Genomic DNA, 97,180 nt, shown 5'->3' on the forward strand with positions numbered 1-97,180 from the left:
GCCAAACTTATCATAAAGTGCAATATTCAATACATCCCAGGGATGGACCCCTAAGTACTTAACCTTGATTGCCACAGCTATACCGTAACTAAAAACTATAAGTCCGACAATAAAAAAAGGAATTTGTATTTTAAGATTCATATTATCACTTCATTTCTTTTTACTTGGAATGAACTTAGTTTAAATCAACACGGAAAGCATTTAAAGCAGAAGTTTCCATGAATTAGAAAAAGAAATTAAGTACAAGTGACAGCATAGCACCAGACAGCGAGGGACATCGAGACGGCTCTTGTGTCCTGAAAATCCCTGCTTACGGTAAAAAAAAATCCCTCCTGCCATTAAATTTAAAGGGCCTGCTTTATTTAGCTTCCCTTAAGTTATCTAAGCATCATCATCCAGCTTTATTCCGACTCCCAAATAGGACAAGAATTCCATCCCACTGTTTTCCATAAGTCTAAGGAAGCCTCTTTTCGGAGATAATTTTACTAAAAGTTTAATGAGGTTTTTGGTCATGTATCTATTATTGGTCATTGTTGTTTATATCGTGTTTGCAGTAAAATTCGTTAAATGGAAAAATTGGAAAGAATACTACCCTACGATCCAGTTCTACATAATATGTAATTTATTGTATAACTTCCTGTTTTACCAACACACTTTATGGAAGTACAAAGCCGTTACAGTAGCTTGGTTAAATCACACACTGATCGAAATTACCTTCACATTTTTCATTGTCCCTGTCGTATTGATGCTTTATCTTCAGTATTTTCCAAAAGGTAAGGTACGAGGATTTTTTTATTTTATGATCTGGGTAGCATATTTCTCTGTCATAGAATACCTCTTTGAGGCAAAGGGTCTATTTATTTATGAAAACGGCTGGAACGCCTGGTGGTCTATCTTATTCAACCTCATTACTTTTACAATCATTAAAATCCACTACAAGAATGCATTAGCAGCATTCCTGGTGTCGGTACCCATTATTGCCGTCCTCCTACTGTTTTTTCACCCTGCGTTACACGACTTGAAATAGAAGGTGATGCGATGGATTCACTATCCACTCCATTATTCATATTTTTACTCTTAAGCATATACGTAGGTATGGCCATGTACTTACAAAAACTGAGGAAAAAGAAATAAAAAGGGCTACAGGGAAATTGCAGCAGTCCCACTTATTGCAATTTGCACTTTTTGGGAAGCATTCTCTGCTTATTTAGATAGAACACAGAACATAGTTGAATTCCAAGTGGACTGATTATGAGATGATATGGAATATCTCAACAAGCCAGCAAATCTTAAAGCTCTTCAAAATAACGCTCCTGGAACTTCACCTTCAGGATTTCAGTGAAATAGGCTGCTGGTTCCTCTTGCACGCTCTGAACAAAGCAAAAGGGAAACATTATTTGCTTCCCTTTTCAATCAATAGTTATCAACCTATTCTGGCTCACGGATGAGACACGAGAACCGTCGCTATGTCTCTCCCACACTAAAAATCATTATAAAAAGGAAGCACTAGATACGTCCCCATGCTTCTACTCCACTCTCCTAGCCGCCTGCTGAATAGGATCCCACACCCCATTATACGGGGGAGCATACGCCAGATCTAAATCAAGCAGCTCTTCGGTGGTCATGGAATGGAATATGGCCGTCGCTAGTACATCGATCCGTTTATCGACGCCATTTTCTCCAATAATTTGCCCGCCAAGGACCTTATGTGTCTCATTATGATAGACCAGCTTCACTTTCATTGTTTTATCATCGGGATAATAACCAGCGATATCAGTTGCTGTAATGGTTACAGAGCCACAGGGGATATTCAGCATGTTTGCCTCTTTTTCTGATAGCCCTGTTCTCCCCAGGGTTAAATCGAAAAACTTAATAATGGAAGTGCCTACAATTCCTTTAAAGGTTTTATGTACATCAACCATATTCAATCCGGCGATTTGTCCTTGCTTATTGGCATGTGTTCCCAATGGGACATGGTCATCCTTTTCTTTTACCCGGTGATATTGTGTGGCACAATCTCCTGCAGCGTAGATATCCTCGATACTGGTTTGCATATAGGCATTTACCTGGATCGCACTATTTCCAATTGTTTTGATTCCTGTTCCTTCTAAAAAGGAAGTATTCGGCTTCACACCTACAGCGACCAGCACCAAATCTGTTTCATATTCTCCTTTATCGGTTTTCACAGATTCCACATGGTCACTTCCGCAGAATGCTTCCACGGATTCACCCATTTTTAACGCAATGTTTTGCTTTCCTGCCTCCTCATGAATCAGTTCGGCCATGTCTTTATCAAATATTTTGGCTAATTGCTCATTTCTTTCAATGATCGTTACCTTCTTGCCGAGCTCCGCAAAACTTTCGGCCATTTCAAGCCCAATGTATCCGCCACCAATCACGGTCACATTCTTTATATCTCTTTCCAGATAATCAATTATCGCTTTTGCATCAGGGATGGTTTTTAGTGAGAAAATACCCGGAAGTGTCACACCTTTCCACTCTGGAACGACCGAGCTTACACCAGTTGCAATCAGAAGGCGGTCATATGGAAGGCTAAACGTTTCACTATTACTATGGTTTATTCCACTTACCATTTTATTTTCCACGTCTAACTTTTGGACTTCATGAAATACACGTGCATCAATGCCATACTTTTCTTTATAAGTATACTGAGTGCGCGCGATTAACAGATCTGTGGACTCAATCTTCCCACCGATCACATAAGGCAGACCACATTGTCCGTATGAATACACGCCTCCCTTTTCCAAAACAGTGATTTCATGCCCAGAGCTGTTCCGGACCATTTGCATCGCAGCACTCATACCTGCCGCATCTCCACCAATAATCAGTATTTTCATCTTCATCCCTCCATTCCTTGTGTATCCATTTATTGTTGAGTTTTAAACATTAGGTTTTATATCCATTTATAGGATGTTTTATCTCCTCTTCTGCTTGAACTAATAAACTTTCCGTTTCCATTAAATATTTACAAAAAGAGCATAGGGACCTCCCTATGCTGCTCACCTAACTATCTTTCTATCAACTTAGTTCTCAAATATTGACCCGTTAAAGATTTATCTACCTTTGCTACTTCTTCCGGTGTTCCCTCCGCAACGATATTTCCCCCTGCGTCCCCACCTTCGGGACCTATATCAATTATGTAATCGGAACATTTGATTACATCCAGGTTATGCTCTATTACGATTAATGTATTCCCCCTATTTACTAATTTATCAAAGATGGATATTAACCTTTGTATATCATGGACATGTAGACCTGTTGTTGGTTCATCAAAAATAAATACATCATTTCCAGAATCTTGTAGATAGAGATAACTTGCCAGCTTAATTCTTTGAGCTTCACCACCTGACAAGGTAGTTGAGGGCTGTCCTAGCTTAATATAGCTAAGGCCAACATCAACAAGTGCTTGAAGTTTCCTTACTATTTTCTCTTCTTCCTTAAAAAACTCCAATGCTTCTTCCACAGACATCTCTAGAACATCTGCAATTGATTTGCTTTTATAGGTGATTTGAAGTATTTCCTTTTTATATCTGCTACCCTTACACTCAGGACAAGTAATATAGAGATCAGATACAAAACCCAAGTCAAATTTTAAATATCCTTCACCTTTACATTCATCACATCGTCCACCCTCGACATTAAAACTAAAATCACTCTTTTTATAAGATTTTTTATTAGCTTTAGATAATTGTTCAAATAAATCACGTATATTATCAAATACACCAGTATATGTTGCTGGAGTGGAACGAGGTGTTCGGCCAATAGGTGATTGAGTTACTCGAATAACTTTTCCAACTTCATCAACACCTTCGATTCTGCTAAACCCACTCGGTTCGACTAAATAACCTTTTCCGGTACCAACTGATAATGCTTTGAATAGTAGCTCATTGACCAATGTACTTTTTCCAGATCCTGAAACACCCGTTACCGCTGTTAGAACCCCTAGAGGAAACTTTGCATCAATATCTTTTAAATTATTTTCTTTACAATTATAAATGGTTACAAATCCATTTGCTTTTCTTCTACTTTTCGGTATTTCTATATTTCTTTGATGTGATAAATACTGACCTGTTAAAGAGTTAACATTATTACTAACTTCATCCGCAGTACCTATTGCTAGAATTCTCCCTCCACCATTACCAGCTTCCGGTCCTATATCAATAAGGTAATCCGCAGACATCATTATTTCTTCATCATGCTCTACTACTATTACAGTATTGCCACCTTCCACCAATCTTTTTAACATTCCAATTAGTCGTTCATTATCCCTTTGATGAAGACCTATAGATGGCTCATCTAAAACATATAAGACACCTGACATATCAGAACTAATTTGATTTGCTAATCTCAGCCTTTGAATTTCTCCACCCGACAAGGTTGAAATTGATCTATTTAAGGATAAATAGGAAAGTCCAATTTGTTTCATGAAATATAATCTTTTTTTAATCTCATCTATAATTAAATCTGCAACTTGTTTTTCGACGTCGTCTAGATACTTGAATATTTGTTTATCAAAGAAATCGAATACTTTTCCAACTGATAGGCTAGAAACTTCTCCTATGTTGAGCCCTCCTATAAGGACCTTTAAACTGTCCTTATTAAGCTTAAAACCTTGACAACCTGGGCAATCTTTTTCAATCATAAAACTTTTTAATTTTTCTTTCTTGCTATCTGAAGGAGTTTCTTTATATTTTTTCTTAACATCTTTTATGACACCTTCAAATAAAACAGTACGTGTTCTATATTTCCCCTGATAATTTTTATAACTAATTTTATATTTTTTATCCGGAATTCCATAAAGAAGCTTCTGAATAATATCTTTTTTAAGGTTGCCCACAGGTTTATTCATGTCTATTTCTAAATCTTGTGAAACTTTTTCTAAAAGTTTTATATAATACTGACCTTTTTCTTCACTCCAAGGTAAAATCGAACCTTCATTTAAAGTAAGAGTAGTATTAACTAAGAGACTAGGTTCAACTTCTAAAGTAGTTCCTCTTCCGTTACACTCTTTACATGCACCATAAGGACTATTAAAGGAAAAGTATTTCGGCTCTAAATTTGTCTTTTGACCACTATCATCCTTACCAATCCTACTGAATAATAGTCGAGTATAATTGTGAATATCTGTAATTGTTGCAACCGTAGACTTTGGATTCCTATTAGTATTATTTTGACTTAGGGAAATAGCCGGAGATAAACCTTGGATAGAATCTACATCTGGTTTTGGCATTTGATCAAAAATCCGCCTATTATTGAACGATAATGCCTCGATAAATCTCCTTTGCCCTTCTGCAAAAATAGTATCAAAAGCCAAGGATGATTTACCAGATCCTGATAAACCAGTAATTACTGTTAGTTGATTTTTAGGTATATTAACACTGATGTTTTTTAAGTTATTTGTTCTCGCCCCTTTTATTTGAATAAAATCATTATTATTCACTGCGATTAACCTCTTTTCTCTAGGTATCTTCCATTCTTCCCACACCATTCACAATTAACATCATGTGAAATACCCATATATTGAACATCCATAGAATAAATATCAAATTCGCCACGCCTATTAATATTTGCTGGTTTTATAACTTTGCTTAGTACCTTAATTGCTTCCATTGAAGCTATACTTGCAGAAATAGCACACATAGGTCCAAAACTTCCTATTTTACGATTCTCTATATATAACTTCCTTAAATTAGAAGTTTCAATTTGATTTATTTCTGATAGCTTAGTTTCAAAGCACTTTACACAGGCTGACTTAAAGGGAATAATCGTTTGACCTATTAAAGATAAATGTAAATTATATCCTCCTGCAATAATATGTGGTATTTGATATTTCATACAACTTTCACCAATCCACAATGCCGTTTGATCAACTGTAGGTTTATCTGCACAATTAATAACCAAACTTGCATCTTTAACATATTCATCTATACCAGTTTCATCAATATATTTATAGACCTTATTCACTGAAATTTGTGAATCTATTTCTAGTAAATTTTGTTCCACAACATCTACTTTATTTTTACCCACATCATTTAGGCCAAAGCTTAGTTGCCTATGCAAATTAGTCTTTTCCACTTTATCAGCATCTATTAATGTAAAGCTTTTGACCCCAGACTGTGCAAGTTGAAAAGTCACCCATGTTCCTACGGCACCAAGGCCCACAATTACCACATGGGACCTCCTAATGTTGTTCCATACTTTTATCTTTTCTTCATATACTGAAACATAGTCCTCAATAAAATGTAAAACTCTTCTGAAGCGTTTGTACTCTTCTTTGTTCCATTGTTTATCATTATCGATGATCACATTTTTTCTTTCTAAAAAATTTAACATCTTAATCATGGTTTCTTTAGCTAATGAGTCCATATTATATTCTTGGCAAATTTCATCAATATCTCTTATCCCATCTAATGATAAAATAAGTTTGATAATATTTTCATTTGGAACTTTCATCATAACTTGCCTTCTTGTATTCGTTAGAAAAAACTCTATCACATTATTATCATGAACCACTGAAGAAACAGATGATCTAATTTTAGGCTTCTTCATATACAATCTCCCCACAAGTTTTACATTTTTTATCCCTCTCTACAGATAAATAATTTATATCAAGAGTATCATATAGAAACTCCCCTCTTGATTTACTGTAAGCTTTAAAATCAGTTAGTCCCGCTATGTACTTAATGATTTCGATCACGCCAAAGCTTGCAGAAAACAATGACATACTAGATAACCCACCAATTTCTTCGTAACGTTCTTTTACTGGATGAGGTTTGGGTTTCCAACCTTTTAACGCCTCAGTAAAGTAATCTGCATAACAATCTACACATGGAGTTAAGCCGGGGATGATTAGCTCCCCTGTACTTGCTAAATGTGCATCAAACCCTCCAGCTATATAATGTGCTTTCTTTTGTTTAATACATTCACGAGAAATTTTTAATGATGTATGACCAATATAAGGCTCATCAGCAGTATTAACAATAAAGTCCGACTTACTAATTAATTCTATTATGTCTGTATCAGGTTTCAAAAATTCACGATACTTCTCAACTTTAATCTCAGGATTAATATTAAATAAGTACTTCTCTAAAGCATCGACCTTTGAAATTCCTATATATTTTTCTTTAAAGAATATATGGCGTGATATATCACATTCCTCCACAATGTCTCCGTCAAAAAGTATGAAGTTTTCAACACCACACATTGCTAATTCAGCAGCCATCCATCCTCCCACTGAACCACATCCGAAAATTAAAACACATGATTCCTGAACTTTTTGTTGAGCTTCATATTTTCTAGAAGCTCCTGGTAAAAAATCACCAAAAAAATTAATTTGACGGTCATATCTTTCTTTTACTTCATCCGAAATAAATGGGGCATGAAGACTTGGTTTATTTTCTACAATAATTCCCTTTTGAAATAAAAGCGAAAATACCTTTTTGATAGCTTCTAAATCTATTTCAATATTTGTCTTACCCTCAAGTCTTTCCCTAATATCTAAAATAGACTTTTTCCCATCTATACATTCGATTAATAGTAATGTAAATTTATTCGCTTTAAATTGAAGTTGCTTTCTCGTATTCATAAAGTATATTTGAAGTATATCTTCACCAATTAAATATATGTCTACGGCATCTCGAATTTTAAATATATCCTTTTCCTTTAGCATACCTTAATGTCCTCCCTAAAAGCCCAAACTAATTCATTCTAACTAAATATATAAGAAAGCCTTTTGTATAAATACAAAAGGCTTTCTTAATCAATATTTATTAATATTGAACTACTCCTGAGTTAACCTCTAAAAATGCGCCCCACTCAGCTTCTGTTGCAACTTGACCATTACGAGTACAAACACGTGTACAACAATCAGAACGACTTCCAGAACATCCGTCACTATACTCTGCTAACATCATTGTTTCTTCAACTTCCTCAAATAAGAAATCTTCTGCTTTTAGCATCCCTTGTACCTCCAGATGTATAAAATAATAACTTTATAGGTAAATAGTTACAATTACATATTATGACAGTTTACAACAATAATCAATACTTTCTAACAAGTTCGCAGGATTATTTTCCCTTTAGCATGCCCTTTTTGTCTATATTACTTTTTTAGGTTAACGGTTCTCTTCAACAAAATGCAGTTTTAAAGGATAATCTGATGGATAGAAAAAAAGCGCTACAGCGGGACGGTTATGACGACGCAAAAGCAACATATCTTTACTTATTTCGAGACAACGGAACCGTGCCCTTGTCGCTTTAAAAGAAGCAGAGCGTATTGTCCTAATGCACCTGCATTCCCTTCAATACCTCATCCTCAATCCTGACCTTCTTACTCGGCACTATAACACTAGAGGCCAGTTCCTGCTTTTCTACCAAGATTCGATGAACTATTTGTTCTACGGTACCCTCACGTAATATACCCTGCTGATCTGTAACGATTGGATAATAGACGGTCACCGGCTTATCTTGTCCAATCCGATACACACGATCTGTTGCCTGATTTTCAACTGCAGGGTTCCACCATCTTGTATAATGAATAACATGGTTGGCAGCAGTGATAGTCAGTCCCGTTCCTGCCGCTTTTGGCGAAAGGATCATGGCATCAAAACCTGGTTTGGAGTTAAACATATCTACCACTTCCTGTCTTCTGCCTGTCATACCATTAATAATCAATGGATTTATTTCGAACTTTTCACGAATATATCTACGCAGAAGTTGCTGCATGTTTAGATATTCTGTAAAGATAAGTACCTTTTCCCCTTTTGCCTGGACTTCCTCTATTATTCTCATTGTCTCTTCTAATTTTGGTACTTCTTTAACTGACAGGTTCAAATAACTATCGTTTATTAATGCGGGATGAGAGGATAATGCTTTTAGTTTTTGGATTGCCTCTAAACCGCTCAACATTTTTTGTTTAACAAGCGTGATTACTTCTTTATATAGCTCCATTTGGACAGGTCCCATTGGCACTTCTCTTACCACAATGCTCTTTGGAGGTAACTGATCGCCTAACTCTTTAGATTTAGTCCTTCGTTTGTACACTCTTGAAAGCCTCTCCATTAAGAGTTCTTCAACCTTACCCTCTTGGTCTCCCTCTTCCAACTTGTTAACAAACTCTTTTTTAAATTCACTCAGACTTCCCAGCAATCCCGGCTGGACATAATCCATAATCGACCACAGTTCACTTAAACTGTTTTCAACTGGTGTTCCTGTCATTGCCAAACGGAACCTGGACTTCATTGCCTTAATCACTTTGGAGGCTGCAGTCGAAGGGTTTTTAATTGCCTGCGCTTCATCACAAATGACAGCCTGCCAATCAACCTGGCCAAAAAGCAATTGATCTTTAACAAGCGTTTGGTATGTGGTTAAAGTAATTCCAATACCCTTTAAGAATGAAGGATTTTTTGAACGGTTGCTTCCTGTATGAATGTAAAAGGAATGGAGCAACTCCGGAGAAAACTTTGATAGCTCTTTTTCCCAGTTTCCTATCAGTGTTTTTGGGACAACTATCAGGACAGGTGTTAGCTGACCAATTTTATGCAAATAGGACAGCAATGAGACTACTTGTATGGTCTTTCCCAGCCCCATATCATCTGCTAAAAGCCCTCCGATCCTTCTAAAGTGAAGAGATTTCATCCAAACAAATCCATCCTGCTGAAAAGGCTTTAAGGTTGCCTGAAAAGGATAAGGTGGTAATGGATTTAGAACATCTAGATCCTTAAGCTGCTGCTGCGCTTCCAAAATAGGCTGATTAAATTCAAGGTGATTTATGTTCTCAAATATCTCTAGCACATATGGAAGTTTAGTAATATCCACTACATTATTTAGGTCGCCCACTTCATTTTGGAGTTTTTTAGATGAACTCAAAAATTCCTCAGAATCTTGTGGAACTTTTAGCCATTGTCCGTTCCACTCAATGTATTGATCACCTTGTTCCTTGGCTTTTTCAATCAGACTTTCAATCTCTCCAAAACCAAACGTACCATGATTTTCGCCCTCTTCGTCTAAAACGTTAAAGCCAAGGTCCAATTCAAACCATCCACGCTCTTTCTCACTTGCGTGCACGAAAGGCTGAGCCTTGTACACTTGAATACCAAGATTTTTAACTCGTTCGCTAAAAGCAGTTAGATCAAGATCTTCAATATCAGGCAAAAAAGACTCCGGATTTTCAATGAACCTGGGGATATCCGTTCCTCTAACCGGCTCTAAATCCTTTAATTGTTTTACCTTTTGCTGAACTTCCTGCTGGACAAAGACTTTCTTATTATCATTTCCAGCGGCATAGATACTGGCATTTTTGCTCATTTCTTCCAGAAGGCCTTCTGGAATTTCATCAGCTGATTGATATTTTGGTTCAAAGCTTATTTCTTGATCTTCATGGGATATATCTAAATCAAATTCATTTACAAATAAATATTCCTGCTTTTGAAGATAGTCATCCAAAGGAATATTCATTCGAAGCGCTTTATTCCTAATTTCGGCTACATAAGAAAAGATTTTATTTTTATCTTTCGGATCAGGCATTTCCTCAATTAAAAGCTCTAAATTATAAGGCTCTTCTGCTATTAAAAGTTCTGTGCCATCGTGGAGATTAATCCATGGGCCAATACGGGGCGCACTTTTCTCTATATGCTTCCATTGGCCAAAGCTTTTTTCTAAAACAAATTTGAAATTCTGTAACCCGACAGCTCCTTCGTGGCCAAGCTTCAATTCCAAAGTAGCAGGTTCAGGTATGCCAAGAACTCCCTTCACCTCTGAAGGAAGTTCTTTAAAAACTGAATAAGGCAGCAAGTATCCTTGATTGCTTTCTACCAAAGCTTCATCCAGCCATAACTCTTCTAGTATTTCGAGCAAATCAATGCTTTGTTGCATTTTTAATTCTAAAATGGATAGCTTAAGTGGCAATGTTAATTTGACATTCTCCCGTTTTAGCAAATACTCTATTCCAGCGATTACCTTTTTGGTCTCAATAGTAACTTGCGGGATAATATCATTTTTATTTTCTTTTCGTAAAAAATTGAAAAGTCTTGGCATAATTTATCCCTCATCAATCTACGCTATATAGGTATACCTGCATGTATTCCTCAAACTTTGGTTCCCAATTTCCTCGATGGTCTAATTTGTTAATATAAAGCCTGGTCCCTTGCACTTCCGGTCTTCTATCTTTTAGCATACTTTCTCTTGTTGATATGCTTCTTGTGTTTCTGAATTTATAGCCTTTTTTGAGAGGGAGAATATACTCCTTAAAACCTTTTCGGTGATAAAAATAAGCAGCACCGATATTCCCAAATTCAACGACAACGAATTGTTTAAAATATATAAATGCCACTTTCGGTTCTTTAAGTAATTCCACATCGTCCATATATCTAATAAATCTTTTCCAATAGTTAAAGCGTTTGTTATCCGCGTCCTCTGCAAAGATTTCTTCTAGGTTCTGTCTCAATACCCATCTCTTCACCTGAGAAAATGCTTCTTTTGAGAGAAAACTCCATTCCTCTTCTCTTGTACGTGGATCACCTATCCGGAATTTTATTGCATCATTTATAATGCTTGGGTGGAATTCATCAAAATCCCTTGGTTCTATATATACTTTAAGCATTTCTTTGTAATCATTTGTAGGAAAATGCTCCAACTTACTAGAAACGAAGCCTTCTCCATCTCTGTTTATTATAAAGTTCTCCTGCAGTCCTCTCAGGAACATTTTCTTCGTTATTTCTTCTTCAAGTAGTGACCCTTCCTTTACTTTAAATCCTTTTAACAATTCAACTGCTCTAAACTTTGAGTTAAGAAAAATAGGGGCCAGTCCATCAATAATACTATTAGTGCTTTCAGAAACTGTTTTGAAGACCTTAAGAAATCCATCACTCATTCCTACAAATGTCTCGGTTTCTTTTTGATATGCATTTCGAATTAAGTCTTGTAAAAACTCATCCGAAGTATCATGTTGGAAAAGCTCCCAGGCTGTCCTGCCTACTAAACTAGTATAACGAGCTGTTAATATTTCATTAATTTTATGGCGGGTAGCTTTGCTCTCGTTGGCAAAAGGGTATTCATAGATAAGTATACGTATATCAATTTTTGTCAGTTCTTCTACCAAAGAAGGAAGTTCTTCAATAGAAGTTAATCTTATTCTTTCGAGCAGGTCAGGTAGACGCTTCTCCCCTATACCGGTTGCAATATCTTTTTCAATATTTTTAAACTTTTTCTCAACTTTCGTCCGCTCTGTCTTCAGTTTAGTCGGTGTAAATGTGAAATGGAAAAAGAAATTACTATTTTGCATCTTCTTTTACCATATCTTGAATTTTGTCTAAAAGCTCATCATCTTTAAGTCGGAATTTAAATTCTACCCTTCTAGATTTATCGGCATTTATTTTGCCATCCTTATTTTTTATCGGCATGCTATAAGACCGGCCATTAGCTGTGATGATTTTTGAAAGATCTTCTTTATGAGTGAAATCAGGAAATTCCGGATCATAAATTTTTTGAACAACAGAAAGGGCTCGATCTTGAGATAGATTGAGATTAAAAAGATAACCTCCATCAGTATCGGTATGCCCTTCCACTATGATTTGAGCAATTTCTCCTTTAAATTGGTCAGATAAAAGAACCCCAATATACTTAGGAATAAATTGTTGTAAATATAACTCCCCTGTATTTGAGACTTCACTGCTATTTGATTCAAAAAAAACGCCACCAGAAAAACGAATCGCTCCTGTTTGCCTATCTACTTCCATATTTAAATTTGAGTCTTTGAAAGCTTTAACGAGCTCACTAATAATTTCTGCTTTTACCCCAACTATTTCTTCAATCATCTCATTCTGTTTCTTCAAGGCTTCTTCTTTTTCTGCAATTTTAGCTTTTGATTCTTCATAGCTTGATTGCATATTAAACATTGCAACCATAAGGACCAGTGCAAAAATTATGACTAAAGCTGACATCAAATCTGTATATGATACCCAGAAACTTTCTTTTTCTTCTTCATAGGAGTGAGAAAGATGTCTATTTGCATTCCGATATCCTCTTGCCATAGTTCATCATTCTCCCGTCTTAACCAGTTCTCTAGCATGTTTATTTATTTCTTTAATTGAGTTTTTCAGGGTCCCAACAGCATCAGGTAAATCTTCCACGCCTTCCCGAATGGCCGAAACGCCATTGGACAGATAAGAAACAGATTTAGATAATTCTTCGTCAAACAAAGTAAAAGTTTTCTGCAACCCTAAATGCATGTCACTTGTAAACTGGTTCATTGATTGACTTAGCTGCTTATTTAATCCTTCCATAATTCCTTTTTGAGAATCCCAAGTGTCATTAAGGATTTGAATTCTTTCATCGAACTGTTGAAGTTGGTCTGTTAGCCCGGCATAAAGATCATCCATCATACCGTCCACTTTCTGTCTTTCCTTAGTTGCATAGTCCAAAGTATCTTTGAGATCAGCCTGTAGCTGTGTAAATAGTGAACTATGATTATTAACCTGTTGTAAAATACCATCAACAGCAGTATTAGACTCAACGGCTAAAGCTGACTGATTAGATAGTAATTCTGTCAAATTCTGTTGTTCTTGAGTCAAAGTATTAATCTTTTCTAAATTAGCTTCAAATTTATTATGTAATTCTGTATGAATACCTGTCTGTGAGATAACCAGATCAACATTCGAATTTAAAGCTGTGATATGTTCACTGAATACCTTATCAAAAGCAACTCGCTCTTCAGTCATCCGCTCAAGTAAATCAGATATGGCTGTATGAAGCTGGTTGTTCTTTTCAGTGGTTTCGTTCAATTGAGAAATTGTGTTTTCAAACACTGATTGGTAATCAGTTAATCTCTCTGTAAATCCATGGACTTGTTCAGTCAGAGCGGTAGTCTTTTCTACCATCAGTGATTGTCCCTTGGCAGATTCTTGCATGGATTCTACAAGATCACTCATTTCATCATGAACACGTTTTTGCCATTCGATCGTAGTCTGAAGTGCCTCACCAAGACCCTTCATATGGTCTCCGGTAATTTCGCTTAAGGAAGAAACAAAGTGGTCAACCATTGAATTTATGCCTTCAACTTGATTAGCAGTAGTGTTTTTCATCATATCGCTCATCATAGCCTGTGTCTGTTCCAAGTGCGGTGTTAACGATTGATTAATCGTTTGGGAAATGCCAGAAACCATATTAGGAATCATCACATCACTTAAGAACAATTGAAAATCAGTTATTTGTTTCTCCTGATTTTTATACATTTGGAACAAAACCGTGCTTTCTTCCTGGGTAGGGAACGTTTCATCCATCACTTGACGTATTTCTGAAAAGCTTTTTGTAAGCTTTGGATAGTACATTGTTTTATCAAGTAATTGCCAGACAGCAGACAGCGAAATACCAAAAATGGAGGAGGCAAACTTGATTCTCATCCCACCAAGCAGTACTCCAATCCCCTCTTGCATATCTTCAGATGTCCCTGTTGTGTCTAAACCAGAAACACCAATAGCTATACCAAGAAAAGTCCCAACAATTCCTAAGGCTAAGAATATTCCTGGAATAACCTCAACAAGCTTCCTATTTCCATACTTATTAACAAAAGAGTCTTCTACAAAAAAATCATAAACATCAGGAGTAAAAACAACACCGTTTTGTTTTAAGTTAAGAAACTTTTTATAATAACCATTCCAAGCCGGAATAAATACCTTTTCCAGATAACTGTTTTTCGGCTGGCTTTCGAGCCATGTTTCAAATTCTATAAATCTAGTTGATATATCCCCTATTTGATGAAGTTCGGTAAGCTTATGGATAATCTCCTTTTGGGTTTTTTTTATAGATCGATTAGGAATAATAATATATTTATAACCTACACCAATAAAAATACATACCATCAGGCCAATAATTCCATAGGATAAAAATTCATTCGCAAACTGCATTTATTAAAGCTCCCTCAAAGTAATTTTTTTACATTCCAAGGATAATTATACTGTCGAAAATAATAGTCGTATACAGAAAAATGCAAGTCCGGGATTGGGAGATATAACCAAGTGTTTCTATGAGTTTGGCGCCAGTTACTAGTTGCAAATATAATGATCCACTCACTAAAAAGCGTGGAGTGACAGTTTTCCTATTTAGGCATCTAGCCCAATTCACTAAAATCAATCGGCGGCTACTGTTAAGGCGGTAATTTGCTTATCACCATTCCCTATAATGCCACCCCACTTTTGAAAATAAGGCTGCTCACAAACGAAAGCAGCCCTTCACACAATTAACTATTCACTCGAAATTAGACTTATTCTCTATTAGCAAGTTCATTCGCATTTTATCTCGGCAAATGAATGCAGACGTAGAGCCATCTACATGTTTCTTCAATTGAATCTCTATCATCTATTAAAACCTGCACTATTTATACATTTATAGTCATCTATTTCTCTTGGCGAAATTGTCTGTAACTACTATTACTTTTTGATGTACGAACACTTATAATTGTAGTTAATGTTATCTATTTTGACAGATTAGTAAGTGATATGAGCGATAAAATGAGTTATGCATCATAGAAATTGCTCAAATTATTTCAATCTAGCTGCATAAGAGGTAGATTACAAAAAATTATTAAATGAGGTATATGACATGATTAACTTCCAAGATAAAGTAAACTTCATTTGGTCAATCGCTGAGATTTTACGTGGACCATATAAACCAGAAGACTACGGTAAAATCGTTTTACCATTAGCAGTATTACGTCGTTTTGACTGTGTATTAGAGAGCACAAAAGAGGAAGTATTAGCAAAGGCAGAGCAGTTTGCTTCAATGAATGAAGATGCTCGTGCACCAATTTTAAATCGTGTGTCAAAGCAAAATTTCCATAACACAAGTAAATATGATTTCAACAAGCTATTAACAGATTCAGATAACATCGCTGATAATTTACGTGACTATATAAATGGTTTCTCAAAAGTGGCTCGTGATATTATGGATCACTTTGACTTTGATCGCCAAATTGATAAGCTCGATCAAAATAATTTGTTGTACTTAACGATTAAACGCTTTAGTGAAATCAATTTACATCCAGAAACAGTGTCAAATATCGAGATGGGCTATGTATTTGAGGAATTAATCCGTCGTTTCAATGAAAATGCCGAAGCAGGGGATCACTATACACCACGGGAAGTAATTCGGCTGATGACGCATTTATTATTCTTACATGACGATGCAAGCATTCTAACTAAGCCAGGTTTAACACAAACATTGTATGACTGTGCAGCTGGTACAGGTGGAATGGGTTCTGTAGCACAAGAGTATTTACTTAGTCAAAACCCTACAGCACATTTAGAGTTTTTCGGCCAAGAAATTAATCCTGAATCATATGCAATCTGTAAGGCAGACTTACTCATTAAAGGTGAAGATGCACGTAACATTCGTTTAGGGAACACGTTATCAAATGACCAGTTCCCACGTGATAAATTCGATTACTTAATTTCCAATCCACCGTACGGAGTGGATTGGAAATCATATGAGAAGCGAATTAAAGAAGAACATGAGAAACAAGGTTTTGACGGTCGCTTTGGTCCAGGAACACCAAGAACGAGTGATGGACAGCTACTATTCCTAATGCACTTACTCTCAAAAATGAAGCCAGTCACAGCAGAAAATCCACAAGGCTCTCGTTTAGCAATCATTATGAATGGTTCGCCGTTATTTACAGGTGATGCTGGATCTGGGGAAAGCGAAATTCGTAAGTATGTGCTTGAAAGCGACTTAGTAGAAGGCATCGTGGCACTGCCAAACGACCTTTTTTACAACACAGGTATCGCAACGTACATTTGGATTCTGACAAATAATAAAGCACCCCTTCATAAAGGGAAAGTACGTTTAGTTAACGCCATAGATTTCTCGAAAAAAATGAAAAAGTCTATGGGTAGCAAGCGTAACGAAATTACAGAAGAGCAAATTAACGAGATTGTTCGTTTATACGGAGACGCACAGCCAAACGAGTACGTGAAGATTTTCGATAATGAAGACTTCGGCTATGCAAAAATTACGGTTGAACGACCATTACGCTTAAACTTCCAAGTAAATGAAGAACGCCTTGCACGTGTCGTAGAGGAAAAAGGTTTTGCGAACTTAGCAACATCGAAGAAAAAAGGTGATGCAGGTCATTTTGAAATTGAAGAAGGTAAAAAGCTGCAATCGCAAATTTTATATGTGTTACGAACGCTAGCAAGGGATAAAGCATATAAAAATCGTGACGAATTTACGAAAGTACTAAAGGATGCCTTGAAAGAAGCGGGCATTCCAATTGGTGCACCTGTAATAAAAGCGATTTTAGCTGGTTTATCCGAAAAAGATGAAACAGCGGATGTATGTATGAATAGCAAGGGAGAAATAGAGCCAGATTCTTTCTTAAGAATGTTTGAAACAGTTCCCTTGAAAACGAGTCTGGCGGAGTATTTCGATGAAGAAATTAAGCCTTTCTATAAAGATGCTTGGTTAGATTTAAACTCAAAAAAAATAGAATATAAAATAAATCTTATTAATAAATTTTATAAATTTAAAGAAGATAAATTTGATGAAGAGGCCCTGCTAAAATTTAAAGATGAGTTTACAAAAATCTTATCTGAATTGGTAACTTTGGATAGCAATTTTAAAAGTGTAAACAGAGACAATCAAAATTATTGGGTTAATTTGAAGAATGAAGATTGGACCTTTATTAGAGCCAAATATTTATGTAATGAAAGAACTATGAAAGGATTTGAAGATGAAACATTACTTTCTGTGTTGAAAGGAAAAGGACTTGTTCCAAGAGATGAAATGGAAACAGGAGCTGTAATGGCTACAAAAGACTTAGATAATTTTAAATTAGTTGAACCAGGAGATTTTGTAATCCATTTAAGAAGTTTCCAGAGTGGTTTTGAATTATCTGAAATAAAAGGGATCGTAAGTCCTGCCTATACAGTGTTCAGGCTTAATGAAAATTTAAACTCAGCATTTTATAAATACGTGTTCTACTCAAAACCATTTATTGATTATATTTCCAGCACAACTCAAAGTTTAAGAGATGGTAAACCTATTTCGTTTAAAGATTTTGGAGATATGTATTTACCGGTGCCCCCTGTGCAAACTCAAAATGAAATTGCAAATTATTTTATTAATTTAGATTCGAAAATTAATGAAATTGAAAGAAGGTTATCAGAATTAAAAGCTACTAGAAATACTCTAGTTTCAAATGTCGTAACTGGTCGTTTAAACATTAATTGATTAAGTGAGGTGATTTGTGATGGCAGTGGATACTTCAGAAAAAGGTTTTGAAACGAATATCGAAAGGGCCTTAATTGAAAATGGCTATAAAAAGCGTGTACTTGAAGGAGAAGCAAGTGTTACTTTTAAACAGCACGCTATCGATGTAGAAGAGCTATTTGCTTTTTTAGAGGATACACAGGAAAAACGCATGCGTGCTCTAGAGAAATCGTATGGTCCTTCTTATAAAGAAGAAGTTTTGAAACGTATTAAAGACCAGCTGCATCGTCAAGGTTTGGTCGAATGTTTACGTAAAGGTATCAAAGACCGTGGTGTGACATTACAGCTTGCGTATAATAAGCCACCTACGGATATGAATAAAACATTAAATGAGCAGTATGGGAAAAACCGCTTTAACGTTGCTCGCCAAGTATATTACAGTGATAAGCATAACAACAGCTTAGATATGGTGCTGTTTTTAAACGGTTTGCCGCTTGTTGTGATGGAATTGAAAAATCCATTAACAAATCAAACAGTTGAACATGCGATGAAACAGTTAAAGATGGACCGTGATCCACGCGAGCAGCTGTTCAAATTTAATGAGCGTGTTGCCGTTTACTTTGCTGTTGATCCAGACGAAGTATTTATGACAACAAAGCTTGATAAAGGCAAAACCTACTTCCTACCTTTTAACAAAGGCAATAATGGTGGGAAAGGTAATCCGTTAACTTATGGTGACAATTACCGTACTCATTATTTATGGGAAGAATTTTTAGCTCCAGATAGCTTGCTCGACATTTTATACCGCTTTATCTTTATTAAGAAAGACGAAATTAAAGATTCAACCGGTGAAACGATTGGTGAGCGTCAAATGCTCATTTTCCCCCGTTTCCATCAGCTTGATGTTGTACGTAAGTTAGAAGCAGATGTAGCACAAAAGCTTGTCGGTCATAATTATTTGATTCAGCACTCTGCGGGATCGGGCAAGACGAACTCGATTTCGTGGCTTGCACACCGTTTAGCGAAGCTCCATAACGAGGACAATGAATCAATTTTTAGTAGTGTGATTGTTATTACCGACCGCCGAGTGCTAGATAAGCAATTGCAAGATGCGGTGTATCAGTTGGAGCATAAAGCAGGGATGGTAGAGCCGATTGATAAAGATTCAGAGCAATTAGCACGTGCCATTAATAATGAGACTCGTATTATTATTACCACGCTTCAAAAGTTCCCGTTCATTCTAGAAAAAGTAGCGGGCTTAGAGCGAAAAAAGTATGCGGTCATTATTGATGAGGCGCATTCATCCCAAGGTGGTAAAGCTTCAACAGCATTAACAAATGTTTTATCAGATAAAACATTGGAAGCAGCTTATGAGGAAGACCGTATTGCAGAAGAAAACTTAGATGATCCGGACGAAAAAATCGTTGAATCAATAATGAAAAGTGGTAAGCAAGATAACGTATCTTTTTTTGCATTTACGGCGACACCAAAGCCGAAGACAATAGAGAAATTCGGTACAGTTGGTGTTGATGGCAAGCCAGTAGCATTCCATCAGTACACAATGCGACAAGCGATTGAAGAAGGTTTTATTTTAGATGTACTTGAAAACTATACCACCTATAAAACGTTCTGGAAAATTGCAAAGACAGTAGACGATGACCCAGAGGTATCACAAAAACAAGCAACGAAAAAGTTAGCACAATACGTGTCACTTCATCCACATAGCATCGCACAAAAAACAGAAATTATTATTGAGCATTATCGCAATTTCGTGCAGCGCAAGATTGGCGGTCGTGCAAAGGCAATGGTTGTAACGGCGAGCCGTTTACATGCAGTACGTTACAAAATGGCTTTCGATAAGTATATAAAAGAAATGGGCTACGATGATTTAAAAACAGTAGTTGCTTTCTCAGGTACTGTGAAAGATGGTGAGATTAATTATACCGAGCCAGAAATGAATCAGTTCTCTGAAAAAGAGTTACCTGAAAAATTCAACTCTGACGAATACAAAGTATTGCTTGTAGCGGAGAAATATCAAACTGGATTTGATGAACCATTGTTGCACACCATGTATGTGGACAAGCCATTAAGCGGTATTAAGGCGGTGCAAACACTATCTCGTTTAAATCGTACATGCCCAGGTAAAGACGATACATTCGTTTTGGATTTTGTAAATGATCGAGAAGACATGAAAGCGTCTTTCCAGCCTTATTATGAATCCACGAGTCTATCAGAAATTTCTGATCCAAATATCCTTTATGATATGCAGGCCGAGCTAGAGCCATATCAAGTATTTACTGAAGAAGAGGTGCAAAAGGTAAATGAGCTTGAAGTAATGGATGGTGTGAAGAAGTCCACGAAGGCTCAAGCCGAGTTAAATGCGGTTCTCGATAAAGGTGTGGAGCGTTTTAAAAAGCTTTCGGGTGAAGAACAATTCGCATTCAAACAAGTGGCTACGAAATTTACACGTACTTATGGCTTTATACTACAAGTTGTAACATTTATTGATTTAGATCTGCACAAGCAATATATTTACCTAACATACTTGTTACGTAAACTGCCACGTGGCCGAGGAGATAAGGACGTTTACTTGGCGGATGATGTAGCACTTGAATACTACCGCAATCAAAAAGTATTCGAAGGTAGTATTGAACTCGAGAAAACGGGAGGCTACCAATTAGATCCACAGAAACATGGTGCTGGTGGTGCAGTTGAAGATGAGAAGGTTCGTTTATCAAGCGTGTTAGATAAGTTAAATGAGCGCTTTGGCACGCAATTTACAGAAATAGATTTCCTTTCTCGAGAGCAAGTGAAAGAAGACATGTTAAATGATGAAGACATTCGCCAAAAAGCCAAAAACAACTCAAAAGAAAACTTTAAATTCGCCTTTGAAAAATCCTTTATGGACTTCGTTATTGACCGCATGAGCAGCAATCAAGAGTTCTTTATGAAGATATTGGAGAATAATGAATTTAAAACTGTGATTATGGAAGATATGATGGATGAAGTCTATGGAGCTGTTAATAATTAGCTTTTTAGTTTGGTCGGAGGTAAGAATTTTATAGCATAGCATGGGACATGTGGTGGGATATGGGGACATGGGGACCGATTCTTGTGTTTCATATATGTGCTATATAATGAAATGAAAACAAAAAATCCGTATACTTTTCAGCGCTAATGTTAAAGTAATTCGCATTTGAATTAGCAGGTACTTTAGCAGTTAAAATAGCATACAAAAAAGTTCAGAGGCTTTTTAAGCCCTGAACTTTCTTCATAGTGCGTTGTTGTACATTAGCACCCTATAGTTGAGGTTCGACGATAACCAGTTTATGGCTATCGTCCTGTTTTATTTCCTACTGCACAGTATCCTTGTACTGTGCAGTAGATAAATTTGTTGTTCTTTTCTGTATGTTTATTTAGCAATAACGTCCTATATAAAAAACGCGTTATAAAATGACAGACCAGATTTTCAAAGATTTAGTTTTCTATACATTCAGTAACGGCTCTTCAAATCTAAATAATTTTATATCTCCATCCTCAGAAATTTTTAGAGAAACCCCATATTTTGAAGCAGCCCTACTTGCAATACTTCCAGTTCCATAGGTACCCCTATAATTAGTTTCCTTGGGAACTGAGATAACTTCACCAAAACTTAATATATTAAAATTTGTATCAATCACAATTGTTCCATCAACTGAAGCTAAAGATGCAAACAAATATTGGTCCATATTCAAAAGGTTCAAATGGTTATTATTATTTTTGATAATCTCAATAAATGTTTTGTCTAGATTATTATTTTTAAAATTGGATTTATTAAGCATTTGATTAGCCTCTTCGCCTGATAGGTAAAGATTATAATCTTCATTTTCAACAATCGTTATTATTGTACTAACTTTATCTGAAGATAAAACTTTAATGCTGCTAGCTAATTTTCTCATACCAATCATCAAATTATTTATTATTTCCCCATCATTATCCATAAATGTTAGGTATGGAAACTGTTTGTTAAAAATAAAACTCATGACACAAGCAAATAATAAATTATAATGTTTTAATTTCCAAATTCCATTTTTATGTGAAATAACAAAATTATTAGGATTATATATGTTTAGTTGCCGATCGTTAATTGAAAAATATAGAAAATCCGGCTGAATTATATTCTCTGGTACCGATAATTTTTTAAGTCTCTCCATCGTATAGTTATGTATTACATTAAATCCCTCATCATCTATTGACTCATGCTTGGTGTGTCTGAGTTTAGAGAGTATATCAATAACTGTATTCTGAACTTTTTCAAATAGGTCATTCATTGAATAGTTATCAAATAAATTCATTAACAATTTATTTAAACTCAAACCTCCAGATTTTTTCCTCAGAATTCCTTCAATTTTAAACCTTTCATTTATAACTAATGTTAAAGACTTACTATCAATTAATCTTAAAAATGGCTTTTCACTAAGGAAAAATTCTTTAATATCTGTCTCATTGGAAATTCTTATGAAATCGGCATCTATACTATCTAAGATCTTATGTAAATTATTTCCTTGTATAAGAACTGCATCTATTTCAACTGGATTTGATTCATATGTTAATGAACCTAATTCATTTAAATCTTTTATGAATTTCATAATTTTGTATTTTTCATTAATATCACAATTAATGAAATCAGGAAACAGTAACGATAGAGATGTATAATATGTAATTGTATTAAAAACATCCGCATCTAGTGTTTCTGTTTTATTAATACAATATTCTAAATTTTGAGCTATTATTGACATAAGTGTAGCTATAATTTCATCATGTAAGCTTTTTATATAAAAAGGAAACTCTATATTTAAACCAACATCTAATTCATCTAAATTGGATGATTTACTAACAGGAAAATTTACTTTGAACCCGACATAATCTGAAATTATGTTATCAATTTTTTTGCTAAAATCAGTAATTTCTTTTATTGTTTCTTCGTGAACGAATGTTTTTATTAAAATTATTAAAAAAGAATTTAAAAGGTGTGAATGAAGTTGGGAAAAATTACTGATCAAATGAATTTTGATTATTAAGGACCAGTGCAAAATGTAGTTAACTCCAAATGCTATTTTAATAAATTGAAGGACCATCTTAGTAAATGGATTTAATATTGAACGAGAATCTTGTATCATTTAATACGCCTATGTAATGTTTAATAAGCAATTCGTAGATGCGTAGTAGACTCATTCTGTGTAACAAATAAATTTTGGTATATTTAATTTTATTTAACAGACGTAAAGGATATTGTACCTGTTTGTTGGAATATGTTTAGGGGGATGTATTAGAAATAAATCAAATATAGAAGGTTGGTATATATATATGAAGTTATTTCGGGTGTTATAACCTAAAAGATTTTGTTTACGGCACCTTTGATAAATTAACTTATAATTACTTGGATCCACAGGGCTACAAGGATAAAGTAGACAGGGCTAAAAAGATTATCGCCAAGACCAAAGAGTATGAAGCAAGTAATATGCCTTATTCAGCACAGACTGAAATAGAAAAATTATTCCCAAATCTTTAAGCTTGGCACGGAGGAGAAGGAAAATTGACAACAGAACGGATAGATACGGTTAATAATTTCTTTGAAGAAGTAACAGCAGTCAATAAATGGAGTAATTTCTTTTTTTGGCTCTCAACAATATGTTCGTTTGCAGCATTCCTTTTAAGCAGGAGTGGTAATTTCTTAGTTATTGATTCAATAAATATTGTTTTTATCGTCACCACCTTTGCTTATTTTATTTTAAGCAATTGGGTCAGCTTGTTTTTACTGAGAACTGCACAGGGAAAAAGAAGATTGCATTTCTTATCCAACTCTCTTGGGGTCAAGTTAGATGACGAAGTTACGAATCTTTACTATAACAACTCCCATGAACCTTCTATGATTAGACTAGGCTTAAATGGTTACGAAAATACACTATTCACATTTAATGTGACAACAGCAATGGCGAAGGAAGCTAGAAGAAACCTATTCCTTTATGCTTTGTTTCTAACATTAATCGTTCTTATAGAAAGAATTGATTTAAGCTTCCTTGCAATTATAGCTCAGACTGTTTTTACAACAGGATTAATTATTAATCACATTAAATTGGAAATATTACGTTCTACCTGTAACGGATTGCTGAAAGATTATAGGCAATTTTTTATTACCAATGGTGTTAAAGATAATAATAATGCTGTCGCTACATTACTTGATCTCATCTCAGTATGAAACTGTTATTGCTGGTATGGGCGTACACTTGTCGAAAAAAGCATTTCATAAAATTAATCCAACAGTTACTAAAGAATGGGAAACCATTAAAAAGAATCTAAATATTTAAAGCCTAACGGATACCTCCATTAAACGGAGAGTTTTTGTGAAGAATTAACCGCTGTAGTTTTATAGGATTGATTAATTAAATAAAAAGGACCGAGGAGCATACGTAATGTAACCTTCTCGATCCTTCCAATGTTTTAGTCGGTTACCAACTTTGTTTTTTGGTTACCAACATTGCTTTTGAGTTACCAACTTTGTTCACTGCATACAATGGTGTTCAAGGACAATAATGGTAACTAGAAAACCCGTTAATATCAAGGGTTAACGGGTTATTGTAATTTACATTAAAGTTGGTAACCCTTGCGTAAATGTAGTTCAAGTATTTTTTTGACGGATAGTGTATTAGTGAGCAAACGATTAGGGACTGAAAAAAGATTAAGCTGGTTTTAGGGCTTAATCTTCTGCTTTTGAAGTAACTATTTTGTTAGTTATATTAGATAAATCAGAGTTTTTTAGCTCTAACCACTTTCTTCTTCTGCTGAAATCTGATGTAAGATATAATCGATGACTTATGAATCCTTCATTGAGTTCTTGACCAATCCCAATGACTTTCACCTCATCATACTTTTCTTTATGGGGTAAGAAAGCATTATTGATAGTTCCTTCCCATTTTTCAACATCCTTTATTAATTCTTGTCTAATAAATTGATGAATTTTAAAAAGTGATTGAATATATTCTCTTATATAATTCTTAATGTTAATTTTATTTTTACCATGCTCCTTTAGCTCATTTAAGATAGTTTTCTTAAATTTCCCATCATCTTCCAAAATATCTAATTTAATAAACGGCGATATAGAACTTTCATGTTTTACTCTATCTTTGGAATATTGTAATTCATGTACAGGTAAACCCCTATGCTGTACGTAGTTCCTTAGTGCTTCCATTACACGATAGCCAATAACATTATCATATTCATAATGCGTAAGTTCCTTAATATTTTCTATTAATCCTTGTTGTTTATGAGATATCATATTTAAATCATGTAGTACCTGATCTAAATATAGTCTTGTTGTCGTAAGTAAATTAATTAATCTTCGATTTATAAGATGTACCTTATTAACCGAAAGGGACCAATCTAACATTTGTTCTGGAGAATAAACACTGTCTAAAGTAATTTTTAATAGGTCATGTTCTAATTCAATATAGTTTTCCATTATCAAATTAAACTTATCTTCAATGTAGAGAACATTAACAAGATTTTTTTTTGCTGTCAGGATTTCTTCATATTCCTCTTTGCTTATTTCAGTATGATTTTCCTTTTTAGGTCTCATTACATAGGTTATATATTTAGAAGCTTCCAATATTTCATTTCCTCTCTAGAAGTTAGTGAATAAAATTATTTTAAGTAACTTTATATTGTTTGTTTAGGTTGCTTTTGTCCTTTTCTTCAGATGTAATATCCCACTACTTTACATTTTCCGAATGTATAGACCTTAATAAATACAAAGAGGGGAAGAGTTTGCAAATTAACCGGCTGCTGTACTTCAATGTGACAAAACTCATCGACCTTTATTTACCCACGAATGCTGCTCCGTAGCTAAATATATTCTCTCACAATGTTTATTCAATATAAATATCTAATACAATATCTTCCTTAAAATCCGAATACTCATTATAAAAGACATAATCCTTTGCTGGTGCTGGGATTGCCCGTGATTAGCTACAGGTAAACGAGTACCTTCCTCCCGTCCCCCACTGCCTCACGTCCTGAATGGCATTTTTAAAAGTTAGATTCAAAGCAAGGACTGTCTTCCCCATGCTCGGGCGCGTGGAGATGATCATGAAATCGGATTCCTGAAATCCGCCGGTCACCTCGTCCAATTTGCGGTACCCGGGAAGGAATGTCATACAGAAGTCAGCCAGCAGCATTGGCTGACTATGCCGGGACAGCCAAGCGCGTCCACCACCGTAAATCGCTTGTAATAAATAAAAGTAAAAAGGACGGTTCTTCTGCATCCTTCTGCAAAAGAACCGTCCTTTTGTTTAAAGGAACGCCTCAGCCAATAATGTGTAGGTTGTAATTTTGTCCTGAAAGTTATATACATTGTTGATAATCATGAATTCCTCAGTTTTGTACATTTCACTCAATCTAAGAATTTCATCCTTAACCATTTGGGGTGTACCTATAATCATGCGTTTTCGATTTTCCTGTATCTTCTTTCGTTCATCTTTTGTTAAGGGTATGTTTTTGGCCTCTTCGACGGCAGGGATTCTCGTGTCTCCACCCTTTTCAACTGATAACAGCCACATATCCTGGCTTAGGGCGATTTCTTCAGCTTTTTCCTGTGTTGGGGCACAAACAACAAACACGCATACATTTGCTTTAGGCTGTGCAAGCATGGGCGAGGGCTGAAAGTTTTTATAGTAATAGTCCAGGGCCTGTTCTCCATTAACCGGAGTGATAAAATGTCCATAAGTAAAAGCTGTACCATTTTCTGCGGCCAGCCTTGCCCCCCGATGTGTAATCCCTAAAAGCCACACTTCCGGTATGCTGCCTGTCTCAGGAAAGGCATTGACGTCATGGTAAGGGTGGTCTATGGGTAAATGGTTCACTAAAAAGCCTTGCAGCTCCTTAACCTGACGTGGGAATTCATTCAGGCTTTTCCTTAATCCATCTGTGAGGGCCAATCGGGTTGTAGCGGAACCGCCTGGTGAACGCCCAATTCCTGCATCAATGCGGTTCGGAAACAAGGCTTCTAGTAGCTTGAAGTTTTCAGCAATCTTGTAGGGGCTGTACTGAGGAAGCAAAACACCGCCCGAACCTACACGGATTTTCCTAGTATTTGAAGCTATATGAGAAATCAGGACCTCTGGAGAGGACCCTGCTATTCCATTCGTATTATGATGTTCCGCTACCCAAAAACGAGTGTAGCCCAGGTCTTCAGTCAGTTGAGCCAGTTTTACTGTTTTTTGTAAAGCGGTGCTTGCCGAGTCCCCTTTACTTATGACTGATTGATCAAGAACGCTTAATTTCAATAGGTAAACCTCCACAGTTAAACAGGTATGCATAATTGTATTAATACCCTTTGCCAACACTTCCTACTCAAAGCCAGTATCTTTTGCCAAACTGCTTTAATGCAAGGTGGAACATTACATAGAAAGTATCTGATTTTGCTCCGGGAATACTTTGTTGGAAGCAAGCTTCTTTCCAAATGCCAGTAATATAAGGGATGATGTAACTTACCGATTCCAACAGAAAAGAATGCCCATCTATCCCTTTTTAGTATAAGTATAATATTTTTGAAGTTTTTTGCTCCGCTGAGAGGATCTGTCACCCCCGCTGCACTAAACCTCCATCCTCCACCCCGACAAAGCTAGCCAGCGCTCACACCGTTCATATTCGGGCATGATTTTTCCGACAAGCCGCCAAAATGAACGATCGTGATTCATATGGACCATATGGCACATTTCATGGACGACAACATAATCAATCGCTTCCATTGGTGCCATGGACAGCTTCCAATTGAATGTCAAATTCCTCATGGAATCACACGTTCCCCACTTCGTCTTACTGTCCGTGATTCGAATCGAGCGCGGCTTCATTTTGAATTCGCTCTGATAAAATTTCACCCGTTTTTCGACTAATGCCTTGCACTGCTGATAGTAAAACCGCTTCAAAGCCTGTTTGATGCTCTCTTCATTTTGCTCTTTCACGTATACATGGAGCTTGTCTGCCTCGAATACGGCATTGTCTTTTTCGATATCTTCATCCTGGGAAATCAGAATGTGATAGAGCCTGCCCAAGTATAGAAATTGTCCGCCTGGTCCGTACTCTTTTTCCCTGCCGGCTGAGGCACGCTCTTTCATTTCCTTCGCCCTTTGCAGGATCAAGTCCCATTGGCCTTCCAGGATTTGAAGCACACTTGCATCTGAGGTCCCCTTAGGAGCGTGAACTTCGACATGGCCGTAAAAATCCATATAAATGCCGATTGTTTTCCGATTTTTATAAATCACATCATACCCGATTGTTTCACCTAAAAAAGTATGAAGCATGTCATCACCTGCATTTTAATCTATAAATACGCCCCAGCCATCAGAATGGCCGCCGTATGGCTTGCTTATTTTATCCAGCTTTTCCTGCACTTTTTTTAATTCGCTATGGTTAAGGAGCATCCTTTTCGAGCAGCTGCAAGCCCACTCATCTGTCTCATCATCCTGCTCGAGTAAACCATGAAAGCCTTCTTCCTTCAATACAGGCAGAAGCTTCTCGCCAGTTGCCTTATCCGGCACAGCTATAAAAAACTCGACTGGCTGCGGCTTTTTAAAACTGACACCTTCATTAAACAAACTGCGCAATGCTTCTCCATCCGCGTCGTTTGGAAATTTCATCATCCATTCCTCCATTTGAGTGCCTTCTATGTAGTCATTATCATGCACTTGCTAAATTTCTGCTAATCATTTGATCAAAAAAAATTAGGGGCGCAAACTCCATCTAGAATCTACGATTTAGGTTGAGATAGCCCCTCTTTTTACGCTTCCGGTTGGCTTGTTCTTCTATATACTGCTTTATTATTTCAACTGTAGCCCCTCCAGTGCTGATAATAGAGTAGCTGCGATTCCAGAAATAGGGTTTCCAATAGTATGGTTTTAAATGTTCTTCGAACTCTTTTCGAATATAACGGGAGCTGACAGTTTTAAAGTTATTTATTGCTTTAGAGAGCTCTATCTGCGGATGAGCCTCGAACAAGATATGAATATGATCCGACTCTCCGCTTATTTCAATTACCTCGCAAACCCATTTTTCGAACAAATTATGTGCAATCTCTATAAGGCGGATTAATATGTCTTTGTTAATGCACTTTTTCCGATATTTAGTCACTACAACTAAATGATATTGAAGGTTATAAACCGTATGTCTATTCCTTTTAAATTGCATTGTTTAATCATACCTTTCTGTTTTACGACTAATACCGTGTATGCTATACTATATTACAGAACATACGTTTGGTAAGGGAGGGTTATTCATGAAGATTGCTAAAACTTTAAGGTGTAAGGTTACAAATCATTCTAGCATCTTTGAAGCTACGGTTGCTGTGTATAACGAGGCTTTATCTTTTGTGATTGACGTTATTGAACAAGAATATGACCATCTCAGCCACCTATCCACGAAGTTTGTTGTGCCTTCAGTTGAAAAGCTAATACATATCACGAAAACAAACCCTTCTCCAAAGTACAAGGAGTTTAATCAACACTTTTACAAGTTCCCTTCTTATTTCAGAAGAGGAGCCATTAATGCTGCTTTCGGTAAAGTGAAAAGCTATCGCTCCAATTATCAAAACTGGTTAAATGAGAAGGAGATCGCTCTTGCCGAAGGTAAGAAGTTCAATAAGAATCCTCCGAGGTTGCAACTCGAACACAAGGAGTTTCCTGTTTTCTATAAAAGCAATATGTTCGAGCGTACATCGGCAACGTCTGCCCAAATCAAAGTCTTCCATAACAATGATTGGGTGTGGATGGATATCGAGTTCAAAGAACAAAACCTATACAAACGTGATGTTTGGGAATGGAAAGAACATAATCCTAAGCTTGTTAAAGTCGGAAAGAAATATTTCCTTAATTTCACTTACACTCACAAAGTTAAACTTAGTGAGACAAAAATAAAAGATCAGAAAGTGTGCGCTATAGACCTAGGGATCACCAACTCTGCAGTTTGTTCTGTCATGGATGCGAAAGGAACTGTCTTGGCACGTAAATTTATCAATCAGCCAAAAGAAAAAGACCGATTGTATCGCATGACGAACAAACTACGGAAAGTTCAGCGAGTATCCGGCTGGGTGTCTGCGCCTAACTATTGGCGACAAATTAATGGTCTACAGAAACACATTGTTCATATTACCTCACATGAGATTGTGAAATTCGCAAAAGAACATAACTGTGATGTTGTTGTCTTTGAATACCTCGATAAAATGAAGGTACCAAAGGATTTTTGGGGCGCAAAGAAACTTCGTTTCAAATTGCGCTATTGGCGTAAAACGGCCATCCAAAACAAAGTAACAGAAATGGCCCACTATGCCGGAATGCGAATTTCAAGAATCAATGCTCGTAACACAAGCGCCTTAGCTTATGATGGTTCAGGCGAAGTAGAGCGTAACTACAAAAAAGACCTTGCCACATTTACAACGGGCAAGGTGTATCACGCTGATCTTTCGGCCAGTTACAATATAGCTGCTCGATATTTCATTCGAGCTTACCAAAAATCCATGTCTGAAAAGTCGTGGTTGTCCTTGCAGGCAAAGGTCCCTGTGTTGGCAAAAAGAGCATATCAAACCTTGTCTTCATTAATTAGTCTTACCCAGGCACTAGAGGCACCGAAGGTGGCTTAAGCTCGGTTTGTACTGTATTTAAGATAAGGGAAGCACCATCTATAATCTCTGATTTGGGTGGTGAGGTTCACTATGAGATTGTTGTGTTATAATGTAAATAACCTTTTGCATTAAATTTTTTTACTTTACCGGTACCATGCCCCTGCTCGTTCGTTGAGCAGGGTTTTTTATTGCATTTTTTTTAAAAATAAAAAAAACAGACCCTTTTGGAGTCTGTTTCGGTATGCTATATCAAAATTAAGCTTTTTGAACGTTAGCAGCTTGAGGTCCACGTGCACCTTGCTCAACGTCGAAAGTAACTTTTTGACCTTCGTCTAATGATTTGAAGCCTTCAGATTGGATTGCAGAGAAATGAACGAATACATCTTCTCCACCTTCGCGCTCGATGAATCCGAAACCTTTTTCTGCGTTAAACCATTTAACTGTACCTTGTTCCATTGTTGTTGCCTCCTAGTGCTAAAGCACATTGTATTACTATCCTTGCCCAAAGTGATCATTAGAACGAAGAGTCGAACTTTACACCGAACAAAAATAATTCTACTTAAGAATAACAAGATTTAGGAAAAATTGCAAGGGGACCTTAGTAGGATAACTTCCTCTTAATAATGTATGAGTTTGAGTAGAATGGAGAAAGTTATAGTTCAAGAAAAAATCGCGGCTTATTTTTACTAGAAAAAGGATAGATGAGCCGCAAAAAATTGCTCAATCTATCCTTTTTTAATACCTTCGCCTATACCTGGGTTTAGCCTTATCCATCCTACAAAAAAATCTCCTCACCTACATTCATTTCTTTCGCCTTTTCGAAGACACCTTTCGCCACAGCCAAATCAAAATGAGCCGCTCCAACTGATTTAAAAATAGTAATATCCTCAACTCCACGTTCAACCGGATTCACATGAAGTTCAGCCAATGTCCCAGAAAGCCGATCAAACGTCCATTTCCCACGTTCCACGGCATCAATAAACTCCCCAGCTTCAGCTCTCATCCCATCATAATCATCTGCATAAATCAATGCCGCTCGTTCAATCGCACCTAACGGAATCTCACGCATTTCAGGTAAGTAGCTTCCTACGCCGATAATATGTGTCCCTGCTTTTACATAATGGGCGTCAAATACTTCTTCCGTGGACCGTGTCGCACAACAAATGACATCGGACTGGGCGACGGCTTCGTTCCGGTCGACACCGGTATGTATTTTAGCGGTAATCCCCGCCTCTTTGAGCTTTTCGCTGAATGTGTATGTCTTCTCGATGGAACGGTTGATTAGATAGATGTCTTGGATTGGCAGCACGTTCACTAGTCCTAGTACTTGCTCAAATGCCATTCCGCCTGTGCCAATGACGGTAAGCACTTGACTGTCAGGCCTGGCGAGATGGCGGGCTGAAATGGCACTTAATGCGCCAGTTCTCAATCGTGTCAGATAAGAAGCGGATAGTAAGCTAATATGTCCTCCTGTTTCGAGTTCTGTTAGTAAAATAGCTCCTTGTGTGGTTGGAAGATTAGCTGAGCTGTTATCTGGAAAGATCGAGACAATTTTGGTCGCTGCCATTGATGTTCCATCCGAGCTTGGCATATAGAGAACCGATCCGTTGCGTTCCGGGACATTCAGTACCGTCCGATGAGGATTTTCAACACGTCCTTCATGAATGGCCACCAACATGGCTTCGACATCGCGAATCGCATCCTCGATTTTATAAATGGATAGAATTAATTGTTCGTTTAGTATAAGCATCTAGAATCTCTCCTTTTATGTAAAAACTCGGCCAAATTATTTGGCCGAGCTCATTTTACCAGTGATCACAGTTGGTTCAACGCGGCTTTTCACTGCAAAGATAGCAATCAGTGACACCACTGCAGTGAACATGATGTAGAGTGCAACTGGGACGTAGGAATTACCAAATGATGCGAGCAGCGCAGTGGCAACGAGTGGCGCTGTACCGCCAGCGACTGCGGCCCCGATTTGATAACCTAGTGAGACACCAGTATAGCGAACCTTGGCGTCAAAGATTTCGGAGAACATCGTTCCAAGTACTGCCGTAATCGGAGCCCAAATGATCCCCAGCCCTATAATCGTCGCCAATACCAACATGAGTACACTGCCCTGATGAATCATCCAGAAGTATGGGAAAGCGAAAGCCATCATCGCTAATGTACCAGCGATGTACATCTTCTTACGGCCCACGCGGTCTGACAGACTTCCCATGATTGGGATAAGGATCGTCGTAATAACGGTTGACACCATGACGGAACCTAACACCGCAGAGCGGCTAAATCCTAGAGTGCTTGTCGCATACGAAACAATGAACGTACTGAAAATATAGAATGGAGCTGTCTCCACCACTTTCGCACCGATTGTGATCAGCACTTCTTTCCAGTAATAGCGAAGTGTATCAACGATTGGCAGCTTTGGAATCTCGCCTTTTTCCTTCACTTTCTTGAATTCTGGTGTCTCATCGATTCCTTTACGGATCCATAAACCGAAGACCACAAGCAATGCACTAAAGATGAATGGCACGCGCCAGCCCCATGTCATGAATTGCTGCTCTGGCAATAAGCTCATGATCCAAAGAGCTAGTGTACCCATCACCATTCCTATCGTCACACCCATTTGCGGAATAGAACCGAAGAATCCTCTGCGTTCTGGCGGGGCATACTCAGTTGCAAGCAAAAGAGCTCCTCCCCATTCCCCGCCGATTCCAAGTCCCTGGATCAGGCGAAGTGTAATTAAAATGATTGGTGCCGCTACTCCAATTGCTTGATATGTAGGCAGAATCCCCATAGCAAAAGTTGCAGCACCCATTAAGCTTAGTGTTAAAACGAGTGTTTTTTTTCGGCCGATCCGATCCCCGATATGACTAAAAATAATTCCTCCAAATGGCCGGATAAAAAATGAAAGTGCAAACGATGCATACGCTAAAAGCAAGCCTACCGTTGGGTCCTCGTTGACAAAGAATAATTGGTTAAATACAAGTGCGGCCATTGTTCCATATAGAAAATAGTCAAACCATTCAATGGAACTGCCAACAAGGCTGGCGATCAATACACGCCAGGTCGTTTTCTTATCCAATTGCATTTTCCCTTCCCCCTCTTTTAAAATTGAAGTGTCACTTCAATTAAATATTAGATAATGGTTAATATTCTGTCAACTTTGTTCGAATTGACACAATCCATATATAAGGGAAAAATAGTTAGTAGGAAGGTGAAGTTTTATGATCGGTATACGCCTTAAAGAAATCCGGAAAGAGAAAAAAATGACCTTGAAAGAACTTGCCGAAGGGGCCGGCGTCTCCATCAGTTTTCTATCGCAAGTGGAACGAGGAAAGTCCAGTGTCACATTGGAGTCACTCCGGAAAATCTCTGAAGTTCTTGGCGTCAATCCAAGTATTTTCTTCCCAAGTAACAATGAGCCTATGAGTGAACCTACATTTCATTATCAAGACCTGACACAGCAGGTCCAAAACCCAGACTTTCACCCTATACTCGTCACGCTCCCACCAAACCAAATTGACGGGCAGCCTTTTGCACATAGCGGACATGAATTTGTCTATGTAATAGAAGGAACTTTGACACTGCAAATAGGTTCAAAGACGATTGAACTGCAACACGGCGAATCCTGGTTCTTTTCAGCCAGCGAGACACATTATTGGTATAACCATACAGATCAGACGATTCGGTTCTTGGTTGTATCGTCAAGGTAAAACAAGAGGGGAGGTTCTTCAGCCCCTGAGCAGAACCCTCCCACATCACCTGCTTCTTAATATAAGGAAAGAACCTAATTCCACTGGAATTAGGTTCTACGTAATATTCAATATAAATGTAAAGAATTCTTTGCAAATTGACAAAGCATCACCAAAATATATTATTGCTTGGTCAACATCTTTTCTTTTTTTGTTCTTAGTCTGCCTTGGTCATCTTCATATGTTTCAACTAATCCTAAACTAGCAGCTCTTCTCAATAGCTGATTTGTTCTATTATGGGAGGAAGCCAACCTTTGATTTCTTCTTTGGACTATTCTCAATCCATTTGTTCTACTTTTTAATGTTGACATACTAATCACTCCTTCCCGGTTATTAACATTTTATCATAAAAGTGAGCTAATCCACACATATCTGCATAAAAAACCACTGTTCTTTCATCATCTTCAGCAAAATCTTCAGGTTTTTCACTCTGAATACATAATACTCCAACAACCTTTTTACCAATCCTAATTGGGACACCTAATATAGACCCGTACTCATGTTTTGGTGCAAACATTCCTTGGAAATGTTCATTTTCTTCGTTAACATTATTTATTAATACGGTTTGATTAACATCCCAAATATGTCCTGCAAATCCTTCTCCTTTCTTAAACACCCTTTCCCGTGATGAACTAAATTCAATCCTGTTGTAAGCAAACATCTTAAGTTCTTCTTCCTCAATAAAATAAATTGTGGATGATTTATCTGCACGATCCTCCAATAAGATGGTTACGCACTCATCTAGAATGTTATTACAAAATTCATATTTCCAAGCTGGTTTTCCTTCATCGAGCAATTGAATTAATGACCTAACAAGCCGGCTTGCATTTTTGTGATGACGAATAAATATATCACTTATGTATGTAACTTCATCCAGATCAATTGCCTTTAATTCCACTTCTTCAATTAAATCAATGTTTATTTCCTCTAAATCATCTATCTTCTTATTTAGTTCATCGTTTTCCTTTAGGAGACTATTATCTAAATAGTGTTGTTCTTTCTCAAAAGCTTCATCATACATGAAATTTGGAATATTAGTAAAACCGATAGATACTGCACTGGGATTTGTTCTAAGGTATTTAGCCAACCCATTAGTTATTACAATAACTGCGACTACTATTCCAATCCATTTAATAACATCAATCGGCATTATCTCTTTCTGCGGGAAAAAAAACTCGATTATCTTTACAATCACCTCTCCCACAGCTAACAAAATTATTACAGTCAATCCTAATCCAATAAACCGACTTAACCACTTCTTCTTTGACTTACTCATGAAGATCACCACAAATATATAGAATTCTTACAAAAAACATTCGACATTATTCTTCATTTATCCTCTTAATAAACCACCTAAAAGTAATCTTTTTTATACAAAATTGGAGACAATTGGACAGCTCTCGCCCCGCAGTGTTGAACGAAGATTGGGCATGTCCCATTACCACCTACCAAAAAAGAAGCGCAAAGCAAACCTGTTGTGACCAAAAGCATTTTAGGAGCAAAAGGTCCGTCCCTTGCTCCCTCAGCTGAAAACACAACTAATCACTAAAACGTTGATCTCCGTGCTTTTTTATTTAAACTCACGAAAACAACTCCAGCTGCTCAATCTCTCCCAATCTCTCCAGTGCCTGTGGTTGATGATCCTGAAAATAGGCTTGGTGTAGTTGTTTGACTTTGGTCATGATTTGTTTGTTTGAGTCTGCTGCTTTTCGCAGGCGGCAACTGTAGATGACTGGGAAGTAGTCTCGCAGGAATTTTCCGTCGGCGTGCGCGGTAAGTGCGATGATCTGGAATCCAAGTTGTTCTGCGATGAAGAACACTGGATTCAAGACATGATCGCTGGATGCTTTTCCGAATGGATTATCCATGATGACTACTCGATGGCGCTTGGTTTTAGCAACTGAGTGCTTCCGTTTTTCAGCAACGTAGTTTAAGATACCGAGGAACAGGGTCATGTTCTTGCTCCACTTTTCTCCTCCAGACCAGGCATTAGACTGCTCCCATGAGTACGATCGGGTGGTTACCTGATTATCGTTTGTGACTTTACGGCATGTCACTTTCATGCTCTCATTGTTCATGGCGATGCGGAGAAGCTGTTTGGAGTGAATCCACGTTTCAATCTCTTTGCGCACCTTGCCGTAATCTTCGGTTCCATCACTACTTAAAAACCGGTCTGAATCCAATTGTCCCAATATCCATTCAATATGCTTGCGGATTCTGTTTTTTCCTTCTTCCTCCGTCCACGTCGGAATGGAGAACTGGAAGATTTCCTTCCATTTATCGTCGACTTTTACTTTCGTCTTCTTTGGAATCAAGGCTAGTTCGCCCGCAATCGTAAACAAGTGGCTATTGATATGGGTGACAAATTGTTCAAGCTGTTTGTCATGGTCGATGATCGTCGCTTCATTGTATTTAATCGCGGTCTGGATTCGCTTTTGCATGTGCCCTTGGAATTCAAGCACTTCCCCATACGTCTTCTTGCTGTCAATTCCCTGACGTGCCATTTCGCGCAATTTGACGTTCGTGATTTTGTTTTTGCAAAAATGCTTAAACGTTTCTTTTGCCTGTTCGACTTTTCCTTTTTCAGCCCCAACAAGATTACTCATCCTGGTCAATTGATCCGTAACTTCTTTTACAAAATCCATTCTTCGATAGATAAAGACTTGAAGTTCGTCTTCTTCCAAAATGGCGGCTTGAACGGATGGGCCTTTGAAATGATGGGCTTCTTCAAAGCGGTCAAGTTGATGAAAAGCCTGTTGAAGGGAGTGGATTTCTCCTTCCAAGCGCGTTTGTTCTTTTTGTAAAAAGGCTTTTCGCTCCTCTAGTATTCTTGTCTCTTCTTTTAACTCTTCCTGGATGTCCGCCACGCTTTGTGTAAAGAAGATTGGCTCTGTCTGAGGAAAGGCTTTTGCGAATTTTTCCTGAGCGAACTCAGCTGCTTTTTCCTGTTTGATTTTTACCGTATTCTGCGAGTTATACTTCTTCGTTTCCTGTTTAACAGTTTCTTCAAGGTCCTTAATCCGCAGTCGTAACGATGCAATTCGTTCATCCCCGTTCGGTGGAAATACCAGCTCCTCATCCAGGTCAGCATGCTCGAGCCTTGTATCTTCCATTCCTTTTTCAATCCGCTTAAGTTCCTCTCGAGTATGGGAAATTTTCAATTCTATTTCATTCCTCGTACCTGAAAGCTTCCTCAAAGCAAAATTCAGTTCATTCCTTGCCTCTTGTAAAACAACCTTCGATTTATTGGCATAAATCGGTTGAGCGTTTTTCACTTCATCATATAAAGGGTCACCTTGCAGGCTTTTCGCATGGCTTGTTTCATCCCAGATGTCTTTTTCTTTCAAATCCAGTTCTTCTTTTAATCGCTTCTCCTGCTCTTTGTAGCGTTTGATCTGCTGCTCGGATTTCACCGATTGTTCAACCAGTTTCTCCCAATGGCTAAGCAGTTCATTCCGTTCTTTCTCCATCTGAAGGTATTCATGTGCATCCTTCAATTTTCCTTCCAGACCATTGTGCTCATCTGAGTATACCTTCACCCGGTCTTCCTGGGACTTCATCAGTTCCCTATTTTCCGAAGTAGTTGTCCGGTTTTCCTTTATCTGGATATCCAACTGGCTAAGAGCTTGAAATAACTCATGTAAATAACTCTTTTGCTGTTGCACTTCCTCATAAGGATAGTTTTGAAAAAATTCGATAAGCTGGGCATCCGCTTTTTTCCACCTCTCCAATTGTCCTTCGATTTCAAGTCGATCCTTCTTGGCTTTCTCAGCATATTGCCTCATCGTTTGTTTCCATTCTTGAAAAACATCAGCCGAATGGTTTTCACACCAATGAGCCGGTTCCACAACATTCGATTTCGTTTTCTCACCCTGCACAATGGCAGTTGCCTGCTCGATTGTCATCACATAAACGGGAAATTGCAGCTGTTGCTGAACGGACTGTACTTTTGAGAGCACATACGTCATGTCAGTGGAAGTGGTCACCAAAGTAACCGGCCAAAGAGGATAGGTAGCTGCACTTTCTGTGACAGACTCCTCCAGCGATTGTATAAATTGGACGCCAGTTTGCAAAAAGCTAAATTGGTTCGTCCACTTACCGATTTGTTTTTCAAGAAAAGGATCAGCGAAAAATAGATCTTGTTCTCCGTAGTCATCGATGCGTCTGTAGGCAATCCGCTCATTGAACAGGCATGCATCTCTTTCCCGTTCCAAACCCTCCAGCTGACCCTGAACGTGACGCACAATCGAATCCTGTTTCAAATACAGCGAATCTACCTGTGACCATTGGGGGCGAAGTCCAGCCAGCACTACTTTTACTTTATCGTGAGCTTGGTTCGCTAGATTCACCTCTAGCATCGATTTTGAATACACTTCCCATTTCTGGCTTTTCTCCGCATTTAATCTCTGCTGCTGAGCTTCAGACTCTATAAGGAATGTGGCAATCCTCTTGTTATCGGTTTTCAATCGAACGATCTGTCCATCCAAAAATCCAAGACGCTGCTCCCATTTTGGCACGCACTCTTGCACCGTTTCCTGATTCGGATTAGATAGAATTCGCTGCCTGATCCGCTTCAACTGGGCTTCTAAGGTGTCGATGGTTCCAATCTTTTGATTTAGCAGTCCTTTTACCTGTTCGAGCTCATCTTCTTGTTTCTGCCTATCCCTCTCCATTTGTTTCAACGCTTCCTCAATCGGTCGCCTTTCAATTTTTATGTCCTGAGTCCGTTTCAGACTTGCCTCGATTTCCTGGCTAAAGTACCCCTTCAGTTCACGGCTATTCTCCTCCAGCCGATCTTGAATATCCTGAATGTCTTCATCCTCGTCCAATTCCGCCAACTTCTCCAAATGAAAGGCCAGTTTCTCACTCGCTTCCTTCCATTCTTTTTTCAACTGTGCAAGCTTGAGGGAATTGTATTGATTTTTCGAAGCTAGTAGATTTTCTTCAACTATATGGAGATGCTTCTCAGATTCTTTCCACTCGGCTTCAATGGTCTGCAAGAGAAGCCTTTCTTTATATAGGTCAAGAGAGAAAACCTTTTTCTTGTTCTCGTTCTCTTCCTGCTCCCATTGTGTCATTTTTTCAACTAGACCTTCAAGCTCTTGCAAAGCATACTGCTCTTGCCGAGATATTTCCTCTAGAACAGCTTTGGCCCGTCCCTTGACTCGCTGATACTCTTGTTGCTGTTCAAAAAGTCTCTCATACGTCGAGGCATATCGGTTGAGCTGTTCCTCGATGGTTTTGTTTTCTTCAATTTGTTCCTTTAATTCTTTATACAGCTTGAAGCTGACTCGATGCTTTTCAAATGTGTCTGCGAATGTATTCGGGTGGTGTCCTGCAATGGCGCCTTCCACTGTCGGAATCAACAGACGGTCAAAAAGCTGGTTTGTCTGCTTGCATTCATCAAAGAAAGCTTCGACTCCGCCTTCTGTACTGTTGATTTTTACAATCGCTTCCCATTCGTCTGAGATGATGTGGTACTGATCTTCAATATGCTTCTGGAATGCTTTAATCGTTGAAAAAGTGTGGGCATTCATATTCTGATGCGCCATGTTGGAATAGTAATCGGAAATCTCCCCCCTGTCGGAAGGGCGATTGGTATCTTTCCGGACAAAAGGTAGATCTTCAATCCCACTCTTGTCCCCAGCCTTATATTCGTATACATAGCGGTACGAATCCAATCCATCCTTGGTTAAAAACAAACTGACACATGTAAGCAAATATTGACGAGGCGAATCATTGAGAATCCATTCAATTGCGATGTGCGCAGGGTAATTATCAAGCTGCAACGTCTGCTTTATCTTTCGTTCAGCTAACGAAGCATGAGGCATAATCGCTTGCAGAGCGGTTTGGATAAAGACCGTCTTCCCGCCTCCATTTTCTAGTAGGATCGCACCATTGAATCCGTCAAATCTAAATAGTTCATCATTGTACCGTTTCATGCCATCCTCATAGACGACATTCGTAAAGCGAATCTTACTTATGGTCGGCATATTCCGCTTCCTCCTCCCATTGATAGATAAACTCAAGGATGCCTTTGTTGTACTCCACTTCCATGAAAAAGCGCTGGACGATTGTTTTGGCTTTTTCAGTCAGAACGATTTCGTTATTACCAATTTCAGCGATTAGTTCTTGAGCAACAAGAAAACGTTTCACCGTATCCATAAAGCTCATCCGACTAATCGTGTTTCCGCTCTGCTTCTTGGCACTTTCTTTGATATCATTCATGTCATCCCACTTATCAACAATTTGGCCCCAATTATAAGAAAACTCTCTCTCACGTTCCTTCAACATCTCATCATCCAGTTCCTTCAGCAAATCAATTCGCTCATGAACTAGCTTCACCCATTCATCGAGCTGAAGAAAGTCCCGAGTCTGCTCAAGCGTCTGATAGCTATCATAAAAGGCTCCGAACAGCACAATCGATGCAAAATAAAGCAAATATAGATCGGCATTGGTCGCTCCTGATTTCAGGTAAGTCCTTTTGATATAGTCATTATTCACATGAAATGGAGAAAGCTTTGTCTTAGGAATCATATACATTTTTTCACCAGCAGGCACGATGACACAATCGACTTTGTGGGCAAATCCATCCACCAGCGCCCGAACCGAATCATCTGCTATGTATAATGAAAGGGAATCTCTTCCCGCCTGACCATCTCTTGCCAGAATCATATACAGTTCAAAAGCTTGCATAACTTTGCTTTCGCTATAATTCATTTTCAAAATCCTCCTCTAAAACAATCTCCATTTCCTGAATCGAAAATCGCTCCGTTACATGAAGAGTTTCCCCCTGTTCCCAAACCAGTAATGTCCTACTCCCCAGCAATGCCAGTACATCATCCATAATATGACTAGCATCATCTTCTTCTCGTTCAATAGGTCCACTTGACAGTGGTGAGCGTTGATGGAGAATGAGCCAGAAATCATACAAAAAACGTTGATGCAATAATGGGTTATCTTTTTCTCGTATGTATGTGAGGATTTCAGAAAGTTGATTTTTACCTTCATCCAATGCCTCCAACACCAATTCCATTACATGCCCGTAATTTTTTCGCAAAATTTGCTGGTAATTGTTCTCCTTCTCATCGTCAAGTTCCATAAACCCGAATTCCACGGATTCATCGCGTTCTTCGCGTATATTCTGTTCGGCAAAAAGTGTCAGCGGAGACCATGACTGCTCCTGTTGAACATGCATGAACGGATGCAGCAATCCTTTCATTGCTTCAAGCGGGAGCGGTGTCCCGATGATTTTTGCGTTAATGTCCTGATCGAAGTTGAATGCATCGATTCCTGTATAATAGAGGGATTCCTGAGCCGCCTTTAACGTATGATTCTTTAATTCTATGCTTTGCTCAAGCAATCTCGAATGCTCATAATGGACCTCTTCCAGATGATTGGTGATTTCCAAGACATACTTATAGGTTTTGGCTTCTTTTTTGTGGTAATCCTTTTCATACAAGCGGTCTTTTGTTTCTTTTACAAATTGGCGGAGCTCGGTAAATTCCTCATTTTCCCGCTCCAGTCTAGCATGAATATCTTCGAGCAGCTGTTTGTAGCGGTCGAAGGTCTCCTCCGAAACGATGCTGCGCTGTATTTCGTGACGCAATTTTACCATCCGTTCATTTAGAGACTCGACGTCGATTCTCATTTCATTGATTTGGCGGAGGGCACCTTTAAATTCGCCTTTTTCTAGCTGTTTCCGGAGCATGAGCTGATTGATGGAAAGTTGGAACTCACTATAGAATTCTTTGGTGGCAAACACTAGCTCAAGACCATCTTCATCCAGTGTGTAATATTGCGTGTTCGTTATAGAATCGAAATTCTTCGCCTTAAGCAATGAGTATTCTAGTTCATCTTCCTTAAACTCTTCCCAATTAAAGAAGGAATAGGAACGCTTTTTCCCCGTCGCCGGCCTGAATGTCATGATGATGGCAGTGGCAATTTCTTCACAAGTTTGGATATCCAGCGTATACTGGCGTGCCGATATTCTCTGAAGGAACTTTGCCAAGTCTTTTGTGCCCGTCTTCATGTTCCGCATGATTTTTTGCTCAAAGAAAAAGAGCAATGAAAGCAATCCAAGTCCTTTCATATCAATTGGCTGATCAAATTGGTCTTTCATTTTTTTGCGTTCTAGTTCATATAGAGGATCAAACAATGCCAGACGGCGCATTCGCTCTTTAAATCCTGACGTCACTTCCGTTATTTCATTCAATTCCATGAGATTGCCTCCAAATTTCCTGTAATTCTTTCGTCTTCAACACTTCCTGAGGAAGGTATTGTCCATTTTCCAACATGGTTAGTAGCTGAAGAGTCTCATCTTTTGAAAAATAAGTCAGGAATTCCAAAATTGCTTCTTGGTCATATCGCTGATTGGTTTTACCGGCAAGTGTTTCTTTGCTTAGGCATGCCTGGTAAAAGGGGGCATAAAGCTTGGCATTAACTTTTTGATTCAAACTATGCCATATAAAGATTCCTGACCGATCGATGTCGCCAAAGTAATAAAACTCATGATTCTTATTGGATAACGGAAGTTGACGATCAAACTGCTCGATGCTCTTAATGATTTTGTTACCGCTTCCGTAAATCAAAGTTGTGAACACCGTTTTGGGCAGTGCATCCTCTAATGCCTGGAACGTCGTTTTGTTCTCCACAATCAAGTGGAGGTGTTTGTTCCTGTTTATAGCACTTGGATTCAAAGCAAACATCAGAGGATCTGCTACCGGGATGATTTTCATTGGGGCCAGGAGCCCGATTCGTTTAAGTAATTCTACTCCGTGCTTTTCCGTGATCCACTTTTCATCACCAATAAGTTCTACACTCCGCTCAGGTGCGGGAACTTCATAAGTCGGAAAACCTTTATCTTCTATATAACTACTTATCTTCTGTATATATGGAAGGTCGTGATTCCAAACAGAAGGCTCTTCAGAAAAATACGAGTCAAGTTGAATGGATGGATGCAACAGAATCCTGTGTTTTATGAGGTCGGCATGGAGAGCCTGTTTCAGAGGGGTGGTGTGAATGCGATAAACATAGGCTAGAGATGGATTCCGTGTGTTTCTTCCTTTTGATTTCATCATTTCAATTACACCCTCTTCTTCAAGTGAAAGAACAGTTTGGGCAAATTGTTCATATGACATACGTGGCAACATGATTTCCAACTCAGATAGCTCAATCGTCTTTCTTTTATAGACTGCTAACATAGTTCTCGCTGAATTCAACACAAAGTAACCCTCCATTTTTTTACAATCTCCTGCTATTATTCTACTAAATTCCTTCTCTTTCGTCAGTAGGTATCTTTTTTTAAAGAAGACCTAAGAAACGTTTCCATGCTCTTACGAATAGTTAGTTCACCAATGGTCACAAGCACAAATACGGTTTGATAAGTATGGCATTACGAACTGCTTAATGATGAGACTCTATAATTGTCCCCTTGTTTAAATATCCACTCGAAAACTCTCTATAATGATAAGATGATGCTACACTGAATTATTTTTATGAAATGAGGTATAGCCTTGCTTGTATTCGAAACAGAACGGTTGAAAGTCCGTTGGCTAGACGTCAGTGACCAAGAGTTTATTTTTAAATTGCTTAATGAACCAGGATGGCTAAAATATATCGGAGATAAAGGCATTCGGTCGCTTGAGGATGCTAAGAATTATATTTTGACCGGACCAAGAAAAATGTATGAACGAGTGGGGTTCGGACTTTTTGTGGTTGAACTAAAAGAGAGCCAACTGCCGGTTGGTTTATGCGGTTTGATTAAACGGGATGGACTGGAGGATGTCGATATTGGATATGCCTTTCTTGCCAAACATCAATCAAAAGGTTATGCCTTTGAATCAGCAAAAGGAACCTTGGAGTATGCCCAAAAACTAGGTTTGGATCGGATCGTTGCCATTACAACCAAAGACAATGCTTCCTCTTCCAAACTCCTTGAAAAGCTTGGTATGGTTTTTGAAGGATACGTGACCCTTCCTCAAGACGATGTGGAGCTTAAGCTCTATGCTATAAATATTGCAAAATAAAGGATTTGGACGAAAACACAGGGACGGTTCTAGCGTTTTTTGAATTGTTAAAATATGTAGTTCACTGAAACAGAAGAACCGTCCCCACGTTTCACAGAGGATATTATTGCAATAAAAGAAGCAGTGGATTCAAAAACTGAATCCCTCTGCTTTTAGGGTTGATATCACTATTTATTAGGCTCTTTTCTCAAACTTTGTTGCTATTGACTATAAAACAGGATGGAATGCCCTATGTTTCTTCACAAAATGAAAGCTTATTATGAGAAAAGAGCTTGCACACTGATATCGACCTACAAAATAGCTTTTTACCACGTTAAAATCTGCTTTAGGATTTTAACAACAATCTTTACGAAAACAGCTATTTATTAAAATGAATTCTCTCTTCTAACTGATCTATTCGAATTGATGCTTCACTCGGTTTAGTCTCTGCAATTACTTTCCCTTCACGAATCGAGTACCGTACTGCTGCCTGCTTACGGATTGCTTCGTATTCGTTTTCAGCGGCTAGTACAATGAAATTGGCAGGTTTGCCTGTTTCGATTCCATAACTCTCCTCGATGTTCAAGGTTTTGGCGCTGTTTGTTGTGATTAAATCGATAGAGTTCATGATTTGCTCATAGCCCATCAATTGTGAAACATGGATGCCCATATGCAGAACCTGAAGCATATTACCTGTTCCAAGTGGATACCACGGATCAAAGATGTCATCATGGCCGAAGCTTACATTCAGTCCTGCTTCAAGCAATTCTTTTACCCGTGTGATTCCCCTGCGCTTTGGATACGTATCAAACCTGCCTTGAAGATGGATGTTCACTAACGGGTTTGCAACAAAATTGATGTTGGACATCTTCAATAATCTGAACAGTTTATACGTGTAGGCATCATTATAAGAGCCCATTGCTGTTGTATGGCTGGCTGTGACCCGGTTGTTCAGTCCGCGTTCATAAGCCTCGGCCGCCACTACTTCAACGAATCGAGATTGTTCATCATCGATTTCATCACAATGGATATCTACAAGGCGGTCATATTTTTCGGCCAGGTCAAATGCTGTTTTTAATGAAGAAACGCCATATTCTCTTGTGAACTCAAAATGAGGAATTCCGCCGACGACATCAGCCCCCATTTTCAAGGCTTCCTCAAGCAGCTCTGCCCCGCTTGGGAAAGAATTGATTCCTTCCTGAGGAAAGGCTACAAGCTGTAAGTCTACATAGGAGGCCATTTCTTCTTTTACCTCAAGCAGCGCTTTTAAAGCTGTTAACTTAGGATCCGTCACATCCACATGTGTGCGAACATGCTGGATTCCCTGGGCAATTTGCCATTTCAAGGCTGTTTTGGCTCTTGTTTTTACATCATTCTCTGTTAAAGTTTCTTTGCGCTGGGACCATCTCTGGATGCCTTCAAACAATGTCCCGCTCTGGTTCCATTCCGGCTCACCTGCTGTCAAAGTGGTGTCAAGATGGATATGCGGCTCGATGAACGGGGGCAGCACAAGTGAACCTTCAGCATCAAGCACTTCCTGCCCTTTTTCTTCTATTACATCCTGTGTAACTTCATCGAACTTCCCTGCTTTTATAGCTATATTCCATAGCCCGTCTCTTCCTCTGAGCTTTGCATTTTTAATAATCACGTTTTAAGCCACCTTCTTCAGTTCTGTCATAGAAGCCTTTCTTGCCTGCACTAAAACCGCAAGCTTTGAAACGATTACGAATGTTAAGACTGATCCTAATAGAGCATTGATTGGCGCGATGCCTGGAACAAAATTCGCCCCCGCGATACCAACAGCCCATGCCAGCAAAGCAATCCAGTTAACTGCTTTAAATTCCATTTCTTCAAATCGCTTGTATTTTCCACGATTGACGATGAAGTAATCCGCTAAAATAATCGCTCCGATTGATGGCAGAGCCGTTCCTAAAATCGTCAGCCAGCCAACAAAGTTATTGTAAAGCCACATTGCTGCAATCGTACCGACAATTCCGTTGAAGATGACGACCTTGCTTTTTGCGATTTTAGTAATATTAGAAAACCCAAGACCTGATGCGTATAATGCATTATCATTTGTTGTCCAGATGTTCAAGCCAAGCACGATGATTGCCGGGATGATCAATTTTTGCAGGAACATAACCTCTGAGATATCAGACTGCCCTGTTGCAATCGCACCGATTGCTCCAAACACGAACATCAGGGAATTTCCGATAAAGAAGGCAACGACTGTCGTGATGACTGCTGACTTTTTCGTATGGGCAAAACGGGCAAAGTCTGGTGTCAATGTACCTGCACTGATGAATGATCCGACAGTAATGGTTAACGCTGCCGCCAGTCCAATCGCTTCTGTTGGCTGATATTGCATTAATCCTTCCAAACCGCCAACTGTTTCGGTTGCTTTGAAAACTGAGAAGCTTCCTAATACAGTGATTAGCGGCACGGCTATGAAACTAAGAATTGCGAGTGCCTTCATTCCGAAGAATGCGGTGGCTGTCATTAAAATACCTGCAACTGCTATGAGCAAAGTCGTATCCATTCCAGTCACTTTTTGGACCGGAAGAGCGAACATCGCTACCCCAACTCCAAACCAGCCTACCTGTGTTGCTGCCAGCAAAAACGAGGAAAGATAGGAGCCTTTTTCCCCAAAAGCGTAGCGTGCAAGCAGGTGTGTTGATAACCCAGTTTTTGCTGCGATATAAGCAAGGGCTCCTGTATAAGCCCCAAGAATCAAGTTTCCTGCCAGGACAATTCCAATGAATTGAATAAATGTTAACCCAGTTCCTAACGTTCCACCAGACCACATACTAGCTGAGAAGAAAGTAAGCCCCAGCATCACAACAAGCATTTTCCAGAATCCACTTCGGTTGCCTTGTGGCACGGCCTGTAACGGAAAATCTAAATCTACTTTTTTCATTTCAATTCCTCCAATGTCTATTTTGTTTCTGGTACCGAAGAGATCTTCGATTTAGACATTTGGAAACGAAAAAAGGCTACTTGCCGTTTTCCGACAAGTAGCCTTTTCGCCATGATAAACCAAAGAGCATGGGTACACCTCACCCCATGGCCATCACTAAATCCGCTGTCCTTGTCAGCCTCACGGGACTGAATTAAAGGTACCAGTATTTAATTGTTCTAATTATTTCAGAAAGTCTACTAGATGTCAATAAGCATATTTTGATAGGGTGATTCCTTAAGAAGTGAAATTATTGAGAAAAGGCACTTAAAATCATTACTCTACTTACCCTTCCCGTGTCGGGATAATTGCTCCTGAGAAGCAGGGGGACGTACCTACTGCTTCCAAAAACAAATTACGAAAAAAGGAGCAAAAGGTGCTTCTCCTTGCTGCCTTTTTGTACACGCTCTATCTTGCTTTACAAGATGGGCTCAAGTTGTCTCTTTTGATCCTACCCATGCATCGGTATCATATCCCCTCACTTGCCAGTAGCCTTCGTGTACATGATCAATGGCTTCAATTCTGACGAGCCATTTCACGGATTTGTAGGCATACATTTTGGGAACAATCAGCCGGACGGGGCCTCCATAGTCTGATGGGATCAGTTCTCCATCCATGAACACAGCAACCATGACATCGTCCAGGGCTGCCTGTTCAAGGGATAATGAGTCAGTATAGACACCGTCGCCCGAATAAAATTTCAGATGGGAGGCGTTCTCTTTCAGCTTTACCTTCTTCATGAGATCTTTCAGCAGGATGCCTTCATACGTGACATGCATCACGGACCATCCAGTAACGCAATGAAAATCACTGACCTGGACTGTCCTCTTCAATTTGGCGAAATCTTCCCATGACAACGACACCGGTCCATCAACCAGTCCATCAATAGTAAAATTCCAATTTTCATTCGTAAAAACCGGTGTTTCCGTTACTGTATAAATGCGGAATTTGCCTTCATAACCTCCGCCAATGGGAGGGGAGGATTGCGTGGCAGGAATCGGCAGGGGCGAGAGCTCATTTTTGCTGTTCAGCGCCACCTCCTTTAGTGTCGATCCCCCATCATCCGTCACTTGTTTCAGCCATTTAAAAATGGATGGGCCCAAAATCATCGCAAGCAAAGTGACAATGCCGTATTTGAAAAATCCTCTGCGGCTGAAGGCATATAGTTCTTTCTTTTTTTCTTGCAGTACATCTGATTTTTTCCGAAACCAGCCTGACCTAGTCACTGAGTGAAAAAGGAGGACCGGCAGACCAATCCAGGTGAGTACATCATGTACGATCAATGAAGCTTGAACGAGTTCTTCAGGAAGACTCCTTTGCAAAGTCAGAACCGTACCGCTAATACTCCAGCCGATGATCAATCCAATAACCATCGCAAGATTCCGTTTCTTCTCTTGTTGTTTTTTTATGACTTTGTAATGGAAAGCAAAATAGCGGAAATAAAAGAGGAGGAAGGCAACAGTTGCAAAACCGATCCAAATATGAGCATCCTTCAAAATAACACGGTATGAAGCCAATGGCCCCCTTAATGAAGGAATGAAAAGCAAGATCCCACTTATGAATAAAAATAAGGTAGCATATCCATTCAAATGGTGAAGTCTTTTTAATCTATTCCACATTTCTCTGCACCCACCCCTCGTTTATTCAGAAGGCTGAACCTGAATCGGCTTCCTGTTCAGACAATACTTTCTACACCGTTTGCCCCTCGTTGGTGCTGAACAAGATGCGCAGGGACGGTTTCCTTGTGCCATTCTGGAACCGATATAATTATGGATAAACCTCTGTTTACAACTGCTGAAGTCTTTGAATAACAAGATTTATAAAATACCGTGGGCATTATAGATAAATGGCCCCAACATCACCATGGTTCAGGTTCCAATTATCTATAATTATAGATCACTAACAATAGTGTATTCTAATTTCAATGGGCTAGAATGGTACCGATGGGAGACACATGGACAGGTCGAGAACCATGAAAAACAAAATAAAGGCCTTCCTGCCAATGGACATAACGGGTTCTCTTTTGAGGTGCAAAATCATAAATAACAGTACAAATAACGTAGTAAAAAGCATGGTGATTAGTAATTTAATCATCATGCTTTTTTACTTCTGAATATTATCCGTGATATTTCAAAGTGTAATAATTGGAATTAAACTATTAGTTTAATAGGGGAGAACAGATAAACACCCGATCTGAAAAATAGACGGAGATATTCCGTCTATTTAGAAAACGACATTGAAAATAGCTAAAATAGACGGAGATATTCCGCTTATCGACTCAAAAAACATGATATTCAGGGATTTTTCTTGGCTTAAGCGGAAAATCTCCGCTTATTTAGCCCGAAATGAGCTCCATTCTGAAAATAAGCGGAAAAACTCCGCTAATTTTTCTTTCCCCTGGTCACTTTGTTAAGGACAAGGATTCTTTCTCCTAGATGCCTCTATTTTATGTTTAAATATCTGGCGTTCCTATCAAGTTTAACGAAGTACTAACAACCGTTTTAGCATATAAACTAACAGCATGAGAATGTTCATTCTCACTTTGCTAAATGGGGTGCTAATTACAGTGTTAATTCTTAGGTTGAAATACCATAAATGTTGTTATACCAACAAAAAACAGCACACTAAATCCTATGTGATTTAGCATGCTATTTGAACTGTTTTTTCACATTTTGCACTCCAAAAGAGAACCCGTTACCAATGGACAAGGTAAGCCTTCTTTTTTCCTATATAATTAGTGAAACTTTCTGAGTCTAAAAGTCTCCTTAGAAATCATTTGAATTTTTGTTCCTTCACAATCACGGTTGGATTGATTTTTTTTACTGTAGCTGCAAACTCTTCTGGCTCATGCCCAATATTGGCTGCATGGTATCCGTCTTTCGTTGTGATATAGCCATTTAAACCCACTTTGATCATGTCGTTGTATTCCAGCCTTGTGACATCCTGAATCGGAACATGAACAATTTTTTTCCCCCATTTCCTAATGATAATGACTTCTCCTTTAATAGAGGCAAAAGAATTCAATGCGTACAAAATGAGCGTACCGAATGCCATTAAAACTAGAAATATCACGAACTTTGCCATTACCGATCTCCTCTCTATTTTTTTACCATTTTCATCTTTTAAAGTAACAAGAAAATCTCTAGGCTTTCGAATCTGTCTTAAGTTTATTTTACCAAAAAATGCATAATTTGATATGTATGACGATATTTCTCCACCTAACACAAAAAAGACTGCAGAGAACCGACAGCCTTTTGGGGAAAAATAATGTAAAGTATCCCAACTAGCCAAAAAACAAGAAAAAAGCACGGGAACCTCCCGTGCTTAGTTACTAATCACCCTCATTTTCTTCCCATCACTACTAGAAATTACAACTTGGTATTTCTCCCCCTGAATAGCTTGCAACGCTACATCCGACTGCAGAAAATCCCTAACCGTCTTTTCAATCTCTCCAACAACATCCTCAACCCCCGAATCAGTTGAGTCCAGCACCAACTCAATCGAAATGTAAAAGTACTCTTTCTTATTATTAGAAAAGCCTACGGAATCAACTTGGTACTCCGGCTTTGCCTTCAAGCCTTCGGCAATGGAATCAATGATTCTCATGAACTTGCCTTCTCGTTCTTCCAAGCTAGGATCGTATTTGTATACCTTCACTTCAATGTCGCCGAGTTCACGTTGTTTCAGTTTTTCTTTTATTTCTAGTGGGATTTCCTTGATATTAGGTTCGGTTACCGGCAGCTCTAGATTGACTCGATTCACACTGATTCCGCTTGTATGCCTCGGGGAATCGTAATGGTATTTGCCAAGTACTTCATAGACTGTTTTCTCTATTTCCCCAATCCTTTTCTCAGTCTCTGTCGACACTTCATCCATCTTCCTCCATTGTTCAAATGCCTGTGGATCGTTCGCCACCCTGATTTCGTACTTTCCTTCTTTCCTCGCCTTCAGAATCTCACTGATCATATCCTGAATTGGTTTTTTCGTTTCCTCATAATATTCCGCTGTATTAAAAACCATGGCTTCAATATACTTTTCTTTTCTATTCACATTGAGGGCAACAGTTTTAATATCCTTCTCCATGATTGCCTGATTGATTTCATTTTCAAGAATTTTGACCTTGACTTTATTTTCAAAAATCAGGTTAAGGTACGGAATTTGGGATGCCACTTGTGCCACGGCTGGGGAAACAAAGGCTGTGCTGATGAAAATCCCCATTGCTGCTGCAGCTGATAGTGAAAGGATGGCCATTCTCTTTTTTATCATGCCGCTTCTTTGCTTTCTTGAGTTTTTCTGAAATCTGTTCCAATCGTCCTCAACTCGTTGTTCTGCTTCTGGGGTGATGGCTTTCTTTGGTATCTCCTCAATAAATCGGAAGATGCTTTCAGGTACCTCCAGGTTCTCAATCGAATCAGTCTGTCTCTTTTTCTTAGATCCCATTTACCTTCACCTCCTGTAAAAATTGCCTGGATTCCTTCATGATTTTTGCCAGGCTTTGTTTCCCCCTCTTCATCCTTGCTTTTACCGTATTGATATTTTCTTGGGTAATCAGCGAGATTTCCTTCACGGAGAGGTCTTCAAAATAATAGAGGAAAAGCGGCAGGCTCTGATCTCGTTTTAACCTCATCAGATGCTGGACCATTTCACTCTTATTTTCTTTATGTATCGCGATTTGCTGAGCTGATTCGGACGTGATTATCAGCTGAGCTACCCTATTTTCTTCATAATCTACAAGGGTGTGGCGATTATTTTTCCGGTAAAGGTCGATGGACCGTGAATAGACCAGCGTATAAAACCAGGCCTTGAAATTCGTGATGTCCTTCTTTTTCATCATGCTGACATACGCACCCTCGAGGGCATTCTGCAAAGCATCCTCTGCATGCTCCTTTGACCGAAGGATTAAATAAGCCGATTTATACGCCGCAGACAACAATGGAGTAATGAGGATCCCGAATGCCTCATGGTCTCCTCCCCTGATTCTGGCGATTAATTCCTGTTCCTTATTCATTAGGGAACTCCCCCCTTTCATTTGCTACATAAGTATAACGAAATGAAGGAAAGATTTGGTTGCACTTTTTGCGAGAAATTATTTAAAAAATGATTCTGGTAAGCACAGGGACAGTTCAACTTTCCTTAAGAATATTAATAAGTTTCAACATTTCATTTTTTAGGTAAAAGTATCTAAAACTTTTATCACTGGAGGCGACTTGTTTGGAGAGTGGCGCACTTGTCATTTATCGAGGGAAAGAGCATATTATTGTGCATCAATATGAATCTGGCTATGTTGAAATCAAAAATCCAGATAATAGGAATATTGAACTGGTACACCTGTCAGAATTAAAACCGCACAAATGAATCAAGAAGCATGGGGACGTACCTTGTGCTTCCAAAGGAAGCACTGGGTACGTCCCCATGCTTAAATCTGATAAAAAAAAGATACCGTTCATAAACAGTATCATTAAGTGTAGCCCATTTAAGCAATGGTCATTGGATATTCAGTGACAATGCGATCCGTTATTCTTTTCATACTCCTCTTCATACCGCTTAATGCTGCTTTCCAATTTCATTGGCTGTTCGCACTTCATTCCCAGTTTCTTCAATCGGCTTGTCAAAAACGAATACAGTCATTGCAATATCTTCTTTAATATTAATATCAGAAAACAACCGCAGTACTTTTGCCCCTATTAAGTTTTCAAATCTTAAAAGGACTTCTGGCTTTTTGTATATTTCCTTTACAAATCTTGTTCTCGTTTCATGGACCATTTCTTCACCATGGCTTGAAGTAAGCATGAACTTCTCCACATTTGTGAGGTTTCCTTTCATTTCAGTGACCGCCCAGGAACCGATAATTTTGGTGGTGATTTCTTTTGGGCCATTTCCTACATATTCTTTTCTAATTTCGCGAACAAGCATACTAAATTGATGCTCCATATTTTTTGCCATTTCATGATCCTCCTTATCCACTTATTTTGATTCTAAAGAGGAAACCCATTCTTACGTGAACGAATGGGTTTGCATTTTGTCTTTGTATTTACTATTTTAAACCTTCGCCCATACCTTTTAAAAGATTAAAGCCAAATCCTATCGCACGATTTATATCAGGATCCTTTAAAGCCTTCATAAGGTCAAAAAGTCCAACCTTGGAATCTTCATCTAACCCCTGCTGGGCCTTTTGCAATCCATTCGTCAAGCCTTTAGCGAGCTTACCCGTTGTTTCAGGGTCCAGTTCCGTTAGTATGCCCCCTGCGGCCATCGCATTATTGATCATGTTTGTGACTGGTTCGCGTGAAAGTTGACCGACAGCAATTTTTGCTGCCTTTTCTTTTGTTTTTAGCAAACTTCCTAAAGCATCCATGATTCCGCTATCGTGTAATTCCTGCAGCAAATTTAAGGTCTCAAGCAATGTATCCTTATTATCCGCAACCCCGGAGAGAAGATTCTCAAGGGATTGCATTTTCTTTTGTTCTTCTGTCAGTTCTGTCTTTTGAACGATTTTTATCGGCTTTGCCACTACGCATTCCTCCTGTCATAGAAACCAGGTTCAACATGCTCATTGATTTTAGCAATCGGAACGTAATCTCCGCGTTCCCACTTACGGTATATTTCAAGCCCCTTTTGCGGGGTCCGAGTGGCATTACGTGGATTATACCTTGGCAGCGGATTTTCTCCGTTAAGTGCAAGAACTTCCATCCGCACTTTCGTTTGTTTGTATGCTGGTGTATGTGTCACGACATCCACTGCCCCGCCCGTAAGAAGGTTAACCGCACTCTCGTGGCTTGAGGAGTGCATTGGAACATAGACCGTTTTTCCTTCCACACGATCCGTTACAAGGACTGGCAGCTTAATTGCTCCATACGGTGAGACAAGACGAACGAGTGAACCGTCTTTTATGCCGCGTTCTTTTGCCAGTTCCGGCGATGTTTCCACGAACACTTTCGGGAATTTGTAATTAAGTCCCTCTGATTTCTGTGTTAAGTTTCCTTCATGGAAGTGCTCCAACAGACGTCCATTATCTAACGAGAGATCGAATTCCTGCGGGAACTCCATTGGCGGAATATAATCGAACAAACCGAAACGCGCTTTTTTATCTGGAAAATTAAAGCCGTCTTTGAAAAGCAGCGGCGTGTTGGATCCATCAAGAGAACCCCAGTGGAAACTGTTCCACCCTTCGAGTACATCATAATTACACTGGCTGAAGAAAGGAGTTAAGCTTGCCATTTCATCAAAAATCTCACTCGGATGCGTATAATTCCATTCAAAGCCCATCTTTTTAGCGAGCTGTGTCAGAATCCACCAGTCTGGTTTACTATTGCCTAGAGGCTGCAATGCTTGGTATAAACGCTGCACACGGCGCTCAGTATTGGTAAACGTTCCATCCTTTTCAAGAGACGGAGCACCTGGCAAGATAACATCTGCAAATTGAGCAGTTGTCGTTAAGAAGATTTCTTGAACAACAAGGAAATCCAACTTCGCGAGCATCGCCTGTGTATGGTTCGAGTCCGCATCGACCCATGCCATATCCTCACCAGCTACAAACATCGCTTTCATCTCGCCTTTATCGACAGCACCTAGCATTTCGATATTATCAAGCCCAGGATTTTCAGGGATTTTCACCCCATAAGCCTTTTCAAATTTTTCACGGAATTCAACATTTGTTACGGATTGATAGCCAGGGAAGATATTTGGCATTGTTCCCATATCTGCCGCACCTTGGACATTATTATGTCCGCGTAATGGGTAGGCACCAGCGTTTGGACGCATCATGTTGCCTGTTGCAAGAAGCAAGTTCGCAATGGCCACAGATGTGTGCGAACCCGCGATATTTTGCGTTACACCCATTCCCCAGCAGATCACGGTTCCATCTGCATCCCGGATCATTTCTGCCATTTGGATTAGGGTTTCCTCCGAAATACCCGTAATCCTCTCGGCCTCATCCAAACTATAAGGCTCCATCATTTCCAAAAATTCATCATAATGATTCACATGTTCTTTGATAAATTCCTCATCATGCCAGCCTTGATCAATCATATATTTCGTAATAGCGGAAAGCCATACATAGTCAGTCCCTTGTTTTGGACGAACGAACAAGTCTGCACGGTCACCCATTTCATGTCTGCGTACATCCACGGTGATTAATTTTTGACCGTGAAGTTTCTGTGCCCGCTTAATCCGCGTGGCAAGTACAGGATGTCCTTCTGCAGGTGCGCATCCCACGAGCATGACAAGCCCTGCACCTGCGATATCCTGAATCGTTCCTGAGTCCCCGCCAATGCCTCCAGTTTGCTGTAACCCCCATGAAGCCGGGGACTGGCAATAACGAGAGCAGTTGTCCACATTATTCGTACCAAATACTTGACGTGCCAGCTTTTGGATGAGGTAATTTTCCTCGTTCGTAATTTTAGATGAAGAAATAAAACCAATTGCATCACTGCCGTATGTTTCTTTAATACCGCCAAGCCTCTCAGCCACTAAAGAAAGAGCCTCATCCCAGCTTGCTTCTACAAACACATCACCTTTACGGATTAAAGGTGATGTAATTCGTTCTTGAGAATTGACAAAATCCCAGCCGAATTTTCCTTTTACACAGGTTGAAACACTGTTTACAGGAGCGTTTTCTGATGGTTCAATCTTAAGGATTTCACGGTCTTTTGTCCAAACTTCAAAGGAACAGCCCACACCGCAGAATGTACAAACCGTTTTTGTTTTCTCTATTTTCGTTTCACGCATGGCTGCTTCTACTTCTGAGACGGCCATGATTGTTTGATAGTCAGGCTCTACTGCTTTGACGATGTCAATCATTGGTGTAAGCAAGTCATCGGAAATCCCTGTCATGAATCCTGCATTTCCAAGCATCGATTTTTCCATCAATGCGTTACAAGGACAAACTGATACACATTGTCCGCAGGATACACAGGATGACTCATTGATGCTTTTCCCCCCATCCCATAAGACGCGCGGCTGCCCGCTTTCCCAGTTGATGGTCAGCGTTTCATTCACTTGAAGATCCTGGCAGGTTTCTACACATCGCCCGCATAAAATACATTGATCGGGATCGTAGCGATAAAACGGGTGAGATATATCTACTCCATAGCCCTTAGAACGATGGGGCCGTGTCTGGTGTTCGATCCCCATTAGTTCTGCTGTATTATGTACACGACAATTGCCATTGTTATTGTCACATACCGTACAATATAATAAATGGTTTTCCAGTATCCGATCCATTGCTTCCTCTTGGGCATTCTTTGCAAGCTCAGATGAAGTCAAAATATCCATACCGTCTTCGATCTCAGTGGAACATGCACGCATAATGCTGCCATTTACTTCACACATACACGTATCACAGCTCTGTACCGGTCCAAGAACATCAGAATAGCAAATGTGCGGATGCTCCATATCTTGTTTTAGTAAATAATCTATAATACGAGTCCCTTTTTCCACTTGGTGTGCTGTTCCGTTAATAAGAACACTCACTTTTTCCTTCACTGTAAGTCCCCCTTTGTAAAACAAAGAAATCTATCGTACTTCAAAAAAAATAATATTTTCTTAATTGTTAACTTGCTTTCTTAATCCTTGAGTTTGCTTTTGAAAGTGATTGAAGGGAATCCTTGTGAACCATCCAATAGATTAAGGCTACAAAAACACCGCCGCCAATCGCATTGCCAATTAAAACAGGAACAAAGTTAGCTGCATAATCACCCCATGTCAAGTGCCCCGCAAAGATTGCCGCAGGGATGACAAACATATTAGCCACAACGTGCTGAAAACCAATCGTTACAAAAGCCATAATTAAAAACCAAATAGCAAGTATTTTTCCGCCGATATCATCGGCACCAAAAGCCAGCCAAATGCCTAAACAAACGAGCCAGTTACAGCCAATAGCGGAAATTAAGGTTTTAATAAATGGTTCATCGACTTTTGCTTCTGCTATCGCAACGGTTTTGGTCAGGAATACACCTGTTTCCGTTAATCCAACTATGTGTCCAAATAAATAAGCAACAAAGATTGCTCCAATAAAATTACTTACTAAAACTAACAGCCAATTTTTACCCAGTTGCGTTAGGGTGGCACGCTTTGCCATAACAGCAATCGGAAGTGCCATCATATTTCCCGTTAACAATTCTCCACCTGCAATAATGATTAACATTAGACCCACCGGAAAAACTGCTCCGCCTAAAAGTGAGCTGAAGGAACCCCATTCCTGTGGTAAGTTTGCAATAACTCGAATGTCTAATAAGAAACCAAATGATATAAAGGCTCCACCTAAAAACCCTAATAATAGTGTATGAGCAGGCCGCATTGAGGCCTTCTTGCTTCCAGCTTCAACCGCTAATTCCGCGATTTGCTGAGAACTGTGAAACGCCATATTCATCTCCTCCAAAAATTGATTTTGTAGTGTTTCTCAAAACATAAGGACTATAATCCACCTCTTTGATCCTAGTTTTAGAAGTAGATAGGAGTTGAAAAGCGCGATAGAAAAAGAACGCAAAAAAGCCCACTATAAACCGGTTCACATGCCAATACATGTACCGTTTTACAGTGGGCTGACAGCTGAGCATTTTCTTATACTAGCAATCCTTCCCGCAATAAACAATGGAGAAACAGGATGTACAGTCAATCTCATTAACCTACATCAATGAACTTTCCATTCTCTACAAATCCTTTTAATTTTAAAATAGATTCATTGTGTTGTGAACATTTTATGAACTTTCTTATGTGTTATAAAAATTATAGGGATTCTCACAAAAAAATTCGCCTCTTCATTTAATCAATCCTATCCTTGATACAACTTAATGGATGTATTTAGAGTGCATGTAGTTATGCTAAATGATATCCAAACTGGATCTGAATTAAAATGGTACACAGTTGTGGGGTAATGTGTTCATTGAATGTCTATTTTTCGGAGATCTCCCTGCCTATCCAAATAAGCAGAGCAACTCCCCCTCACTCCAAAAAAACCGCAAATTTGGAAAAGAAATCACCTCCCTTTGTCTCTATATTTTAAATAGGAGGAGATAAAATTGGCTTTTATAAAAAAAATGGATTCGTATCGCATCTATATATACACGCGTTTTTGGTCGCAGTTCTTTTTTACATTTATCTTTACGGTTAACTTGCTATATCATGTGAAGGTCGTGGGTCTTGATCCGCTGCAGCTGGTTCTGGTCGGGAGTGTCCTGGAGGCGGTTGTTTTCATGTTCGAGATACCGACTGGGTTTGTGGCGGATTTGAAGAGTCGCAGGCTTTCGGTGATTATTGGGTATTTTTTGATTGGGGCTGGGTTCCTGATCGAGGGCTCGTTTCCGTATTTCGCGGCCGTATTAGTGTCGCAAGTTCTTTGGGGAATTGGTTACACGTTTACAAGCGGTGCGCATCAAGCCTGGATTGCGGATGAGATCGGCGAAGATCGTGCTTCTGAGGCGTTTGTTAATGGTGCAAAAGCTGGAACCCTTGGAGAAGTGATCGCGATTCCTTTGAGTATGCTGATTGGGTACTTTTTCATGATCAATCTGCCGATCATCATTGGCGGATTATGCATGGTGGGATTGGCTGTATTTTTGCTTTTCTTTATGAAAGAAGAGAATTTCAAACCGGTTCAAGAGGAACATACATCCACCTGGAAGACGCTGAAGACGAATATGAGCCAGCTGATCCATTATACAAAGGCCAGTTATCTGATGCGGATCCTATTCCTGATTAGTTTGTTTTTCGGGCTCTATAGTGAAGGCTTCGACCGGCTATGGATTTCCCATTTTCTTGAGGAATCGGGTCTTGCACACATGACGGAGGGAAATCTGGTCATCCTGTTTGGCAGCATTAATTTTGCCGTTATGCTCCTTTCATTTGTGACGCTTCATTTTATCAGCCGGAGTTCTCTCCATCAACGGTTGAGCACCATCTATAAATCCTTGCTGATCGGTTGTGTCCTCATTATTGTGTCGCTGGCCGGTTTTGCTTTTTCGACCAGTATCATCAGCCTGCTGTGCTTTTATCTGATCATCCAGGGTACAAGGTCTGTCATGGCACCGCTTGAGGATACATGGCTGAATAAAATCATTCCTGACTCCTCGACGCGTGCGACCTTCTTTTCGGTAAAAGGCCAGGTTGATGCAATTGGCCAGATTAGCGGAGGGCCGGTTATTGGAATGGTTGCCGCCAATTTTTCGATTAAAATCGCCATGATGGTAAGTGCGATTATCTTAACTCCTGTTATTTATTTTTATCGATTGTCTATAAAAAAATCTCGAGGATGACATCATTCTCGAGATTTCTCTTTGATTGGGATATGTATTTCCATATAGATTTTTTTGTAATCCCAGTAATGGCAATGCTCGTCATAAAACTCAAAGTCAAAGCCCTCTTCATCCACTTCATAGGAGGAGTGCGGAAACCAATCCTCCAGTATGTATCTCCACGTCCCTTTGATCGCCGATGCGAAATGGTCAACCTCAACTAAAGGCGTCCGAAAGATGGCATAAACAGCCTCCGGGATTTGCACAGGTGTTATTCCATCCGGCAAGTCTATTTCCCCATCATAATCTACCGCAAATAAATATTGGCATCTGTCTTCATCAAGGCTGCGGCTCAAATTGATGCAATACTCGCCATGCTTTTTCGGTGCCAATACTTCGTATAAGTACGTTTCAATCGAACCATCAGTCAACCCTTCCTGCTCCCAGAAGGCAGGCACATTTTTGTTAGCAGGGAAATTCTCTATACTGAAAACCTTCCCGGCGACCAAAAAAGCGCTCCGGCGGACAATCTGGGGCTGCAGGACAATTCCGCCCGTTTTCTTTTGGTGCAGGCTCATTAAATCCAGTTTATGCGGCAGTGATGTCGGACAATGCTCCTTATAAAGACTCGGGGGACTTCCAAAACACTTCTTGAACGCCTTCGTAAAGCCGACATGTGTTTCAAACCCATAATCCAGAGCAATCTCGATGATTTTTTTCCCATTCACCAATTCGTACAGTGCAAACTGGAGCTTCCTTTTTACTACATAATCCATCAATGTATAGCCTGTCTGTTTATAAAAAATCCGCGAAAAATGATAAGGCGAATACCCCACCATTCCCGCCAAGCTTTCTGCACTCATTTCCTCTTTAATATGGTTCTCTATATAATCAATGACAGTTTGAAGTAACACTAACTGTTGAATCGTCCTCACCACTTTACGAGTCTTGGAAAATCTTTACCTTTCTATTTTACAAAATTTTAAGACTGAGGAGTGCTCAGCATAAAAAAAAGTCTCCAGCTCCCAGTACTGACTCAATATGAAACCAGCGACCGAATAGGTTAGGCGGGAGCTCAATGTAAGACGATAAACGGTCAAAATGATGAAGACAAGTTCTTAACAATCATATGAAGTGACTGTTCAAAATTCATCTCCAAGAAAGACTGTGGAACTGTCCATGTTATCCCTATAAGGAAGGACAGTCCTGTTCAGCTGCTAACTCTCCAAGTTTCCTATACTCTCCGATAAAGACAAGAAATGCACCTACAACCAGTACCCCAGCACCAAGAACAATGATACTTTGAGTTAAATAGCTCTCCATTTGAGCACCTCCAAAAATCATTCGCCCAATATTCTATTCTTTCCTCGCCCAATTGTGCAGGTCAGCTAAGGAGATCCAGAACCTATGCTGGGCACAATTTCGAGAATTGAACTTAGAAGAGCTTGTTACTAAAAAAGTTTGACTAGAATGGTTCGAGTTTCCCTAATGAACATTACGCGAAGCTTAATCAGAGAAAATTAAAAAGAGGATAGACAAATGTCTATCCCCCATTTTAAAGTCTCACACGAGGACTTCCTACGCCTCATGGATTTTAACTTTTTTCTCATTCTCTTTTCGTATCTTTGCCACTAGCTCGCTGACTTTCTCATTCTCTTTCTGTGAGATCACCTGCTGCTCGAGCTGCGGACTGATCTTTGCCAGCTCTTCCGGCTTTTGCTTTTGGCTTTCGGCTTGTTTCTTGTATTGATCATACATGGCCTGGATTTCTTGTGGTGTTGCTTCTACCTTGCCAATCTTGCTGTCGATATATTTATTGACCGTCATTTGCTTTTTCAGCTGGTCTTTAAGTTGTTTCTCGGTCATCTTATTCGTTTTCAGTGCTTCTTCAAACTTTTTATCATCTTCGAAGTTGGCTTTGATTTTATCCAGCTCTGCATCTACTTCATTTTCTTTAACTTTAATGTCGTTCTTCTCAGCTGTCTGGAGAAGAAGCTCCGCATTGATCATATTGTCAAGAACTGACTTTTCGAGCTGTTCCTTCATTTTTTCATCCATCTGATCGGCCGGCATACCTTGCTGTTCGTATGATGCTTTCATGGCATCCAGCTCTTTCTTATATTCCTTTTTTGAAATGCCTTTGCCATCTACTGTTGCAACCAAATCTTCTTTATTTTGTTTTTCAGCATTGCCTTTTGAGCTATCGTTGCTGCATGCGCCTAGCACTAGGACCGCGATGCTCAATAAAAGAATGCCTGTTAAAATGCGCTTCATCATAAACAAACTCCCCTTTCAACCAACATGTCCGTCATACTACCACATCTATCGGAAAAAGAGGAGGGTTTTACAGGAATTGTCATCAGAATGTAATATAATAAGACGTATCTATTTCCTTTTTTAGGGAAAATGACCCAGGAACATTTTAGGGAAATAATTCGTAAATAGATACATAAACCGGATTCAAAACTGGGACTTAAATATTGGAGGGGTTCATCAAACATGGAAATGCACGGAAGCGGAGGCGATTTTTCAAGTGAAATCCCTATTTGGGCGAAGATTTTAATTGTGACTTTAATTTTCATTTTTTTTGGGGTCTCTTTAGGTGGGTTGTACTTTGCTGGTTCAAGTTTTTACACGAAAGATTATTCCTTAACGGTGATAGGGCTTATTTTTGCCGTGAGCTTTGGCTGGCTGGGCAAAATTGCATTCACGAGTTTGAAAACATACGAGAGATGGAGCTTTAAAGTCCAATTAACTGATGATGGTTACTTTATGGAAGCGATGGATAAGCGCACATACGAGATTCATAAAGAACTCGTCAGGTACGATCAAATGGAAGAAGTGGTCATCTCAAAAGCGCTGAACTATATACCGAGAAGGATCAATACGCCATTCTACAGACCCGAGCATCTTGTAAATGCCGTCTTTTTGATCATCTGGAGAGATGATGCGGGGAAAAAACATGTCAAACACTTTACCCATTCCAACAAGAATGACTTGGATGAATGGCTGAAGATGTTTGACCAGCACAATATCCCCATCACGGTTACCGACATTGATTTCAGAGGCGTTCCGGCCGCTGAACTGCTGCCCTCTATTGAGAGTGTTCATAAAAAGGCATATAAATGGGACGGTGCTTTTGAGAAGGTTTTAAAAGTAGGATCGGTTACGAGGGAAAAACCATTGAAATTAGAGCAACGATTTAAAAAGGTCCATGCCTTCAGGATTCCAGTGAAGTTTATTTTCGTGTTATCCATCCTGTTTAATAGCTGGTTTGTTTTTAGAATCGGTGGGCAGGAGAACCTCGATTTTGCCATTCTGATTAATATAGCGATTGCAGGCATATTTATGTATTTTACGAGAAAGCTGTCTGTGATAAATCTTCTGAAATATCTGGGATTCATCAGCTTATTTTTATGGGCTATTTACCTATTATTAAGAGTGGCAGGAATCATTTCGATGCCGTTCAGTGATGATTTATTTGCGGCAAATTTCATGATTATTGCGGGATCCACTGTGCTTTATCCATTTATTCGAATCTTACGGGATGTGTGGAAGGCTGAGTATCATGAGGAAATTATGGTGCATCAGCAGCGGTTGGAAAAGGCCGGGTTTCAATTGAGGGCTTGATGAGGGTTAGTAGAGGGGGGTTTTTAACGGTAATATAAGAAGTCCAGTTTTCATAGGAATTGGGCTTCATTTTTTTGTGGTTTATATGGGGTTCAATTTTAACTATTAGGTTTTCATTTCAATTAGCCCGGCAGCCATAGTGTGCTAAACTGCTTGATAAATAAGTATATTAATGTTGTGACCATTTTAGATACGAAGGCCAATAACCTATAGAAGAGGTGGTAAATTGATAAATATTTTAATTGGAATCACGTCTCTAATATTTATAATAATTGGGATGTTACACGTTTTTTGGGCATTTGGCGGAAGTTGGGGAGTAAATGCGGCTCTTCCAACTGTAGATGACCGTAATTCACCCGTTTTGCAACCACGAATGGCAGGTACACTTTTTGTCGGGTTACTTTGCTTTTTTGCATCTGTACTTCTATTAGTCCAAATAGATTTGTTCGCAGTCATCAAACCCTCCACTCTTTCCAAATGGCTTTGTATAGCTGGAGGAATTGTTTTCTTGTTACGAGCTGTTGGCGAAGGAAAATATGTAGGTTTTTTCAAGAAAATCAAACATACTAAATTCGCAAAACAAGATACCGCCTTCTATTCACCTCTTTGTGTATGGATTAGTTTTGTTTTTTTGCTGGCGGCATTTATATGAGATTTTGCCATTTAGAATTATAGAGCGAATTGCTTTTTCTAATGCTATTTTCTTTTAAAAAATATACTAATTATAGTTCTAAGCGGGTTAGGAATGCCTTTGCTACCCCTTTTCCCCAATTTAATCAAACGTTTGATTAAGATCCTTCAATAAAAAAATCCGGTACATCCTTAAGGAAATGTACCGGATTTTTTTATTGATTGTTTTGTAATTTGCGTTTTTCATGAGTAACTATGGATTTATCTACGGTTGTTGCTGCTCTATCTACGGTTACTTCGGATTTATCTACGGTTACTACAATTATATCTCCGGTAACTGTCTATTTATCTACAGTAAGTACCAATTTCTTTCCTCCTGCTAAATTGTTGCATGCTTATAGTATAGTTACAGCCATTGTTGCGCTTAGCCAAATCGTCTATTCTCCCCCACTTGAAGACGATGCCACAGCGGCTCCTGATATAGCTGCGACCGAAGCTGCCTGCTGGGCCTGTATCAATGTTTCGATGGTGGTTGAAAGATTGGTCTGAAGCAAGGCTGAATCTTCAATTTTGTCACTGACTACGAACGTAACGGCCATCATGAAATTGATGTCTTTTTTCCATTTGAAAGGTTTTTCCGCGTTCAACTGCTCCCATATTTCTTTTACTTCTGAAAGGTTATCGGTTCCTTTTTCAATAAAGGTCAGCAAAGCAATTTGTGGATAGAACATCGATTTCGTTTTAATCCCTTCTTTTTTCATACGATCAAATATTTCTGTGGCTTTCGCAACCAGATCATCTGCAGAGCTGTTTTCATGCAGCGAAAGAATATGGCTCATGCTTTGCAGATCATTTCCTTTCCGGAACCCATTTTGCGAAAGCTTGCTGTATAGGTCTTCGATATGAAAAATCAATTCATCATCCGGGCGGTCGTTTTGTGCCAACGTGGCTGCAAGCGGATAATCGCTGTGGCTTGTCAAAAATAAATGTTCCTCCCTCATCTTCTTGTAGATGCTTCTTGCTCTGGTGGAAAGGGGTTGCAGTTCTTTTGCATCTGATGGAGCCAACTGCATGGCGGCAATATAGGTAAAAATATTTCTGCTGAATCCCGCTGACACCAGTTCATCGTAAGCAGCCATAAAGTGCGGAAACATCTCCTTGGGATTGTCAAATTTTGTATCGAGCATGGCTGCAAAAGTAAAACGAGACTGAGACCGTAAAGGCGAAAACAAGCCGGATTGATTTTTAATATATTCCGCTGTGTCATCGAATCTTTCAATATCAAAACTGCGATTGTTTGTAATATACAAGGATGCCACCATCATCAACATTGATTGATCGGAAACCTTCCAGCGAAACCTTTCCCTTAGCTCTGAATAAATTTGCGTATATCTTTCCATGTTCTTCATAGCTTTTTCCATATGGACCGGACCTCCAGTGAAGAATTCGTTATCTTTCATACGATTGAGGCCTGAAAAAGTTTTGTTTTTTCTTACATTCATTGGAAATAAGCATGCTTATCATTATAAAAGGCTCTTTTCGTAAACATTGTTGCCTTTGAACAGAAAAAGAACTATTTACTTATTATGGTATTATTTAACCAAGGACTTCCCCAAATAGAGGGCAGCCTATCTAGATTATGTAAAGGGAGAATTAAATGTTGATAACTATTCAAAAAGCAGTCATTTCCGATGCCGGGAAGCTTACAGAAATAATGAAAAAGACATTCGATGAAGAAGCAAGAAGATGGCTATTAAATCCGGAAATCATCGATTACAATATCCAGCCTCCAGGTTATTCTTCGGTTGAAATGACTAAATATATGATTGAAGAATTAGTTTATTACAAAATACTATATAACAAAGATATTATTGGCGGCATTATAGTCACCATAACGGGTAAGTCATTTGGAAGGATTGACCGTATTTTCGTTGACCCAGATTATCAAGGAAAAAAGATCGGTTCTAGAGTAATAGAATTAATAGAGGAGGAATTTCCAACTGTAAGAACTTGGGATCTTGAGACATCCAGCAGACAAGTTAATAACCACCGTTTTTACGAGAAAATGGGTTATCGGACTACCTTTGAAACAGAAGATGAATATTGCTACATAAAGAGAAAACAAAGTCCAATAGATATCGAGAACCTCGTCGATAATAAAGACATTTCAAATACTCAATATGAGAATTGCAATATGGAAAAAACAGAGTGTTATCAAGTAAATTTAGAAGGAAGTTCTTTTTGTAACAGTAACCTGGCGAATATTCATTTCAGTAACTGTAACCTTAGTCACTCAAAGTTCCAAAACATTAATTTGAAACATTCATTTTATGCGGATTTAAACCTTTCTTACAGCAAAATTTGGTTAGTTACTCTGGGAGGGGTTCGCTTTATCGATACAAATCTTGGAGATGACAAAGAACCGCTTTCTTTTGAAAGATGTGACCTTCAAGGAACTAAAATTAGTAACAGTAATCTAAGGAACCTGCAAATTACGGATAGTGACATATCAGGAATGACAATAGACAATATCCCAGTAGAAAAACTGCTTGAAGTGTATTATCAAGAGTTAAAAAAGTAAATATTCCTTTACAGAGAACAGCCTCATTCACGTTTCCTGAAGGAGTAATTTCACGAAAGAACATAGAAAAAAAGTACCCCGGAAGGATACTCTTACTCATAAAATCTAAGCGGTTCAACGTTGACCTTTAACACGATCGTTGCAGGGTCATGAACCATATTGATTTTGTCGACCATATATTCTTTCTTGTAGATCGTCACAGTATTACAGGCCCGCAGCGCGGCAATATATTGCTCCCAATGCTTCACATTCGCGCTTAAAAGACATTTGTCTTTCTGATAATAATCCACTCTGTTGGAAACGTGAGTCAACTCCATCCCCCCTTTTGATAGAGTTTATGAGCAATGGTTTCCAATCATGACAAGCTGTTTAGAAGCACGGGGACGTTTCTTTTGCTTCTTTTTGTTTTCTCGATACTCAAACGCATTGTAAATTAAAATGGAAGCATGAGGTACGTCCCCATGCTTCACCCCTGCTACTTTTCTGTTTTAAAGGTTACTTCGCCCACACCGATGTCTGCATCCAGGTCAATCTTCACCTTTGCATTTTCGTATGCTTCATTTACGTAAACCCCATTACCTTTTGAGATCAAATCTTCAAAAGATGCTGAGCCGATGCCTTTTTCAGCCTTGATTCTTACGCCTGTATCTTTAGGGAGAATGACGGTCATCTTTCCTACTCCTGATGAAATGCTGGCGTCAAAGCTTTCTTTCCAGTCGCCGCTAAGATTCACCGTGATTTCCCCAACTCCTGCATTGACTTCAAGGGTGGAAAGCTCGATTCCCCGCAAATCCAGATTGGTTTCAGATGCTCCGGTATTTACTTCAAGATCGACTGGAACATCTTCGGTTAATTTCAGGTCCCATTCGTTCTTGAACTTGCTAATTTTAAACTTATCCGGCTGGGCGATTTCCACCTTGCCGACTTTTCCGTCCCGGTCATAGGAAACCTCAGGCTTCAGTTTTTCCGGTTCATAAATCGCGTTCCCACTTACCCACTCATCGCTACCGCCTGCAACATCCATTTTCCCGGCGCCTAAATTCAGAACAACCTCAAGCTCTTTCGCTTTATCCTTCTCCACCACGATTTCATCATCGCTCTTCTCACGGGCAAAAATTGTATTATTGCATCCTGACAATAGTAAAACGGCAGATACTGCTGCCAATCCAAATCCCATCACTTTTTTCATACTATATCGCCTCCAGTTGGTTATGAATTAATCATAAGGGAATCTTGAATATCCCTTAACAGGCTGGGGCTTTAACTTGTAATCAGACTTGAGACCTATGGAAGATTAATCCAAAATAAAACGCCTCAACCCACTTATTGCGGGTTGAGACGTTTTTTTACCAAAAATAGTTCTCCTCATTATCATCCATTATTCATAAAGTTCTGCCTCTCCAAATACTTCAGCACTGTTTGTGAAAATTCCTGGTGCGATTCCTTCGTATACTTGGCTTTTGTATAGATTTGCGCAAGATTTTTTAATCCCAGGCGTTCTGTCATTTCTTTAAGATGAGGGAAGGCCATATAGCGGTCCCATCCTTTTTTATTTCGATCTTGATAGATTTCGAGAATATCTTCATCTGAATAATCACGGTATTGATCGTAGTGGACTAGCCCTTGCATCGGCAATCGGTCTCTTGGTGCAGGGTTTTCTGCCGGATACCCTAATGAATAACCAACAACGGGTACGACATTTGGCGGCAGGTTAAGCAGTTCGCCGATTTGATCACAATTCGCCAGCGTCGAGCCCATATAGCAAATGCCGAGTCCCGCATTTTCAGCAGCCAAAGCACAGTTTTGCGACGCCAGAGTCGCATCAATCGCCCCGATCATGAAGCTCATGTAATTATCAAAATGGACGGGTGCATCGTTGAGTGCAAGCCATTTCCTCATCCGGTTAAAATCAGCACAAAAGGTTAACAGGATCGGCGCATCCACCACCATTGATTGCTCCATATGGGCAGTGTATAATTTTTGCTTAAGCTCTTTGTCTTTCGTGACGATAATCGAATACGTCTGCATATTGCCACTTGAGGACGCGCGAATACCCGCCTCTAAAATCTGCTCCAGCAGGTCCTGGCTGATTTCCCGATCTTCATATTCCCTTATCGACCTGTGCCCGTGGATGACATCATTCAATTCCAAGACAATCTCTCCTTTATTTATGCGGTATGAGTTATGTTATTGAACTTCAACTAAATATTGCTTCAACTGCTCAATCGTTTCCTGTGAAAGCGGCTTGGATTTTCTTGTGAGGTCATCCATTTGCACAATGACCGTTTCCGCCACCGCAGCGAGCTTTCCGTCCTGATAAATCCCTTGAAACAATGACAAGGAGCTGTTGCCGACTCTAGTCACGACAGTACCGATGTCCACTTTTCCAGGCCACCGGATTTCAGAAAGCAAATCGAGCTTCTGGCTCGCTATCACAAATGAGGCATTCTCAGCATGCAGCGGCTCCTTTGCATATAAAAGCTCCGTCCTCCCCGTCTCCAGAAACGTTGAAAACAGCGCGTTATTCACATGACCCTGACGATCCGTATCCGCATACCTGATCTTGTCATAGGCCTTTAACGGGAAATCACCATACTCCGGTCTCTTTTGCATTGTCATGAATCCTCCTTTTTTCGGCTCGCGAAATATTCTGTTAGATTAAGTCTTCAACAAATTGTCTATAATTCCTGCTGCACGGGGACGTACCCGCTGCTTCTTTTTTCATAGTTGTTATCGTCAATCAAATGTTTTTGTTGGTGCTTAAACAAACGGGAGCACAGGGTACGTCCCCGTGCTCCCATTCTTCACAAAAAAAACACGTAGAGATTCAACTCTATGTGTTTTCTGAAAATTGTCTATATCAGTCTTCATTACTCGTCTTGGAACCATCTGAATTTTTGACGCCTTTGCTTTTGTAGGGTTTGGCACTTTTTGCTTTGTTGGCGCTAGCTTGCCAGCGGTTCCATCCCTTCTTGCCTGTTCCTCTTCCTGTTCCGCTTTTACCCTTGGTTTTGCTCATTTAATCAACTCCATATCTAGAGATTGTTGTATATGTCATTGGATAGTTTTAACCGTTTTACATTGGTAAAACCAAAAAAACATTGAATGATAAGCATATTACAATAGGTATGATTTTACCAACATATATTTATAAAAACTCTTGAATGAACCTTTCTATTGCCTCATGCACAAGGTTCCATTTGACTTGCCAAAAACGTTACTGTTAATATAGCGTTGACTATTTCGCCGCTTGGGCTGTTTCAGTATGATGGACTGCTGCCCGGTAACACCCAAGACGTCCTCAGGCCGGCGGACAATCAAACAAGCCCGTTAGCCTTAGCTAGGGTTGGCGAATGGAAGGATTTCATTAAGTTTTATGTATTTGAATGCACATCTTCACTCTACGAAGGTGTTTTTTTATTTTTGGCAAGCCTTGCTCTACTCATGGCTGAAACCCGATTTATTAATCGCCGCTAAAAGTTCTAACTTTATCCATTCTGGAGGTTTAACTTGAAACCGTTCAAAAACGTATTTAAAAGGATGTCTTACAAACAAATATTTGTGTTGTCCCTGTTTGTCCTTTTCATTGTTGCGACCATAGCGTTTGTTCATAACAACCATTTCCTGTATGAACGTACTATAGCAAAAGTCATAGGAACAGAAGTGGTGGACAAAACGGAATTGGAAACGCCGCTTGGAAAAAAGGATGCTCTCTTCACCCAGCGGTTAATTGCAGTAATAAAAAATGGCGAAGAAAAAGGCCAGACCATTCACCTGGTTAACGAATACTCAACTTCCAAAGCGTACGATCATGAATTCGAGGCTGGAGATGAACTTTTCGTTGACATTGAACCGAACATCAATGAAAAAGGAGATTTACAGGGTACCATAAAAGACGTAAAACGTGATAAATATCTGGTGTATGTGGCCTGGGCGTTTGTACTTGTGTTATTGATTGTCGGAAGGAAACAAGGCCTGTATTCGATTATAAGCTTGGTCATCAACGCCCTTCTGTTATCCTATGCTTTAGATGTTTATCTGAGTAACCCCAATTGGAGCCTGTTGCTGATCTGCAGCATTGGTGTTGTTCTTTTTACCGTGATTTCCTTGTTACTCGTTAATGGCCTGAATGAAAAAACCTACGCCGCCATTATTTCGACCCTCCTGGGAACTTTTGCTTCTCTGTTCATCGTCTGGCTGGTCCTTTGGTTAACCTCGGAAAAAGGGCTTCGATACGAAGAACTGCAATTTATAACCCGTCCCTATCGGATGGTGTTTCTCGCAGGGCTGTTCCTTGGATCGCTTGGAGCTGTCATGGACGTTGCCATTACCATGTCCTCTTCCATTTTCAATATGTACGAAAAAAATAACAACATACCTGTTAAAGCACTGATCAAATCCGGTATGGAAATTGGAAAAGACATCATGGGAACGATGACGAATATATTGTTCTTTGTCTATATCAGCGGATCCATTCCCATCCTGATTCTTTATTTTAAAAATGGTTCTCCATTAGGCTTTGCCCTTTCGATGAATCTTTCCCTTGAAATGGCGAGGGCACTGGCTGGCGGAATTGGAATTGTTTTGACCATACCAATCGGTCTCTATGTGACGATCTTTTTTATTAATAGAAAGAGGGCTGGATTATGAATGCTCTAGTGGTGTTAGCCGCCATTTTATTTATGTTGATGGCCCTTATTGAGGCGGAAAAGGAGTACGGTCTTTTTTAGCTATTTTCTTCAATTTCGGCGTTATCTTTGTCACCGTCATGCTCATGAACGACCCTAAAATCAATCCTATTATATTGACTTTGATCGCGTGTATTTTCATCAGCATGATCAATCTCTTTTACATTAGTGAAGTGAACAATACAACAAAAACAGCGTTCATCTCGACCGTGATTTCAACTGTTATCCTGCTTATTTTTATATTTTTCGTATCGGATCAGGCCAGGATCCAGGGCTTTGGGGAAGAAGAGATTCAGGAGCTTGGCATGTTCTCCCTGTATGTTGGCGTTGACTTTGTTAAAATCGCTGCATCGGTTATCATCATGAGCACGATCGGGGCCATTACGGATGCTGCCATTGCAATATCCTCCCCCATGCGCGAGATTCATTATCATAATCCGCAAATGGGCAGGCATGAATTGTTTAAATCCGGATTAAGCATCGGCAAGGATATTTTAGGGACCAGCACCAATACCCTATTCTTCGCCTTCTTCGGAAGTTATCTCGCATTGCTGATTTGGTTCAAAGACTTGTCCTATTCAACAGGAGAAATTATCAATTCGAAGATTTTCAGCGCAGAAATGATCACGATCCTCTGCGCCGGCATTGGCGTTACCCTTGTTATTCCCATCACATCCTGGATTACAGCCTATTTTTCAGTTGCAAAAAAGTGAAAGCAAGGGGACGTATCTTGTGCTTCCTTTGGAAGCACGAGATACGTCCCCTTTTATTTACCTGCATTATACTCCTGGAGTTCATCGACAGTCACGAAGGTATATCCTTCATTCGTCAGTTCTTGTAAAATTTCTTCGACCACCCGGAGTGTCCCATCGGTTTTATCGTACATTGGGTGCAGCAGGATGATCGACCCTGGTTTAATGTTATCTAGGATATTTTTCACTTTATCCTCGGGATTTTTGTAATACGTTTCCGGTTCCAATGTCCACATGATGGTTTCCCGGTTGTGCTTATCCAAATAATACGGCAATCCGATAAGCTTTTTTCCATAAGGAGGCCGGAAGTCGATTTCCCCCTTATACCCTGCTTTCCGGATCAGCTCATCTGTCTTTTCAATTTCCTCTTTGATAAAAGAAGGAGATTTCAGCACCATTCTTTCGTGTGAATAGGTGTGATTGCCGATCTGATGCCCTGCCTCCACCAATTTTTTAGCTTCCCCAGGATGTTCTTTAATATCCCTGCCGATCAGGAAAAATGTTGCCTTAGCCTGGTACTTGTCCAGTAAAGGCAGCAGCTGATCCACATTCTCCGTCGGGCCATCATCAAACGTCAAAGCAATCACTTTCTCTTCCGTTTCAGCCTCGTACGTTAAGCCGCCAAAAAATTGAAAGGTCCGCAGTTTCGTAACTTTAAATAAACCCGCGAATAAAAGAACAATAACAATAAAGCCAATTCCGATAAACATTAATTTCCTCTTCATGCCTGGTACCTATTCTTTCTGACTAATGTAGTTGTATTATAACATGAAGCAGGGGGACGTATCTGGTGCTTCCAAAGGAAGCACCAGATACGTCCCCCTGCTTATTTGAAAAATTCCGGGGCTGATTCAACGTTCTTAATCCATCGATGCTCCCGCCCGCTCAATCCTTCCCGCACCCAAACATTTCTATGGTTACCGTTGGTATTCCTCCTAACCCAGGTAAGATGCTGCCCAACCACCTGCGGATCCTCGTCCAAATCATTCTTCTCTGGAAATGTAATTTGCCTTTGCTCTCCTGTTTTAATGTTGATCGAGTGAAGTGCTGTGAACATCGTTGGGACCGGTCCTTCAGTCCATTCCTTGTTTTCTTTGGCGCGGGCGACGATTACCTCTGCCTCTGTGTACCACTCCAGGCCAAGGTCTACGAAACCGCTTGGTGTGTATTCCTTTTGTTCCCTGAAAATCGGGATGTCGGCGATTTTCGTTTTCTTGTTTTCCACGAAAAACCTGCCTTCGCCTGAGATATAAGCCAGCTGGTTGGCTGTTGGTGCCCACTTTACCCACTCTTTGTAGCCGAGCATTTTCCCGACAACCTGGAATTGATCGCCTTGATTGGAGAGGACACCTAATGTATTGCTGTCCATCGACCAGGAGGCAGTGGGCACTGCGATAAAGCTGACCCACTTGCCATCATGGCTCCACTTAAAGGCGCCGGCAGAGATAGCAAATAAATCAGGTTCATGGGTTTTTATCGTATAAAAATGCTGCATTTTTTCTGAGGCTAGATTGGCATCAACCGGAATTTTATAAAGAGGGATCGGACCCCATCCAGTTGGACGCAGAGCAGATTGCGACGAAGCGATGAATTCTTTCCCATTTGGAAACCATTCAAAACCGCTCACCCCCAGCGAAACATTCTCAAACCCGAGCGGCCGGCCATCCTTCATTTTTGTCACGTTCAGTAACCCCTGGTCGGTATACGCCAATTGATTTTTCACCGGGGACCATTTGAAGTCGGACGTTACAACCCGGACATAAGGCTGGTAGCTATCTTTTTGCTTCGTATCATAAATGTATAAATCCGATTTTTCACCCTGTTCATCCCCATCTATGTAAGCAATGAACCGGCCGTCATAGGACCATTTCGGAGAATGCACATATCGATTCTTTGTTATTTGGATTTCTTCTTCTCCCTTTTTGATCCAAAGCTGGTGGTCGCGGATGAACGCCGCTGTCAGCGGGGCTTCTGCGCTTATGGTGGTTGATACATGAAAAAAGATGAAAGTAAACATGATTAGCATACGGAATTTCAAGACGATCCCTCCTAATGGTAGGTTGTCCTGAGGTTGGACGAAGATTCTTTTTGCGTATGATTTCAGTCCTTTTCCTCAAAAAAAGTGAACCTAGCGGGCAGCTAGATTCATTTTTCATCTACTGTTTGACTTTAGGTTATTACAATATGCGGCTTACTGAAGTGGCTCGTTCCCCCGCCGCCAACCAGCACATAACCGTTCCTCGGGAACAACGCGACCCTCGTCGTGCCATCAGAAAGTATTAAATCTACTCTAGCCTTATTTTCAAGCGCACTATATTTAACATAGCCACTTTTAGTAATCGATGCACTCCAATTATCATCAAACTCCGCCCTTAATACCCGGTTAGAAAAAGTTTGGTTAGTCCTCTGTTTGCTCACGGCCCTCAGCCCTCCCTTGTCATCATGAATATAAAAACCTCTCAATATCATATTCACCAAATAGAAAATTGGAGTGGACAATAGGAGCACGGGGACGTACCCTGTGCTTCTCTTTCCGTTTATATAGGTTTTATCTCAATGTGGTTTCACTATAAATGGGAGCAGTAGATACGTCCCCGTGCTTCCCTCCCGTTCACAATTTATGTGAAGTGCTCTTCACATAATTTGTGTCTGTTGCCAGATAATTCTTTAAATAACAATCAAACAGTTGAAGCAGAAGATACGTCCCCGTGCTTCTGAAACTTTGCAAGGCAGTTCACCGTAGAATAACTATCATATTTTTAAGGAGCTATTATGGCGAAAGTAAAACGGAAGAAGCCTATCGAAACTGTAAAAAGAAGCAGGGTATCTCCTGCTGTATGGATCTCAATTGGATTATCGGTTTCATTTTTGATGATCGCACCTATTATCATGACCATGGAATTTTTCGCGTATTGGGATCAAGGGAATGGACCGTTTATCGTGATTTTCATGAGGGAAGTGTTCCTCACAGGTATATGGGGTCTCGCTTTTCTGCTTTTGGGTTTATTCGTTTCGGTAGGCAGCATTTATATGATTTTAACTAAAAAAGCGCATAAACCCAGGGGATTGATTTTACCAGCGATTCTGCTTTCTGTTATCTTTTTTGGGCTGGCTTATGGTTTTTTGGGACATGATTGGGCTGACCGTGTCAAAGATGCTTTAACGTATATGGATCAGGGGCCATCTAAAGAAGTCATTGTACTTGGAGAATATGAGGTAGATCGGGATTATGGACAATCCAGCGGGCCAACAGAATATCTTTACACAGCTAAAACCGGGGAAACCTACACCACCCATACCATTTTTCCAGTGGACGTGGTGATGGGGGAAGAATATAAAATTCAATACCTTCCAAGAACAAAATACATCATAAGGATCGAGAAGGCAGACTGATGGAAGCACGGGGACGTACCCTGTGCTTCTCTTTTTTCATTACTTTGGATTGAACAAGTGGGGTGCCTTCATAATTGGAAGCAGTAGATACGTCCCCGTGCTTCCCCTCCTTCCACTTTAGGTTTCTATAAAAACGGTTGAACCCTTCATTTTCCACTAACACTGTTTGCACAAAAAAACTGCCAAATTGGCAGCTGGATTTAAAATAAATTCGGTAGCCAGTACGGGCTAACCAATAAATCATTTTTTATTGTTATTCATGTTCACTTTTTCATAGTCCGCTTTCTTCCGCTCGGCATCTTTCTTGAACTCTTCCATCGCCTTGCTGTAAAGCCAGCTCATCTCTTCCACCTCCCGATTTTCCATTTTCACTTTCTATTAGTATGCCTTCCCTCTGGTGTTTAGGTTAAAACTTACCCTTGGCTTTTTTTTAGAAGCACGGGGACGGATCCAGTGCTTCTACAAAGTGAAGCACGAGATACGTCCCCGTGCTTCACTTTCTTCCCCCAAGGACATACATCTGCCCAAGCTCTCCAACTTCTTCAAGGCTAATGATTCCGGCATCAAAAAGTCCCTGGGTCACTTCCCAAAAGTAATAGAGTTTCTGCGCTTTATTCTCGACTCGGCCAGCTGGGTGTGGTAAATAGACGACCTTCAATTCAGGTGCCAGCTTTTTCAGCCACTTCTTTACACTTTTACTAAAAGCAAACACAACCCTCGGCTGCACGATCTCGATTTCTTTTTTCAAAATCGTTTCGTAACAATTCATGATGCACTCATTTGAAAAATGGGCCAGCCCTCTGAATTGGCCGGCATCATTGTTCAGTCCGCATTTAACGAGATTGGTAATATAGGCGTTTTTCAGCTTGAAAGTATTAATCATGCTGAGTACCAGGCTGCCGTAATTTTTCCCCTTCTCAAATTTCTCAGGGAACTCGATGTATCGATCCTTTTCTTTATGAATCCAGTACCATTCCTTAACCGGTTTTTTCGTCACTTCATTATATGTAAAAGGCGTATATTTCTGGTCCTCACCTGCCGGACTTTCAAAGACAAACATCACCGGCTGTTCATGCCATGTTGAAGTATCAACAGTAAAGCCCTTTTGAGCTTCAATAAAATCAGCTGTATGTGTGCCATGTGACACCGTGGACAGCTTGAATTTAGGATTTTTAATAGAGTAATGGCAGTTTTTTTCCTCACATGATGTACAAAAACCTTCTATCTGGTGTCTCTCATTTTCGAAGTATTCACTGACCGAATAGGCTCCCTGTTTACTTTTCACCTTAAGCACTTTATTAAAATTAAGTTCCTTTAATCCATCTATCATTGCACTGCTTCCCCATTTCTTCATAATACCCGCAGAACTCACTGCACACCCAGGCAGGATAAATTGTCTCTATTTCCAGCGACCCATCAGAACACTCCGTAATCGCCTCAGCTGCATCCTCCATCATCCTGCTGCCGCACCTCGGGCAAAGCTCTTTAAGCATCCGCGCCCCTCCTTGCCGATTTATATTAAATATATCGGATCACGGGGACGTACCCTTTGCTCCTTTTTTAGGGGAAAATAACTTTCCGCTAAAAAAATGGAAGCACGAGATACGTCCCCGTGCTTACTTCAATGTCATGAGTCGCTGCTTCCATTCTTCTATGTACTGCATTCTCGTTTCCTCATCCGCGCCCGCCGGGAATAGAAAGGGATCGAGTACGGTCATTCCACAATAGTAGAGCTTCTCATGCTGGATGTTGAACAATCGTTCTTCGACCTTCCCTTTTATTCCGGTTTCCCCGTACTCTGAAAGATCCTCCGCTCCATGTGTCACGGATACGATTGCCTTTTTCCCTTTTAAGTTGCCTTCATCATATCTCCCTGGCCCATACGCAAAGCTGTATGAAAAAATCCGGTCAAACCAGCCCTTCAGAATCGCCGGAGCATCCGTCCACCACATTGGATATTGAAAGATAATCAAATCTGCCCAGGTGACGAGTTTTTGCTCTTCGACGATATCAGCTGAGAAGGTATTATTCTTCAACGCGTGGTATTGCTCGGAAATATAATTGAAACGCGTTGTATTTTTCAGGACAAGGAAATCATCCTGGTCAGCAATTGCCTTGAATTTTTTTGCATATAAATCTGAAACCAACACCTTATGACCGTTCTCTTCCAGCACCTCAACCGCTATATCTTTAAGTGCCCCATTTAACGATCGACCATCCGGATGAGCGAATACGATAAGAACATTCATTTACTAGTCTCCTTTAAATACAATCTTTAGCTAGTACTTCTCATAAATATTCTATATCGATCGGCACCGTTCCTCCTGAAAGCACGGGGACGGATTCAGCGCTTCTTCTATAACCAGAAGACACAGATGGCCCCACTGCTTCTTTAACACTTGGGAAGCAGTGGGACGGATCCGCCGCTTCTTCTCACTCCTAGCAAATCCCTCAGAAAAAACAGCGGAAGCACAAGGTACGTCCCCGTGCTTCCCCCTCCATCAAGACTCTGGCATGATCCAGACGATTTCCTGTATCCGGACAAAGAAGGTGGAGTCGTACTCCTTGATCACCACATGGTCTGGCTTGGCATCCGCGACTATTCCGCTGACGGAGCCGCGTGTTGTATCAATGACCACCCTTTTTCCAATAAGGCCGTGAAGAGCCGAATATACAAAAGGCTCAACGACTACTACTTGTTTAGGTCCACCGCCTGCCACACCTTGCGGATACATTCCGTTGCGATACATCATCTTCCTTCCCCCTCCAAATGCCGCCATTTATCCTGGTTATTTTATGACCATCTGGCTCGGCTTGTTCCGCACAGCAAGGGTCGCACTAAAAAAAAAGAGAAGCATAAGAAACGTCCCCGTGCTTCCCAAACACCCGGAGCAGCTGATAAGATATTCGTAAAAAAGGGTTATTCCTGCCCACTTTTTCCACACTGGAAAGGAGCCGAATTTTTGAAAAAGCAAGGGGTTACTTCAATAGGCGAGGCAATTGTTGATTTTGTCGCAACGGATTCATCAAACACTGCGTTCCAGCGTTCATTAGGGGGAGCTACTGTAAATGTAGCCGTCGGGGTCAGAAGGAACGGCATTCCCTCTTATTATCTGTGTAAGCTGGGCACAGATGAAACAAGCAGGTTTGCAGAAGAAAATATGAAGAAAGAAAATGTGGATGTTTCCTTTTGTTCGCATCACCCAGGCAAAAACATCTGCTCGGTTTACATTCACTTGAATCAGCATGGTGACCGGCAGTTCCATTCGTACATAAACGAAACTCCCGATGAGTGGATCACCGCAGAAGAGCTCGATATACAGCCATTCATGAAAAGCAGGATCTTCTATTTTGGCTCTGGCACTCTGTTTCACCCGATAGCAAGAAAAACGACCGATCAGGCCATTCAATATTCCAACGAAGCCGAATTAAAAATAGCCTTTGATACCAACATCCGCCTGAAACGCTGGGAAAGCGAGAATCAGTGCAGAGAAACAATTTTATCCTATGTAAAAAAAGCAGATATCGTAAAAATGGCTGAAGAAGAGTTGTTATTTTTAACAGCTTCCGAAACCCCCGAAGAAGGGTTGAAGCAAATAGGTAAAATGGGTATCCCATACCTTTTTATCACAAAAGGAAAGGACGGAGCGTGTGCGATTCACAACAATAAGATAGTGCAGGTTCCCGGAATTCGCGTTAAGGCCGTCGATACAACAGGCGCCGGCGATGCCTTCATGGCCGCCCTGCTATCCTGCTTCCACGACAGCGGAACTCCTCAGGACGAAGAACAATTATTGCACTATACGCAAATTGCCAACAAAGCCGGGGCCAACTCCACCACAAAGTTCGGATCATTATAGAAGCCAAGCGCCTCACTAATGCCAGAAGTAAAGCGCCTCACATTTGTTTCTTGGAAGCAAAGGGGACGTACCCTTTGCTTCTTTTTCCTGCCATTTTAAATAAACGGAAGCACAAGGTACGTCCCCGTGCTTCATTATTATTTCAGCTTTGCGAGCTTGTTTGTGATTTCGTTGATTTCTTTTTCTACTTCGTAGAGATTCTTCTGCATTCTCTCCCTGCGGGCTGTCAGAACGCTAAGCTGTTGTTTTAGTTCTTCTTTCTTCTCACTCATTCCGCTTTGTCCTCCAATATCTTTGTAAAATAAATCCCGGACTCTAATAAAAGCCGATTCTGCCCGGCCTTTGAAGACCCTGGTGCAATTAGGTCCCTCTTTTTGAGAAAGCCTTTCTTATTATATACAGTTATTTCGCATAGGCGGCACTTTTTGATTTTTTTAAAAGTTTCCATTCATCTCAAGTTAGATCTTATTTCGTACTAACCCCCTTCGAATCCTCAGAACATAATGAAAGTTTTTTTGTAAATAATATAACTGTAAAAAGGAGGGTTTATATGCAAAAGAATCAACAATCTAACTCGAATTTGGATTCTGTTATGAAACCAGGATTTTCTGGAACTGACGCACAAAATGTAAAACAGCAAATCCAAAAAGATGTAAGTGCAGGAGTAGGCGCCATGACCTCCCGAGAGGCAGGAGCAATGAGAGATTAACCAACACAGGGACGGTTCTTCCGATGTCTCAAAGTAATTTATGTAACCGTCCCGCAAAAAAGAAGCAGTAGATCCGTCCCCGTGCTTCAAGTTCATATTTTTTCTAAATAAGGAAATAATACTTTTGAGGTGAAATCATGGACAAGGATAATTTAAAACTTACTTCGTCTGAAATTGGTTCGCTTTGGGGCGAATATGTTAACGGGACGATGATCGATACTGTAAATCGTTATATGTATTCAATTATTGAAGATGAAGCAATCAAAGCAGTTTTTGATGATGCAATCAAGACATTTGAAAAGCAAAAGAAACAATTGGCTACATTTTTAGAGAACGAAGGTTTTCCAGTTCCGATCGGATTTGGTGAAGCCGACTTAAATAAAGGTGCACACAGACTTTTTTCAGATATTTTCTGTTTGAACTATCTACATATCATGACGCTGCATGGTTTAATTGGTCATATCACTGCTCTCGGAGTCTCTGTCCGGAAAGATTTAAGGGAGTTTTACGATGCCTGCGATAACGACGCAAAAAAAATGTACCACCAGACGATTGAGCTCTTGCTGGAGAAGGGGAATTTCCAGAGGGACCCTTTATTTTACCCTTCAAAGAGCCCTGAATATATCAGTAGCAGAGATTTTACAGATGGGCTTTTCGGAAAAGGAAGAAGTTTATCCGCAACAGAAATTATTAGTATTTCTTTTAACATTAAAAAGGGCATTATGGCAAAAACTCTTGCTATCGCCTTTAGTCAAGTTGGTCAGTCAAAGGAAGTGAAAAAATTTTTTGCGGAGACGGAGAAAACCTCTGATCATCAAATCCAAACCCTTTCAAAAATCTTGCACGAAGACAATTTACCAGTTCCCCGATCTTGGGAAACAGAAGTCACAACTTCAACGGACTCTCCTTTCTCAGATAAACTTATGTTATATCATACCGGCTTCCTGTTCCAGGCCGCTCAAGTTTACCAGGGTACCGGTTTAGCATCCGCCATGCGGACAGACCTCATCACAACGTATGAAGGTATAATTTTAAAAAATTTAATTCTCACAAAAAAATGGTTCGATATCATGGAAAAAAACAAATGGCTCGAACAGCCACCACTCGCCCCAAACAGAAAAGAAATCGCAGACCACAGCTAGCCAAGCCTGAAGCAGGGGGACGTACCTTCTGCTTCTTTTTTTTGCGTGCCTTTGTTCCCCGCTGAAGCACAGGGACGTACCCTCTGCTTCATTTTTTCAGATCTGTTCCCCGGCAATATTACCATTAAGCAAATTGAAACAGAAGAAACGTCCTCGTGCTTCCAATAATCTTCCACAGGATTTAATATAAAGCTATGAATATATTAAGGGGTGGTATTTTGGAAAAGTTTAGAGTTGGGATTATCGGGACTGGTTTTGGTGCGAAAGTTCATGCGCCTATGATGGCCCATCATGAAGGGTTCGAGGTTGCTGCTATTGCGAGCGTATCAAGGGGCAATATCGAGGAGGCACGCAAGGTCAGTGGAATCGAAAATGTTTATACTGACTGGCGGCAAATGCTTGAACAGGAAGATTTGGACATTGTAGTAGTTGCTTCTGCTGTGAATTTTCACAGAGAAATGGTGGCGGCAGCCTACAAAAAAGGCGTTCATGTAGTATGTGAAAAGCCAATGGCCTTAGACACCGAAGAAATTAAAGAGATGCTGAAAGAAAGAGACGATGCAGGCAAACTAGGCATCATCAACCATGAATTCCGCTTCCTTCCGGCCCGAACCAGGGTTAAAGAAATTATCGACAGCGGCAGACTCGGGGAAGTTTTACATATCCGCTACCTTTGCTCGTTTGCTAATTACACAGCCCTTATTTCGAAACCGCGCGGCTGGCTGGGGCAGGAGGAAAAAGGCGGCGGAATGCTCGGGGCAATCGGCTCCCATATGACAGATTCCCTCCACTGGTGGCTGGACAGCACATTTAAAGAAGTATTCGCACAGCTGCCGATCCATGTACCAGTTCAGACTGATGAAAACGGAAATTCAGAAAAAAGAACAGCAGATGATGCATTCCAAATCATCGGCACCCTTGAAAACGGGGCTACCGTAACCCTTGAACTCATATCAGCAGCACGCCAGACTGATCACACCTGGCGCCTTGAAATTTTCGGCACGGAAGGCACCCTGGTTATGGTTGATGACAAGCAAGTGCTGCTATCTGCCGGAAATGCTCCACTTGAAGAAGTTGAATTGGTGCCGGATTTAGAAGCACCTGCAAGCATGCCTCAGGTTGCAGCACGGTACTATAACGGATTCCAAAGAGCTTTGGATGCCCTACACGAAACCCTTGTATCCGGAGAGAAACACCCGTACCTGGCCGACTTTGAAAATGGATATACCACCCAAAAAGTCTTAGATGCCGTAAGAAATTCCGCACGCGAAGGCAGAAAAATAGAAGTGAAGTAAGCATAGGGACGGTTCTTGCGCTTCCGTCAGGTGAAGCATGGGGACGGTTCTCCTGCTTCCGTTAGATGAAGCACAGGGACGTACCTCATGCTTCCGTCTTATCAAAAAAGAAGCACAGGGTACGTCCCCGTGCTTCTACACTTCTCCGGCGGTTTTGTTGGCTCTTTTTCTTGCTCTTAGGAACCGGACTAGATTTAAGATGATGGTTTTGGTTACTGCGTATGTTGGTACGGCCAGTACCATCCCTAGGATCCCTGCCAGGTTTCCGGCTGCCAACAGTATGATGATAATCGTTGCCGGATGGGTATCCAATGTTTTTCCTAATATCATCGGAGATAAGAAATTACCTTCGATTTGCTGAGCGACAAGGATCACCACTACTACCAGCAATGCCTTCGTTGGCGAGTCAAAGAACGCTACAATCAACGCTGGCGCCCCGCCAAGGATAGGCCCTACATATGGAATGATGTTTGTGAATGCGACGATCAGCGCCATGATCAACGCATAGCGCAAATCGATAATCATATATCCGATAAACGCTAAAATCCCCACGAATGATGCGACCGTCACCTGCCCCTGAATGTACGCAGACAGAGTCTCTCCTGTTTCTTTTAAAATTTTCAGCCCCTCATCCCGATAATCCTTTGGAATGAATCTGGAAACTGCCTGGGGGAATCTATGTCCATCCTTGAACATGTAGAACAGCAGGAACGGTACGGTCACAAGAATGATCGCGATATTGGTGACGATCCCGAAAAGGCCTTTCAATCCGTTCGTAAGCTTATTCGGAAGTGTGTTCGCATACTCTATTACGCGCTCCTGTACCGTATCAATCATCTCGCGCTGCTCATCCCTGAATTCCTTGAACTCCGAAGACTGAGCAACATCATAAAGAAAATCAGTCGTCTTATTTGCAAACATAGGCAGATCATTAGCCAGTTCAGAAGCCTGCTTTGATATCGCCGGCACTAAACTTCCAATCGCCAATACGAGAAGACCCCCAAACACCACATAAATGATCAATATGGCAATCGCCCTTGGAAGTTTCTTTCGTTCCAAAAAATTAACCACAGGATTCAGCAGGAAATACAGGAATCCGGTGATGAGGATCGGAAAGAACACAGTCGAGATAAAAATCCCAATAGGCTCAAACAAAAAGGAGATCTTTGTAGAAACAAAGATAATCGTCAAAATAAGCAAAATTTGAATCAGCCAAAATTGAACTTTAGATTTTTTCAAAGTATGTACCTCATAGTATAAATTATTTGGAAAAAGCCCTTCTTAACACCAAAGGGCGGCTTTAACCGTTATTACCTTTAATTATATCATCATTTGGATTTTTCTCTAATTAAATCTCATTAGCACTAGGCTGAGAAATACAGCTCTCTCCTTGCCTCCTGTTTTCCTTCTTTTGCATTTAATGAAACATTATCCCCACCTATAATTATTGCGGATTTTGAAGCTTATGTTCTATTGAATGTCGATAACCCATTAAAATGACAAGTCTATGAGGTACAAAAAAACTCATTGTCCATTTTTAAAAATAAAGTCATAATTTAAAATAAAACGGAGGCCCATATGGAAATTAAAATCGATGACCTGACAAAACCAGAAGTCATTTCCCTGATCAACGAGCACTTGCACGGGATGACACTTCACTCACCGCCAGAAAGCATCCATGCCCTGGGGCTGGAAAAGCTGAAAAAACCCGAGATCACCTTCTGGACCGCCTGGGATGGCGACCAGCTGATGGGCTGCGGTGCATTGAAACAACTAGACCCCCAGCACGGCGAACTAAAATCGATGAGGACTGCGTCCGCACATCTGCGAAAAGGCGTGGCGCAAGCATTGCTGGAACACATCATCAAAGAAGCACAGCAGCGCGGCTATACCAGACTCAGCCTCGAAACAGGCTCAATGGAAGCATTCGCCCCCGCCAGGAAACTCTATGAAAAATACGGCTTCCACTACTGCCAGCCATTCAGCGACTACACAGAAGACCCAAACAGCCTCTTCATGACACGCACATTGTAGAATGAAGCACAGGGACGTACCCTGTGCTTCATTCTTTTTACATTTTCATTCGAGAAACCCCTTAAATGGAAGCATGAGATACGTCCCCGTGCTTAATTTCATTCGAAAAGTGGAAGCATAAGAAACGTCCCCGTGCTTCACACGTTTGTTTTGAAGGATAATGGGTAGTTTTTTAGAAATGAGAGGAGTGTGGCTATGTGGCATGCAGCTATGTGGGGAGCGGTTTCGGGGTCGGCGGTTCTGCTTGGGTCCCTCGTCGCTATGTTTTTCTCTCTCCCCAAAAAAGTGATCGGCTTTATCATGGCATTTGGAACGGGCGTCCTGATCGGTGCTGCTTCCTATGAGCTTATCGGCGAGGCTGTGCAAACGGGCGGCATCCGCTCTACCGCTATCGGATTCCTAACAGGTGCTGCCGTTTTCACTATTTTTGACTTAATCGTCTCCAAAAAAGGGGCATCGCACCGAAAAAGGTCCGGAACTCAGGCTGCTGAGAGTGCAGGCATCGCCCTATTCATCGGCACGGTCATCGATGCCGTCCCAGAGTCAATCATGATCGGCGCAAGCCTTCTTGAACAAAAATCGGTTAGCATCCTTCTCGTAGTCGCCATTTTTATCAGCAATATTCCAGAGGGACTTTCCAGTACGGCCGGGATGAGAAAAAACGGATACTCTAAAATCAAGATTCTTATTATGTGGATTTCCGTCCTGCTCATCTCCACCATTGCCTCCTGGGGTGGTTTCTTTTTCCTCGAAGGTGCGTCAAATGCCCTCATGGCCGGGATATCGGCATTTGCCGGCGGAGGCATTATCGCCATGATCGCCTCAACGATGATGCCCGAAGCCTTCGAAGAAAGCGGTCCCATAACAGGCCTCATCACAGCCCTTGGCCTGCTGGCATCCATCATCCTAAATCACTTCGCCTAAAAAGAAGCAAAGGGACGTACCCTTTGCTTCTCTCTTATTTACCCATTCGTTTAAAACGGAAGCAGCAGATCCGTCCCTGCGCTTCTCTCATAAAAAGGAAGCACGAGAAACGTCCCCATGCTTCTCATATAAAAAGGAAACACGGGAAAGTCCCCGTGCTTCCGCAAAAACCGCTATCCATTCAAATAGAGATACACAATTAAAAAGATGATAAGCCCAATCATGAAAATAGAACCAAGACTCGCGCTATATACCACATAAACCTTTATATGAAGAAACACATGAACAATCAGAACTATAAGCAAACAGAATAGCAAAAAGAGAACGATATTCAAATTTTTATTCCTATACAAAAGATCAGCACCTTATAGTTCCAAATTAAAAAGCATTGTCCATATTCTTTATATATTTGAACTTTCCCTACTTTATTCATGTTTACTTTGGAAGCACGGGGACGTACCCGGTGCTTCTTTTTGAAGGCGTTTGGTAAACCCAGTGGAAGCAGTAGATCCGTCCCCGTGCTTCTATGAAATGATGAAAATGGAAGCAGTAGATCCGTCCCCGTGCTTCTCGAAAACAGAAGCATGAGAAGCATCCGTGTTTCTACGCTTGTGTTTTTTTGATGAATATTGATAATGCCACGTTCACCAGGGCTAATACTAGGCTGATGGTAAACACGACGGAGGATCCGGTTGCTGCTGCCATGGTTGGTTCATCGCCGGTTGTGGCCAGGTAGTTTTCCTGGCTGGCTGATAAAATGGACACCATGACGGCAATCCCAATTGCGCCTGCGACTTGCTGGATGGTTTGCGTTAATGCGATTCCATCAGGATAATATTTTTTCGGAAGCGAGTTCAGTGTATTGGTTTGCACGGAAGCCAGCACCGCTCCTATTCCGAGCATCATGACAATATGCGTGACAATAATCAGCCACAATGCCGTATCTGTTCCAAACTGTGAATATAATCCATATCCGATGGCCACAAGGATGGTCCCAGGTGTAATGACCGCTCTCGGACCGTAGTGATCGAATAAACGGCCAATGACAGGAGCCAATACACAGTTGAGCAGGCTTCCTGGCAAGAGGATTAGTCCTGTTGTAAAAGCAGCAACGACCAAGGCCATTTGCATATACATCGGCAAAATCACAAGCATGGAAAGCATATTAAAGAATGTTATGAAACTCATAATGACGCCAAGGACGAACAGCGGGTACGTAAAAGCCTTCAGATTCAGCATCGGATGTTCCATTTTCGTTTGCCGGACCGCAAAAACGACGAGCGCTGCCAAGCCAACAATAATCGATCCAATAACCACAGGACTTGTCCATCCTGTGTGCTCCCCGCCTGCACTGACTCCGTAAACCACACCGCCAAAACCTATCGTAGAGAGAATAACAGAAGCTATATCAATTGAAACTTGACGCACTTCATTTACATTCGGCACAAAAACCATCCCGAAAAGAAGTGAGAACAATAAGAACGGAATGGTAACCCAGAAAATCCAGTGCCAAGATAAGGTATCCAGGATCAAGCCCGCGACTGTTGGGCCAAGTGCCGGCCCCGCCAGCATCACCAAGCCCATTACCCCCATCGCCGAGCCTCTTTTATTTGGAGGAAAAATAGTAAAAATAACATTTTGCGTCAGTGGCAAATTAATCGCTAATCCAGCAGCCTGTATGATCCGCCCCGCTAATAGAACTGGAAACACCGGTGCTGCAGCTGCTATAACTGTTCCAATGATCGAGAGCGATATTGATGTAAAAAACATCTGTCTCGTTGTGAATTTTTGCATCAAAATGCCTGTGACCGGCACTAAAATCCCTAACGTAAGGAAGTATCCAGTTGCCAGCCACTGAATGGTTGTTGCATGGACAGCAAAGATTTCACTTAATTGTCCTAAAGCGATATTCAATGCCGTTTCGCTAAAAAGCCCCACAAAGCCTGCCACTAAAAGGGCGGCCATGATCGGGCCAGGTTTTACTTGCTGTTTCGTTAATGATTCAGGCATGATTTTTTTGTTCGCGATCACACCTGTTTTAATTTGTGTATTCATCGATTAATCTCCTTCATTTCATTTATAAAAAATACTGCCTTCGTACATACGCAACAAAAGCATGATTGCTGAAAAGATTAATCCCAATTTCCATTTACAGCACGGTCCTTCTTCCGCCGTACACCCCCACATACTGACGATTTGTCCACTATATCAAAAAATTTTTCCTATAGTCAACTTGGTTGACAAAATTTTTAAATGTGATATAATCAACTTAGTTGACAATATATGCTGGGGGCGAAGAATTGTATAACATTGGAGATTTGATCATTTATTCCGCACATGGCATTTGTAAAATTGATGATATTTGCGAAAAAACTATTTCAGGCAGCACAAGAACGTATTATGTCCTGCATCCGATCGATAACAGCAAAAATCTATCCATCAGCATTCCTATCAATAACGATAAAGTCACTATGCTTGACCTGCTTAATAAGGATGAAGCGCAAGAAATCCTAGAATCCTTTAACGAGCCTGGGGTTAAGTGGAGCGACAAACCTAACCAACGATACTCCATGTACAACGATATTATTCATTCAGGCGACCGGAAAGAAATTGCTAAAGTGATCAATACGCTTCTGTGGAAGCAGAACGAAGCTGAACTTAATGACAAAAAGCTGTACGAACAGGATAGGAAAATTCTAGAAACGAACCAAAGTATTCTTTTTAAAGAAATGGCTCTTTCCTTGAACACAACCATGGAAGCCATTAACGAAATGGTCCAAAACCGAATCAAGAAGCAGCTGCATTAACTTTTAAAAGTATAGAAAAAGCGCCCATGCCAGCAATCTGACATGGGCGCTTTCACTTATAGCTAGATTCCCCAATCTAACTTCAAAAGGTCTTTAAGCAGTTTCACCTGCTCAACACCGATACTTTCTGCGATTTGTTTCTCCAGCTGGGATTTCAGAGCCTCGTTTTTCTCATAGCATTCCACACCCAAAGCCGTTAACTGAATGCACTTTTCTTTCTTATTGTCTTCTACATTTTGAATTTCCACTAATCCTTTAGCAGAAAGATTTTTAATAAACTTATGGATCGCCTGGCGCGAAATCTCAACATTCCTTGTCACATAAGAAATTGTAGGCCGCTTTTTATAAATCCTGGCCATGATATACCATTCAGAATTCGAAATATAAATCTCACTCTGTTCGTTCCACGCCTTCTCCGCGATTTTCCGCACCAAAGTATGACGCTCGCTCAACAGATCAATCAAGTCCAAATTTTGCAACGCAGGGCTCGAAGCCATCCGACCACTCCAATCTTCCATCTTCGCACCCTACTATACAAAATCCCCAATACCATGTCAACCAGGTTTACGGAAGCACGGGGACGTACCCTCTGCTTCAGCTAACCACATCACGGGAGCACGGGGACGTACCCTCTGCTTCCGCCATATTACATGGTCACTTTCGTTCACCTGCTTACTATAGAAATCAATAGCATCCTCGTACTTTTGTTTTGGATGAATAAAGAAGCATGAGAAACGTCCCCATGCTTCTCCCGGGTGAAAGTGGAAGCAAGAGAAGCGTCCCCATGCTTCTCCCGGGTGAAAATGGAAGCATGAGAAGCGTCCCCGTGCTTCTCCCGGGTGAAAATGGAAACAAGAGGAGCGTCCCCGTGCTTCTCCCGGGTGAAAATGGAAGCAAGAGGAGCGTCCCCGTGCTTCCTACAGATTTTTGCTTTCCTGCAGCAGTTTGGATTTGCCTGACCGCTCCCATTCTTCTACGGTTTCATAGGCTTTTTCAGGGGTATATCCTTTTCCTACAAGCACGCCCATAAGGATGAACTCTTGGAGAATGTGGACGGCGTTGATGCCTCTTTTTACATCCTCCAATCCTTCCTGCACCAGAAATTCCGTGTGTTGCACCCATTCGTCTGGAGTTTTCCCAAAAACTTCTGTATTCCCGTTTGGCCTGCCTCCTTCTCCAGCCATTGCATCTGCCTTGGTCTTATGGACTGTACCAAATGGCTGGTTAGGCGGCGCATAGATAGAGTAGAGTTTTAGCGGAATATTTCCTGTATTGGTCACATTATGCCAGGTTCCGGCAGGGATCATGATCGCAAAATCATCGGCTGCATTTTGCTGGAAGGTCAGATTGTCTTTAGTTTTCCCCATCTGGACAATACCCTGGCCTTGCTCGATCCGTAAAAATTGGTCAACCTCAGGATGGATTTCCAATCCAATATCGTCGCCCACATCGATGCTCATCAGCGTGACCTGCAGATGCGGCCCGGTCCATAATGCTGTGCGATAAGTATTATTTTGCTTCGTGGCTTCATTAATATTAACAACATATGGATTAGGCCCGTAATCCTTTAAATCAATCGCTCTAATGAAGTTTGAATAGCGGTAAAAATGATCAGCCTGCTGCACCCCATAAGGGTAAGCCCACTGGGCAGACTGCCCGCCATTGTTGTACACCGAATCATTCACATAATTAGGGTATTGATTCGGATACCCATAAGGAACATAGTACATATATGTCAATCCCTTCAAAGTTTCTCAACATATCCTATGCACTAGTTGTGGGTTGGTAACCCAGGAAGCACAGGGACGTACCCTGTGCTTATTTTGGGTAAAAATGTCTGCGGATTTATATGCTGAAGCCATAAAAAAAGACAGATAAATAACTATCGGTCCCTTTGTATCCATATCAGCTCCAACTAACGCTTTTTCATAATATTATCACTTCACATTTTTAAAATAATCCTCCTGAAGAAGCCCATAGACAGCACAATCCTTATAATTATTCTTTGCATTTCGAATCATGTGCTTAATGGTTCCTTCTTGTTCCATTCCAACTTTACGCATTATTTTTCCTGAGGCTGGATTGTCAGTATTATGTGCTGCTGATATTTTGTGAATGTTCATATGACTAAAGCCAAATTCAATGACAGCTCTTAATGCCTCTGTTCCATATCCTTTGTTCCACCAGGTGTAACCGATTGAATAACCTACTTCACAATTCTCAGTCATACTATCAAAATTGAATAAATCAATAGCTCCAATCAATTCACCACTTGCTTTCAGTTCTATACCCCAATAACAGAACTCCTGGGTATCATATTTACTTACGATTTCTGTTACCCTCTCAATAGTTTCCGTTACAGAATTGTGTGCTCCTTTTATAAGATTATCCATTACTCGATCATCTGAAAGCCAATGGTCAAATATACTTTGAGCATCTGAAAGTTCAATCTTCCTAAGAACTAATCGATCCGTTTCTAATCTCGGTGTACCAGAATAATGAATCATTTTCTCACCCACCTAACCAAATCATATCAATCAATAATCTTTTCTTCACCTTACTCTGAAAATCCTTCTTACCTAAACTGCTTACGTTCAAGTGTATAACTTCACAAAATAACTTAAACAAAACGTTTAACGTAATTAAACGCACAGCAAATCAATTTTTTCTGTGCACTTTCAGACGTGAATTCACTCAGATCTTGTTTGATAATTAAGTTGCAAATTGGTGTGTGAATGAAGTTCTTCTGCTACTAAACCGAACCCTATAAGTTTAATTGAAAAAGGAAGCATGAGAAACGTCCCCATGCTTCCGTCAGAAATAGCAAGGGAAGCACAGGGACGTACCCTGTGCTTCTTCCTTTACTTATGAAAGCTTTCACATTTGGAAGCACAAGAAGCGTCCCCGTGCTTCTATTCTTCCATCGGGAGAGTGTTGTGGAGGTTTGCTGGTGCTGGCTTGAGTTTTGGTTTTGCTCCTTCTGGTTTTGGCTGGCTGACGTATTCGTAATTTCCTTGTCCGTCGAGAGCCGGGCCGTTTGCCCATCTGCCTGTGCTGCTTTCTTCGCCTGCTGAGAAATTGTATAGAGTGTAGGCGATATCGAGCCGTTCTTTTTCACGAGGGAAGGTGCTCGGTACGAGTAAGCCTTCTTTTTCCTCCAATTCCGCGATGGCTGCTGCCCACTGATTTTGATGATATGCATCGCGGGCAATGAGGACCGAAAGCAAATCTTTTACGCCACGGTCATCCGTCATCTCATACAGACGGGATGCCTGAAGCCGGCCCTGTGATTCTGCATTTAGATTCGAGCGGAAATCAGCGAGGAGGTTGCCGCTGGCTGTGATATACGAGCCCATCCAGGGATTCCCGATACTGTCAGATGGGCGGGCGCCTAATCCAGAGACAATCGCATGCTGGGGGTTCATCCCACCCATGACCGCGCCGATAACAGGGTCCTGGGCTGCTTTTTCCTGGGCCTCCACTGGCGCATCATCCAGCAGTCTGGCAACCATAGTAGCCAGCATTTCGACATGCGCTATTTCTTCCGTGCCTATATCCAATAGAAGGTCCTTATATTTTTCATTTCCTCTTGTTGCCCATCCCTGAAAAAGATACTGCATTGCGACCGTCATTTCACCATACTGGCCACCGATCAACTCTTGAAGCTTTTTCGCGTACACAGCATCCGGACGATCCGGCTTGGCTTCGAATTGCAATTCCTTCACATGAAAAAACATCCTAATTCCTCCAATTCTATTAAAATCTCACAATTACACTATTTGATTGCCCTTATCCATCCTAGAGAAACCCCCTTTGTAAAAGTGGAATGATTTTACAGGAGCTTCTTCTAATAGTAGTTCCCAGCAAGGAACCAAATAACTTCCTGGGCATACGATGGTTTTGATGAAAAAAAGATCGAGGAGGCCCCAAATGTTCTATCACATAAAAGAATTACAATATCAGGCGAAACCAGAAAGACCAGATCCGGTGTATGCAAAGAAACTTCAAGAGGTTTTGGGAGGACAATTCGGAGAGATTTCAGTTGCGATGCAATATTTGTTTCAAGGCTGGAACACACGCGGGGACGGCAAATACCGGGACCTATTAATGGATACTGGCACGGAGGAACTGGCACATATTGAAATGCTCTGCACGATGATTGCCCGTCTTCTCGATGGTGCGCCAGTGGCTGCGCAAGAAGAAGCGGCAAAAAATCCGATGGTGAACGCGATTCTAGGCGGAATGAACCCGCAGCATATCATCGTATCGGGCTTGGGAGCGATGCCGGCAGACAGTGTAGGAAACCGCTGGACCGCCGATTACATCGCAGCAAGCGGAAATCTCCTCGCAGACTTCCGCGCCAATCTTACAGCAGAATCGCAAGGAAGGCTTCAGGTAGCAAGATTATATTATGAAACAACCGATCGCGGAGTAAGGGATATGCTCTCCTGGCTGCTTGCAAGGGATACGATGCACCAGAACCAGTGGATTGCAGCGATCAAGGAATTAGAGGCCAAAGAGAATGTTGTCGTACCAAGCACCTTCCCGAGAGAGCTGGAAAAACAAGAAGTTTCTTATGTACTATTCAACTTCTCAGAGGGCAACGAAAGTGCCACAGGACGCTGGGCAAGCGGACAGAGCATGGATGGATTAGGCCAGTTCCAGTACGTCCAAAACCCACTGCCTCTAGCAAAAAAACCAAAGCTAAAACCCGCACCGCCATATATCCATAACACCCTCCCAGCCGTCATGAGACAAGAACAAATCCCGCCCAACATGATGTAAGAACACAGGGACGTACCCTCTGCTTCCTTTTTGGAAGCACGGGGACGTACCCTCCGCTTCTTTTTTTAAGCCGGAAGCATGGGACTTCCCTTCTGCTTATCTTTTTCGTTCAATAATGCATAAGCCATCATAAAAACCATTATTCCTAGCACAAAGAACTGGACAAAAAGGTCATCGGTTTTAACATGGACAAGGCGGAGTGTGATCCGAATCAAATTCAGCACAATGGATACCCCAAATACAATCATGTATGAAGTAGATTTTTGTCTTTTAAAATTCAGCTCTGACCAATAATAGTTGATGTAGAAAAATATTGATTTCCCACAGTGATGATTGGAAGAATCCAATCAGAAAGCTCCATTACGATTTGCTCGTCCATTTCCCCCTCAAATAAAAACTTCCGAGCGAAAGAATGTGGAAGATCGAGATATAGAAAACCAGAAGCGATATAGCACTTATATCTACAAGGGAAACAAATGTATTTATTGTTTTTCTGATTTTTATGCACCTCACCTTCAAAGCAATTCCTTACAATGCCGAAAACTATCTTATTAATGGATTTTCCAACCACCTGCAAAGAGCACATAATTTTGGAAGCACAAGATACCGTCCCCGTGCTTCCACTACTTTGCACACAAAACAAAGCTATTCAATGACTGGTCATTTCCATTCGATAGATTCATCAGTTCGTAATAGCTATTGATGTAGGTTTGGATCAATGGCGGAGCACTGGCGAATTTTTCGCGGATGCTGTTGGCATAACTTTTTTCCCACTGGCCGTCCTGTAAGTAGGATGCGTCGACAATACCGCTTTTTACGATTTGAAATCCCGCCTTTTGAAGCAACTCCTGGATTTCTGCTTTATGAAACAAGTTTTGAATATTTCCATCGTTATGAACAAAGTTTGAGTACAAGGCCAGAATGGAAGCTGCGCAAAAATGGGGACGTTGTGCCATTTTGGTAAAATCAAGGTCCCATTCTGCCATGCAGATGGCTTTAGCCATCTGGCGCAATTTCTGAAAATAACGCAGTAAATCGTCAGGACTCCTAAAATACCAGGAACTATGGGATAATACCGCTGCATCGAACATTTCATTCGATTCAAATGTCTCAAAATCGATCTCAAAATGGAAGGTGATACGTTCTCCTAGTTCTGACTCTTTGATTCGGTCTGTTGCTTCGCCCAATGTCATCGGTGCCCCATAATTGGGACTGGCAATATCTATGGCCGTCACTTTTCCGGATTCGCCAACTGCGTCCGCCAATGCTGCGGTCGTATCCCCCTGCCCACAGCCAATTTCAAGGATCCGCATTCCTTTTTCAATCCCGAAGGCCTCCACCAACTCCATCCGGTGCTGCAGCTGAACCTGCTGTATTTCATCACTCTCAAATAGGTTATATTTCGATATAAATGCTCCTGCTTTTTCATTTAACTTCATTGATTTCATCGAGCCCCCTACTCACATGCCTTTAATTTTACCTGCTCAGGCTTGATCTCTCATTGCAATAATTCCACGCAACAGAAAGCAAACCTCCTTATTTATGAAAATAACACGATCAGCCAGCGATTTTATCTCAAAAAACGGGAGCACTCCGATTCTCAAACTAACCTCCGCTCCATAAACATGGTAAAATTAGTTAAATCAAAAATCCTCGGAGGTGTAAAAATGCCCGTCATCCTAGCAAGCATTTTTTCCGCCATCATCGTCCTGATCACTGTTTATTATATTTTGAAGGTGCTCACCATCGCACATAAGCGTAAGGAAATCACTCAAAGAAAATTCATCTTTATCGCAGCTGGTTCCATCCTGATTGGTCTAGCCGTTTCGTCAGCATTGCCATTCGGCTACCAGAAAATCCTGGATTTAGTCTATCAATCTATGTAAAAAAATGGCTGACGAGTTGGGACCCGGCAGCCATTTTTCATTAGTTAGCAGTATCCAAATAGTAATAATCCATCGTCGAAGTTTCCACAAATCCACATGACTTATACAGGTTAAGGGCATTGGCGTTTTCCGCCGCGACCTGGAGCATGATTTCCTTCGCGTTTGCTTCCTTCAGCTTTTCGATGGCCATCAGCAGGAGGCCTTTTCCATATCCTTTGCGGCGGTGCTCGGGCAGCACGCCTAACCCAAAGATGGCACCCACTTTGGAAGTCAGCTGCAGATTCACCTTTCCGACGATTTCCCCGTCTTTTTCAACAAGATAGCAGGTCATCCCCCGCTTCTCTTCCTCTTCAGGCATGATCATGTCTTCAGGATTTATCTCCATTTCTTGCTCATCGTTAAAATAAATCGCATTCTGACGCGCAATCTCCATTGCGTCTGCATTGGTTGCTTTTCTAAAAGAAAGGCCTGAATTCTCCAGGACCGGCTCTCCTTTCAGATACATTTCATATTCTGAATGGTTGTACCTTGCACCTGCCTTAGCGATAAACTTCTGCCCTGAAACCGACTCACGGTCACTTAAAAGCAGCATCCCGCTGGCATTCCTTCGCTTGGCTTCTGCCTGGACAAGTTCAAACAGCTTTGCGAATACTCCCTGACCCCTGTACTCAGGATCGACCACACCATTCACTTCCCATGGCCCGCCAAAACTGCAAATCCCTATGTAGCCAATCAGCCGCTCGCCGTCGAAATACATGAACTCATTGATGTCATCGACACCGTTCTTCCCGCCAGCAACCCCCAGCTTATAATCCAGCTCCAGCTTAAGCGCAGTTCCATCATGATCGATGCATACATCCTGCAGTTCGTTAATAAGTTCAGCATCCCACGTATCAATCGTTTCCTTAAGCTTGATCCACGGCTTCTGAATCATTGTCATTTCCCCCAACTCGCAAATCGACTTATCTTTCTTTAAATAAAAGATAGATATGAAATAATATGTTCGAGCTCTATGCCAGATTCCCCTCTAAGTAAACACAAAAAACGCCCCCTGTTTCGCAACATGGGGACGTCCTGAATGGAAAATGGGGACGGTTCCCATGTTCCAAAATAAATCCTAACCAATCAATATCAAACAACACTTTACCCCTTTAAAGCGCCGGGGGTCAGACCCCCGGCGCTTTAAAGGGGTAAAGGCCTGGACAGACGCCCTCTCTTATTTATTACTCTACGTCGATCAATGGCTTGTATTGTTCCGATTCGACGACATCGTCCTCCATCAGGACATAGGGATGTGTCTCCATTAAGATCGTTCTAAGGTAGTCCGGCATCTGATCCCCTTTGTAGGCACAAATTAATGGAAAGAATAATTCGTTCACGGCTTTGTCTACTACTTTCTCAAAATCCTCTATTAGATGCAGCGGATCTTTCATTGTGTTCCATTCAACATGCGCCCACGACCGGAAGGAGATTTTATTCTCAACAAACGGCTTGACCATTTTATTGAAATATTCAGTGATGGCAGGAGGGTGATAACTGCCGCTCGAATAATAAAAATCAAAACTATTGATAAAGTGTACAGATTCCAGCTCGTCTATCGTTAACCTCGTGCTCAATTCCTTATGAATCATTCGGTAGACGGGGTCATTCTCAATGAGAATAATGCACTCACCTGCCGCAATGCCAGCTAATGTAAAACCAACTGCCTGCTCTATGTACTTATCCATCCCTTTATAGGAATACAGCACATGAACACTTTTTTGTTCCTTGAATAACTGATTCATTCTGCTTTCCAAGTGATCACCCCTTCTTTCTGAATATAACTCTATACTATGGTTTTATATGGGATATATCTACCTTTCTTTTAAAAATAAAAATGGCTGCCGAGGTATTATCGACAGCCACCTATTTAAAAAGAGTAATTAATTTCAGTTATACAGCCTTATGAGCCAGTTCTCCTTCTCGCTTCATCACATTCTTGCGAAGGAATGGCACGACCCAGCGGTCCAGGCCATAGCGGCCGGCGTTGTAGCCTGCGAACAGGATGATGAAGCCTAAGAAGATGTCAGTTGGGTTATGAGATACTGTTCCTGCCAGGAAGAAACTGAAGTTCATCACCAAGCCGAAGAACATTGCAGCAGTTGTCAGGCAGCCAAGGATCAAGCCAAGACCAATCAGGAATTCACCAAGCGGCACGATGAAGTTAAAGATATCGATGTTTGGCAGCGCAAAGCTTTCAAGGAAG

General features: G+C 40.4%; 85 protein-coding genes and 3 pseudogenes (1 of these 88 cut by a window edge). 24 read left to right on the forward strand and 64 right to left on the reverse strand.

What is annotated here, in order from left to right; genetic code table 11:
• On the reverse strand, nt 1-141 hold the 5' end (the start) of the coding sequence (locus AC3EBE_RS04555; protein ID WP_488593820.1) for a YczE/YyaS/YitT family protein. The gene continues 495 nt to the left of window position 1, outside the view; the window shows 141 of its 636 coding nt (coding positions 1-141); its start codon is at nt 139-141; the stop codon falls past the left edge of the window.
• Between the two features lie 370 nt (nt 142-511).
• On the opposite strand from AC3EBE_RS04555, the gene AC3EBE_RS04560 reads away from it, so the two are divergent.
• Complete coding sequence (locus AC3EBE_RS04560) at nt 512-1,027, forward strand: CBO0543 family protein (RefSeq protein WP_488593821.1); 516 nt, start codon at nt 512-514, stop codon at nt 1,025-1,027.
• 499 nt (nt 1,028-1,526) lie between these two features.
• Here the strand turns inward: AC3EBE_RS04560 and AC3EBE_RS04565 are convergent, their stop codons facing one another.
• The 9 genes from AC3EBE_RS04565 to AC3EBE_RS04605 all read right to left on the reverse strand — a co-directional run bounded on the left by AC3EBE_RS04565 (nt 1,527) and on the right by AC3EBE_RS04605 (nt 14,921).
• Nucleotides 1,527-2,858 carry a CoA-disulfide reductase gene (locus tag AC3EBE_RS04565; protein ID WP_488593822.1) on the reverse strand — a complete coding sequence of 444 codons (1,332 nt, stop codon included), beginning with the start codon at nt 2,856-2,858 and terminating at the stop codon, nt 1,527-1,529.
• Between the two features lie 170 nt (nt 2,859-3,028).
• The gene (uvrA, locus tag AC3EBE_RS04570) at nt 3,029-5,509 is read right to left on the reverse strand and encodes an excinuclease ABC subunit UvrA (protein ID WP_488593823.1); all 2,481 of its coding nucleotides are present in this window, start codon (nt 5,507-5,509) and stop codon (nt 3,029-3,031) included.
• Nucleotides 5,467-6,570, reverse strand: a complete 1,104-nt coding sequence (locus tag AC3EBE_RS04575) for a ThiF family adenylyltransferase (protein ID WP_488593824.1) — start codon at nt 6,568-6,570, stop codon at nt 5,467-5,469. The genes uvrA and AC3EBE_RS04575 overlap by 43 nt, the downstream gene beginning before the upstream one ends.
• On the reverse strand, nt 6,557-7,690 hold the full coding sequence (locus tag AC3EBE_RS04580; protein ID WP_488593825.1) for a HesA/MoeB/ThiF family protein: 1,134 nt from the start codon (nt 7,688-7,690) through the stop codon (nt 6,557-6,559). The genes AC3EBE_RS04575 and AC3EBE_RS04580 overlap by 14 nt, the downstream gene beginning before the upstream one ends.
• Before the next feature lie 100 nt (nt 7,691-7,790).
• Entirely contained in the window at nt 7,791-7,979 is a 189-nt protein-coding gene (locus AC3EBE_RS04585; protein ID WP_488593826.1) for a hypothetical protein, read from the reverse strand.
• 322 nt (nt 7,980-8,301) lie between these two features.
• Nucleotides 8,302-11,055 (reverse strand): DEAD/DEAH box helicase, encoded by a 2,754-nt coding sequence (locus tag AC3EBE_RS04590; protein WP_488593827.1) that lies wholly within the window; start codon nt 11,053-11,055, stop codon nt 8,302-8,304.
• A gap of 13 nt (nt 11,056-11,068) precedes the next feature.
• A complete protein-coding gene (locus AC3EBE_RS04595) occupies nt 11,069-12,301 on the reverse strand; it encodes a hypothetical protein (RefSeq protein ID WP_488593828.1) in 1,233 nt (410 codons plus the stop codon).
• Nucleotides 12,291-13,049, reverse strand: coding sequence for an OmpA/MotB family protein (locus AC3EBE_RS04600; protein WP_488593829.1), 759 nt, complete (start codon nt 13,047-13,049; stop codon nt 12,291-12,293). The genes AC3EBE_RS04595 and AC3EBE_RS04600 overlap by 11 nt, the downstream gene beginning before the upstream one ends.
• Before the next feature lie 6 nt (nt 13,050-13,055).
• Nucleotides 13,056-14,921: a hypothetical protein gene (locus AC3EBE_RS04605; protein ID WP_488593830.1), complete on the reverse strand. Its 1,866-nt coding sequence runs from the start codon at nt 14,919-14,921 to the stop codon at nt 13,056-13,058.
• A gap of 694 nt (nt 14,922-15,615) precedes the next feature.
• Between AC3EBE_RS04605 and AC3EBE_RS04610 the strand changes: the two are divergent.
• Together AC3EBE_RS04610 and AC3EBE_RS04615 are read left to right on the forward strand one after the other, a co-directional pair.
• Nucleotides 15,616-17,482: pseudogene (locus AC3EBE_RS04610) on the forward strand (type I restriction-modification system subunit M); the annotation flags it as partial.
• 780 nt (nt 17,483-18,262) lie between these two features.
• Nucleotides 18,263-21,253 carry a type I restriction endonuclease subunit R gene (locus tag AC3EBE_RS04615; RefSeq protein WP_488593831.1) on the forward strand — a complete coding sequence of 997 codons (2,991 nt, stop codon included), beginning with the start codon at nt 18,263-18,265 and terminating at the stop codon, nt 21,251-21,253.
• Nucleotides 21,254-21,707: 454 nt separating this feature from the next.
• On the opposite strand, the gene AC3EBE_RS04620 is transcribed toward AC3EBE_RS04615, so the two are convergent.
• Nucleotides 21,708-23,381 (reverse strand): hypothetical protein, encoded by a 1,674-nt coding sequence (locus AC3EBE_RS04620; protein ID WP_488593832.1) that lies wholly within the window; start codon nt 23,379-23,381, stop codon nt 21,708-21,710.
• A 416-nt stretch (nt 23,382-23,797) separates the two neighbouring features.
• On the opposite strand from AC3EBE_RS04620, the gene AC3EBE_RS04625 reads away from it, so the two are divergent.
• Nucleotides 23,798-24,460: a hypothetical protein gene (locus AC3EBE_RS04625; RefSeq protein WP_488593833.1), complete on the forward strand. Its 663-nt coding sequence runs from the start codon at nt 23,798-23,800 to the stop codon at nt 24,458-24,460.
• Nucleotides 24,461-24,958: 498 nt separating this feature from the next.
• Here AC3EBE_RS04625 and AC3EBE_RS04630 read toward each other — a convergent pair whose 3' ends face one another.
• From AC3EBE_RS04630 to tnpA, 6 genes are all read right to left on the reverse strand, one after another.
• Nucleotides 24,959-25,867 carry a hypothetical protein gene (locus AC3EBE_RS04630; RefSeq protein WP_488593834.1) on the reverse strand — a complete coding sequence of 303 codons (909 nt, stop codon included), beginning with the start codon at nt 25,865-25,867 and terminating at the stop codon, nt 24,959-24,961.
• 355 nt (nt 25,868-26,222) lie between these two features.
• Nucleotides 26,223-26,522, reverse strand: a complete 300-nt coding sequence (locus tag AC3EBE_RS04635; protein WP_488593835.1) for a DnaB-like helicase C-terminal domain-containing protein — start codon at nt 26,520-26,522, stop codon at nt 26,223-26,225.
• A gap of 27 nt (nt 26,523-26,549) precedes the next feature.
• Nucleotides 26,550-27,542: an LLM class flavin-dependent oxidoreductase gene (locus AC3EBE_RS04640; RefSeq protein ID WP_488593836.1), complete on the reverse strand. Its 993-nt coding sequence runs from the start codon at nt 27,540-27,542 to the stop codon at nt 26,550-26,552.
• Between the two features lie 309 nt (nt 27,543-27,851).
• Nucleotides 27,852-28,559 (reverse strand): M48 family metallopeptidase, encoded by a 708-nt coding sequence (locus tag AC3EBE_RS04645; protein WP_488593837.1) that lies wholly within the window; start codon nt 28,557-28,559, stop codon nt 27,852-27,854.
• 15 nt (nt 28,560-28,574) lie between these two features.
• Entirely contained in the window at nt 28,575-28,898 is a 324-nt protein-coding gene (locus AC3EBE_RS04650) for a ribonuclease E inhibitor RraB (RefSeq protein WP_488593838.1), read from the reverse strand.
• A gap of 100 nt (nt 28,899-28,998) precedes the next feature.
• Nucleotides 28,999-29,442: an IS200/IS605 family transposase gene (tnpA, locus tag AC3EBE_RS04655; protein WP_488593839.1), complete on the reverse strand. Its 444-nt coding sequence runs from the start codon at nt 29,440-29,442 to the stop codon at nt 28,999-29,001.
• A gap of 88 nt (nt 29,443-29,530) precedes the next feature.
• Between tnpA and AC3EBE_RS04660 the strand changes: the two genes are divergently transcribed.
• Entirely contained in the window at nt 29,531-30,889 is a 1,359-nt protein-coding gene (locus tag AC3EBE_RS04660) for an RNA-guided endonuclease TnpB family protein (RefSeq protein WP_488593840.1), read from the forward strand.
• 237 nt (nt 30,890-31,126) lie between these two features.
• Here the strand turns inward: AC3EBE_RS04660 and AC3EBE_RS04665 are convergent, their stop codons facing one another.
• The 3 genes from AC3EBE_RS04665 to AC3EBE_RS04675 all read right to left on the reverse strand — a co-directional run bounded on the left by AC3EBE_RS04665 (nt 31,127) and on the right by AC3EBE_RS04675 (nt 33,956).
• A complete protein-coding gene (locus AC3EBE_RS04665) occupies nt 31,127-31,327 on the reverse strand; it encodes a cold-shock protein (RefSeq protein WP_026694123.1) in 201 nt (66 codons plus the stop codon).
• A 319-nt stretch (nt 31,328-31,646) separates the two neighbouring features.
• Entirely contained in the window at nt 31,647-32,621 is a 975-nt protein-coding gene (locus AC3EBE_RS04670; RefSeq protein WP_488593841.1) for an ornithine cyclodeaminase family protein, read from the reverse strand.
• 36 nt (nt 32,622-32,657) lie between these two features.
• Nucleotides 32,658-33,956 carry an MFS transporter gene (locus tag AC3EBE_RS04675; RefSeq protein WP_488593918.1) on the reverse strand — a complete coding sequence of 433 codons (1,299 nt, stop codon included), beginning with the start codon at nt 33,954-33,956 and terminating at the stop codon, nt 32,658-32,660.
• A gap of 142 nt (nt 33,957-34,098) precedes the next feature.
• On the opposite strand from AC3EBE_RS04675, the gene AC3EBE_RS04680 reads away from it, so the two are divergent.
• Nucleotides 34,099-34,587 carry a helix-turn-helix domain-containing protein gene (locus AC3EBE_RS04680; RefSeq protein ID WP_488593842.1) on the forward strand — a complete coding sequence of 163 codons (489 nt, stop codon included), beginning with the start codon at nt 34,099-34,101 and terminating at the stop codon, nt 34,585-34,587.
• Between the two features lie 161 nt (nt 34,588-34,748).
• On the opposite strand, the gene AC3EBE_RS04685 is transcribed toward AC3EBE_RS04680, so the two are convergent.
• The 6 genes from AC3EBE_RS04685 to AC3EBE_RS04710 all read right to left on the reverse strand — a co-directional run bounded on the left by AC3EBE_RS04685 (nt 34,749) and on the right by AC3EBE_RS04710 (nt 43,850).
• Nucleotides 34,749-34,937 (reverse strand): hypothetical protein, encoded by a 189-nt coding sequence (locus AC3EBE_RS04685; protein ID WP_488593843.1) that lies wholly within the window; start codon nt 34,935-34,937, stop codon nt 34,749-34,751.
• A gap of 5 nt (nt 34,938-34,942) precedes the next feature.
• On the reverse strand, nt 34,943-35,902 hold the full coding sequence (locus tag AC3EBE_RS04690) for a GAF domain-containing protein (RefSeq protein WP_488593844.1): 960 nt from the start codon (nt 35,900-35,902) through the stop codon (nt 34,943-34,945).
• A gap of 304 nt (nt 35,903-36,206) precedes the next feature.
• Entirely contained in the window at nt 36,207-40,619 is a 4,413-nt protein-coding gene (locus AC3EBE_RS04695; RefSeq protein WP_488593845.1) for a coiled-coil domain-containing protein, read from the reverse strand.
• A complete protein-coding gene (locus tag AC3EBE_RS04700; RefSeq protein ID WP_488593846.1) occupies nt 40,603-41,346 on the reverse strand; it encodes a DUF6063 family protein in 744 nt (247 codons plus the stop codon). The genes AC3EBE_RS04695 and AC3EBE_RS04700 overlap by 17 nt, the downstream gene beginning before the upstream one ends.
• Nucleotides 41,336-42,847 carry a replicative DNA helicase gene (locus tag AC3EBE_RS04705; RefSeq protein WP_488593847.1) on the reverse strand — a complete coding sequence of 504 codons (1,512 nt, stop codon included), beginning with the start codon at nt 42,845-42,847 and terminating at the stop codon, nt 41,336-41,338. Before AC3EBE_RS04705 ends, AC3EBE_RS04700 begins: the two co-directional genes overlap by 11 nt.
• Nucleotides 42,834-43,850: a Wadjet anti-phage system protein JetD domain-containing protein gene (locus AC3EBE_RS04710; protein ID WP_488593848.1), complete on the reverse strand. Its 1,017-nt coding sequence runs from the start codon at nt 43,848-43,850 to the stop codon at nt 42,834-42,836. Before AC3EBE_RS04710 ends, AC3EBE_RS04705 begins: the two co-directional genes overlap by 14 nt.
• Before the next feature lie 291 nt (nt 43,851-44,141).
• On the opposite strand from AC3EBE_RS04710, the gene AC3EBE_RS04715 reads away from it, so the two are divergent.
• The gene (locus AC3EBE_RS04715; RefSeq protein ID WP_488593849.1) at nt 44,142-44,654 is read left to right on the forward strand and encodes a GNAT family N-acetyltransferase; all 513 of its coding nucleotides are present in this window, start codon (nt 44,142-44,144) and stop codon (nt 44,652-44,654) included.
• A gap of 358 nt (nt 44,655-45,012) precedes the next feature.
• Here the strand turns inward: AC3EBE_RS04715 and AC3EBE_RS04720 are convergent, their stop codons facing one another.
• The 6 genes from AC3EBE_RS04720 to AC3EBE_RS04745 all read right to left on the reverse strand — a co-directional run bounded on the left by AC3EBE_RS04720 (nt 45,013) and on the right by AC3EBE_RS04745 (nt 52,597).
• Nucleotides 45,013-46,281 (reverse strand): cytosine deaminase, encoded by a 1,269-nt coding sequence (locus tag AC3EBE_RS04720; RefSeq protein WP_488593850.1) that lies wholly within the window; start codon nt 46,279-46,281, stop codon nt 45,013-45,015.
• Nucleotides 46,282-46,284: 3 nt separating this feature from the next.
• Nucleotides 46,285-47,550, reverse strand: a complete 1,266-nt coding sequence (gene codB, locus AC3EBE_RS04725; protein ID WP_488593851.1) for a cytosine permease — start codon at nt 47,548-47,550, stop codon at nt 46,285-46,287.
• A 470-nt stretch (nt 47,551-48,020) separates the two neighbouring features.
• Nucleotides 48,021-49,208, reverse strand: a complete 1,188-nt coding sequence (locus tag AC3EBE_RS04730) for a molybdopterin-dependent oxidoreductase (RefSeq protein ID WP_488593852.1) — start codon at nt 49,206-49,208, stop codon at nt 48,021-48,023.
• A 1,153-nt stretch (nt 49,209-50,361) separates the two neighbouring features.
• Nucleotides 50,362-50,673, reverse strand: coding sequence for a hypothetical protein (locus AC3EBE_RS04735; RefSeq protein WP_488593853.1), 312 nt, complete (start codon nt 50,671-50,673; stop codon nt 50,362-50,364).
• A gap of 240 nt (nt 50,674-50,913) precedes the next feature.
• Entirely contained in the window at nt 50,914-52,029 is a 1,116-nt protein-coding gene (locus AC3EBE_RS04740) for a hypothetical protein (RefSeq protein ID WP_488593854.1), read from the reverse strand.
• Nucleotides 52,019-52,597 (reverse strand): RNA polymerase sigma factor, encoded by a 579-nt coding sequence (locus tag AC3EBE_RS04745; RefSeq protein ID WP_488593855.1) that lies wholly within the window; start codon nt 52,595-52,597, stop codon nt 52,019-52,021. The genes AC3EBE_RS04740 and AC3EBE_RS04745 overlap by 11 nt, the downstream gene beginning before the upstream one ends.
• 203 nt (nt 52,598-52,800) lie before the next feature.
• Here AC3EBE_RS04745 and AC3EBE_RS04750 point away from each other — a divergent pair, with 203 nt between their 5' ends.
• On the forward strand, nt 52,801-52,944 hold the full coding sequence (locus AC3EBE_RS04750) for a hypothetical protein (protein ID WP_488593856.1): 144 nt from the start codon (nt 52,801-52,803) through the stop codon (nt 52,942-52,944).
• 189 nt (nt 52,945-53,133) lie between these two features.
• Here the strand turns inward: AC3EBE_RS04750 and AC3EBE_RS04755 are convergent, their stop codons facing one another.
• The 4 genes from AC3EBE_RS04755 to AC3EBE_RS04770 form a co-directional block, all read right to left on the reverse strand.
• Entirely contained in the window at nt 53,134-53,532 is a 399-nt protein-coding gene (locus tag AC3EBE_RS04755; RefSeq protein WP_488593857.1) for a Na-translocating system protein MpsC family protein, read from the reverse strand.
• A 91-nt stretch (nt 53,533-53,623) separates the two neighbouring features.
• Entirely contained in the window at nt 53,624-54,100 is a 477-nt protein-coding gene (locus AC3EBE_RS04760; protein ID WP_488593858.1) for a helical membrane plugin domain-containing protein, read from the reverse strand.
• Complete coding sequence (fdhF, locus tag AC3EBE_RS04765; protein ID WP_488593859.1) at nt 54,100-57,072, reverse strand: formate dehydrogenase subunit alpha; 2,973 nt, start codon at nt 57,070-57,072, stop codon at nt 54,100-54,102. Before fdhF ends, AC3EBE_RS04760 begins: the two co-directional genes overlap by 1 nt.
• A gap of 67 nt (nt 57,073-57,139) precedes the next feature.
• Nucleotides 57,140-57,952, reverse strand: coding sequence for a formate/nitrite transporter family protein (locus AC3EBE_RS04770; RefSeq protein WP_488593860.1), 813 nt, complete (start codon nt 57,950-57,952; stop codon nt 57,140-57,142).
• A 655-nt stretch (nt 57,953-58,607) separates the two neighbouring features.
• Here AC3EBE_RS04770 and AC3EBE_RS04775 point away from each other — a divergent pair.
• Nucleotides 58,608-59,840, forward strand: coding sequence for an MFS transporter (locus AC3EBE_RS04775; protein ID WP_488593861.1), 1,233 nt, complete (start codon nt 58,608-58,610; stop codon nt 59,838-59,840).
• Between the two features lie 2 nt (nt 59,841-59,842).
• Here the strand turns inward: AC3EBE_RS04775 and AC3EBE_RS04780 are convergent, their stop codons facing one another.
• The 3 genes from AC3EBE_RS04780 to AC3EBE_RS04790 form a co-directional block, all read right to left on the reverse strand.
• Entirely contained in the window at nt 59,843-60,733 is an 891-nt protein-coding gene (locus tag AC3EBE_RS04780) for an AraC family transcriptional regulator (RefSeq protein WP_488593862.1), read from the reverse strand.
• A 274-nt stretch (nt 60,734-61,007) separates the two neighbouring features.
• On the reverse strand, nt 61,008-61,142 hold the full coding sequence (locus AC3EBE_RS04785) for a hypothetical protein (protein WP_488593863.1): 135 nt from the start codon (nt 61,140-61,142) through the stop codon (nt 61,008-61,010).
• Between the two features lie 255 nt (nt 61,143-61,397).
• On the reverse strand, nt 61,398-62,096 hold the full coding sequence (locus tag AC3EBE_RS04790) for a SurA N-terminal domain-containing protein (protein ID WP_488593864.1): 699 nt from the start codon (nt 62,094-62,096) through the stop codon (nt 61,398-61,400).
• A 222-nt stretch (nt 62,097-62,318) separates the two neighbouring features.
• Between AC3EBE_RS04790 and AC3EBE_RS04795 the strand changes: the two genes are divergently transcribed.
• Nucleotides 62,319-63,449 (forward strand): hypothetical protein, encoded by a 1,131-nt coding sequence (locus AC3EBE_RS04795; protein ID WP_488593865.1) that lies wholly within the window; start codon nt 62,319-62,321, stop codon nt 63,447-63,449.
• A gap of 226 nt (nt 63,450-63,675) precedes the next feature.
• On the forward strand, nt 63,676-64,101 hold the full coding sequence (locus AC3EBE_RS04800) for a DUF3995 domain-containing protein (protein WP_488593866.1): 426 nt from the start codon (nt 63,676-63,678) through the stop codon (nt 64,099-64,101).
• A 415-nt stretch (nt 64,102-64,516) separates the two neighbouring features.
• Here AC3EBE_RS04800 and AC3EBE_RS04805 read toward each other — a convergent pair whose 3' ends face one another.
• Complete coding sequence (locus tag AC3EBE_RS04805; protein WP_488593867.1) at nt 64,517-65,500, reverse strand: DUF4003 family protein; 984 nt, start codon at nt 65,498-65,500, stop codon at nt 64,517-64,519.
• 236 nt (nt 65,501-65,736) lie between these two features.
• Between AC3EBE_RS04805 and AC3EBE_RS04810 the strand changes: the two genes are divergently transcribed.
• The gene (locus AC3EBE_RS04810; RefSeq protein ID WP_488593868.1) at nt 65,737-66,660 is read left to right on the forward strand and encodes a GNAT family N-acetyltransferase; all 924 of its coding nucleotides are present in this window, start codon (nt 65,737-65,739) and stop codon (nt 66,658-66,660) included.
• A gap of 92 nt (nt 66,661-66,752) precedes the next feature.
• Here AC3EBE_RS04810 and AC3EBE_RS04815 read toward each other — a convergent pair whose 3' ends face one another.
• The 5 genes from AC3EBE_RS04815 to AC3EBE_RS04835 form a co-directional block, all read right to left on the reverse strand.
• Nucleotides 66,753-66,971, reverse strand: a complete 219-nt coding sequence (locus tag AC3EBE_RS04815; protein ID WP_488593869.1) for a hypothetical protein — start codon at nt 66,969-66,971, stop codon at nt 66,753-66,755.
• A gap of 164 nt (nt 66,972-67,135) precedes the next feature.
• Nucleotides 67,136-67,849 carry a toast rack family protein gene (locus tag AC3EBE_RS04820; RefSeq protein ID WP_488593870.1) on the reverse strand — a complete coding sequence of 238 codons (714 nt, stop codon included), beginning with the start codon at nt 67,847-67,849 and terminating at the stop codon, nt 67,136-67,138.
• 182 nt (nt 67,850-68,031) lie between these two features.
• The gene (locus tag AC3EBE_RS04825) at nt 68,032-68,811 is read right to left on the reverse strand and encodes a nitroreductase family protein (RefSeq protein ID WP_488593871.1); all 780 of its coding nucleotides are present in this window, start codon (nt 68,809-68,811) and stop codon (nt 68,032-68,034) included.
• Nucleotides 68,812-68,847: 36 nt separating this feature from the next.
• Nucleotides 68,848-69,273 (reverse strand): acyl-CoA thioesterase, encoded by a 426-nt coding sequence (locus tag AC3EBE_RS04830; RefSeq protein WP_488593872.1) that lies wholly within the window; start codon nt 69,271-69,273, stop codon nt 68,848-68,850.
• Between the two features lie 247 nt (nt 69,274-69,520).
• Nucleotides 69,521-69,679, reverse strand: a complete 159-nt coding sequence (locus AC3EBE_RS04835) for a DUF3934 domain-containing protein (protein ID WP_488593873.1) — start codon at nt 69,677-69,679, stop codon at nt 69,521-69,523.
• A gap of 491 nt (nt 69,680-70,170) precedes the next feature.
• Between AC3EBE_RS04835 and AC3EBE_RS04840 the strand changes: the two genes are divergently transcribed.
• Nucleotides 70,171-71,310, forward strand: coding sequence for a YibE/F family protein (locus AC3EBE_RS04840; protein WP_488593874.1), 1,140 nt, complete (start codon nt 70,171-70,173; stop codon nt 71,308-71,310).
• Nucleotides 71,307-72,061, forward strand: a pseudogene (locus AC3EBE_RS04845) (YibE/F family protein). The gene AC3EBE_RS04840 and the pseudogene AC3EBE_RS04845 overlap by 4 nt, the downstream one beginning before the upstream one ends.
• A gap of 53 nt (nt 72,062-72,114) precedes the next feature.
• Here AC3EBE_RS04845 and AC3EBE_RS04850 read toward each other — a convergent pair.
• From AC3EBE_RS04850 to AC3EBE_RS04860, 3 genes are all read right to left on the reverse strand, one after another.
• Nucleotides 72,115-72,825 carry a polysaccharide deacetylase family protein gene (locus AC3EBE_RS04850; protein WP_488593875.1) on the reverse strand — a complete coding sequence of 237 codons (711 nt, stop codon included), beginning with the start codon at nt 72,823-72,825 and terminating at the stop codon, nt 72,115-72,117.
• A 101-nt stretch (nt 72,826-72,926) separates the two neighbouring features.
• Nucleotides 72,927-74,138, reverse strand: coding sequence for a TolB-like translocation protein (locus tag AC3EBE_RS04855; protein WP_488593876.1), 1,212 nt, complete (start codon nt 74,136-74,138; stop codon nt 72,927-72,929).
• A 131-nt stretch (nt 74,139-74,269) separates the two neighbouring features.
• Complete coding sequence (locus tag AC3EBE_RS04860) at nt 74,270-74,518, reverse strand: hypothetical protein (protein WP_488593877.1); 249 nt, start codon at nt 74,516-74,518, stop codon at nt 74,270-74,272.
• Between the two features lie 354 nt (nt 74,519-74,872).
• Here AC3EBE_RS04860 and AC3EBE_RS04865 point away from each other — a divergent pair, with 354 nt between their 5' ends.
• On the forward strand, nt 74,873-75,493 hold the full coding sequence (locus AC3EBE_RS04865; protein WP_488593878.1) for a hypothetical protein: 621 nt from the start codon (nt 74,873-74,875) through the stop codon (nt 75,491-75,493).
• A gap of 493 nt (nt 75,494-75,986) precedes the next feature.
• Here the strand turns inward: AC3EBE_RS04865 and AC3EBE_RS04870 are convergent, their stop codons facing one another.
• The 4 genes from AC3EBE_RS04870 to AC3EBE_RS04885 form a co-directional block, all read right to left on the reverse strand.
• Nucleotides 75,987-76,823, reverse strand: coding sequence for a uracil-DNA glycosylase family protein (locus tag AC3EBE_RS04870; RefSeq protein ID WP_488593879.1), 837 nt, complete (start codon nt 76,821-76,823; stop codon nt 75,987-75,989).
• Nucleotides 76,798-76,986, reverse strand: a complete 189-nt coding sequence (locus AC3EBE_RS04875; RefSeq protein ID WP_488593880.1) for a hypothetical protein — start codon at nt 76,984-76,986, stop codon at nt 76,798-76,800. Before AC3EBE_RS04875 ends, AC3EBE_RS04870 begins: the two co-directional genes overlap by 26 nt.
• 123 nt (nt 76,987-77,109) lie before the next feature.
• Nucleotides 77,110-77,742, reverse strand: coding sequence for an NAD(P)H-dependent oxidoreductase (locus AC3EBE_RS04880; protein ID WP_488593881.1), 633 nt, complete (start codon nt 77,740-77,742; stop codon nt 77,110-77,112).
• 252 nt (nt 77,743-77,994) lie between these two features.
• Nucleotides 77,995-78,246: a YuzF family protein gene (locus AC3EBE_RS04885; RefSeq protein ID WP_488593882.1), complete on the reverse strand. Its 252-nt coding sequence runs from the start codon at nt 78,244-78,246 to the stop codon at nt 77,995-77,997.
• Nucleotides 78,247-78,456: 210 nt separating this feature from the next.
• Between AC3EBE_RS04885 and AC3EBE_RS04890 the strand changes: the two genes are divergently transcribed.
• Nucleotides 78,457-79,353 (forward strand): carbohydrate kinase family protein, encoded by an 897-nt coding sequence (locus AC3EBE_RS04890; protein WP_488593883.1) that lies wholly within the window; start codon nt 78,457-78,459, stop codon nt 79,351-79,353.
• A gap of 137 nt (nt 79,354-79,490) precedes the next feature.
• Here the strand turns inward: AC3EBE_RS04890 and AC3EBE_RS04895 are convergent, their stop codons facing one another.
• Nucleotides 79,491-79,625 (reverse strand): hypothetical protein, encoded by a 135-nt coding sequence (locus AC3EBE_RS04895; protein WP_488593884.1) that lies wholly within the window; start codon nt 79,623-79,625, stop codon nt 79,491-79,493.
• Nucleotides 79,626-79,903: 278 nt separating this feature from the next.
• On the opposite strand from AC3EBE_RS04895, the gene AC3EBE_RS04900 reads away from it, so the two are divergent.
• From AC3EBE_RS04900 to AC3EBE_RS04910, 3 genes are all read left to right on the forward strand, one after another.
• Entirely contained in the window at nt 79,904-80,062 is a 159-nt protein-coding gene (locus AC3EBE_RS04900; protein WP_488593885.1) for a hypothetical protein, read from the forward strand.
• Nucleotides 80,063-80,199: 137 nt separating this feature from the next.
• On the forward strand, nt 80,200-81,204 hold the full coding sequence (locus AC3EBE_RS04905; RefSeq protein WP_488593886.1) for a DUF3231 family protein: 1,005 nt from the start codon (nt 80,200-80,202) through the stop codon (nt 81,202-81,204).
• 218 nt (nt 81,205-81,422) lie between these two features.
• On the forward strand, nt 81,423-82,499 hold the full coding sequence (locus AC3EBE_RS04910) for a Gfo/Idh/MocA family protein (protein WP_488593887.1): 1,077 nt from the start codon (nt 81,423-81,425) through the stop codon (nt 82,497-82,499).
• A 135-nt stretch (nt 82,500-82,634) separates the two neighbouring features.
• On the opposite strand, the gene AC3EBE_RS04915 is transcribed toward AC3EBE_RS04910, so the two are convergent.
• Nucleotides 82,635-83,738 (reverse strand): AI-2E family transporter, encoded by a 1,104-nt coding sequence (locus AC3EBE_RS04915; protein ID WP_488593888.1) that lies wholly within the window; start codon nt 83,736-83,738, stop codon nt 82,635-82,637.
• A 339-nt stretch (nt 83,739-84,077) separates the two neighbouring features.
• On the opposite strand from AC3EBE_RS04915, the gene AC3EBE_RS04920 reads away from it, so the two are divergent.
• Entirely contained in the window at nt 84,078-84,533 is a 456-nt protein-coding gene (locus AC3EBE_RS04920; protein ID WP_488593889.1) for a GNAT family N-acetyltransferase, read from the forward strand.
• A 195-nt stretch (nt 84,534-84,728) separates the two neighbouring features.
• On the forward strand, nt 84,729-85,457 hold the full coding sequence (locus AC3EBE_RS04925) for a ZIP family metal transporter (protein WP_488593890.1): 729 nt from the start codon (nt 84,729-84,731) through the stop codon (nt 85,455-85,457).
• A gap of 603 nt (nt 85,458-86,060) precedes the next feature.
• Here the strand turns inward: AC3EBE_RS04925 and AC3EBE_RS04930 are convergent.
• Nucleotides 86,061-87,470 (reverse strand): DHA2 family efflux MFS transporter permease subunit, encoded by a 1,410-nt coding sequence (locus AC3EBE_RS04930; RefSeq protein ID WP_488593919.1) that lies wholly within the window; start codon nt 87,468-87,470, stop codon nt 86,061-86,063.
• Between the two features lie 287 nt (nt 87,471-87,757).
• Here AC3EBE_RS04930 and AC3EBE_RS04935 point away from each other — a divergent pair, with 287 nt between their 5' ends.
• Nucleotides 87,758-88,264 (forward strand): CarD family transcriptional regulator, encoded by a 507-nt coding sequence (locus AC3EBE_RS04935; protein WP_488593891.1) that lies wholly within the window; start codon nt 87,758-87,760, stop codon nt 88,262-88,264.
• Between the two features lie 62 nt (nt 88,265-88,326).
• Here AC3EBE_RS04935 and AC3EBE_RS04940 read toward each other — a convergent pair whose 3' ends face one another.
• The 4 genes from AC3EBE_RS04940 to AC3EBE_RS04955 all read right to left on the reverse strand — a co-directional run bounded on the left by AC3EBE_RS04940 (nt 88,327) and on the right by AC3EBE_RS04955 (nt 92,001).
• Nucleotides 88,327-88,782, reverse strand: a complete 456-nt coding sequence (locus AC3EBE_RS04940) for a MarR family winged helix-turn-helix transcriptional regulator (protein WP_488593892.1) — start codon at nt 88,780-88,782, stop codon at nt 88,327-88,329.
• A 399-nt stretch (nt 88,783-89,181) separates the two neighbouring features.
• Complete coding sequence (locus AC3EBE_RS04945; RefSeq protein WP_488593893.1) at nt 89,182-89,994, reverse strand: cupin domain-containing protein; 813 nt, start codon at nt 89,992-89,994, stop codon at nt 89,182-89,184.
• 207 nt (nt 89,995-90,201) lie between these two features.
• Complete coding sequence (locus AC3EBE_RS04950; protein ID WP_488593894.1) at nt 90,202-90,771, reverse strand: GNAT family N-acetyltransferase; 570 nt, start codon at nt 90,769-90,771, stop codon at nt 90,202-90,204.
• Between the two features lie 405 nt (nt 90,772-91,176).
• Nucleotides 91,177-92,001 carry a manganese catalase gene (locus tag AC3EBE_RS04955; RefSeq protein WP_488593895.1) on the reverse strand — a complete coding sequence of 275 codons (825 nt, stop codon included), beginning with the start codon at nt 91,999-92,001 and terminating at the stop codon, nt 91,177-91,179.
• Between the two features lie 193 nt (nt 92,002-92,194).
• On the opposite strand from AC3EBE_RS04955, the gene AC3EBE_RS04960 reads away from it, so the two are divergent.
• The gene (locus AC3EBE_RS04960) at nt 92,195-93,049 is read left to right on the forward strand and encodes a manganese catalase (RefSeq protein ID WP_488593896.1); all 855 of its coding nucleotides are present in this window, start codon (nt 92,195-92,197) and stop codon (nt 93,047-93,049) included.
• A 65-nt stretch (nt 93,050-93,114) separates the two neighbouring features.
• Here AC3EBE_RS04960 and AC3EBE_RS04965 read toward each other — a convergent pair whose 3' ends face one another.
• Entirely contained in the window at nt 93,115-93,273 is a 159-nt protein-coding gene (locus AC3EBE_RS04965) for a hypothetical protein (RefSeq protein WP_488593897.1), read from the reverse strand.
• Between the two features lie 399 nt (nt 93,274-93,672).
• Nucleotides 93,673-94,497 (reverse strand): SAM-dependent methyltransferase, encoded by an 825-nt coding sequence (locus tag AC3EBE_RS04970; protein ID WP_488593898.1) that lies wholly within the window; start codon nt 94,495-94,497, stop codon nt 93,673-93,675.
• 219 nt (nt 94,498-94,716) lie between these two features.
• Between AC3EBE_RS04970 and AC3EBE_RS04975 the strand changes: the two genes are divergently transcribed.
• Nucleotides 94,717-94,935, forward strand: coding sequence for a hypothetical protein (locus AC3EBE_RS04975; RefSeq protein ID WP_488593899.1), 219 nt, complete (start codon nt 94,717-94,719; stop codon nt 94,933-94,935).
• 40 nt (nt 94,936-94,975) lie between these two features.
• Here the strand turns inward: AC3EBE_RS04975 and AC3EBE_RS04980 are convergent, their stop codons facing one another.
• From AC3EBE_RS04980 to AC3EBE_RS04990, 3 genes and pseudogenes are all read right to left on the reverse strand, one after another.
• A complete protein-coding gene (locus tag AC3EBE_RS04980) occupies nt 94,976-95,869 on the reverse strand; it encodes a GNAT family N-acetyltransferase (protein ID WP_488593900.1) in 894 nt (297 codons plus the stop codon).
• Nucleotides 95,870-96,158: 289 nt separating this feature from the next.
• Nucleotides 96,159-96,731, reverse strand: coding sequence for an MEDS domain-containing protein (locus AC3EBE_RS04985; protein ID WP_488593901.1), 573 nt, complete (start codon nt 96,729-96,731; stop codon nt 96,159-96,161).
• Nucleotides 96,732-96,867: 136 nt separating this feature from the next.
• A pseudogene (locus tag AC3EBE_RS04990) lies at nt 96,868-97,180 on the reverse strand (Crp/Fnr family transcriptional regulator); the annotation flags it as partial.

The sequence above is a fragment of the Mesobacillus sp. genome (assembly GCF_057785455.1).

Excerpts from the sequence above, each read along its gene's own strand:
- AC3EBE_RS04590 (WP_488593827.1), bottom strand. The coding sequence starts at position 11,055 with ATGCCAAGACTTTTCAATTTTTTACGAAAAGAAAATAAAAATGATATT.
- AC3EBE_RS04960 (WP_488593896.1), top strand. The coding sequence starts at position 92,195 with ATGTTCTATCACATAAAAGAATTACAATATCAGGCGAAACCAGAAAGA.
- AC3EBE_RS04755 (WP_488593857.1), bottom strand. The coding sequence starts at position 53,532 with ATGGCAAAAAATATGGAGCATCAATTTAGTATGCTTGTTCGCGAAATT.
- AC3EBE_RS04790 (WP_488593864.1), bottom strand. The coding sequence starts at position 62,096 with ATGATGAAGCGCATTTTAACAGGCATTCTTTTATTGAGCATCGCGGTC.
- AC3EBE_RS04835 (WP_488593873.1), bottom strand. The coding sequence starts at position 69,679 with ATGAGCAAAACCAAGGGTAAAAGCGGAACAGGAAGAGGAACAGGCAAG.
- AC3EBE_RS04730 (WP_488593852.1), bottom strand. The coding sequence starts at position 49,208 with ATGTGGAATAGATTAAAAAGACTTCACCATTTGAATGGATATGCTACC.
- AC3EBE_RS04980 (WP_488593900.1), bottom strand. The coding sequence starts at position 95,869 with ATGATTCAGAAGCCGTGGATCAAGCTTAAGGAAACGATTGATACGTGG.
- AC3EBE_RS04905 (WP_488593886.1), top strand. The coding sequence starts at position 80,200 with ATGGACAAGGATAATTTAAAACTTACTTCGTCTGAAATTGGTTCGCTT.
- AC3EBE_RS04810 (WP_488593868.1), top strand. The coding sequence starts at position 65,737 with ATGTTGATAACTATTCAAAAAGCAGTCATTTCCGATGCCGGGAAGCTT.
- AC3EBE_RS04635 (WP_488593835.1), bottom strand. The coding sequence starts at position 26,522 with ATGCAGAAGAACCGTCCTTTTTACTTTTATTTATTACAAGCGATTTAC.
- AC3EBE_RS04820 (WP_488593870.1), bottom strand. The coding sequence starts at position 67,849 with ATGAAAAAAGTGATGGGATTTGGATTGGCAGCAGTATCTGCCGTTTTA.
- AC3EBE_RS04660 (WP_488593840.1), top strand. The coding sequence starts at position 29,531 with ATGAAGATTGCTAAAACTTTAAGGTGTAAGGTTACAAATCATTCTAGC.
- AC3EBE_RS04880 (WP_488593881.1), bottom strand. The coding sequence starts at position 77,742 with ATGAATGTTCTTATCGTATTCGCTCATCCGGATGGTCGATCGTTAAAT.
- AC3EBE_RS04805 (WP_488593867.1), bottom strand. The coding sequence starts at position 65,500 with ATGGAAAAAGCTATGAAGAACATGGAAAGATATACGCAAATTTATTCA.
- AC3EBE_RS04585 (WP_488593826.1), bottom strand. The coding sequence starts at position 7,979 with ATGCTAAAAGCAGAAGATTTCTTATTTGAGGAAGTTGAAGAAACAATG.
- AC3EBE_RS04735 (WP_488593853.1), bottom strand. The coding sequence starts at position 50,673 with ATGGCAAAGTTCGTGATATTTCTAGTTTTAATGGCATTCGGTACGCTC.
- AC3EBE_RS04970 (WP_488593898.1), bottom strand. The coding sequence starts at position 94,497 with ATGAAATCAATGAAGTTAAATGAAAAAGCAGGAGCATTTATATCGAAA.
- AC3EBE_RS04560 (WP_488593821.1), top strand. The coding sequence starts at position 512 with ATGTATCTATTATTGGTCATTGTTGTTTATATCGTGTTTGCAGTAAAA.
- AC3EBE_RS04975 (WP_488593899.1), top strand. The coding sequence starts at position 94,717 with ATGCCCGTCATCCTAGCAAGCATTTTTTCCGCCATCATCGTCCTGATC.
- AC3EBE_RS04830 (WP_488593872.1), bottom strand. The coding sequence starts at position 69,273 with ATGCAAAAGAGACCGGAGTATGGTGATTTCCCGTTAAAGGCCTATGAC.
- AC3EBE_RS04705 (WP_488593847.1), bottom strand. The coding sequence starts at position 42,847 with ATGGAATTGAATGAAATAACGGAAGTGACGTCAGGATTTAAAGAGCGA.
- AC3EBE_RS04850 (WP_488593875.1), bottom strand. The coding sequence starts at position 72,825 with ATGAAGAGGAAATTAATGTTTATCGGAATTGGCTTTATTGTTATTGTT.
- AC3EBE_RS04665 (WP_026694123.1), bottom strand. The coding sequence starts at position 31,327 with ATGGAACAAGGTACAGTTAAATGGTTTAACGCAGAAAAAGGTTTCGGA.
- AC3EBE_RS04605 (WP_488593830.1), bottom strand. The coding sequence starts at position 14,921 with ATGCAGTTTGCGAATGAATTTTTATCCTATGGAATTATTGGCCTGATG.
- AC3EBE_RS04680 (WP_488593842.1), top strand. The coding sequence starts at position 34,099 with ATGATCGGTATACGCCTTAAAGAAATCCGGAAAGAGAAAAAAATGACC.
- AC3EBE_RS04925 (WP_488593890.1), top strand. The coding sequence starts at position 84,729 with ATGTGGCATGCAGCTATGTGGGGAGCGGTTTCGGGGTCGGCGGTTCTG.
- AC3EBE_RS04670 (WP_488593841.1), bottom strand. The coding sequence starts at position 32,621 with ATGCTTATACTAAACGAACAATTAATTCTATCCATTTATAAAATCGAG.
- AC3EBE_RS04565 (WP_488593822.1), bottom strand. The coding sequence starts at position 2,858 with ATGAAAATACTGATTATTGGTGGAGATGCGGCAGGTATGAGTGCTGCG.
- AC3EBE_RS04740 (WP_488593854.1), bottom strand. The coding sequence starts at position 52,029 with ATGGGATCTAAGAAAAAGAGACAGACTGATTCGATTGAGAACCTGGAG.
- AC3EBE_RS04745 (WP_488593855.1), bottom strand. The coding sequence starts at position 52,597 with ATGAATAAGGAACAGGAATTAATCGCCAGAATCAGGGGAGGAGACCAT.
- uvrA (WP_488593823.1), bottom strand. The coding sequence starts at position 5,509 with ATGGTGTGGGAAGAATGGAAGATACCTAGAGAAAAGAGGTTAATCGCA.
- AC3EBE_RS04950 (WP_488593894.1), bottom strand. The coding sequence starts at position 90,771 with ATGATTCATTATTCTGGTACACCGAGATTAGAAACGGATCGATTAGTT.
- AC3EBE_RS04770 (WP_488593860.1), bottom strand. The coding sequence starts at position 57,952 with ATGGCGTTTCACAGTTCTCAGCAAATCGCGGAATTAGCGGTTGAAGCT.
- AC3EBE_RS04885 (WP_488593882.1), bottom strand. The coding sequence starts at position 78,246 with ATGATGTATCGCAACGGAATGTATCCGCAAGGTGTGGCAGGCGGTGGA.
- tnpA (WP_488593839.1), bottom strand. The coding sequence starts at position 29,442 with ATGCAATTTAAAAGGAATAGACATACGGTTTATAACCTTCAATATCAT.
- AC3EBE_RS04785 (WP_488593863.1), bottom strand. The coding sequence starts at position 61,142 with ATGGAGAGCTATTTAACTCAAAGTATCATTGTTCTTGGTGCTGGGGTA.
- AC3EBE_RS04615 (WP_488593831.1), top strand. The coding sequence starts at position 18,263 with ATGGCAGTGGATACTTCAGAAAAAGGTTTTGAAACGAATATCGAAAGG.
- AC3EBE_RS04955 (WP_488593895.1), bottom strand. The coding sequence starts at position 92,001 with ATGTTTTTTCATGTGAAGGAATTGCAATTCGAAGCCAAGCCGGATCGT.
- AC3EBE_RS04870 (WP_488593879.1), bottom strand. The coding sequence starts at position 76,823 with ATGATAGATGGATTAAAGGAACTTAATTTTAATAAAGTGCTTAAGGTG.
- AC3EBE_RS04945 (WP_488593893.1), bottom strand. The coding sequence starts at position 89,994 with ATGTACTATGTTCCTTATGGGTATCCGAATCAATACCCTAATTATGTG.
- AC3EBE_RS04580 (WP_488593825.1), bottom strand. The coding sequence starts at position 7,690 with ATGCTAAAGGAAAAGGATATATTTAAAATTCGAGATGCCGTAGACATA.
- AC3EBE_RS04700 (WP_488593846.1), bottom strand. The coding sequence starts at position 41,346 with ATGAATTATAGCGAAAGCAAAGTTATGCAAGCTTTTGAACTGTATATG.
- AC3EBE_RS04920 (WP_488593889.1), top strand. The coding sequence starts at position 84,078 with ATGGAAATTAAAATCGATGACCTGACAAAACCAGAAGTCATTTCCCTG.
- AC3EBE_RS04695 (WP_488593845.1), bottom strand. The coding sequence starts at position 40,619 with ATGCCGACCATAAGTAAGATTCGCTTTACGAATGTCGTCTATGAGGAT.
- codB (WP_488593851.1), bottom strand. The coding sequence starts at position 47,550 with ATGAAAAAAGTAGATTTAGATTTTCCGTTACAGGCCGTGCCACAAGGC.
- AC3EBE_RS04690 (WP_488593844.1), bottom strand. The coding sequence starts at position 35,902 with ATGAGTAAGTCAAAGAAGAAGTGGTTAAGTCGGTTTATTGGATTAGGA.
- AC3EBE_RS04620 (WP_488593832.1), bottom strand. The coding sequence starts at position 23,381 with ATGATACAAGATTCTCGTTCAATATTAAATCCATTTACTAAGATGGTC.
- AC3EBE_RS04895 (WP_488593884.1), bottom strand. The coding sequence starts at position 79,625 with ATGAGTGAGAAGAAAGAAGAACTAAAACAACAGCTTAGCGTTCTGACA.
- AC3EBE_RS04600 (WP_488593829.1), bottom strand. The coding sequence starts at position 13,049 with ATGGCAAGAGGATATCGGAATGCAAATAGACATCTTTCTCACTCCTAT.
- AC3EBE_RS04575 (WP_488593824.1), bottom strand. The coding sequence starts at position 6,570 with ATGAAGAAGCCTAAAATTAGATCATCTGTTTCTTCAGTGGTTCATGAT.
- AC3EBE_RS04645 (WP_488593837.1), bottom strand. The coding sequence starts at position 28,559 with ATGCTTCATACTTTTTTAGGTGAAACAATCGGGTATGATGTGATTTAT.
- AC3EBE_RS04900 (WP_488593885.1), top strand. The coding sequence starts at position 79,904 with ATGCAAAAGAATCAACAATCTAACTCGAATTTGGATTCTGTTATGAAA.
- AC3EBE_RS04865 (WP_488593878.1), top strand. The coding sequence starts at position 74,873 with ATGGCGAAAGTAAAACGGAAGAAGCCTATCGAAACTGTAAAAAGAAGC.
- AC3EBE_RS04595 (WP_488593828.1), bottom strand. The coding sequence starts at position 12,301 with ATGCAAAATAGTAATTTCTTTTTCCATTTCACATTTACACCGACTAAA.
- AC3EBE_RS04940 (WP_488593892.1), bottom strand. The coding sequence starts at position 88,782 with ATGGAAGATTGGAGTGGTCGGATGGCTTCGAGCCCTGCGTTGCAAAAT.
- AC3EBE_RS04685 (WP_488593843.1), bottom strand. The coding sequence starts at position 34,937 with ATGTCAACATTAAAAAGTAGAACAAATGGATTGAGAATAGTCCAAAGA.
- AC3EBE_RS04795 (WP_488593865.1), top strand. The coding sequence starts at position 62,319 with ATGGAAATGCACGGAAGCGGAGGCGATTTTTCAAGTGAAATCCCTATT.
- AC3EBE_RS04650 (WP_488593838.1), bottom strand. The coding sequence starts at position 28,898 with ATGATGAAATTTCCAAACGACGCGGATGGAGAAGCATTGCGCAGTTTG.
- AC3EBE_RS04875 (WP_488593880.1), bottom strand. The coding sequence starts at position 76,986 with ATGCTTAAAGAGCTTTGCCCGAGGTGCGGCAGCAGGATGATGGAGGAT.